This is a genomic window from Mycobacterium sp. SP-6446, from assembly GCF_001954045.1.
Taxonomy (GTDB): domain Bacteria; phylum Actinomycetota; class Actinomycetes; order Mycobacteriales; family Mycobacteriaceae; genus Mycobacterium.
The window spans coordinates 1-95146 of sequence record NZ_MBEM01000131.1; the positions used below are offsets into that span (position 1 = coordinate 1).

92 protein-coding genes, 2 tRNA genes and 2 pseudogenes are annotated in these 95146 nt (G+C 68.2%); 66 read left to right on the forward strand and 30 right to left on the reverse strand.

All coding sequences use genetic code 11. The features are described 5' to 3' along the window. On the reverse strand, positions 1 to 542 hold a 542-nt coding region (locus tag A5736_RS10995; RefSeq protein WP_175611244.1), incomplete at its 3' end, for an alcohol dehydrogenase catalytic domain-containing protein. Between the two features lie 78 nt (positions 543 to 620). Further along, a complete protein-coding gene (locus tag A5736_RS11000) occupies positions 621 to 1727 on the reverse strand; it encodes an iron-siderophore ABC transporter substrate-binding protein (RefSeq protein WP_371328375.1) in 1107 nt (368 codons plus the stop codon). Between the two features lie 137 nt (positions 1728 to 1864). Between A5736_RS11000 and ctaD the strand changes: the two genes are divergently transcribed. The 8 genes and pseudogenes from ctaD (at position 1865) to A5736_RS11040 (ending at position 10233) form a co-directional block, all read left to right on the forward strand. Beyond that, the gene (gene ctaD, locus A5736_RS11005; protein WP_076121886.1) at positions 1865 to 3610 is read left to right on the forward strand and encodes a cytochrome c oxidase subunit I; all 1746 of its coding nucleotides are present in this window, start codon (positions 1865 to 1867) and stop codon (positions 3608 to 3610) included. Positions 3611 to 3646: 36 nt separating this feature from the next. Further along, a complete protein-coding gene (gene serB, locus A5736_RS11010) occupies positions 3647 to 4882 on the forward strand; it encodes a phosphoserine phosphatase SerB (protein WP_076121660.1) in 1236 nt (411 codons plus the stop codon). Positions 4883 to 4943: 61 nt separating this feature from the next. Further along, on the forward strand, positions 4944 to 5786 hold the full coding sequence (locus A5736_RS11015; protein ID WP_076121657.1) for an ABC transporter ATP-binding protein: 843 nt from the start codon (positions 4944 to 4946) through the stop codon (positions 5784 to 5786). Beyond that, positions 5783 to 6616 (forward strand): NUDIX hydrolase, encoded by an 834-nt coding sequence (locus tag A5736_RS11020; RefSeq protein WP_076121654.1) that lies wholly within the window; start codon positions 5783 to 5785, stop codon positions 6614 to 6616. Before A5736_RS11015 ends, A5736_RS11020 begins: the two co-directional genes overlap by 4 nt. Further along, positions 6613 to 7284, forward strand: a pseudogene (locus A5736_RS11025) (enoyl-CoA hydratase); the annotation flags it as partial. The gene A5736_RS11020 and the pseudogene A5736_RS11025, both read left to right, overlap by 4 nt. Positions 7285 to 7306: 22 nt before the next feature. After that, positions 7307 to 8281, forward strand: coding sequence for a class I SAM-dependent methyltransferase (locus A5736_RS11030; RefSeq protein WP_076246168.1), 975 nt, complete (start codon positions 7307 to 7309; stop codon positions 8279 to 8281). Continuing rightward, complete coding sequence (locus A5736_RS11035; RefSeq protein ID WP_217695747.1) at positions 8278 to 9477, forward strand: class I SAM-dependent methyltransferase; 1200 nt, start codon at positions 8278 to 8280, stop codon at positions 9475 to 9477. The genes A5736_RS11030 and A5736_RS11035 overlap by 4 nt, the downstream gene beginning before the upstream one ends. A 75-nt stretch (positions 9478 to 9552) precedes the next feature. Continuing rightward, positions 9553 to 10233 (forward strand): esterase, encoded by a 681-nt coding sequence (locus tag A5736_RS11040; protein WP_076125998.1) that lies wholly within the window; start codon positions 9553 to 9555, stop codon positions 10231 to 10233. Positions 10234 to 10243: 10 nt separating this feature from the next. On the opposite strand, the gene A5736_RS11045 is transcribed toward A5736_RS11040, so the two are convergent. Then, complete coding sequence (locus tag A5736_RS11045) at positions 10244 to 10591, reverse strand: hypothetical protein (protein ID WP_076125995.1); 348 nt, start codon at positions 10589 to 10591, stop codon at positions 10244 to 10246. Then, on the reverse strand, positions 10588 to 11865 hold the full coding sequence (locus tag A5736_RS11050) for a PQQ-binding-like beta-propeller repeat protein (RefSeq protein WP_139333258.1): 1278 nt from the start codon (positions 11863 to 11865) through the stop codon (positions 10588 to 10590). The genes A5736_RS11045 and A5736_RS11050 overlap by 4 nt, the downstream gene beginning before the upstream one ends. Before the next feature lie 140 nt (positions 11866 to 12005). Between A5736_RS11050 and A5736_RS11055 the strand changes: the two genes are divergently transcribed. Then, entirely contained in the window at positions 12006 to 12743 is a 738-nt protein-coding gene (locus A5736_RS11055; RefSeq protein WP_076125989.1) for an acyltransferase, read from the forward strand. A 13-nt stretch (positions 12744 to 12756) separates the two neighbouring features. On the opposite strand, the gene A5736_RS11060 is transcribed toward A5736_RS11055, so the two are convergent. Next, the gene (locus A5736_RS11060; protein ID WP_076125987.1) at positions 12757 to 13299 is read right to left on the reverse strand and encodes a DUF4333 domain-containing protein; all 543 of its coding nucleotides are present in this window, start codon (positions 13297 to 13299) and stop codon (positions 12757 to 12759) included. Between the two features lie 189 nt (positions 13300 to 13488). Between A5736_RS11060 and A5736_RS11065 the strand changes: the two genes are divergently transcribed. Continuing rightward, complete coding sequence (locus A5736_RS11065; RefSeq protein WP_076125984.1) at positions 13489 to 14097, forward strand: hypothetical protein; 609 nt, start codon at positions 13489 to 13491, stop codon at positions 14095 to 14097. On the opposite strand, the gene A5736_RS11070 is transcribed toward A5736_RS11065, so the two are convergent. From A5736_RS11070 to A5736_RS11085, 4 genes are all read right to left on the reverse strand, one after another. After that, positions 14075 to 14590 carry a TspO/MBR family protein gene (locus tag A5736_RS11070; protein WP_076246171.1) on the reverse strand — a complete coding sequence of 172 codons (516 nt, stop codon included), beginning with the start codon at positions 14588 to 14590 and terminating at the stop codon, positions 14075 to 14077. The genes A5736_RS11065 and A5736_RS11070 overlap by 23 nt on opposite strands. Positions 14591 to 14681: 91 nt before the next feature. Then, positions 14682 to 15926 (reverse strand): glycosyltransferase family 4 protein, encoded by a 1245-nt coding sequence (locus A5736_RS11075; RefSeq protein WP_076246173.1) that lies wholly within the window; start codon positions 15924 to 15926, stop codon positions 14682 to 14684. Further along, positions 15923 to 17485, reverse strand: coding sequence for a glycoside hydrolase family 57 protein (locus tag A5736_RS11080; RefSeq protein ID WP_076246251.1), 1563 nt, complete (start codon positions 17483 to 17485; stop codon positions 15923 to 15925). Before A5736_RS11080 ends, A5736_RS11075 begins: the two co-directional genes overlap by 4 nt. A 20-nt stretch (positions 17486 to 17505) precedes the next feature. Continuing rightward, positions 17506 to 18315 carry a bifunctional 2-polyprenyl-6-hydroxyphenol methylase/3-demethylubiquinol 3-O-methyltransferase UbiG gene (locus A5736_RS11085; RefSeq protein WP_076246175.1) on the reverse strand — a complete coding sequence of 270 codons (810 nt, stop codon included), beginning with the start codon at positions 18313 to 18315 and terminating at the stop codon, positions 17506 to 17508. 192 nt (positions 18316 to 18507) lie between these two features. Between A5736_RS11085 and A5736_RS11090 the strand changes: the two genes are divergently transcribed. The 6 genes from A5736_RS11090 to mnmA all read left to right on the forward strand — a co-directional run bounded on the left by A5736_RS11090 (position 18508) and on the right by mnmA (position 24423). After that, positions 18508 to 19308, forward strand: a complete 801-nt coding sequence (locus A5736_RS11090) for an electron transfer flavoprotein subunit beta/FixA family protein (RefSeq protein WP_076125973.1) — start codon at positions 18508 to 18510, stop codon at positions 19306 to 19308. A gap of 40 nt (positions 19309 to 19348) precedes the next feature. Next, positions 19349 to 20305, forward strand: coding sequence for an electron transfer flavoprotein subunit alpha/FixB family protein (locus A5736_RS11095; RefSeq protein WP_076063289.1), 957 nt, complete (start codon positions 19349 to 19351; stop codon positions 20303 to 20305). A 149-nt stretch (positions 20306 to 20454) separates the two neighbouring features. Continuing rightward, positions 20455 to 21300 carry a GNAT family N-acetyltransferase gene (locus tag A5736_RS11100; RefSeq protein ID WP_076246176.1) on the forward strand — a complete coding sequence of 282 codons (846 nt, stop codon included), beginning with the start codon at positions 20455 to 20457 and terminating at the stop codon, positions 21298 to 21300. After that, positions 21297 to 22127, forward strand: coding sequence for a 1-acyl-sn-glycerol-3-phosphate acyltransferase (locus A5736_RS11105; RefSeq protein WP_076246178.1), 831 nt, complete (start codon positions 21297 to 21299; stop codon positions 22125 to 22127). Before A5736_RS11100 ends, A5736_RS11105 begins: the two co-directional genes overlap by 4 nt. A 41-nt stretch (positions 22128 to 22168) precedes the next feature. Continuing rightward, on the forward strand, positions 22169 to 23350 hold the full coding sequence (locus A5736_RS11110) for a cysteine desulfurase family protein (RefSeq protein ID WP_076246180.1): 1182 nt from the start codon (positions 22169 to 22171) through the stop codon (positions 23348 to 23350). After that, the gene (mnmA, locus tag A5736_RS11115; RefSeq protein ID WP_076246182.1) at positions 23347 to 24423 is read left to right on the forward strand and encodes a tRNA 2-thiouridine(34) synthase MnmA; all 1077 of its coding nucleotides are present in this window, start codon (positions 23347 to 23349) and stop codon (positions 24421 to 24423) included. Before A5736_RS11110 ends, mnmA begins: the two co-directional genes overlap by 4 nt. Here mnmA and A5736_RS11120 read toward each other — a convergent pair. Beyond that, entirely contained in the window at positions 24420 to 25055 is a 636-nt protein-coding gene (locus A5736_RS11120) for a sensor domain-containing protein (RefSeq protein WP_139333261.1), read from the reverse strand. The genes mnmA and A5736_RS11120 overlap by 4 nt on opposite strands. A gap of 109 nt (positions 25056 to 25164) precedes the next feature. On the opposite strand from A5736_RS11120, the gene A5736_RS11125 reads away from it, so the two are divergent. The 7 genes from A5736_RS11125 to A5736_RS11155 all read left to right on the forward strand — a co-directional run bounded on the left by A5736_RS11125 (position 25165) and on the right by A5736_RS11155 (position 33397). Next, positions 25165 to 26208, forward strand: a complete 1044-nt coding sequence (locus A5736_RS11125; RefSeq protein ID WP_076246184.1) for a methionine synthase — start codon at positions 25165 to 25167, stop codon at positions 26206 to 26208. A gap of 64 nt (positions 26209 to 26272) precedes the next feature. After that, positions 26273 to 26764 (forward strand): SRPBCC family protein, encoded by a 492-nt coding sequence (locus tag A5736_RS11130; protein WP_076246185.1) that lies wholly within the window; start codon positions 26273 to 26275, stop codon positions 26762 to 26764. After that, complete coding sequence (locus tag A5736_RS11135; RefSeq protein WP_076246187.1) at positions 26761 to 27087, forward strand: helix-turn-helix transcriptional regulator; 327 nt, start codon at positions 26761 to 26763, stop codon at positions 27085 to 27087. The genes A5736_RS11130 and A5736_RS11135 overlap by 4 nt, the downstream gene beginning before the upstream one ends. 59 nt (positions 27088 to 27146) lie before the next feature. Next, positions 27147 to 29258, forward strand: a complete 2112-nt coding sequence (ligA, locus tag A5736_RS11140) for an NAD-dependent DNA ligase LigA (protein ID WP_076246189.1) — start codon at positions 27147 to 27149, stop codon at positions 29256 to 29258. Positions 29259 to 29295: 37 nt separating this feature from the next. Next, positions 29296 to 29904 carry a TetR/AcrR family transcriptional regulator gene (locus A5736_RS11145; protein WP_139333262.1) on the forward strand — a complete coding sequence of 203 codons (609 nt, stop codon included), beginning with the start codon at positions 29296 to 29298 and terminating at the stop codon, positions 29902 to 29904. Positions 29905 to 30037: 133 nt separating this feature from the next. Continuing rightward, positions 30038 to 30484, forward strand: coding sequence for an MmpS family transport accessory protein (locus tag A5736_RS11150; protein WP_198938205.1), 447 nt, complete (start codon positions 30038 to 30040; stop codon positions 30482 to 30484). A 6-nt stretch (positions 30485 to 30490) separates the two neighbouring features. Continuing rightward, the gene (locus A5736_RS11155; RefSeq protein ID WP_076246193.1) at positions 30491 to 33397 is read left to right on the forward strand and encodes an RND family transporter; all 2907 of its coding nucleotides are present in this window, start codon (positions 30491 to 30493) and stop codon (positions 33395 to 33397) included. A gap of 1 nt (position 33398) precedes the next feature. On the opposite strand, the gene A5736_RS11160 is transcribed toward A5736_RS11155, so the two are convergent. Further along, positions 33399 to 34055, reverse strand: a complete 657-nt coding sequence (locus A5736_RS11160) for an amino acid-binding protein (protein WP_076125941.1) — start codon at positions 34053 to 34055, stop codon at positions 33399 to 33401. A 98-nt stretch (positions 34056 to 34153) separates the two neighbouring features. Here A5736_RS11160 and gatC point away from each other — a divergent pair, with 98 nt between their 5' ends. The 5 genes from gatC (at position 34154) to gatB (ending at position 39825) form a co-directional block, all read left to right on the forward strand. Beyond that, complete coding sequence (gene gatC, locus A5736_RS11165; protein ID WP_076063264.1) at positions 34154 to 34453, forward strand: Asp-tRNA(Asn)/Glu-tRNA(Gln) amidotransferase subunit GatC; 300 nt, start codon at positions 34154 to 34156, stop codon at positions 34451 to 34453. Beyond that, positions 34450 to 35934: an Asp-tRNA(Asn)/Glu-tRNA(Gln) amidotransferase subunit GatA gene (gatA, locus tag A5736_RS11170; RefSeq protein ID WP_076246195.1), complete on the forward strand. Its 1485-nt coding sequence runs from the start codon at positions 34450 to 34452 to the stop codon at positions 35932 to 35934. Before gatC ends, gatA begins: the two co-directional genes overlap by 4 nt. Positions 35935 to 35971: 37 nt before the next feature. Next, the gene (locus A5736_RS11175; RefSeq protein WP_076063260.1) at positions 35972 to 37003 is read left to right on the forward strand and encodes an ATP-dependent 6-phosphofructokinase; all 1032 of its coding nucleotides are present in this window, start codon (positions 35972 to 35974) and stop codon (positions 37001 to 37003) included. A gap of 327 nt (positions 37004 to 37330) precedes the next feature. Further along, entirely contained in the window at positions 37331 to 38275 is a 945-nt protein-coding gene (locus tag A5736_RS11180; RefSeq protein WP_254848345.1) for a MinD/ParA family protein, read from the forward strand. Positions 38276 to 38295: 20 nt separating this feature from the next. Beyond that, positions 38296 to 39825, forward strand: a complete 1530-nt coding sequence (gene gatB / locus A5736_RS11185) for an Asp-tRNA(Asn)/Glu-tRNA(Gln) amidotransferase subunit GatB (protein ID WP_076246196.1) — start codon at positions 38296 to 38298, stop codon at positions 39823 to 39825. A gap of 22 nt (positions 39826 to 39847) precedes the next feature. On the opposite strand, the gene A5736_RS11190 is transcribed toward gatB, so the two are convergent. Further along, positions 39848 to 40978: a sorbosone dehydrogenase family protein gene (locus A5736_RS11190; RefSeq protein WP_076126015.1), complete on the reverse strand. Its 1131-nt coding sequence runs from the start codon at positions 40976 to 40978 to the stop codon at positions 39848 to 39850. Positions 40979 to 41217: 239 nt separating this feature from the next. On the opposite strand from A5736_RS11190, the gene A5736_RS11195 reads away from it, so the two are divergent. Further along, positions 41218 to 42051: a DoxX family protein gene (locus tag A5736_RS11195; protein ID WP_076125932.1), complete on the forward strand. Its 834-nt coding sequence runs from the start codon at positions 41218 to 41220 to the stop codon at positions 42049 to 42051. A 6-nt stretch (positions 42052 to 42057) separates the two neighbouring features. Here A5736_RS11195 and A5736_RS11200 read toward each other — a convergent pair whose 3' ends face one another. Then, the gene (locus A5736_RS11200; protein ID WP_076246254.1) at positions 42058 to 42396 is read right to left on the reverse strand and encodes a PH domain-containing protein; all 339 of its coding nucleotides are present in this window, start codon (positions 42394 to 42396) and stop codon (positions 42058 to 42060) included. Between the two features lie 306 nt (positions 42397 to 42702). Here A5736_RS11200 and A5736_RS11205 point away from each other — a divergent pair, with 306 nt between their 5' ends. Genes A5736_RS11205 through ilvC form a run of 3 tightly spaced genes read left to right on the forward strand, consistent with a single transcriptional unit; the run spans position 42703 to position 46102 of the window. Beyond that, positions 42703 to 44553 carry an acetolactate synthase large subunit gene (locus A5736_RS11205; RefSeq protein ID WP_076125929.1) on the forward strand — a complete coding sequence of 617 codons (1851 nt, stop codon included), beginning with the start codon at positions 42703 to 42705 and terminating at the stop codon, positions 44551 to 44553. Continuing rightward, entirely contained in the window at positions 44553 to 45062 is a 510-nt protein-coding gene (gene ilvN, locus A5736_RS11210; RefSeq protein ID WP_076125926.1) for an acetolactate synthase small subunit, read from the forward strand. The genes A5736_RS11205 and ilvN overlap by 1 nt, the downstream gene beginning before the upstream one ends. A 38-nt stretch (positions 45063 to 45100) precedes the next feature. Further along, entirely contained in the window at positions 45101 to 46102 is a 1002-nt protein-coding gene (gene ilvC / locus A5736_RS11215) for a ketol-acid reductoisomerase (RefSeq protein ID WP_139333263.1), read from the forward strand. Between the two features lie 71 nt (positions 46103 to 46173). Here ilvC and wrbA read toward each other — a convergent pair whose 3' ends face one another. After that, entirely contained in the window at positions 46174 to 46776 is a 603-nt protein-coding gene (gene wrbA, locus A5736_RS11220; protein ID WP_076246199.1) for an NAD(P)H:quinone oxidoreductase, read from the reverse strand. Further along, positions 46773 to 48200, reverse strand: coding sequence for an NAD(P)/FAD-dependent oxidoreductase (locus A5736_RS11225; RefSeq protein WP_076246201.1), 1428 nt, complete (start codon positions 48198 to 48200; stop codon positions 46773 to 46775). The genes wrbA and A5736_RS11225 overlap by 4 nt, the downstream gene beginning before the upstream one ends. Positions 48201 to 48241: 41 nt before the next feature. Here A5736_RS11225 and serA point away from each other — a divergent pair, with 41 nt between their 5' ends. Next, entirely contained in the window at positions 48242 to 49828 is a 1587-nt protein-coding gene (gene serA / locus A5736_RS11230; protein ID WP_076125916.1) for a phosphoglycerate dehydrogenase, read from the forward strand. Beyond that, positions 49825 to 50835 (forward strand): 3-isopropylmalate dehydrogenase, encoded by a 1011-nt coding sequence (locus tag A5736_RS11235; RefSeq protein ID WP_076246203.1) that lies wholly within the window; start codon positions 49825 to 49827, stop codon positions 50833 to 50835. Before serA ends, A5736_RS11235 begins: the two co-directional genes overlap by 4 nt. Before the next feature lie 133 nt (positions 50836 to 50968). Here the strand turns inward: A5736_RS11235 and A5736_RS11240 are convergent. Continuing rightward, positions 50969 to 52153, reverse strand: a pseudogene (locus A5736_RS11240) (MFS transporter); the annotation flags it as partial. Here A5736_RS11240 and A5736_RS11245 point away from each other — a divergent pair. The 4 genes from A5736_RS11245 to A5736_RS11260 all read left to right on the forward strand — a co-directional run bounded on the left by A5736_RS11245 (position 52104) and on the right by A5736_RS11260 (position 54693). Beyond that, the gene (locus tag A5736_RS11245) at positions 52104 to 52901 is read left to right on the forward strand and encodes a fumarylacetoacetate hydrolase family protein (protein WP_076246206.1); all 798 of its coding nucleotides are present in this window, start codon (positions 52104 to 52106) and stop codon (positions 52899 to 52901) included. The pseudogene A5736_RS11240 and the gene A5736_RS11245 overlap by 50 nt on opposite strands. Next, positions 52898 to 54370: a glutamate--tRNA ligase gene (gltX, locus tag A5736_RS11250; protein ID WP_076246208.1), complete on the forward strand. Its 1473-nt coding sequence runs from the start codon at positions 52898 to 52900 to the stop codon at positions 54368 to 54370. Before A5736_RS11245 ends, gltX begins: the two co-directional genes overlap by 4 nt. A 106-nt stretch (positions 54371 to 54476) precedes the next feature. Then, positions 54477 to 54548, forward strand: a tRNA-Gln gene (locus A5736_RS11255). A 72-nt stretch (positions 54549 to 54620) separates the two neighbouring features. Continuing rightward, positions 54621 to 54693: transfer RNA gene (locus A5736_RS11260), tRNA-Glu, on the forward strand. A gap of 7 nt (positions 54694 to 54700) precedes the next feature. Here the strand turns inward: A5736_RS11260 and A5736_RS11265 are convergent. Further along, the gene (locus A5736_RS11265; RefSeq protein ID WP_076125904.1) at positions 54701 to 55213 is read right to left on the reverse strand and encodes a pyridoxamine 5'-phosphate oxidase family protein; all 513 of its coding nucleotides are present in this window, start codon (positions 55211 to 55213) and stop codon (positions 54701 to 54703) included. A gap of 87 nt (positions 55214 to 55300) precedes the next feature. Continuing rightward, on the reverse strand, positions 55301 to 56002 hold the full coding sequence (locus A5736_RS11270; protein ID WP_076125901.1) for an IclR family transcriptional regulator: 702 nt from the start codon (positions 56000 to 56002) through the stop codon (positions 55301 to 55303). A 63-nt stretch (positions 56003 to 56065) separates the two neighbouring features. On the opposite strand from A5736_RS11270, the gene leuC reads away from it, so the two are divergent. From leuC to A5736_RS11285, 3 genes are all read left to right on the forward strand, one after another. Next, a complete protein-coding gene (leuC, locus tag A5736_RS11275) occupies positions 56066 to 57478 on the forward strand; it encodes a 3-isopropylmalate dehydratase large subunit (protein ID WP_076246209.1) in 1413 nt (470 codons plus the stop codon). Positions 57479 to 57501: 23 nt separating this feature from the next. After that, positions 57502 to 58098 carry a 3-isopropylmalate dehydratase small subunit gene (gene leuD / locus A5736_RS11280; protein ID WP_076125896.1) on the forward strand — a complete coding sequence of 199 codons (597 nt, stop codon included), beginning with the start codon at positions 57502 to 57504 and terminating at the stop codon, positions 58096 to 58098. Positions 58099 to 58311: 213 nt separating this feature from the next. Next, entirely contained in the window at positions 58312 to 58902 is a 591-nt protein-coding gene (locus tag A5736_RS11285; protein ID WP_076125894.1) for an HU family DNA-binding protein, read from the forward strand. 69 nt (positions 58903 to 58971) lie between these two features. Here the strand turns inward: A5736_RS11285 and A5736_RS11290 are convergent, their stop codons facing one another. The 3 genes from A5736_RS11290 to cofC form a co-directional block, all read right to left on the reverse strand. Then, positions 58972 to 59913, reverse strand: coding sequence for a bifunctional NUDIX hydrolase/histidine phosphatase family protein (locus A5736_RS11290; RefSeq protein WP_076126011.1), 942 nt, complete (start codon positions 59911 to 59913; stop codon positions 58972 to 58974). A gap of 72 nt (positions 59914 to 59985) precedes the next feature. Further along, positions 59986 to 62187 carry an RNA degradosome polyphosphate kinase gene (locus tag A5736_RS11295; protein ID WP_076125891.1) on the reverse strand — a complete coding sequence of 734 codons (2202 nt, stop codon included), beginning with the start codon at positions 62185 to 62187 and terminating at the stop codon, positions 59986 to 59988. A gap of 99 nt (positions 62188 to 62286) precedes the next feature. Next, a complete protein-coding gene (gene cofC, locus A5736_RS11300; protein ID WP_076125888.1) occupies positions 62287 to 62949 on the reverse strand; it encodes a 2-phospho-L-lactate guanylyltransferase in 663 nt (220 codons plus the stop codon). A 127-nt stretch (positions 62950 to 63076) separates the two neighbouring features. On the opposite strand from cofC, the gene A5736_RS11305 reads away from it, so the two are divergent. After that, the gene (locus tag A5736_RS11305) at positions 63077 to 64096 is read left to right on the forward strand and encodes an NAD(P)H-dependent glycerol-3-phosphate dehydrogenase (RefSeq protein ID WP_254848346.1); all 1020 of its coding nucleotides are present in this window, start codon (positions 63077 to 63079) and stop codon (positions 64094 to 64096) included. 62 nt (positions 64097 to 64158) lie between these two features. Then, positions 64159 to 65280, forward strand: a complete 1122-nt coding sequence (locus A5736_RS11310) for a D-alanine--D-alanine ligase family protein (RefSeq protein WP_076125883.1) — start codon at positions 64159 to 64161, stop codon at positions 65278 to 65280. A gap of 8 nt (positions 65281 to 65288) precedes the next feature. Here A5736_RS11310 and A5736_RS11315 read toward each other — a convergent pair whose 3' ends face one another. Beyond that, positions 65289 to 65804 carry a DUF3515 domain-containing protein gene (locus A5736_RS11315; protein WP_076246255.1) on the reverse strand — a complete coding sequence of 172 codons (516 nt, stop codon included), beginning with the start codon at positions 65802 to 65804 and terminating at the stop codon, positions 65289 to 65291. A gap of 154 nt (positions 65805 to 65958) precedes the next feature. Here A5736_RS11315 and A5736_RS11320 point away from each other — a divergent pair, with 154 nt between their 5' ends. Genes A5736_RS11320 through A5736_RS11335 form a run of 4 tightly spaced genes read left to right on the forward strand, consistent with a single transcriptional unit; the run spans position 65959 to position 68845 of the window. Continuing rightward, positions 65959 to 66927 (forward strand): thiamine-phosphate kinase, encoded by a 969-nt coding sequence (locus A5736_RS11320; RefSeq protein WP_076246257.1) that lies wholly within the window; start codon positions 65959 to 65961, stop codon positions 66925 to 66927. Positions 66928 to 66936: 9 nt separating this feature from the next. Continuing rightward, on the forward strand, positions 66937 to 67227 hold the full coding sequence (locus A5736_RS11325; RefSeq protein WP_076063218.1) for a DUF1330 domain-containing protein: 291 nt from the start codon (positions 66937 to 66939) through the stop codon (positions 67225 to 67227). Continuing rightward, positions 67224 to 67907 carry a uracil-DNA glycosylase gene (locus tag A5736_RS11330; protein ID WP_076246212.1) on the forward strand — a complete coding sequence of 228 codons (684 nt, stop codon included), beginning with the start codon at positions 67224 to 67226 and terminating at the stop codon, positions 67905 to 67907. The genes A5736_RS11325 and A5736_RS11330 overlap by 4 nt, the downstream gene beginning before the upstream one ends. A gap of 5 nt (positions 67908 to 67912) precedes the next feature. Continuing rightward, entirely contained in the window at positions 67913 to 68845 is a 933-nt protein-coding gene (locus A5736_RS11335; RefSeq protein ID WP_076246258.1) for an NADP-dependent oxidoreductase, read from the forward strand. Between the two features lie 17 nt (positions 68846 to 68862). Here the strand turns inward: A5736_RS11335 and A5736_RS26315 are convergent, their stop codons facing one another. Genes A5736_RS26315 through A5736_RS11350 form a run of 3 tightly spaced genes read right to left on the reverse strand, consistent with a single transcriptional unit; the run spans position 68863 to position 70558 of the window. After that, entirely contained in the window at positions 68863 to 69369 is a 507-nt protein-coding gene (locus tag A5736_RS26315; RefSeq protein WP_076246214.1) for a carbonic anhydrase, read from the reverse strand. Next, positions 69366 to 69860, reverse strand: coding sequence for a carboxymuconolactone decarboxylase family protein (locus tag A5736_RS25960; RefSeq protein ID WP_158070279.1), 495 nt, complete (start codon positions 69858 to 69860; stop codon positions 69366 to 69368). The genes A5736_RS26315 and A5736_RS25960 overlap by 4 nt, the downstream gene beginning before the upstream one ends. A gap of 14 nt (positions 69861 to 69874) precedes the next feature. Continuing rightward, positions 69875 to 70558, reverse strand: coding sequence for a DJ-1/PfpI family protein (locus A5736_RS11350; RefSeq protein ID WP_076246216.1), 684 nt, complete (start codon positions 70556 to 70558; stop codon positions 69875 to 69877). A 98-nt stretch (positions 70559 to 70656) separates the two neighbouring features. On the opposite strand from A5736_RS11350, the gene A5736_RS11355 reads away from it, so the two are divergent. Then, entirely contained in the window at positions 70657 to 71652 is a 996-nt protein-coding gene (locus tag A5736_RS11355) for a GlxA family transcriptional regulator (protein WP_076246218.1), read from the forward strand. Here A5736_RS11355 and rpmB read toward each other — a convergent pair. Beyond that, a complete protein-coding gene (gene rpmB, locus A5736_RS11360) occupies positions 71649 to 71843 on the reverse strand; it encodes a 50S ribosomal protein L28 (protein ID WP_076125869.1) in 195 nt (64 codons plus the stop codon). The two genes, A5736_RS11355 and rpmB, sit on opposite strands and share 4 nt — an antisense overlap. Before the next feature lie 178 nt (positions 71844 to 72021). Here rpmB and A5736_RS11365 point away from each other — a divergent pair, with 178 nt between their 5' ends. From A5736_RS11365 to nthA, 5 genes are all read left to right on the forward strand, one after another. Then, positions 72022 to 73737: a DAK2 domain-containing protein gene (locus A5736_RS11365; RefSeq protein ID WP_083667336.1), complete on the forward strand. Its 1716-nt coding sequence runs from the start codon at positions 72022 to 72024 to the stop codon at positions 73735 to 73737. Positions 73738 to 73739: 2 nt separating this feature from the next. Next, positions 73740 to 75983, forward strand: a complete 2244-nt coding sequence (gene recG, locus A5736_RS11370; protein WP_076246220.1) for an ATP-dependent DNA helicase RecG — start codon at positions 73740 to 73742, stop codon at positions 75981 to 75983. Next, positions 75980 to 76690, forward strand: coding sequence for an HNH endonuclease family protein (locus tag A5736_RS11375; protein WP_076246221.1), 711 nt, complete (start codon positions 75980 to 75982; stop codon positions 76688 to 76690). Before recG ends, A5736_RS11375 begins: the two co-directional genes overlap by 4 nt. A gap of 164 nt (positions 76691 to 76854) precedes the next feature. Next, positions 76855 to 77535, forward strand: coding sequence for a nitrile hydratase subunit beta (gene nthB, locus A5736_RS11380; RefSeq protein WP_076246223.1), 681 nt, complete (start codon positions 76855 to 76857; stop codon positions 77533 to 77535). Beyond that, positions 77532 to 78158 carry a nitrile hydratase subunit alpha gene (gene nthA / locus A5736_RS11385; protein WP_076246225.1) on the forward strand — a complete coding sequence of 209 codons (627 nt, stop codon included), beginning with the start codon at positions 77532 to 77534 and terminating at the stop codon, positions 78156 to 78158. The genes nthB and nthA overlap by 4 nt, the downstream gene beginning before the upstream one ends. A gap of 58 nt (positions 78159 to 78216) precedes the next feature. On the opposite strand, the gene A5736_RS11390 is transcribed toward nthA, so the two are convergent. Together A5736_RS11390 and A5736_RS11395 are read right to left on the reverse strand one after the other, a co-directional pair. After that, positions 78217 to 79074 (reverse strand): aldo/keto reductase, encoded by an 858-nt coding sequence (locus tag A5736_RS11390; RefSeq protein WP_175611248.1) that lies wholly within the window; start codon positions 79072 to 79074, stop codon positions 78217 to 78219. Positions 79075 to 79080: 6 nt separating this feature from the next. Then, the gene (locus A5736_RS11395; protein ID WP_076125856.1) at positions 79081 to 79914 is read right to left on the reverse strand and encodes an aldo/keto reductase; all 834 of its coding nucleotides are present in this window, start codon (positions 79912 to 79914) and stop codon (positions 79081 to 79083) included. On the opposite strand from A5736_RS11395, the gene A5736_RS11400 reads away from it, so the two are divergent. The 5 genes from A5736_RS11400 to coaD all read left to right on the forward strand — a co-directional run bounded on the left by A5736_RS11400 (position 79913) and on the right by coaD (position 83591). After that, positions 79913 to 81031, forward strand: a complete 1119-nt coding sequence (locus tag A5736_RS11400) for an alpha/beta hydrolase (protein WP_076246227.1) — start codon at positions 79913 to 79915, stop codon at positions 81029 to 81031. The two genes, A5736_RS11395 and A5736_RS11400, sit on opposite strands and share 2 nt — an antisense overlap. Positions 81032 to 81105: 74 nt before the next feature. Further along, positions 81106 to 81870: a DsbA family protein gene (locus A5736_RS11405; protein WP_076246229.1), complete on the forward strand. Its 765-nt coding sequence runs from the start codon at positions 81106 to 81108 to the stop codon at positions 81868 to 81870. Further along, on the forward strand, positions 81870 to 82517 hold the full coding sequence (locus A5736_RS11410) for a vitamin K epoxide reductase family protein (protein WP_076246231.1): 648 nt from the start codon (positions 81870 to 81872) through the stop codon (positions 82515 to 82517). The genes A5736_RS11405 and A5736_RS11410 overlap by 1 nt, the downstream gene beginning before the upstream one ends. A 10-nt stretch (positions 82518 to 82527) precedes the next feature. Next, the gene (gene rsmD, locus A5736_RS11415; protein ID WP_076246232.1) at positions 82528 to 83082 is read left to right on the forward strand and encodes a 16S rRNA (guanine(966)-N(2))-methyltransferase RsmD; all 555 of its coding nucleotides are present in this window, start codon (positions 82528 to 82530) and stop codon (positions 83080 to 83082) included. Positions 83083 to 83105: 23 nt separating this feature from the next. Continuing rightward, positions 83106 to 83591 (forward strand): pantetheine-phosphate adenylyltransferase, encoded by a 486-nt coding sequence (coaD, locus tag A5736_RS11420; protein ID WP_076125844.1) that lies wholly within the window; start codon positions 83106 to 83108, stop codon positions 83589 to 83591. Between the two features lie 587 nt (positions 83592 to 84178). Here coaD and A5736_RS11425 read toward each other — a convergent pair. Continuing rightward, positions 84179 to 85357: a permease gene (locus A5736_RS11425; protein ID WP_076246234.1), complete on the reverse strand. Its 1179-nt coding sequence runs from the start codon at positions 85355 to 85357 to the stop codon at positions 84179 to 84181. A gap of 104 nt (positions 85358 to 85461) precedes the next feature. Between A5736_RS11425 and A5736_RS11430 the strand changes: the two genes are divergently transcribed. The 5 genes from A5736_RS11430 to mutM all read left to right on the forward strand — a co-directional run bounded on the left by A5736_RS11430 (position 85462) and on the right by mutM (position 89963). Beyond that, on the forward strand, positions 85462 to 86625 hold the full coding sequence (locus A5736_RS11430) for an AAA family ATPase (protein WP_076246236.1): 1164 nt from the start codon (positions 85462 to 85464) through the stop codon (positions 86623 to 86625). 267 nt (positions 86626 to 86892) lie between these two features. Further along, positions 86893 to 87630, forward strand: coding sequence for a cell division protein SepIVA (sepIVA, locus tag A5736_RS11435; protein WP_076063359.1), 738 nt, complete (start codon positions 86893 to 86895; stop codon positions 87628 to 87630). 70 nt (positions 87631 to 87700) lie between these two features. Next, complete coding sequence (locus A5736_RS11440; protein WP_175611246.1) at positions 87701 to 88294, forward strand: DUF177 domain-containing protein; 594 nt, start codon at positions 87701 to 87703, stop codon at positions 88292 to 88294. Next, on the forward strand, positions 88291 to 89004 hold the full coding sequence (gene rnc, locus A5736_RS11445; RefSeq protein ID WP_076246238.1) for a ribonuclease III: 714 nt from the start codon (positions 88291 to 88293) through the stop codon (positions 89002 to 89004). The genes A5736_RS11440 and rnc overlap by 4 nt, the downstream gene beginning before the upstream one ends. Positions 89005 to 89114: 110 nt before the next feature. Further along, positions 89115 to 89963, forward strand: coding sequence for a DNA-formamidopyrimidine glycosylase (mutM, locus tag A5736_RS11450; RefSeq protein ID WP_076246239.1), 849 nt, complete (start codon positions 89115 to 89117; stop codon positions 89961 to 89963). A gap of 13 nt (positions 89964 to 89976) precedes the next feature. Here the strand turns inward: mutM and A5736_RS11455 are convergent, their stop codons facing one another. Continuing rightward, positions 89977 to 90762 (reverse strand): PIG-L deacetylase family protein, encoded by a 786-nt coding sequence (locus A5736_RS11455; RefSeq protein ID WP_076246241.1) that lies wholly within the window; start codon positions 90760 to 90762, stop codon positions 89977 to 89979. 34 nt (positions 90763 to 90796) lie between these two features. On the opposite strand from A5736_RS11455, the gene A5736_RS11460 reads away from it, so the two are divergent. The 3 genes from A5736_RS11460 to smc all read left to right on the forward strand — a co-directional run. Next, positions 90797 to 91222, forward strand: coding sequence for an OsmC family protein (locus A5736_RS11460; protein WP_076246242.1), 426 nt, complete (start codon positions 90797 to 90799; stop codon positions 91220 to 91222). Continuing rightward, on the forward strand, positions 91197 to 91490 hold the full coding sequence (locus A5736_RS11465; protein WP_076246244.1) for an acylphosphatase: 294 nt from the start codon (positions 91197 to 91199) through the stop codon (positions 91488 to 91490). Before A5736_RS11460 ends, A5736_RS11465 begins: the two co-directional genes overlap by 26 nt. A gap of 134 nt (positions 91491 to 91624) precedes the next feature. Further along, the coding region (smc, locus tag A5736_RS11470) for a chromosome segregation protein SMC (protein WP_076246245.1) at positions 91625 to 95146 on the forward strand (3522 nt) is incomplete at its 3' end.

Genomic DNA, 95146 nt, shown 5'->3' on the forward strand with positions numbered 1-95146 from the left:
ATGATCGCCAGGCGGGTGTTCGCCCCGGCGTTCCAGTGCCGCAGCGGCGAGAACAGCGTGATGCCCGCGCACAGCAGGGGCGCCGCCTTGTCCAGCGGCAGCGAGTCCGGGATGCGGACGACGAAGTTCTCGTCGACGACGATCGCCTCGCTGTAACCGCCCTGCGTGGACGTTCCGTCCTTGTCGATCGAGTTGTAGGTGAAGGTCGCGCCCGGTTTGCAGTACTGCTCCAGCCCGGCCTTGCAGCTGCTGCACTCGCCACACGAGTTGACCATGCAGCCCACGCCGACGTGGTCGCCCACCTTGTACTTGGTGACCTCCGAACCGACCTCGGACACCACGCCGGCGATCTCGTGGCCGGGGACTACCGGGTAATTCGGTTGGCCCCATTCGGCTTTGACGGTGTGGATGTCGGAGTGGCAGATCCCGGCGAACTTGATGTCGATCGCTACGTCGTGCGGACCGGGGTCGCGGCGGGTGATGGTGGTCTTGGTCAGCGGCGCGGTCGCCGATGTCGCGGCATACGCCGAAACAGTGCTCATGGCAGATCCCTCTTCGATTTCGTTGCGTCCTAGAAAAGCTTAGTTAAGGTAAAGTTTTTAGGCCAATCGGCCGGTTCATTAGTTGATCGGGGCGTTGAGCAAGCGGAGATCGTCGACGATGCCGCGGGCCGCGATCACGCCTTCGCCGGTCTGCCATATCTCATCGTTGACCACGTAAACCCGGTTGTCGTGATAGGCGGACAGCTTGCGCCACGAGTCGCTGTCCAGGACAGTGGCGGCGCGGTCCGCGGCGGCGGGGGTGGCGCACGACACGTAGATCACGTCGGCATCGGCGGCGGACAGATTCGGCACCTTCGCGAGGTCGGCATCGGTGGCGGCGACCTCGATGTAGGGCTTGTCGGTGAACCGCTGCGCGGCCGGCCGGTCCACGCCGACCGCGGTGAGCACGCTGGCCGGAAAGTTGTTCGACCCGTAGATCCGGATGCTCGTGGTGGTCAGCTGCACGACCGATGCTTGGAAGTGGGCCGCGTCGTGGCTGGCGCCGATCTGCGTGGCCCGCTGGGTGAAGCCGCCGATCAGTCCGTCGACCGCGCCGCCACGGGCAGTGGCCGCGCCGACGCCGCGCAGGTTGTCCTGCCAGGCGGCGCCCGGGGCCGCGGTGAACACCGTCGGGGCGATCGCCGCCAGCTGCGGGTACAACTTCGGCGTCAACCCCTGCGAGCCCAGGATCAAATCCGGGTGGGCCGCCGCGATCGCTTTCAGGTCGGGATTGCTGCGCGTTCCGACGCCGGGCAAGCCGTGGACCGCCTTGCCCAGATAGGACGGCTGACTCGGCGAGCCGTCCGGCAGGGCGGCGGCCACGACGCGGGATTGCAGGCCGAGCGCGCACAGGGCGTCGAGCTGATCACCCGATAGCGCCACGATGCGCTGCGCCTCGGCAGGAACGGTAGCGACGTCGGGGGTGACCCCGGCGGCATTGTGGGCCTGCCGCGTCGGCGGCCCCGGGTCGGCCGCGGCCGCGTCCCGCGCGCACGACTCGTCGGGCTGGCGGTCGTTTCCCAGCACCCCGGCCCCGGCGATCTGGGTGGTGGGCGTGACCAGCGATCGGGCCGACGGTTTGGAGCCGGATCCGGACCCGCAACCGCCGCACACCACGACCAGTGCTGCGGCCACCGTCACCGCTGCGGCGGCGCCCGGAATCGATCGCCTCCCGCCGATTTGCACGCGTTCGACGCTAACATCCGGCGACTTCGGAGCCGATTACGACAGTTTGTAGGACCAGGCCCGCCACCGACCTGATCGAAGGCTAAGATTCGAACCATTGGTTCTGGGCCCCGGTCCGAGAATGTTTGGAGGAGCTGTTGACAGCTGAAGCGCCCCCCTTGGGAGAACTCGAGGCCGTCCGCCCGTATCCGGCCAGAACCGGTCCCAAAGGGAACCTCATCTACAAACTGATCACGACCACCGATCACAAGCTGATCGGCATCATGTACTGCGTCGCCTGCTTCATCTTCTTCTTCATCGGCGGGCTGCTGGCGCTGTTGATGCGCACCGAGTTGGCCGCGCCGGGTCTGCAGTTCCTGTCGAACGAGCAGTTCAACCAGCTGTTCACCATGCACGGCACGATCATGCTGCTGTTCTACGCGACGCCGATCGTGTTCGGTTTCGCCAACCTGGTGCTGCCGCTGCAAATCGGCGCGCCCGACGTCGCCTTCCCGCGGCTCAACGCCTTCTCGTTCTGGTTGTTCTTGTTCGGCGCCACCATGGGGATGGCCGGTTTCGTCGTTCCGGGCGGGGCCGCGGACTTCGGCTGGACGGCCTACACCCCGCTGTCCGACGCCATCCACTCACCCGGCGCGGGCGGAGACCTGTGGATCATGGGTCTGATCGTCGCGGGTCTGGGCACCATCCTGGGCGCGGTCAACATGATCACCACGGTCGTCTGCATGCGCGCACCGGGGATGACGATGTTCCGGATGCCGATCTTCACCTGGAACATCCTGGTGACGTCCATCCTGGTGCTGATCGCGTTCCCGTTGCTCACCGCGGCGCTGTTCGGCCTGGCCGCCGACCGGCACCTCGGCGCCCACGTCTACGACGCGGCCAACGGCGGAGTTCTGTTGTGGCAGCACCTGTTCTGGTTCTTCGGCCATCCCGAGGTGTACATCATCGCGCTGCCGTTCTTCGGGATCATCACCGAGGTGATCCCGGTGTTCTCCCGCAAGCCGGTCTTCGGTTACACCACGCTGGTCTACGCGACCCTGTCGATCGCCGCGCTGTCGGTGGCGGTGTGGGCGCACCACATGTTCGCCACGGGAGCCGTTCTGCTGCCGTTCTTTTCGTTCATGACGTATCTGATCGCGGTGCCGACCGGGATCAAGTTCTTCAACTGGACCTTCACAATGTGGAAGGGCCAGTTGACCTTTGAGACGCCAATGCTGTTCTCGGTGGGCTTCCTGGTGACCTTCCTGCTGGGTGGTCTGACCGGCATCCTGCTGGCCAGCCCGCCGCTGGACTTCCACGTGACCGACACCTATTTCGTTGTGGCGCACTTCCACTACGTCCTGTTCGGCACCATCGTGTTCTCCACCTTCGCCGGTATCTACTTCTGGTTCCCGAAGATGACCGGCCGGCTGCTCGACGAGCGGCTGGGCAAGCTGCACTTCTGGTTGACGTTCATCGGCTTTCACACCACGTTCCTGGTGCAGCACTGGCTGGGCGATCAGGGTATGCCGCGCCGCTACGCGGACTACCTGCCCACCGACGGCTTCCAGCCCCTGAACATCGTCTCGACGATCGGGGCGTTCATCCTGGGCGCGTCGATGTTCCCGTTCGTCTGGAACGTCTTCAAGAGCTGGCGCTACGGCGAGGTCGTCACGGTCGACGACCCGTGGGGCTACGGCAACTCGCTGGAGTGGGCGACCAGTTGCCCGCCGCCGCGGCACAACTTCACCGAGCTGCCCCGAATCCGTTCGGAGCGACCGGCATTCGAGCTGCACTACCCGCACATGGTCGAGCGGCTGCGCGCCGAGGCGCACGTGGGCCGAGCCCATGGGCCGGCGAGCGGCGACGTCACCAGAGCCGACGACGTCAGCGTTCGCAGCTGACGGGCGGCGGCGGCCCTAAGCGAGGCTAAGTCAGGGGTGAACACTCCATACAGGGTGTCGGTGCTGATCACCGTCACCGGCGCGGATCATCCGGGTGTGACGTCGGCGCTCTTCGACGCGCTGTCGCGGCACGGAGTCGAGCTGCTCAACGTCGAACAGGTGGTGATCCGGGGGCGGCTGACGCTGGGTGTGCTGGTGTCCTGCTCGGCGGAGGTCGCGGAAAGCCCATCGCTGCGCGCCGACGTCGAGACCGCGATCCACGGGGTCGGGCTCGATGTCAGCATCGAGCGCAGCGACGACGTGCCGATCATCCGGCAACCGTCGACCCACACCATCTTCGTGCTGGGCCGGCCGATTACCGCCGGCGCGTTCGGCGCGGTGGCCCGCGAGGCCGCGGCGCTGGGCGTCAACTTCGATGTCATTCGCGGGGTTTCCGACTATCCGGTGACCGGGCTGGAGCTGCGGGTCTCGGTGCCGCCGGGGGCCGACGGCCTCCTGCGGACCGCCCTGAACCGGGTGTCCTCCGAGGAGCACGTCGACATCGCGGTCGAGGACTACGGCCTGGCCCGGCGCACCAAACGGCTCATCGTGTTCGACGTCGACTCGACGCTGGTGCAGGGCGAGGTCATCGAGATGCTGGCCGCGCGCGCGGGCGCCGAGGGAGCCGTCGCCGCGATCACCGAGGCCGCGATGCGCGGCGAGCTGGACTTCGCGCAGTCGCTGCAGCAGCGGGTGGCGACCCTGGCGGGCCTGCCCGCGACCGTGATCGACGAGGTCGCCGCCCAGCTGGAACTGATGCCCGGGGCCCGCACCACGCTGCGGACGTTGCGGCGCTTGGGTTTTCACTGCGGCGTGGTCTCCGGGGGGTTCCGGCGGATCATCGAACCGCTGGCGCACGAGCTGATGCTGGACTTCGTCGCCGCCAACGACCTCGAGATCGTCGACGGCACGCTGACCGGCCGGGTCGTCGGCCCGATCATCGACCGGCCCGGAAAGGCCAAGGCGCTTCGCGACTTCGCGCAGCAGGCAGGGGTGCCGATGGCGCAGACCGTCGCCGTCGGCGACGGCGCCAACGACATCGACATGCTCTCCGCGGCGGGCCTGGGCGTGGCGTTCAACGCCAAGCCGGCGCTGCGTGAGGTCGCCGACGCGTCGTTGAGCCACCCGTACCTGGACACCGTGCTGTTCCTGCTCGGCGTCACCCGCGGCGAGATCGAGGCCGCCGACGCCGGCGATCTTGGAGTACGACGTGTGGAGATCCCTTCGGATTAGTGGCGGCCACGGGCAAGCACCCGGCGGCCTTGGCGGCGGCGCGGTACGGCACGATGATCGGGTGCCCGAAACCGGCGACACCGCATCCGATCCCGATCTGCTGATCGACTTGCGGGGTGTGTCGTTGCGCCGCGGCGGGCGCACCTTGGTCGGGCCGGTGGACTGGGCGGTCGAACTCGACGAGCGGTGGGTGATCGTCGGCCCCAACGGCGCCGGCAAGACGTCGCTGCTGCGGATCGCCGCGGCGGCCGAGCACCCATCGTCGGGCGTCGCCCACGTGCTCGGCGAGCGGCTGGGCCGCGTCGACGTCACGGAGTTGCGCGCCCGCATCGGCCTGTCATCCTCGGCGCTGGCGCAGCGGGTGCCCGACGACGAAGTGGTGCGCGATCTCGTCGTCTCGGCCGGCTACGCGGTGCTCGGCCGATGGCGGGAGCGCTACGAAGACATCGACTACCGGCGCGCGATCGACATGCTGGAGAGCCTGGGCGCCGAGCATCTCGCGGAGCGCAGCTACGGCACGCTGTCGGAAGGCGAACGCAAACGGGTGCAGATCGCCCGCGCCCTGATGACCGACCCGGAGTTGCTGCTGCTCGACGAGCCCGCCGCCGGCCTGGACCTGGGCGGCCGGGAGGAGTTGGTGGCCAGGCTGGCCGATCTGGCCGCCGACCCCGACGCGCCCGCGCTGGTGCTGGTCACCCATCACGTCGAGGAAGTTCCCCCCGGCTTCAGCCACTGCATGCTGCTGTCGGAGGGTCGGGTGGTCGCGGCGGGGCTGCTGGCCGACGTGCTGACCGCCGAGAACCTGTCGGCGGCGTTCGGCCAGTCGATCGCCCTCGAGATGGTCGACGGGCGCTATTTCGCGCGGCGCGTCCGCAGCCGCGCGGCCCACCGGAGGCTGCTATGACCGCACCGCACGACGAGGCTCCACTGGTTCCGCGGCCGGCCGCGACCGTGATGCTGATCCGCGACGCCGGGCCCGGCCTGAGCGTGTTCCTGATGCGCCGGCACTCGCGGATGGAATTCGCGGCGGGCACGATGGTGTTCCCGGGCGGCGGCGTCGACGACCGCGACCGCAACGCCGACATCGCGTGGGCGGGGCCGCCTCCGCAGTGGTGGGCGCAGCGCTTCGGCATCGAACCCGAACTGGCCGAGGCCCTGGTTTGCGCCGCGGCCCGCGAGACCTTCGAGGAGTCGGGGGTGCTTTTCGCGGGGCCGGCGGGCCAGGCCGGTTCGGCACCGGACAGTCTCGTCGGCGACGCCTCGGTATACGGCGACGCCCGCCGCGCGCTGGCCGCCGGCACGCTGTCCTTCGCGGACTTCCTGCGCCGGGAAAACCTGGAGCTGCGGGCCGACCTGCTTCGGCCGTGGGCCAATTGGGTCACCCCGGAGGCCGAACGGACCCGCCGATACGACACCTATTTCTTTGTGGCCGCGCTGCCGCGGGGTCAGCGTGCCGACGGTGAGAACACCGAATCCGACCGCGCCGGGTGGACCACGCCGCAGGCCGCCATCGACGACTTCGCCGCCGGCCGTTGCTTCTTGCTGCCGCCGACGTGGACGCAGCTGGACTCGCTCGCCGGCCACACGGTGGCCGACGTGCTGGCGGTCGAACGGCAGATCGTGCCCGTGCAGCCGCATCTCGAAATCCAGGGCGACAACTGGATTTTCGAGTTCTTCGACTCCGACCGCTACCACCAGGCGCGCGAGGCCGGGGGAATGGGGTGGCGGCATTGAGCGAGTTCGTCAGCGTGGTGGTCAGTGACGGCTCGCGGGATGCCGGCCTGGCCATGTTGCTGCTGTCGCGGCCACCCACGAACGCGATGACCCGGCAGGTCTACCGCGAGATCGCGGCCGCGGCCGACGAGCTGGGGCGCCGCGACGACGTCGGCGCCGTCATCCTGTTCGGTGGCCACGAAATCTTCTCCGCCGGCGACGACATGCCCGAGCTGCGGACGCTGAGCCCGAGCGAGGCCGACACCGCGGCCCGGGTGCGCCGGGAGGCCGTCGACGCCGTCGCGGCGATCCCCAAGCCGACCGTGGCCGCGATCACCGGATATGCGCTGGGCGCCGGCCTCACCCTGGCCCTGGCCGCCGACTGGCGGGTCAGCGGCGACAACGTCAAGTTCGGGGCGACGGAGATACTGGCGGGCCTGGTCCCCGGCGGCGGCGCAATGGCTCGCCTGGCCCGCGTGGCCGGGGCGAGCCGGGCCAAGGACCTGGTGTTCAGCGGGCGCTTCTTCGACGCCGAGGAGGCCCTGGCGCTGGGCCTGATCGACGAGATGGTGGCTCCCGACGACGTCTACGACGCCGCCGCGGCGTGGGCCCGCCGCTTCCTCGACGGGCCGTCGCGCGCGCTGGCCGCCGCCAAGGCCGGCATCAACGCCGTCTTCGACCCGGCTCCGGGCGCCGGTTAGGCTGCCCTGCATGACGAGGAGTTCGACTGACGCCGTCCCCAACCCGCGTGCCACCGCCGAGCAGGTCGAAGCCGCCCGCCACGACAGCAAGCTCGCGCAGGTGCTCTACCACGACTGGGAAGCCGAGACGTACGACGAGAAATGGTCGATCTCGTATGACCAGCGCTGCATCGATTACGCCCGGGACTGCTTCGACGCCATCGCGCCCGAGCACGTCCTGCGCGAACTGCCCTACGACCGGGCCCTCGAATTGGGTTGCGGGACAGGGTTTTTCCTGCTGAACCTGATCCAGTCCGGCGTTGCCCGCCGCGGTTCTGTCACCGATCTCTCGCCCGGCATGGTCAAGGTCGCCACCCGCAACGGACAATCGCTGGGGCTCGACATCGACGGCCGGGTGGCCGACGCCGAGGGCATCCCGTATGACGACGACACCTTCGATCTGGTGGTCGGGCACGCCGTCCTGCATCACATTCCCGACGTCGAGCTGTCGCTGCGCGAGGTGGTCCGGGTGCTGCGCCCGGGCGGCCGGTTCGTCTTCGCCGGGGAACCGAGCAATGCCGGCGAGGTCTATGCGCGCGCGCTCTCGACACTGACCTGGCGGATCGTCACCAACGCCACCAAGTTGCCCGGACTGACCGGGTGGCGGCGACCGCAGGCCGAGCTGGACGAGTCGTCGCGCGCCGCGGCGCTCGAGGCGCTCGTCGACCTGCACACCTTCGCGCCGGAAGACCTGGAGCGGATGGCCATCGGCGCCGGAGCCGTCGACGTCGCGACCTCCACCGTCGAGTTCACCGCCGCGATGCTGGGCTGGCCCCTGCGGACCTTCGAGTGCGCGGTGCCGCCGGGGCGGCTGGGCTGGGGCTGGGCGAAATTCGCATTCACCAGCTGGAAGACCCTCAGTTGGGTGGACGCCAACGTGATGCGGCATGTGGTGCCGAAGGGCTGGTTCTACAACGTGATGATCACCGGGGTCAAACCGTCCTGAGCGTCGGCGGCCTGCGCTTCGGCACCGCCGACGTCGAATATCTGCGGTCGGAAGCGGGCACGGCGGCGCTTGCCGCCGTCGCCGACCTGCCGCTGACGGACCGCACCCGCATCGCCGACGTCGCCTCCGTGCGTGCCCGCTTCGGGGCCCGGGCGCCGATTCTGGTGGAGACGACGTTGCTGCGCCGCCGCGCCGCGGACAAGCTCGGCCAGCTCGGTGACGTGTCCGCTTGGCTGTTCACCGACGAGGCCCTGCAGCAGGCGACCGCGGCGCCGGTGGCCCTGCACCGGGCGAAGCGGTTCGCAAAGGCCGGGAGCCCATTGGTTCACGACGCGACCTGTTCGATCGGCACCGAGGTGGCCGCACTGGGCGCGGCGGGGACCGACGCGGTGGGCAGCGACATCGACCCGGTGCGCCTGGCGATGGCGCGCCACAACCTGGGCCCCGGCGCTGCCTTGTGCCGGGCCGACGCGCTGCGTCCGGTCACCCGCGACGCCGTCGTGCTCGTCGATCCGGCGCGCAGGGTGGGCGGGCGGCGGCGTTGGCGCCCGGCCGACTATCAACCGGGCCTGGGCCAGTTGCTCGACGCCTACAGCGGCCGCGACCTCATCGTAAAGTGCAGTCCCGGAATAGATTTCGAATACCTGCGGCGTGCCGGCTTCGACGGTGAAATCGAGGTGACGTCGTACGGCGGTTCGGTCCGCGAGGCGTGCCTGTGGTCGGCCGGGCTGGCCGAGCCGCGTGTGCGTCGTCGAGCGAGCGTACTGGATGTCGGCGAGCAGATCACCGACGCTGAGCCCGCCGACTGCCCGACGCGGCCCGCCGGCCGATGGATCGTCGACCCCGACGGCGCGGTCGTGCGGGCCGGCCTGGTGCGCCACTACGGCGCGCGGCACGGGCTGTGGCAACTCGATCCCGAGATCGCCTACCTGTCCGGCGCCGAGTTGCCGCCGGCGGTCCGCGGCTTCGAGGTGCTCGAGCAGCTGGCGTTCGACGAGCGCCGCCTTCGGCAGGCGCTGTCCGCACGGGACTGCGGGGCGCTGGAGATCCTGGTCCGGGGCGTGCGCATCGACCCCGACGGGCTGCGACGGCGCCTGCGGCTGCGCGGCGGGGAATCCCTGTCGGTGATCGTCACCCGGGTCGGCTCCGGACCCGCGAGCCATGCGACGGCCTTCGTCTGCCGCGCCTCTCGATAGTGCCCAGGTAGGCTGGCTGCCATCGATCTTCCAGGCGCCCCGCCTGCGTAATTTTGCGAGGGACAAATTCGAACGATGCGTTACCTGATAGTGAGCACCGTGCTGGCCGCGGTGGCCCTGCTGGGCTGGCCGGCGGCCGCCGCGCCGGCGACGTGCGCCGGGATGGGCGGCACCGTCGACGACACCCAGCTGTGCCACGTGCACACCACGGGGTCCACCTACGCCATCACCATGACGTTCCCCGCCGACTACCCCGACGAACAGGCGCTGACCGACTACATCACCCAAAACCGCGACGGTTTCCTCAACGTCGCCCAGACGTCCGGCGGGCGCGACCAGCCCTACCAAATGGAGACCAGCGCCGACCAACGCACCTCCGGTCAGCCGCCCCGCACCCGCAGCGTGGTGCTCAAGTTCTTCCAGGACCTCGGCGGATCGCATCCGTCCATCTGGTACAAGGCGTTCAACTACAACCTGGCGACCAAGCAGCCCATCACCTTCGACAACCTGTTCGCGCCCGGCACGACGCCGCTGGACAGCATCTTCCCGTTGGTGCAGCGCGACCTGGAAAATCAGAGCGCGTTCGGTGCCGCCATCCTGCCGTCGACGGGGCACGACCCGTCGCACTACCAGAACTTCGCCATCACCGACGACCAGCTGATCTTCTATTTCGCCCCCGGTGAGATGCTCCCGGCGGTCGCCGGTCCCGTCCAGGCCCAGGTGCCGCGCAACGCGATCCCGCCCCTGGCCGTCTAGAGCCGCCTGGTCACTGCACCGGGCCGGCCAGCCACTCCATCGCCGCGGCACCGATGCCCAGCGCCACCTGTGCCACGCAGCCGATGAGCGGGACGAAGAACGCCCGCCGCCGGCGCACCAGGAGATATACGGAGACCACGAAGTCGGCGACCAAGACCGCGGCGCCGCCCCAGATCCCCAAGGTCGTGGCGCGGTCGATCCAGGCCGGGTCGCCGCATTTCACGGAACCGCACGGGTCGGTGACCATGACGAAAAGGCCGAGCAGCACGATGGTCACCCCGAACAGCGCCCCGTGCACGATCAGCAGGACAACGGTCGCGGCGACGTCCGCGGGCCTGCCGCGTCGATCGGCGCTCATGCCGGCCCGAATCCGTAGACCTGGCCGTCGCTGGTGCACGCCACCACCCTGCGATCAACGCCGACCGAAATCCCGACGGGATATCCCGTGGCCGCGGGCAGCGGATAGCTGTTGAGGGTGTGGCCATTGGCCGGATCGAAGGCCAGCAGCGACATGCCGGGCGCGCCCTGCCCGGGCGGCGTGCCGACCACCGTGTAGCCGACGCCGCCACCGGCCAGGCTCGACGACGACAGCGGGCCGACGTCGTCGCGCCGCCAAGCCTGATCGGCGTGATCGCCGGCATCCTTGAAGGCCGCGAGCCGGGTATCGGGTCCGCCACCGGCCACGATCAGTCCCTGCGGGGTCACCGACGGCGGCGTCTGCGCCAGGAAACCAAGCGGCACTGACCATTTCACCTTCCCGTCGGTGGCGTGCAGCGCCCACAGCCGTTGGTCGCGGCCGTTGACGTAGACGGTCGACCCGTCGGCGGAGAGCACCGGGCTGGCGATCACGCCGGCGCCGACCGCGTCGCTGGTCCACTCGCGGGTCAGCAGCGGCGTCTGGCCCGGATGGTATTTCAGCCCAACCAGTTCCGCGGCCACCGCACCCGGCTGCCAGACGCCGATCACCGCCATCTGGCCGGTCGGGGAGAAGGCGGGGGCCGCCGCCACCGGGCAGCCCTGCCGCGCCGGCGCGCAATCGGCCAGCCCGCGCGTCGCATCGGTCGGGTCCACACCGTCGACCAAATCCAGCGCACTGCCCACCACCATGCCGCGGTGGGCGTCGAACGTCAGGACCTGACCCAGGTGCGTGATGACCAACAGTTGACCATCACCCAAAAACCTTGGTGTGGTGGGCATTCCGATCACCGGCTGGCGCCAGCGAGTCCACTGCGTCACCGGAAAGGAGAGGAAGGCGCCGGGCTGCCCGACGTAGAGATTGTCGAAGCCGTCGAACAGCGGACCGGCGAAGCCGCCACCCTGGACCACCCGGACGCACCAGCGTTGCCGGCCGTTGTTGTCGTTCTCCCACTCCATGAGCGAACATCCGCCCGGGGTCTGCGCGTTGAGGGCGAGATAACCGCGTGCGCTCAGCGCGGGTCCGGCGGCCAGGCTGCCCTTGACCGACCGCGTCCACTGCAGCGACAGCTTGGTGGCGCCGCTGGTGGGGGTGTAGCTGCTGTTGGCCGAGTCGGCGTATTGCGCGGGCCAGCCTTGCGATGCCGAGGCTTGCACCCAGGAGTCGGTGTTGCCGCAACCGCCGAGTCCCACGATCAGCGCGGCGGCCGCCCCCACGAATGACCAACGCCGAAGACCGAGTTGTCGGGCAAGCACCTCGATTTCCCAAATCCTTCCGCGGCCGTTGGTTCGTTTCCAGAGCAGCGATCGAGTACAGGTGAGGGTAACCCGTGGCGGCTCGGATAAGCTCTCCGGCCATGACGACCATGTGGGGTGCTCCGCTCCATCGCCGTTGGCGTGGATCGATGTTGCGCGACCCACGCCAGGCCAAGTTCCTCACGCTGGCCTCGCTGAAGTGGGTACTGGCAAACCGCGCCTACACCCCGTGGTACCTGGTGCGCTACTGGAGGCTGCTGAAGTTCAAGCTGGCCAACCCGCACATCATCACCCGCGGCATGGTGTTTCTCGGCAAGGGCGTCGAGATCCACTGCACACCCGAGCTGGCGCAGCTGGAGATCGGCCGCTGGGTGCACATCGGCGACAAGAACACGATCCGCGCGCACGAGGGCTCGCTGCGCTTCGGCGACAAGGTGGTGCTGGGGCGCGACAACGTCATCAACTGCTACCTCGACATCGAGCTCGGGGATTCGGCGCTGATGGCCGACTGGTGCTACATCTGCGATTTCGACCATCGCATGGACGACATCAACCTGCCGATCAAGGATCAGGGCATCGTCAAGTCCCCGGTTCGAATCGGGCCCGACACCTGGGTCGGGGTCAAGGTGACCGTGCTGCGGGGCACCACCATCGGACGCGGCTGCGTGCTGGGATCGCACGCGGTGGTTCGCGGCGTGGTGCCCGACTACTCGATCGCGGTCGGCGCGCCGGCCAAGGTGGTCAAGAACCGGCAGCTGTCCTGGGAGAGCTCGGCCGCGCAGCGCGCGGAACTGGCGGCCGCGCTGGCCGATATCGAACGCAAAAAGGCTGCCCGCTAACCGATTTCGGGTCTTACGAGGGCTGGTCTTCGACCTCGAAGCGATAGTTGACGGTCCCGCCATCGACGCCGGTGACGGTCACGTTCACCCCGTAGTTCTTCCCGCTAGTGGTCAGCTGGCAGCGCAGCGTCGCGCCCTCGACGCCCTTGAGGTTGTCGGGGCACGTGACCGAATCGGGTTTGCTTCCCAGCTGCGGGGTGAGTTTCTCGCTGATCGTCTTGGCGACCTGGTTCTTGTCGACCGTCTCCACCATGTCGAACTTGACGTCGCTGCCGTTGACGCTGGTGACGGTGACGTTGACGTTGTAGGTCTGCCCGCCCGCCTTCATCTCGCAGTTCAGCTGCGCCCCGACCTTCGCGTCCAGGTCACTGGGGCAGTTCACCGACTCGGGCTTGTTGCCCGCGGGGTCCGTCATCTTCGAGGTGATCTGGCCGGCGACATCGCTTTTGCTGACGGTGTGCGACGACGACACCGAACACGAACACGCGGCGACGCCGGCCATCAGGCCCGCTGCTGCTCCGGAAACCAGCAACGTCCGAACGATCGACTGAGCCATAACGCCTCCCGTGGGCTGTGCGACTGTGGGCAACTGTGAATCGGCTGATAATTGCATGCCAGACATCTTCGAGTGGGCGGATTGCGTAAACATCAGCCGAACGGCGATCTCGCACCGGGGCCTTTGCTGGTCCAACCGCGCGGCGGTTGGTTACGGTACCGAGGTAACACAGCGGAGGGGGTGCCGCGAATGACGAGCCGGGTGATCGCGGTTGCGAGCGTCGCGGGGGCCACGGTGTTGGCCGGAATGGTGGTGGCCGCCTGCAGCGGCACGTCCACGATGGCGTCGACACCCTCGACGTCGACGTCCGCGGTGTCGATGTCGATGCCGGCCGCCGGCACCGACTACACCGCCCTGCTGATTCAGGGCAGCGACGTCAGCACGACACCGCCCAACGTCTTCACCCCGGCGGAGCCGCCCGTCCAAAATCCCAACGCGATGCCCGGCGCGGCGGTGGTTTTCAAAAACCAGGATGACAGCACCCGAATCGGCGACACGGTCCTGATCCTGACCGACGCCGGGGCCGCCGCCAACGCGATGAGCGGGTCGGTCGCGTCGCTGGGCAACACGGTGACCGGCGGTAACCCGCAGCCGATTTCGGTGGGCGACGGGGGCACGATCGTCGCCGGCACGTCGCCGGATAGGTCCAAGGAGGTGACGGTGCTGTTGTTCACCGAGGGCAAGGCGTTCGTCACGCTGGAATTCGACGGCGCGCCCGGCGACGACGTGCCCACCGACTACGCCCTTACGGTCGCCCAGCAACAGGACGGCGCGGTCAAGAACAAGCTTTCCGGCTGAGGCCGGATTCAGTAGGGCGGTTGAGCCGCCAGATATGGGTGGACAGAACGGTGGCGAAGGCACACCACAATCCGTAAGGCGAAAGTGCCAGCCCGGCTTGCGGTTTGGCCTGCGTCGCGCGGCGGATGAGGTCCGCGCTGCTGGCCGTCAGGACCGCTGCACCGAGGGCGGATGCGCCGAGCTTGTGATACCTGAAGAAAAGCCAACTCCATCCGGCGTTGAGGAGCAGGTTGACTCCCAACGCCGCGGCATAGCGACGCGCCTTGTCGTGCTGCCCTGCTTGGCGGAACCCGTCGATAGCCACCGCCGACGTGGCGGCGATGTCGGTGTAGAGGGCTGTCCAGACGACTGGAAAGACGACTCCGGGTGGTTGGTATCGCGGTTTGCGCAGCCGTGCGTACCAGGTAGGGACACGGCGTGGGCTGGCGATGCTTCCGGTGCCGGCTGCCGCGCCGACGGCCAGCGTTGTCGCGGCCAGTGTTGAGCTGTTCATACGGTGCTCCGTTCATGCCGGGCCAAGTCCGCTTGCTGCTCAACAGGTTTGGCGGTAGTTGCAGAGCTACCCAACAACGACGCAGATATGCCTACCGGTCCGGCAGGGCGTGCTCGACGATGGGCAGCCGCGGCTGTGGTTGCCGTTCACGGCGTTTGGCGGCCAGGTAAACCTGGGCCGTTTCCTTGGCCACGGTCCCCCAGTCGAAGTCGGAGGTGAGCCGCTCGCGGGCGGCGTCGGCGCGTCGTTGCGCGCCGAGCGGGTCGTCGAGCACGGCGCGCACCGCGGCGGCCAGCCCGGCCACGTCGCGAGGCGGACAGGACACCCCGGTCTTGCCATTGATCACCGCTTCGCCCAGGCCGCCGATGTTCGACGTCACCAACGGGGTGCCGGCCGCGGCGGCCTCCAGAGCGGCGAGCCCGAACGGTTCGTAGTGGCTGGGCAGCACGGCGGCGTCGGCCCGATGCAGCAACGCCAGCAGCTCGTTGTGATCACAATGCCCGACGAACCGAGTTGCCTTGAGCACCCGATGTTTACGCGCCTGCTCGACGAGCCAGTCCTGCTGGGTGCCCTCGCCGGCGACGGTCAGGGTGGTGCCCGGATGCGTGCGCCTGATCCGCGGCAGCGCGGCGATCACGTCGTGCACACCCTTCTCGTACTCCAGCCGCCCGACGTAGAGCAGCTCGGCCGGCCCGGTGCGGGGACGACGGGGCGCGAACGGCCAGCGTGCGGCGTCGATGCCGTTGGGGATCACCGTGGTCTCGGCCAGACCCGGACCGAACAATTCGGTGATCTCGTCGGTCATCGACGCCGAACACGTGATCAGCGAATCGGATTCACGTACCAGCCATGACTCGACCGCGTGCACCTGACGGCTGATCGCGCCGGAAACCCAGCCCGAATGCCGCCCGGCCTCCGTCGCGTGGATCGTGGAAACGATTGGCACGTCGTAGTATTCGGCGAGCGCGATGGCCGGATGGGCGACCAGCCAGTCGTGGGCGTGCACCACGTCGGGACGCCACGGCCGGTCGCTGCCGTATTTCTTCAACCGCAGGCCGGCGCGGATCATCGCGTGACCCATCGCCAGGGTCCAGGCCATCATGTCGGCACCGAAGCTGAATTCGTGCGGATCCTGCGCGGCCGCGATCACCCGGACGCCCTCGCTGAGATCGTCGGACGACGGGTGCGTGCTGGGATCGGTGCCCGACGGACGGCGCGACAGCACGACGACGTCGTGACCGGCCGCGGCCAGCGCGGTGGACAGGTGATGCACGTGCCGGCCGAGCCCGCCGATCACCACCGGCGGGTATTCCCACGACACCATGAGGATCTTCATCGGGGCAGCCTTCGGGCGTCCAGGGCGCCGAACAGGCCGTCGGCGCGGTTCCAGCCGTCGGCCAGGCGCTCCGCGGTCTCGCGCCGGCCCGACGCCAGCGCCCCGGCGATCTCGCGGGTCGCGTGCGCATGCAGGTGCGCACGGTAGCGGGCGTAGTCGGCGGCCGAGTCCTTACTGACCATGAACGGCCAGTCGCTGGAGACGGTCAGCAGGGTCTCGCGCAGGATCTGATCGGCGACGCGATCGCGGGGGAGCGGGCCGTCCAGCGATGCCGTCTGCGACCTCGTTTGTGCCAAGGCCTTGTCCACGGTGCTCAGCGCGGTGTCGACCACTTCGGTGTTGAGCTGGACCAGATCGGCGACCTGCTCGCCGGCCCACACCTGCCAGTCCTTGCCCGAGCCCCACGAACTCGGCGGCAAGGCGACGGCATCGCCGACGAATCCGCCGGCCAGCGCGTCGCTCAGTGTGCCCACCCGAACACCGGCGGCGGGCAGGGCGCGCAGCACCCGCGCCAGCCACGTCGGGCCCTCGTACCACCAGTGTCCGAACAGTTCGGTGTCGAACGCCGCGACCACGTGGGCGGGGCGCCCGATGCGCTCCGACTCGGACAACAGTCGGGTGCGCACCACGTCGACGAAGTCGGCGACGTGGACGTCGACGGCGCGGTCGGCCCGCTCGGGGTCGTAGGGCGCCTTGGCCTCCGAGGCCACGTTGCGGCCGGTGACCCGGGCCGGCTTGAGGCCGGTGAGGTGGTCATAGGTGTGGAAGTCGCGATAGGCCGCATGGCCGGGATAGCCGGACTTCGGCGACCACACCCGGTAGCTGACCTGCAGGTCGCGCCCGAACGCGACGACGTCGGTGTCGCCGACGGGCCGGCCTAGCGCGGTATCGCCGTGCAGCGACGGGCCGTCGACCATGAAGTGGGTGACGCCCGCCGGGGCGTAGTCATGTTCCATGCCGGGGGCGTAGGCGCATTCGGGCGCCCAGATGCCGCCCGGGGTGTGGGCCATCCGCAGCTGCGGGTCGGCCAGGCCTTCGCGCAGCGCGAACTCGCGCAGCCGGGGCGCGAGCAGCGGCTGGAACGGGTGGGCCAGCGGGCCGCCGAGCAGCTCCACGGTGCCCGCGTCGATCAGGCCGCGCAGCAGCGGGCTGCCCCCGTGCCGCCACAGCGTGGCGAAATCCTCAAGCGCGTCATCGGCCTCGGCGCATTCGCGAATCCCGAAGGCCCGCAACGCTTCCGGTGTGCACGATTGGTAGTCGGCCGACTTGGATCCGCTCGCGGATCGCACGCTGGCCGCTTCGGACGCCCGCAGTCGCCAGTTGGCCAGCCAGTGATGCATGCCGTCGAGGCAGTACGGGTCGTCGAGCTGGGCGTTGACCACCGGCGTAACGCCGAGGGTGATGAGCCGGTGCCGGTCCTCGTCGGCCAGGGTGCGCAGCACCCGGAACAGCGGCAGGTACGCCGCGGCCCAGGACTGGTAGAGCCATTCCTCGCCGACCGGCCAGCGCCCGTGGTGGGCCAGCCAGGGCAGGTGGGTGTGCAACACCAAGGTGAACATCCCGGGCACGCGGTCGATGCTCACGGGCGCACCGCGATCGCGATGAGATCGAGGCTGTCATCTATGTCACGCACGCTGGAATCGACGATGTCGAAGTCGTCGGTGCTGACCGCGGCGACGTCCGCGGCCAGCTCGGGCGGCCACGGCGCGTCGGCCACCGCCCGCGCGATCTGCGCGTCGATGATCGAGCCGCCGTGCCGGGCATCCATCTCACGCAGCCGCGGTCCGTGGAACACACCGCTGATCGACACCTCGCCGAAACCGCCGTCGACCAGCAGCTCGGTCAGCTCGCGGGCGTTGAGTTCGCGGGTGTGGAACGGATTGACCGGGGTGTCGCGACCCGGGGAGAACGTGATGCGGTTGGGCGTCGAGATCATCAACAACCCGGACGGGCGCAGCACCCGGGCGCACTCGGCCACGAACTGGGCCTGGTCCCACAGGTGCTCGATCACCTGGAAGTTCACCACGACGTCCACCGACGCGTCGGGCAGCGGCAGCTCGGCCAGGTTTGCCTGCATGACGTCCACCCTGGCGTAGCGGGCGCGGACGTGGGCCACCGCGGTCTCGTCGTAGTCGACCGCGACGACCCGGCGGGCGATGCCCGCGATCAGGTCGGCACCGTAACCTTCGCCACATCCGGCCTCGAGCACGTCGCGCCCGGCGCAGCGCGGCGCAAGCCGTTCGTAGACCACCTCGTGGCGCCGGAACCAATAGTTCTCGATGTCCAGATCGGGGATCGTGCGCTCGCCTGTCAGCGTCAACACCGCGTCAGGCGCCGGCGAGGTGTTGCCGGGGACGCGTTGCGGGACGTCGGGGACGAATGCGCTCATTGCATAGGGAGGCTAACGCGAAGTGTCCGATTCGCGAACCGGGCCGAAGGAACGTGCACTACGACCCGCTATGGTGTGAGTGCAGAACGCACAAACTTACCTCGTAGTAATACCGCTGTGCGTTGCTAAACGTGTACCGAGTTCCCGCAGTCGCGCACTGCGGAACTCCTTCGAGGAGGACGAACCACACTCATGACGAACATCGTGGTCCTGATCAAGCAGGTCCCAGACACGTGGTCGGAGCGCAAGCTCACTGACGGCGATTTCACGCTGGACCGCGAGGCCGCCGACGCGGTGCTGGACGAGATCAACGAGCGTGCCGTGGAAGAGGCGCTGCAGATTCGCGAGAAAGAGGCCGCCGACGGCGTCGACGGGTCGGTGACCGTGCTGACCGCGGGTCCCGAGCGCGCCACCGAGGCGATCCGCAAGGCCCTGTCCATGGGCGCCGACAAGGCCGTCCACCTCAAGGACGACGGCATGCACGGCTCGGACGTGATCCAGACCGGCTGGGCGCTGGCCCGCGCGCTGGGCACCATCGAGGGCACCGAGCTGGTCATCGCCGGTAACGAGGCCACCGACGGCGTCGGCGGGGCGGTGCCGGCGATCATCGCCGAGTACCTCGGCCTGCCGCAGCTCACCCACCTGCGCAAGCTGTCGCTGGAGGGCGGCAAGGTCATCGGCGAGCGCGAGACCGACGACGGCGTGTTCACCCTCGAGGCCACGCTGCCCGCGGTCGTGAGCGTCAACGAGAAGATCAACGAGCCGCGCTTCCCGTCCTTCAAAGGCATCATGGCCGCCAAGAAGAAGGAAGTCACTGTCCTGACGCTGGCCGAGATCGGGGTCGAGGGCGACGAGGTCGGGCTGGCCAATGCCGGCACCACGGTGCTGTCGTCGACGCCGAAGCCGCCGAAGACCGCGGGCGAGAAGGTCGCCGACGAAGGTGAAGGCGGCAACCAGATCGCCCAGTACCTGGTCGGCCAGAAGATCATCTGAACCCCACGCCCGTCATCCAACGAGAAGAGCGATATAACCCATGGCTGAAGTATTGGTGCTCGTCGAGCACGCCGAAGGCGCCCTGAAGAAGGTCACCTCCGAACTGATCACCGCCGCCCGCGCGCTGGGTGAGCCGGCCGCCGTCGTGGTCGGCGCGCCCGGCACGGCCGCGCCGCTGGCCGACGGGCTGAAGGAGGCCGGCGCCGCCAAGATCTACGTCGCCGAGTCCGACGCCGTCGACAACTACCTGATCACCCCGACGGTCGACGTGCTGGCCGCGCTGGCCGAGTCCAACGCGCCGGCCGCCGTGCTGCTGGCCGCCAACGCCGACGGCAAGGAGATCGCCGGACGGCTCGCCGCCCGGATCGGTTCCGGTCTGCTCGTCGACGTGGTCGACGTCAAGGAGGGCGCCAAGGCCACCCATTCCATCTTCGGTGGAGCGTTCACCGTCGAGGCGCAGGCCAACGGCGACACCCCGGTGATCACGGTGCGGGCCGGCGCCATCGACGCCGAGCCGGCCGCGGGTGCCGGCGAGCAGGTCACCGTCGAGGTGCCGGCTCCCGCCGAGAACGCCACCAAGATCACGTCGCGCGAGCCCGCCGTCGCCGGTGACCGCCCGGAGCTGACGGAGGCCACCATCGTGGTCTCCGGTGGCCGTGGGGTCGGCAGCGCCGAGAACTTCAACGTCGTCGAGGCGCTGGCCGACTCGCTGGGTGCGGCGGTCGGGGCGTCACGCGCCGCCGTCGACTCCGGCTACTACCCGGGCCAGTTCCAGGTCGGCCAGACGGGCAAGACGGTGTCTCCGCAGCTCTACATCGCGCTGGGCATCTCCGGTGCGATCCAGCACCGCGCGGGCATGCAGACGTCGAAGACCATCGTCGCGGTCAACAAGGACGAAGAGGCGCCCATCTTCGAGATCGCCGACTACGGCGTGGTGGGTGACCTGTTTAAGGTCGCCCCGCAGCTCACCGACGCGATCAAGGCCCGCAAGGGCTGACGGCACCCCCGAGTTAACCAACGGCCCCGCGGATTACCCGCGGGGCTGTTGTTTTCGCCACTATTTCCGCGACATTTCGTCACCTGACGTGCACCGACACGTCACAGCGGCGACGCCGATCGGTACATCGACTGCGCGACGTTGTTGACATGAGCATTGCTTCTGTCCTGATAGCCGGCGACCAGCCGGAGGCGATCGGTTCGTCCGCACCGCGCTACTCGCTGCTGCTGGCCACCGACACCGATTCGATCGAGGCGGCGCAACGGCTCCGCTACGACGTGTTCACCAGCACACCGGGCTTCGCGCTGCCGACGGCCGACCAGGTCGACGCGGACCGCTTCGACGAATACTGCGATCACCTGCTGGTCCGCGACGACGACACGGGTGAGCTGGTGGGTTGTTACCGGATGTTGGCGCCGGCCGGGGCGATCGCGGCCGGGGGGCTTTACACCGCAACGGAATTCGACGTGCGCGCCTTCGACCCGCTGCGGCCGTCGCTGGTGGAGATGGGGCGCGCCGTGGTGCGCGACGGTCACCGCAACGGCGGCGTGGTGCTGCTGATGTGGGCGGGCATCCTGGCCTACCTGGACCGCTACGGCTACGACTACGTGACGGGCTGCGTGTCGGTGCCCATCGGCGCCGAATCGGACCGTGACGTGCCGGGCAGCCAGCTGCGCGGCGTCCGCGACTTCATCCTGAGCCGGCACGCCGCGCCGGCGCAGTACCGCGTCCAGCCGCACCTGCCGGTGCGCGTCGACGGGCGGGCCCTCGATGAGATTCCCGCGCCGCCGCGGCCGGCGGTTCCGGCGCTGATGCGTGGCTACCTGCGGTTGGGCGCGCAGGTCTGCGGCGAGCCGGCGCACGACCCGGATTTCGGCGTGGGTGACTTCTGCGTGCTGCTGGACAAACGACGGGCCGATACCCGATATCTCAAGCGGCTGCGGTCGGTGTCGGCGGCTTCTCAAATGGCCACTGAGATGGCCGGCGCACGATGACCGCCGCCCACGCCTGGCTGCCCCGCGCGACATGCGACAGCAGCTGCGTGGGTGTGGGCACCGCGTCGTCGCGGTGGCGGGTGGTGCTGCGGGTGACGCTTCGCGTCATGTTGGCCGCGTTGCTGGCGCCCGGGGTGCCGCTGGCGCTGGCGCCGCTGCCGGGCCAGCTGCGGGTACAGCGCTTCTATTGCCGCGCGGTGCTGCGCTGTTTCGGCGCGCGGATTCGGGTGTCGGGCAGCCCGATTCGCAACCTGCGCGGAGTGCTGGTGGTCAGCCCGCACATGTCGTGGCTGGACGTCTTCGCCATCGGTTCGGTGATGCCGGGGGCGTTCGTGGCCCGCGCGGACATGTTCACCGGACCCCTGGCGCGCATGCTCAAGATCATCCCCATCGAGCGGGCCAGTCTGCGGCGGCTGCCCGGGGTGGTCGACACCGTCGCGGATCGGCTGCGTGCCGGTCAGACCGTGGTGGCCTTCCCCGAAGGCACCACCTGGTGCGGCGTCGCCTGTGGGTCCTTCTATCCGGCGATGTTCCAGGCCGCGATCGACGCCGGCCGCCCGGTGCAGCCGATTCGGTTGACCTACCACCACGCCGACGGCGCCGTTTCCACCGCCCCGGCCTTCGTCGGCGACGACACCCTGTGGCGGTCGATGTGCCGGTTGCTCACCGTGCGCCGCACCTGGGCGCATGTTCACGTCGAATCCCTGCAGCTACCGGGCGCTGATCGGCGGGCGCTGGCCCGCCGCTGCCAGTGGGCCGTGGGTGTCGGAGTGTCGCGGCGCCCGGAGCAGCAGTCGGGTCGGGGCCACGTGCTGGTGGCTTCCTAGGTTCGGGGCAGCCCTGGCCTGCAGGTATCGTGGGGCGGGTCATGGTCTATCTCGATCACGCCGCGACGACCCCGATGCACCCCGCCGCCATCGAGGCGATGACGGCTGCGCTGGGCACCGTGGGCAACGCCTCCTCGCTGCACACCAGCGGCCGCGCGGCGCGGCGCCGGATCGAGGAATCGCGCGAGCTGATCGCCGAGAAGCTGGGCGCGCGCCCGTCGGAGGTGATCTTCACCGCGGGCGGCACCGAGAGCGACAACCTGGCCGTCAAGGGGATCTATTGGGCCCGGCGGGGAGCCGAGCCACGCCGCCGGCGCATCGTCACCAGTGAGGTCGAACACCACGCCGTGCTCGACTCGGTGAACTGGCTCGTCGAACACGAGGACGCCGAAGTGACCTGGCTACCCACCGCGCCCGACGGGTCGGTGTCGGCGGCCGCGCTGCGCGAGGTCCTTACCCGCCATGACGACGTCGCGCTGGTGTCGGTGATGTGGGCCAACAATGAAGTCGGCACAGTCATGCCGGCCGCCGAACTCGCGGCCGTCGCAGCCGAATTCGGCGTCCCGATGCACAGCGACGCCATTCAGGCAATCGGGCAGCTGCCCGTCGATTTCACCGCTAGCGGACTATCGGCGATGAGCGTGGCCGCACACAAGTTCGGCGGTCCGCCGGCGGTGGGCGCGTTGCTGCTGCGGCGGGACGTCGCGTGTGTACCGCTGTCGCATGGCGGTGGGCAGGAGCGCGACATCCGTTCCGGCACACCCGATGTGGCCGGTGCCGTCGGAATGGCGGCGGCGGCCCGGATCGCGGTGGACGGGCTCGCCGCCAACGCTGCGCGGCTGCGAACGTTGCGCGATCGACTGGTCGAGGGCGTACTCACCGGCATCGACGACGTCGTCGTCAACGGCGCCGCCGACCCGTTGCGGCTTCCGGGCAACGCGCACTTCACCTTCCGCGGCTGCGAGGGCGATGCGCTGCTGATGCTGTTGGACGCCAACGGGATCGAGTGCTCGACCGGCTCGGCGTGCACCGCCGGTGTCGCGCAGCCGTCACACGTGCTGACCGCGATGGGCGCCGATCCGGCCAGCGCCCGCGGCTCATTGCGTCTTTCGCTGGGGCACACCAGTGTGGACGCCGACATCGACGCCGTGTTGGGCGTGCTGCCCGGCGCCGTCGACCGGGCCCGGCGCGCGGCCCTGGCGGCGGCGGGAGCGGGTCGATGAAAGTCCTCGCTGCGATGAGCGGTGGCGTCGACTCGTCGGTCGCCGCCGCACGCATGGTCGACGCCGGGCACGATGTGGTCGGCGTGCACCTGGCGCTGTCGAGTGCGCCCGGTACGCTGCGCACCGGCTCACGCGGATGCTGCTCGAAAGAAGACGCCTCCGACGCGCGCCGAGTGGCCGACGTGCTCGGAATCCCGTTCTACGTATGGGATTTCGCGGAGCGGTTCAAAGCGGACGTGATCGACGATTTCGTGTCGTCGTATGCCCGGGGGGAGACCCCCAACCCCTGCGTGCGGTGCAATCAGCGCATCAAGTTCTCGGCTCTGTCCGCGAGAGCACTCGCGTTGGGCTTCGACACGGTGGCAACCGGGCACTACGCCCGGCTGTCGCAGGGGCGGCTGCGTCGCGCCGTCGACGAGGACAAGGACCAGTCCTATGTGCTCGCCGTGTTGACGGCCGAGCAGTTGCGCCACGCCGCATTCCCGATCGGCGACACACCCAAACCGCAGATCCGCGCCGAGGCCGCCCGCCGCGGCCTGGCGGTCGCCGACAAGCCGGACAGCCACGACATCTGCTTCATCCCGTCCGGCGACACCCGCGCGTTTCTGGGAGAGCGCATCGGGGTGCGCCGCGGCGCGGTGGTCAACGCAGACGGCGCGGTGCTGGCCATGCACGACGGCGTGCACGGTTTCACCATCGGCCAGCGCAAAGGCCTGGGCATCGGAGGGCCGGGACCCGATGGCCGGCCGCGCTACGTGACGGCGATCGATGCCGACACCGCGACCGTGCACGTGGGTGCGGCCGGCGACCTCGACGTGGTTGCGTTGCGGGGACGGGCGCCGGTCTTCACCGCGGGGGCCGCATTCTCGGGTCCCGTCGAGTGCGCGGTTCAGGTGCGCGCCCACGGCGAAACCGCCAGTGCGGTAGCCGAATTGGTCGGCGACGAGCTCGACGTGCGGTTGCGTACCCCGCTGCGCGGCGTGGCGCCCGGGCAGACGCTGGTGATGTATCGCCCGGACCCCGGCGGCGACGAGGTGCTGGGCAGCGCCACCATCACCGGCACCCGCGGCTAGCCCGGCACGTTGGCGACGATGTTGGTCATCACGATGTCCGACACCGTCTGCGGGAATCCGCAGAACGTGACCTCCAGCAGGGCCACCGACAGCACCCGGTAGTCGCGACCGCAGCCGCCGGGCCGCATGTGCAGCGAGTTGGCGTCGGCCTTCCACTCGCCGACGAACATTTGACCGGCCACCCCGTCCGCGCAGTTTCCGACGGTCTTCACCAGCGCACCGAACGCACCCCGCGCGCCGTCGGGGTCTCGATAGGCCGCGGCGCCCTCGGAGATCAGCGCACCGTCGGGCGGGTCCTGGAAGGTGGTCTTGTGGAATTCCTGGATGTCGGGCCCGAACGTCGCAGTCTCGGCGAACAGGAACCGGCACTCCCGCGGGGTGTTATCGGCCAGCGCGTCGATGTCCACCGGAGACGTGTCGTCCATCGTGGGGATGATCGTCAGGTGCTGGCCGGCCCCGGTAATCGCTTGCATGCGTGGCTGATCCAGCAGGATGGTGTCGACATTGACGCCCTGCACACCCCGGTGGGGGGCGCCGAATCCCGGCACCGCGGTGCCGCCGACCACCCGGGTGCACGCCGCGATCAGCAGCGCCGCGCCGCACAACAGCAGCGGGCGCGCCAATCCCCGGATCTGCGACACCGTTTGCACGTACCTCTCTCGCTCGAACCTACTCGACCGGCCCCGGGGCAGACACCCCCTGGCCGGCGTCCCGCGACGCGAGGTCGAATACGGTTGCCGGGTGAGTGTTTTCGGCACCGCGTTCGCCAGGGCCAGCGGCGTCGGGTCGTGGCCCGGAATCCAGGCGCGCCAGGCCGCCGAGGTCGTCGTCGGCGAGCTGGCGGACGCGCTGGCCCACATCGTCGAGTTGCCGGCCAGGGGAGTCGGCGCCGACATGCTTGGCCGCGCGGGCGCGCTCCTGGTCGACGTGGCCATCGACACCGCGCCGCGCGGCTATCGCATCGCCGCCCGGCCCGGGGCGGTGACACGCCGGGCCGTCAGCCTCCTCGACGAGGACATGGACGCCCTGGAAGAGGCGTGGGAGACCGCGGGCCTGCGCGGCGCCGGGCGCGTGGTCAAGGTGCAGGCGCCCGGGCCGATCACGCTGGCGGCCGAGCTCGAGCTGGCCAACGGCCACCGGGCGATCACCGATTCCGGCGCGGTGCGCGATCTGGCGGCCTCGCTGGCCGAAGGCGTCGGCTCGCATCGCGCGGCGCTGGCGCGGCGGCTCGACACACCGGTCGTGGTCCAGTTCGACGAACCCTCGCTGCCGGCGGCGTTGGGTGGGGAGCTGAGGGGGGTGACCGCGCTGAGCCCGGTCGCCGCGCTCGACGAGGCGGTCGCCGGCGCGCTGCTCGATACGTGCGTCGCGGCGGTGGGCGCTGGAACTGCGGGCGCTGGGGTGCTGGTGCACAGCTGCGCACCCGGGTTGCCGTGGAATGTGTTGCAGCGCAGCACCATTGGCGCCGTGTCGGTGGAAGCTGGCACGTTGCGGGCCGTGGACCTGGACGGCGTCGCGGCATTCGTCGAATCCGGACGCACCGTCGTGCTCGGCGTGGTCCCCGTGCGGCAACCGGACAAGAAGCCGTCGGTGGAAGAGGTCGCCGCCGCGGTCGTCGCGGTGACCGATCGGCTCGGATTCGACCGCGCGGCGCTGCGCGACCGCATCGGTGTCACCCCCGCCTGCGGGCTGGCGACGGCCACGCCGCAGTGGGCCCGCACCGCGATCGAGCTGGCCCGCAAGGCCGCCGACGCGTTCGCCGAAGACCCGGACGCGATCACATAGGCAACCAATTGGTTGCATATCGCGTCACCGTGTGCTTGGCTGAAAGGCAACTAGGAGGTTGCATATGAGTACCGATCGAATCCAGAAGCAAGCACTGTTGCGAGCACCGCTGGACCGGGTGTGGCGGGCCATCACCGACGCCGAGGAGTTCGGGCGCTGGTTCGGCGTCCGCTTCGACGGGCCCTTCGTCGAGGGCAAGCCCGTCGGCGCGACGATCACCCCGACCACCGTCGATGAAGAGGTCGCCAAGCGCCAGCAGCCGCATGCCGGGACCCGCTCCACGTGGCAGATCGTTGCCATCGAACCGCAGCGGCGGTTCGCCTACCGCTGGCATCCGTTTGCCGTCGACCCGAACGTTGACTACGGCCAAGAACCGACCACGCTGGTCGAGTTCGCCCTGTCGGAGACGCCGGACGGTGTGCTGCTCACCATCACCGAATCCGGTTTCGACGCCATCCCCGAGACGCGCCGCTTCGCGTCGTACGACGCCAACTCCGAGGGCTGGGGGATCCAGGCCGACCTGGTTCGCAGATACGCCGAAGGCCTGCGGGTGTGACCGCACAGCTTTCGGTCGGCGCGCCGGTTTTCGATGCGCTCGGGGACCCCAATCGGCTGCGCATCATCGTTCGGCTCTGCGATCTCGGTCCGAGTTCGACATCGCAAGTCATCAGCGTCATTCCGGTTACCCGGCAGGCGGCCAGCAAGCATCTGCAGCTGCTCGAATCGGTCGGTTTGGTCGCCAGCAGCCGGCGGGGTCGCGAGCGCATCTGGACCGTGCAGACCGAGCCGCTGGCCCGGGCCAGTGACTACCTGAACCAGTTGTCACGGCGCTGGGATGCCGCGGCGGACCGGTTGCGGGCTTTCGTCGAAGAGGTGTGAATGGGCCGGTGCGCCAAGGCGTCGCAGACGCTGTCATCGCCCTTCGATAGCCTGCGAAGGTGAGCTCGCCAGAGGATGACCCCGTCCCATCCGAGGTACGGCGCCAGTGGCGTGAGCTGGCCGACGAGGTGCGCGAACACCAGTTCCGCTACTACGTGCGCGACGCGCCGATCATCTCCGACGCGGAATTCGACGACCTGCTGCGGCGGTTGGGCGCGCTGGAGGACGAGCATCCCGAACTGCGCACGCCCGATTCGCCCACCCAGCTCGTCGGCGGCGCGGGCTTCGCCACGGATTTCACGTCCGCCGAACATCTGGAGCGAATGCTGTCCCTGGACAACGTGTTCAGCACCGAAGAGTTCGACCTATGGGCCGCCCGGGTCCGCGCCGAGGTCGGCCAATCCGGCTCTCAAGACGTCCCATTCCTGTGCGAGCTCAAAATCGACGGTGTCGCATTGGCTTTGGTCTACCGCAATGGCCGGCTGGTGCGCGCGGCCACCCGGGGCGACGGGCGCACCGGCGAGGACGTCACGCTCAACGCGCGCACCATCGACGACGTGCCCGAGCGGCTGACGGGCGGCGACGGCTATCCGATACCCGACGTGCTCGAGGTGCGCGGCGAGGTGTTCTTCCGGCTCGACGATTTCGAAGCCCTCAACGCCGCACTGGTCGAGGACGGCAAGACGCCGTTCGCCAACCCGCGCAACAGCGCCGCGGGCTCGCTTCGCCAAAAGGACCCCGCGGTCACGGCCCGGCGCAAGCTCCGGATGATCTGCCACGGGGTCGGGCACACCGAAGGATTCCGGCCGGCCACCCTGCACGACGCGTACCTGGCGCTGGGGGCGTGGGGCCTGCCCGTCTCCGACCACACCACCCGGGTCGAGGACGCGGCCGGTGCGCTCGAGCGCATCGCCTACTGGGGCGAGCACCGTCACGACGTGGATCACGAAATCGACGGTGTCGTAGTCAAAGTCGACGACGTGGCGCTGCAGCGCAGGCTCGGTTCCACGTCGCGCGCCCCGCGGTGGGCGATCGCCTACAAGTATCCGCCCCAGGAGGTGCAGACCGAGCTGCTCGACATCCGGGTCAACGTCGGCCGCACCGGGCGGGTCACGCCGTTCGCGTTCATGACGCCGGTTACCGTCTCCGGATCCACGGTGGGTCTTGCCACGCTGCACAACGCCGCCGAGGTCAAGCGCAAGGGGGTGCTGATCGGCGACACCGTGGTGATCCGCAAGGCCGGCGACGTGATTCCCGAAGTGCTGGGTCCCGTCGTCGACCTGCGCGACGGCTCGGAACGCGAATTCGTCATGCCCACAACGTGTCCCGAGTGCGGCACCACCCTGGCTCCCGCCAAGGAGGGCGACGCCGACATCCGTTGTCCCAACTCGCGCTCCTGCCCGGCGCAGCTGCGGGAGCGGGTGTTTCACGTCGCCGGTCGCGGCGCCTTCGACATCGAGGCGCTGGGATACGAGGCCGCCATCGCGCTGCTGCAGGCCGGAGTGATCTCCGACGAGGGAGACCTGTTCTCGCTCACCGAGGACGACCTGCTGCGCACCGAGTTGTTCACCACCAAGAGCGGCGCGGTGTCGGCCAATGGCAAGCGGCTGCTGGCCAACCTCGACAAGGCCAAGACGCAACCGCTCTGGCGAGTGCTGGTCGCGTTGTCCATCCGGCATGTCGGCCCGACGGCCGCGCGCGCGCTGGCAACCGAATTCGGCGATCTGCAAGCCATCGAAGGGGCATCGACCGAACAGCTGGCCGCCGTCGAGGGCGTGGGACCGACGATCGCCGCCGCCGTCACCGAGTGGTTCACCGTCGACTGGCACCGCGCGATCGTCGACAAGTGGCGCGCCGCCGGAGTGCGGATGGCAGACGAGCGCGACGCCAGCGTGCCGCGCACGCTCGAAGGCCTGACGATCGTGGTTACCGGTTCCCTGCCGGGCTTTTCGCGTGACGACGCCAAGGAGGCCATCGTGTCGCGCGGCGGCAAGGCCGCGGGTTCGGTGTCGAAGAAAACCGACTACGTCGTTGCCGGCGACTCGCCGGGATCCAAATACGACAAGGCCGTCGAACTCGGCGTGCCGATCCTCGACGAGGACGGGTTTCGCCGGCTGCTGGAGGACGGACCGCCCGCGGGGGAGGAGGAAACCGCCGAAGCGGCGGAGTGATAGGTACGGTACTGGACCGTACAGCCATGGCGGGCCTATTGTGTGCGCTATGACCCAGGCTGCCGATCGGTATGGCGAGCCATCACCGTGGTCGCCCCGCGAAGCCGAGTTGCTTGCGGTGACGTTGCGGCTGCTTCAGGAGCACGGCTATGACCGGTTGACGGTGGACGAGGTGGCCAGCGCCGCCCGCGCCAGCAAGGCCACCGTGTATCGACGCTGGCCGTCGAAGGCCGAACTGGTGCTGGCCGCCTTCATCGAGGGCATCCGTCAGGTCGCGGTCGCGCCGGAGACCGGCACGTTGCGGGGCGACTTGCTACGGCTGGGTGAGGTCTGCTGTCAGGAGACACGCCAGCTCGCCAGCACGATCCGCGCGGTGATGGTCGAGGTGTCGCGCAACCCGGCACTCAACGAGGTGATGCAACGTCAATTCATCGATCAGCGCAAGGCCTTGATACGGCACGTGCTGCAACAGGCCGTCGATCGTGGCGAGATCGCCCAGGAGGCCATCAACGACGAACTCTGGGATCTACTGCCCGGCTACCTCATCTTCCGGTCCATCATGCCGGGCCGGCCGCCCACCCGTCGCACCGTGCAGGTTCTCGTCGACGACGTCCTTCTGCCCGGGCTCACCCGATTCGGACGATGAATGTGTACGCTCGCGTCTCTTGTGCAGTACGGTTCAGTACCGTACTGTCAGAGCTATCCATCGACCGCGAAGCGCCGGCAGCCGCCCTAGCATCGAGGTCGACCGTATCGCCCGATGATCGAAAGGCTAACGGGTGAAGGGGATTTCGATTGCTACCGTCGTCAGACGCGGCTGGATGGTCCTGGTCGCCGCGCTGGTGGTCGCCCTCGTGGGATTTGCGATCTACCGCCTGCACGGAATCTTCGGCTCGCACTACAGCACAACGGCCAATAGCGGCCTCGCCAATGAGATCGTCCCGTTCAATCCCAAGCAGGTGGTCCTCGAGGTCTTCGGCTCGCCGGGCGCGGTGGCCACCATCAACTACCTTGACGTCAACGCCCAGCCGCAGGAAGTCAAGAACGCGCCCCTGCCATGGTCGTACACGATCACCACGACCGAGCCCGCGGTTGTGGGCAACGTTGTGGCGCAGGGAAATGGCGACACCCTCGGGTGCCGCATCACCGTCAACGGTGAAGTCAAAGCCGAACGCACCGTCAACAAAGTCGACGCCTACACCTTCTGCCTGGATAAGTCTGGATAAGTCTGGATGAGCAACCATCAACAGTCGCGGCCTCGGGTGCCGCACACCATCCGCCGGCTTGCGCTGCCGATCCTGTTGTTCTGGGTGGCGCTGGCCGCCATCACCAACGTTGCGGTGCCGCAGCTGGAAGACGTTGGTAAAACACACAATGTGGCGCTGAACTCGCCCGACGCGCCATCGCTGAAGGCGATCAAGCGCATCGGCCAAGCGTTCCACGAGTTCGACACCGACAGCTCGGCGATGATCGTGCTCGAAGGCGACAAGCCGCTCGGCGCGGACGCCCACCAGTTCTATGACGCGATGATCCGCAAGCTCGAGCAGGACAAGAAGCACGTCGAGCACGTCCAGGACTTCTGGGGAGACACCCTGACCGCGGCCGGATCCCAGAGCACGGACGGCAAGGCCGCCTACGTCCAGCTGTTTCTCGCGGGCAATCAAGGCTCGGCATTGGCCAATGAGGGCGTGGGCGCCGTCCGCGACATCGTCGAGCACATGCAACCACCGCCGGGTGTCAAAGCCTATGTCACCGGCGCGGCGCCACTGATCTCCGATCAGTTCGACGTCGGCAGCAAGGGCACCGCAAAGGTCACCGCGATAACCATCGGGGTGATCGCGCTGATGTTGTTCTTCGTGTATCGCTCCATCCTCACGACGCTCCTCGTGCTCTTCACGGTGCTCATCGAGATGTCCGCCGCCCGTGGGCTCGTCGCGTTTCTCGGCAACGAAGGAATAATCGGGCTGTCGACGTACGCGACGAATCTGCTGACGTTGCTGGTCATCGCCGCCGGAACGGATTACGCGATATTCTTCGTCGGCCGATATCAAGAAGCGCGCGGGTCCGGCGAGGACAAGGAAACCGCGTACCACACGATGTATCACGGAACGGCCCACATCGTCTTGGGTTCGGGTCTGACCGTCGCCGGCGCTGTGGCTTGCCTCAGCTTTACCCGGCTGCCCTATTTCCAAAGTCTGGGAATCCCTGCCGCGCTGGGCATTCTCGTCGCGCTGGCCGCCTCGCTTACCCTCGGCCCGGCCGTGCTTACCCTGGGCGCGTTGGTGGGCATCTTCGAGCCGAAGCGCGCGATGCGAACCCGGGGATGGCGACGGATCGGCACGGCCATCGTCCGCTGGCCCGCTCCCGTCCTCACCGCGGCGTGCGCGTTGGCCCTGGTGGGTCTGCTTGCGTTGCCCGGATACAAGACGAGTTACGACACCCGTCCCTACATGCCCCAAAGCGCGCCGGCCAATGTCGGTTACACCGCGGCCGAGCGGCATTTTTCGCGCGCCCGGCTGGAGCCCGAATTGTTGATGGTCGAAACGGATCACGACATTCGTAACCCGGCCGACATGCTCATCCTGGACCGGGTGGCCAAGGCGGTGTTCCACGTGCCCGGCGTCGCGCAGGTCCAGACCATCACCCGCCCGCTGGGAACGCCGATCGACCACAGCTCGCTTGCCTTTGTGGTCAGCAATCAGAGCGCGGCCCAGCAGCAAAACCTGACGTATCAGCGAGAGCGGGCCGACGACCTACTCAAGCAGGCCGGCGAATTGTCGAAGACGATCAACATTTTGCGGCAGCAGTACGTGCTGCAGCAGCAGCTGGCCGCCGCCACCCACAGCGAAACCCAAAGCTTTCACGACACGGTCGACACGGTCAGGGACCTGCGCGACAAGATCGCGAATTTCGACGACTTCTTCAGGCCGATCCGCAGCTATTTCTACTGGGAGAAGCACTGTTTCGACATCCCCGCCTGCTGGGCGATCAGGTCAGTTCTGGACGCCCTGGACGGCATCGATCAGCTCACCGAAAAATTCGAAAACCTCACGGCCACTTTGGATAAGCTCGACGAGCTGCAGCCGAAACTGGTGGCACTCATACCGCCGCAGATCGACAGCCAGGAGACCAATCGCGCATTGACGTTGGCGAGCCATGCGACGCAGTCCGGTATCAACGCGCAGACGCAGTCGGCGATCGACAACGCGACGGCGCTGGGGCGCGCGTTCGATGCCGCAAAGAACGATGACAGCTTCTACCTGCCGCCCGAGGTTTTCGACAATCCCGATTTCAAGCGCGGGCTGAAACTGTTCGTCTCGCCCGACGGCAAGGCGGCCCGGATGATCGTCACCCATGACGGCGATCCCGCTACGCCGGAAGGCATCTCACACATCGACCCGATCACCAAGGCCGCGCACGAGGCCCTGAAGGGCACGCCCATGGCCGGTGCCAAGGTCTACGTCGGCGGCACCGCGGCCACGTACAAGGACATCCAGGACGGCGCCAAGTACGACCTGATGATCGTGGCGCTCGCCGCACTGAGCCTGATATTGCTGATCATGATGATCATCACGCGCAGTCTGGTCGCCGCGCTGGTCATCGTTGGTACGGTTGCGCTTTCGCTGGGCGCATCGTTCGGGCTCTCGGTGCTGGTCTGGCAGTACATCTTTGGGGTCCAGCTGTACTGGGTGGTGCTGGCGCTGGCGGTGATCCTGCTGCTGGCCGTGGGATCCGACTACAACCTGCTGTTGATTTCGCGGTTCAAGGAAGAGATCCATGCCGGGTTGAAGACCGGGATCATTCGGGCGATGGCCGGCTCCGGGTCGGTGGTCACCTCCGCCGGCATCGTCTTCGCCGTCACCATGTGTGCGTTCGTGTTCAGCGGTTTCCAGGTCCTCGGTCAGATCGGGACCACGATCGGCCTCGGCCTGTTGTTCGACACGCTGATCGTGCGTTCCTTCATGACACCGTCCGTCGCAACGCTTTTGGGTCGCTGGTTCTGGTGGCCGCAACGGGTGCGCCCGCGCCCGGCTAGCACGATGCTGCGGCCATACGGGCCGCGTTCGGCGGTGCGTCAATTGCTGCTGTGGGAGGACGGCGACCCGGCCGCGCCCAAATCCCCTGCGGTGGCTCGTTAATTCAGCGCAACATGGTGGCCACGATTCCGGCGAGGTAGCCCAGCCGGGCCACCTCCGAGGGCCGGAACTCGGGGCCCGGACGGCCCAGCACCACCGCGGTGTGCGGATCGCCCAACGGCGCGGCGACCATCGTGGTGTCCATCTCGCGCCATGCCTGCGGCACCCACTCGGCGTTGCCGTCGAGCGTCACGGCCCGCTCGATCGGCAGCCACGGCGCCGAATCCGCTTTGGTTTCCGGGGCACCGGGGCTGGCCGCGAGGCGATGCAGCTCGCCATCGGAACCCCGCACCACCGCGCACCAGCTCACCCGTAGCACCTTGGGCGCCCCGTCGACCAGAACCTGCAGCCGGGACGCGTTGTCTGCGGCCGCGGCGACTTGGTCGAGCAGCTCCAGCTCGCGGTGCGCTTCGAGCAGGCCGGTGTGCGGACGCACGCTGTCCACCCGGACCCCGGGCAGCGATTCGGCGGCGGTGATCAAGGTGTCGGGCATCGCCCCGAGCGGCAGCTCGATGACCAGGTCGTCGGTCGCATAGCCCGAGCTGCGCTCCACCACGTCGAGCGACAGAATGTCGGCGCCCACCGAACCCAGCGCGACCGCGAGCGAGCCCAGGCTGCCCGGGCGGTCCAGCAGCTCGATGCGCAACAGATACGACGGCACGCGCCCACTTTGGCACAGCGGGGCGCCGGCGGCATTTCGGCCGGCGGGCGCGACCGGCCCGAAAGCGGCACGTCCGCGCCTAGGTAGGCTTTTCGCTCGTGTCCCAGATCTCCCGCGACGAGGTTGCGCACCTTGCCAGGCTGGCCCGGCTGGCATTGAGCGACGCCGAGCTGGACAGTTTCGCCGGTCAGCTCGACGCCATCCTGACCCACGTCAGCCAGATCCAGGCGGTCGACGTCGCCGGCGTCGAAGCGACCGACAACCCGCTCAAGGACGTCAACGTCACGCGCCCGGACGAGACGGCGCCGTGCCTCACCCAGGAGCAGGCGCTGGCCGAGGCGCCCGAAGCCGTCGACGGCCGCTTCGCCGTCCCGCAGATCCTGGGAGAGGCCCAGTGACCGAGCTCATCCGGTCCGACGCCGCGACGCTGGCCGCCAAGATCGCCGCCAAGGAGGTCTCGTCGGTCGAGCTCACCCAGGCCTGCCTGGACCAGATCGCGGCAACCGACGAGCAGTACGGCGCGTTTTTGCACGTCGCCGCGGACGCGGCGCTGTCGGCCGCGGCGGCCGTCGACAAGGCGCTGGCCGCGGGCGAAGAACCGCCGTCGGCGCTGGCCGGGGTTCCGCTGGCGCTCAAGGACGTGTTCACGACCACCGACATGCCGACGACCTGCGGCTCCAAGATCCTCGAGGGCTGGCGCTCGCCGTACGACGCCACGGTCACCGAGCGGCTGCGGGCCGCCGGCATCCCGATCCTGGGCAAGACCAACATGGACGAGTTCGCGATGGGCTCCTCGACCGAGAACTCCGCCTACGGCCCGACGCGCAACCCGTGGAACATCGAGCGGGTGCCCGGCGGCTCCGGCGGGGGCAGCGCGGCGGCGCTGGCGGCGTTCCAGGCGCCGCTGGCCATCGGATCCGACACCGGCGGCTCGATCCGTCAGCCGGCCGCGCTGACCGCGACCGTCGGTGTCAAACCCACCTACGGCACAGTGTCCCGCTACGGGCTGGTGGCCTGCGCGTCGTCGCTCGACCAGGGCGGCCCGTGCGCGCGCACGGTGCTCGACACCGCGCTGCTGCACCACGTGATCGCCGGGCACGATGTCCGCGATTCGACGTCCGTCGACGCCGAGGTGCCCGACGTGGTGGGCGCCGCGAGAGCCGGTGCCGGCGGTGACCTGAAAGGCGTGCGGATCGGGGTGGTGCGCCAGCTGCACAGCGGCGAGGGCTACCAGCCGGGGGTGCTGTCCTCGTTCGAGGCCGCGGTCGAGCAGCTGCGGACCCTGGGCGCCGAGGTGAGCGAAGTCGACTGTCCCCATTTCGATTACGCGCTGCCCGCCTACTACCTGATCCTGCCGTCGGAGGTGTCGAGCAACCTGGCGCGCTTCGACGCGATGCGGTACGGCCTGCGCGTCGGTGACGACGGCACGCACAGCGCCGAGGAGGTGATGGCGCTGACCCGGGCCGCCGGCTTCGGCCCGGAGGTCAAGCGGCGCATCATGATCGGCACCTACGCGCTCTCGGCGGGCTATTACGACGCCTACTACAACCAGGCGCAGAAGGTCCGCACGTTGATCGCGCGCGACCTCGACGAGGCCTACCGATCCGTCGACGTTCTGGTGTCGCCGGCGACCCCGACCACCGCGTTCGGCCTGGGGGAGAAGGTCGACGATCCGCTGGCGATGTACCTGTTCGACCTGTGCACGCTGCCGCTGAACCTGGCCGGCCATTGCGGCATGTCGGTGCCGTCGGGGCTGTCCCCGGATGACGGCCTGCCGGTCGGCCTGCAGATCATGGCGCCGGCATTGGCCGACAATCGGCTCTACCGAGTGGGCGCGGCCTACGAGGTCGCCCGCGGACCCCTGCCGTCGGCCATCTGAGATCCCGCCCTCATGCCCGGCAGGGCAAGATAAGGGCATGCGGATCGGAATTCTCACCGGGGGCGGCGACTGCCCGGGGCTCAACGCCGTCATCCGGGCGGTGGTGCGCACCTGCGACTCCCGATACGGCTCGTCGGTGGTCGGATTCCAAGACGGTTGGCGCGGGTTGCTGGAGAACCGGCGCATGCAGTTGGCCAACGACGACCGCAACGACCGGCTGCTGGCCAAGGGCGGAACGATGCTGGGCACCGCTCGCGTTCACCCCGACAAACTGCGGGCCGGACTGAACCAGATCAAACAGACGCTGGACGACAACGGCATCGACGTACTCATCCCGATCGGTGGCGAGGGCACCCTGACGGCCGCGCACTGGCTGTCCGAGGAGAACGTGCCCGTCGTCGGGGTGCCGAAAACCATCGACAACGACATCGATTGCACCGACGTGACTTTCGGCCACGACACCGCGCTAACGGTGGCCACCGACGCCATCGACCGGTTACACAGCACCGCCGAATCACACCAGCGCGTGATGCTGGTGGAGGTGATGGGCAGGCATGCCGGATGGATCGCGCTGAACGCCGGGCTGGCCTCCGGCGCGCACATGACGCTCATCCCAGAACAGCCCTTCGATGTCGAGGAGGTGTGCCGACTCGTCAAAAGGCGCTTCCAGCGCGGGGATTCGCACTTCATCTGCGTGGTTGCCGAGGGAGCCAAGCCCATCCCCGGCTCGATTGCGTTGCGCGAAGGCGGAATTGACGAGTTCGGCCATGAGCGCTTCACGGGCGTGGCCGCCCAGCTGGGCGCCGAGGTCGAAAAGCGGATCAACAAGGAGGTGCGCGTGACCGTGCTGGGCCACGTCCAGCGGGGCGGCACCCCGACGGCCTACGACCGCGTGCTGGCGACCCGGTTCGGAGTGAACGCCGCTGACGCCGCACATGCCGGCGAGTATGGCCAGATGGTGTCGCTGCGCGGCCAGGACATCGGCCGGGTGCCGCTCGCGGATGCCGTCCGCCAGCTCAAGCTGGTGCCCGAGAGCCGCTACGACGACGCTGCCGCCTTCTTCGGCTAAGTGGCGAACCGCTCGCCCGGATCCGCTGTCGAGATCGTTCGCTCCCGGTAAGCAGCACATTTTCGTGGTTTAGCCGGATGTCCTCAGCGGCTATACCGGGGTATGAGCAACCGCGGTTCGGTTCGCGGAGTCGTTCAGCCACCCGCCGCACCGGGCGGGCCGGCAGGCCCCCGGCGCCGACCGCCACCTGCGCCTTCGCCGCGCCCCGGTCCCGATCCCGCAGCGGACACCGAGCCGGAGCCCTACCGCCAGGCCCCGTCCCCACGCCGCCGTCCGGCCAGAGCTGCCCAGCCCGCGAGGCCGCCCAGGCCGGCCCCGGCACGGCCGGTGACGCCGCCGTGGTTTCACCCCGAGCTGCTGCGGGGCGGCACGGCACTCGACATCCTCAGCGAGCAGGACCCCGCGGAGTCGGCCGGCTTCAACTGGCGGGATGCGATCCGTCGCGTCACCGGGATCGATCTGGGTCCGGGCAAGGACGCGACCCACGAACAGCAGCTGCGGGACCGCATCCGCACGATCCTGGGCGGTGTCTTTCCCATCGCGGTCCTCAACTTCAAAGGCGGTGTCGGCAAGACCGCGGTGGTCGAGGCGCTCGGCTCGACGTTCGCCAGCGTGCGCGGCGACCGGGTGCTCGCCGTCGATCTCGACGACGGCGACCTGGCGGGGCGGCATGGTCGCAGCAACCCGCTGACCATGGCCGACCTGCTGTTGGACGACACGGCGACCCAATACCGGGACATCCGGGCGCATACCTACATGAACAGCTTCGGGCTCGAAGTCCTCGGGCTACCTGACTATGGGTGCGCCGACTGGCGACTGGAGCGCCGCGACGTCGTCAAAGCGTTCTCGATTCTGCGAAACCACTATTCGGTGCTGCTGATCGATTGCGTCAAGGCGGTCAACTCGGCCGTGATGGACGCCGTGCTGCCGGAGTCGCGGGCGCTCGTGGTGGTCACCAGCACCTCCATCGATGCGGTACGGAAGAGCAGGACGACGCTGGAGTGGTTGTGCAACAACGGATATCAGCGACTGATGAAGTCGACCGCGCTCGCCGTCAACCACGTCGAGAGGGCCAAGCCGGACGCCGTCGCGCTCAAGGAACTCGAGGACCTCTCCGCTCGCGTCGCCATCACCGTGCAGTTGCCATTCGATCGGCACGTGCATGAGGGCAAAGAGATCGGGCTGGACCGGCTGAGCAAGCAAAGCCGGCGCAGTTACCTGGAGCTGGCGGCCGCGCTGGCCGACATGGTCCCCGGCCGGCGCGCCGAGTAGGACGCCCTAGTATCGACCGCATGACTGTTGCCGCGGGGGCGCCCCACGCTTCGGGCGCTGAGCTGCTGGATTACGACGACGTCGTCGCGCGCTTCGATCCGGTGCTCGGTCTCGAGGTGCACGTCGAGCTGTCTACCGTGACCAAGATGTTCTGTGGCTGCGCGACCACGTTCGGCGCCGAGCCCAACACCCAGGTGTGCCCGGTGTGCCTGGGGCTGCCCGGCTCGCTACCGGTGCTCAACCGGACCGCGGTGGAATCGGCGATCCGCATCGGGCTCGCGCTCAACTGCGAGATCGTGCCGTGGTGCCGCTTCGCGCGAAAAAACTACTTCTATCCGGACATGCCGAAGAACTACCAGATTTCGCAGTACGACGAGCCGATCGCCATCAACGGCTACCTCGACGTACCGCTGGAAGACGGCACCTCATGGCGGGTGGACATCGAGCGCGCGCACATGGAGGAGGACACCGGCAAGCTCACCCACATCGGCAGTGAGACGGGCCGCATCCACGGTGCGACGACCTCGCTGATCGACTACAACCGCGCCGGGGTGCCGCTGATCGAGATCGTCACCAAGCCCATCGTCGGGGCCGGGGAACGGGCACCGCAGATCGCCCGGTCCTATGTGACGGCGTTGCGAGATCTGTTGCGCGCGTTGGAGGTTTCCGATGTCCGGATGGACCAGGGCTCGATGCGCTGTGACGCCAACGTATCGCTGAAGCCGACGGGGACCGCCGAGTTCGGCACCCGGACCGAGACCAAGAACGTGAACTCGCTGAAAAGCGTCGAGGTCGCCGTGCGCTACGAGATGCAGCGCCAGGGTGCAGTCCTGGCGTCGGGTGGCCGAATCATCCAGGAAACCAGGCACTTTCACGAGGCGGGGTACACGAGCCCGGGCCGCGCGAAAGAGACGGCCCAGGACTATCGCTATTTCCCCGAGCCCGACCTGGAGCCCGTCGCACCTAGCCGTGAACTTGTCGAGCGGTTGCGCGAGACCATTCCGGAACTGCCATGGTTGGGCCGCAAGCGGATTCAGCAGGAGTGGGGTATCTCCGACGAGGTGATGCGCGATCTGGTCAACGCCGGCGCGGTCGAACTGGTCGCCGCGACGGTCAAGCACGGCGCGTCCAGCAAGGAAGCCACCGCCTGGTGGGGAAACTTCCTAATGCAGAAGGCCAATGAGGCTGATATCGCGTTGGACGAACTGGCCATCACCCCGGCCCAAGTCGCCGCGGTGATCGCTCTGGTCGACGAGGGAAAGCTGTCCAACAAGCTGGCCCGCGAGGTCGTCGAGGGCGTGCTGGCCGGGGAGGGCGAGCCCGACCAGGTGATGGCCGCCCGCGGTCTGGAGCTGGTGCGTGACGACTCGGTGACACAGGCCGCCGTCGACGAGGCCCTTGCCGCCAATCCCGATGTGGCGGAGAAGATTCGCGGCGGCAAGGTCGCCGCGGCCGGGGCGATCGTCGGCGCGGTGATGAAGGCAACCCGCGGACAGGCCGACGCGGCGCGGGTGCGCGAGCTGGTCCTGGCAGCCTGCGGGCAGGGCTAGGGACGGGGCCGAGCGGCTCTGGCTAGGTCTTGTCGTCGTTGTTGCGCGGGAACCCGCCGCCTTGCGGGAACAACGGGAACACCACGTCGTCGAGCTTCTCGGCGTCGCCGGCGGTCTTGTTGACGGTGGCGCCCCAGACGTTTCCATCCGGCGACATCCGTAGGGCGAACGCGTGGGCGTGGGTGTCCTTGCGCACCACGTCGGGTTCACCGGTCACCGCGCCGGTGTTCGGCGCGAGTCGCACCGCCACCGTCAGCTTGGTATTGATCAGGTTGACCAGCACGGTCCCGTCCATGGCCGCGCATCCGGCCACGCCGGGCTTGTCCGGCCAGGTCCACACCGTGGAGACCTCGGAGGTCTTGGTGATGCGCTGCAACCGGTCCGCGGTGGGGGTGCGGTCGGCGACGTACAGCGAGCCGTCGACGGGGTCGATGCACAGGCCGCCGCCCGAACCGACGCCCGACAGCGCCGTCGTCGGCGGCGCCTGACCGATCGTGGTGGGCTGCTCGATGCGCAGGACCTTGCCGGCCAACGATTTGGGATCGGCGGCCGCGGCCGGGTTGCCCGCATCGCCGGTCAGCACCACGAGGGTGGTGGGACTGGTGAAGATCAGCGCTCCGGTGTTCCCGGTGGCGCCCTTGGGAATCCCGGTCAGGATGTCCTTCGGGATGTCCCCGTCGGCGATGCGGATCACCCGGTTGTCACTGGGCGTGCTGATGTAGGCGTACATCAGACGGTCCTGCTGATAGGTCGGCGACAGCACGATGTCCATCAGCCCGCCGTCGCCGGACGGGTCGACGGGGATGACCATCTTGACCTTCGGCTCGGCGCTGACCGAGATGTCCTTGACCGCTCCGGTGGTGCGCTCGGCGACCAACGCGGTTTTGCTGTCGGGCCCCATGATGAGGCCGCTGGTGCTCTCCAGGCAGCCCTGCATCACCCCGGGCGCGGGACACGCCTTGGGGAACGGCGTGGGCGGCAGCGGCGGCGGCGGGGGAGGCGTCGAGCTGGGCTGGGGCTTGAGTTCCGGGTTGGTGGTGAACGGCTGGGACTGGGCGTCGTTGAATCGCGCGCAGCCGCTCGATACGAGCATCACCGCGGACAGCGCAGCGAGCGCGCACCGAACCGACCGCCCTGATCGCCCGAGTCGCATGACCGACAGGCTACGGACAGGGCGGGCAAGGGCGCCACAGACCTGCCGTCGCGGCGTGGACAGCACCGCCGATTCGACCCCGCCGGGTGGCCGGTTTCGGCGGGAGTTCACCGTTTCGAAACGATGCCGAGACCATTTGGGGACAATCCGGGCCGATTTGGCGGGGTAAGTGCCGATTGCCTGGCGAAAGGGCCGCTCAAATCCCTGATTTCCGGCCAAATGCCCTTACCCTGACACCCGTGACCAGTCAACCTAATGACGGACTTTGGCAGCGGCCCGGTGAGGCCGAAGAGCCAATCCCGGCACGCCCCGCCACGGCGCGGGTGGTCGACCCGGAAGACGACCTGACGCCGGTCGGGTATCCGGGTGATTTCGGAACCACCACCGTCATCCCGTACCAGGATCCCGGTCCGGCCGGCTCCGGGTACCACCTGCTCGACCAGCAGGAGCCCTTGCCGTACGTCCAGCCGCAGTCGGGGTCCGGCGCCTCGGCGGAGCCCGCGGAGATCGATGCGGCAGATGACGACGAGCGCCATCCCGAGGTCGGCAGGCGTGGCACCCAGCATCTCGGTTTGCTGGTTCTGCGGGTCGGGCTCGGCGTGGTGCTCGGCGCCCACGCGATGCAGAAGCTGTTCGGGTGGTGGGGCGGTCAGGGAGTGGCCGGGTTCAAGAACTCACTGTCCGACGCCGGCTATCAGCACGCAGACATCCTGGCCTACGTCAGCGCCGGGGGCGAGCTCGTCGCGGCCGCGCTGCTGGTACTAGGGCTGTTCACCCCGCTCGCCGCGGCCGGCGCGCTGGCGTTCCTGATCAACGGCCTGCTGGTCACCATGTCGGCGAAGCCGCATTCGCACAGTTTCCCGTTCTTCCTGCCGGACGGGCACGAATACCAGATCACGCTGATCGTCCTCGCGGTGGCGGTGATCCTGGCCGGACCGGGCCGCTACGGCCTCGACGCCCGCCGGGGCTGGGCACATCGGCCGTTCATCGGATCCTTCGCCGCCCTGCTCGCCGGCGTCGCCGCCGGCATCGGCGTGTGGGCGCTGCTCAACGGGGTCAATCCGCTCGCCTGAGACGGGTTACTGATACGGGTTGGGAACCCGTCCCGAGCTGGCTTCGGTCAGCTGCGGCAGCGTCGCGAAGGTGACCGCCGGCAACCGCAGTTCTGCACCGTTATTGAGGCGCGCCCGCGCCCAGGAACCCCGGTGAAAGCGCAGCCCGTCGATGTCCTCCCAGGGCACCGTCCGGCTGTCGAGCAGGCTCCGCGCCGTGACGCCCCGGCCGTCGGCGACCGTGCGTAGCCGGATAACCATCGCCGAAAGCAGCACGGGGATGACGAGCAGCGGCGCCGAGGGCGGCCAGGCCAGCACCGGAATCAGCAATCCGAGGGTCAAGAATCCGACGGCGATGTGCGCCATCGGCGAAATTTTGATCACCACGGGCGGGCCGGCGGGTGTGGGGGCGGACGAACCGGTAGGCACCCGAGCATCATTCCACCCCGCCGTAGCGGTCGCGGATTTGACGGCTGAGCTGTGCGAAGGCTACCGTCGGGGGCTATGGAACCCGCCGGAAAGCCCGGAATGCTCGTAGTAATTAGTCGGCGCGTTGGTGGCTGACTAACACTTCAGCGTTTGAAGCGATCCTCCCACCAACGCCCTCGTGCAGCAGCTGAGCTGACGGGGGTTTTTTCTTGCCCACAGACAACAAGGACGAAGAGGACGAGAGTGAGCGCACCCACGAGGCCACACGCCGGGTCGCAGGGAGCGGCCAACGGCGCGCCGAAACCCGCCGCGAAAGCCGCCCAGTCGAAGCGCGTCGCGCCGGAGCAACTGACCGGTGCCCAGTCGGTGATCCGGTCGCTGGAGGAGCTCGACGTCGACGTCATATTCGGCATCCCCGGTGGCGCCGTGCTGCCCGTCTATGACCCGCTGTTCGACTCGAAGAAGCTGCGTCACGTGCTGGTCCGCCACGAGCAGGGCGCCGGTCACGCCGCCAGTGGTTACGCACACGCCACCGGCCGGGTCGGGGTCTGCATGGCCACCTCGGGGCCCGGCGCCACCAACCTGGTGACCGCGCTGGCCGATGCGCAGATGGACTCGATCCCCGTGGTCGCCGTCACCGGGCAGGTCGGTCGCGGGCTGATCGGCACCGACGCCTTCCAGGAGGCCGACATCTCGGGCATCACGATGCCGATCACCAAGCACAACTTCCTCGTTCGCTCGGGCGACGACATTCCCCGGGTCCTGGCGGAGGCGTTCCACATCGCGTCCTCGGGACGCCCGGGCGCCGTCCTCGTCGACATCCCCAAGGACGTGCTGCAGGGGCAGTGCACGTTCAGCTGGCCGCCGCGCATGGATCTGCCCGGTTACAAGCCGAACACCAAACCGCACAGCCGGCAGATCCGGGAGGCGGCCAAGCTGATCGGCGCCGCGACCAAACCGGTGCTCTATGTCGGCGGTGGTGTGATCCGCGGTGAGGCGACCGAGCAGCTGCGAGATTTGGCCGAGCTGACCGGTATTCCGGTCGTCACCACGCTGATGGCGCGCGGCGCATTCCCCGACAGCCACGAGCAGAACCTGGGCATGCCCGGCATGCACGGCACCGTCGCCGCGGTGGCCGCGCTGCAACGCAGCGACCTGCTGATCGCACTGGGCACCCGCTTCGACGACCGGGTCACCGGACAGCTCGCCTCGTTCGCGCCCGAGGCCAAGGTGATCCACGCCGACATCGACCCGGCGGAGATCGGCAAGAACCGGCACGCCGATGTGCCCATCGTCGGCGACGTCAAAGCCGTTATCACCGAACTCATCTCGATGCTGCGGCACTACGAGATTCCGGGCAAGATCGACATGGCCGATTGGTGGCGATACCTGCAGGAGGTCCAGTCCACCTACCCGCTGAGCTACGGCCCGCAGAGCGACGGCAGCCTCGGCCCGGAGTATGTGATCGAGAAGCTGGGCCAGATCGCCGGCCCCGACGCCGTCTACGTCGCCGGTGTCGGTCAGCACCAGATGTGGGCCGCGCAGTTCATTCGCTACGAAAAGCCGCGCACCTGGCTCAATTCCGGCGGGCTGGGCACCATGGGCTTCGCGATCCCGGCGGCCATGGGCGCCAAGATCGCGCGTCCTGAGGCGGAGGTCTGGGCGATCGACGGCGACGGATGCTTCCAGATGACCAACCAGGAGTTGGCCACCTGCGCGATCGAAGGCATACCGATCAAGGTGGCGCTGATCAACAACGGCAACCTTGGCATGGTGCGCCAGTGGCAGAGCCTGTTCTACGGGGAGCGCTATTCCCAGACCGACCTGGCCACGCACTCGCACCGCATCCCGGACTTCGTGAAGCTGGCCGAGGCGCTGGGTTGCGTCGGAATGCGTTGCGAGCGTGAAGAAGACGTCGTCGACGTGATCAACGCGGCACGCGCGATCACCGACCGCCCAGTGGTGATCGACTTCATCGTGGGCGCCGACGCGCAGGTGTGGCCGATGGTGGCCGCCGGGACCAGCAACGACGAGATTCAGGCGGCCCGCGGCATCCGCCCGCTGTTCGATGACGAGAGCGAAGGGCACGCATGATGGGATCGCCTAAGACGCATACGTTGTCGGTGCTGGTCGAAGACAAGCCCGGGGCGCTCGCGAGGGTGGCGGCGCTGTTCTCGCGGCGCGGTTTCAACATCGAGTCGTTGGCGGTCGGCGCCACCGAGCAGAAGGACATGTCGCGGATGACCATCGTGGTCTCGTGCGAGGACACTCCGCTCGAGCAGGTCACCAAGCAGCTCAACAAGTTGATCAACGTCATCAAGATCATCGAGCAGGACGAGGAGAACTCGGTGTCGCGGGAGCTGGCCCTGATCAAGGTCCGCGCCGACGCCGGTTCCCGCAGCCAGGTGATCGAGGCCGTAAATCTCTTCCGCGCCAAGGTGGTTGACGTATCGCCGGAGGCGCTGACCATCGAGGCCACCGGGGACCGCGGCAAGCTCGAGGCGCTGCTGGGGGTCCTGGAACCATTCGGCATTCGTGAAATCGTGCAATCCGGCATGGTCTCGATGGCCCGCGGTTCACGCGGCATCGGCACCGCCAAGTAACTCATCGAATAGAAGGAAAATTCACAGTGGCATTAGAGATGTTCTACGACGACGACGCAGACCTGTCGATCATCCAGGGCCGCAAGGTCGGCGTCATCGGATACGGCAGCCAGGGGCACGCGCACTCGCTGAGCCTGCGCGACTCGGGCGTGCAGGTCCGCATCGGGCTGCAGGAGGGTTCGAAGTCCCGGCCCAAGTGTTCCGAGCAGGGCCTGGACGTCGGCACTCCCGCCGAGGTCGCCAAGTGGGCCGACGTCATCATGTTGCTGGCGCCCGACACCGCGCAGGCCGACATCTTCAAAAACGAGATCGAGCCTAACCTGAACGCCGGCGACGCACTGTTTTTCGGCCACGGGCTCAACGTCCACTTCGGTTTGATCAAGCCACCCGCCGACGTCACCATCGCGATGGTCGCCCCCAAGGGTCCCGGGCACCTGGTGCGCCGCCAGTTCGTCGACGGCAAGGGCGTGCCGTGCCTGATCGCCGTCGACCAAGACCCCACCGGCAACGGCCAGGCGCTGGCGCTGTCCTATGCCAAGGCCATCGGCGGCACCCGGGCCGGGGTCATCAAAACCACCTTCAAAGACGAGACCGAAACCGACCTGTTCGGTGAGCAGGCCGTATTGTGCGGTGGCACAGAGGAACTGGTGAAGGCGGGCTTCGACGTGATGGTCGAGGCGGGCTACCCGCCGGAGATGGCCTACTTCGAGGTGCTGCACGAGCTGAAGCTGATCGTCGACCTGATGTACGAGGGTGGCATCGCCCGGATGAACTACTCGGTCTCCGACACCGCGGAATTCGGCGGATACCTGTCGGGTCCGCGCGTCATCGACGCCGACACCAAGGAGCGGATGCGCGCCATCCTGCGTGACATCCAGGACGGCAGCTTCGTCAAGAAGCTGGTCGCCAACGTCGAGGGCGGCAACAAGCAACTCGAGCAGCTGCGCAAGGAAAACGCCGAGCACCCCATCGAGGTGACCGGCAAGAAGCTGCGCGACCTGATGAGCTGGGTCGACCGCCCGATCACCGAGACGGCATAGCGTCTGGCGCCGAACGTGCACTGAGCGCGAGATTTTGGCGATTTTTTCGCCGTGAGGACACGTTCGGCGGCTTAGGACGCCGTGAAGCGGTCGGCCGTACGCACAACGCGGCGGGCCAGATGGTCGAGCGCGTCGTTGGTCGCGTCGTCGAGCTCGTGGATGTTGTCGTGGGTGGAGACCAGGCTCGCCCCATACGGGTTGCCATCGACGAACTTGCACGGATCGGTGTATCCCGGCGGCACGATGATGCCGCCGAAGTGCATCAGCGTGAAATACAGCGCGACCAGCGTGGTTTCCTGGCCGCCGTGCAGGGTGTTGGAGGACGTGAAGGCCGCATACACCTTGTCGGCCAACTTGCCGTCAGCCCACAGCCCACCCAGCGAGTCGAGGAAGGCGCGCAATTGCGCTGCGGGCGAACCGAACCGGGTCGGCGAGCCGAAGATCACCGCGTCGGCCCACACGATGTCGTCGCCGGTAGCCGCGGGAAGATCCTTGGTCGCTTCGTAGTTCGCCGTCCAGGCCGGGTTTTGGGCGAACGACTCCGGGTCGTGCGTTTCGGCGACGTGGCGCAGCCGGACCTCGGCGCCCGCGGCCTCGGCTGCCGCGGCGACCCGCCGCGCCATCGTGGTGCCGTGACCGGTGGCCGAGTAATAGATGATCGCGAGTTTGGTCATGGCCCCAGCCTAGGCATGCCCAGGCCGAATTCGCGGCGCAGCAGGGTACGCGCGGCGTAGTAACCGGCCATGCCGTGCACGCCGCCGCCGGGCGGGGTGGCCGCGGAGCACAGATACGCCTTGGGAATAGGTGTGCGCCAAGGGTTCAGGCGCGGTGTGGGGCCGGCGATCGCGCGCCACGCCGAGTTTCCGCCCATCCCGATGTCGCCGCCGACGTAGTTGGCGTTGTGGTCGGTCATTCGCGCGGCGGGCACCGCGCGGGCCGCCAGCACGAGGTCGCGGAAGCCGGGTGCGAACCGCTCGATCACCGCGGTCACCGCCTGCGTCGCGTCGACGGTGGAGCCCGAGGGTACGTGGGCGTAGGTCCAGAACGGGCGGCGGCCGCCGCCGTCGATGCGGCCGGGGTCGGCGAGGTGGGGCGCGGCCGCCAGCACCATCGGCCACTGCGCGTGGCGTCCGGCCGCGATGTCGGCTTCGGCGCGCGCCATCTGCTCGCGGGTGCCGCCGAGATGCAGGGTCGGCGCGTGGCGCAGCCGCTCGTCGGTCCACGGAATCTCGCCGCTGAGCACGAAGTCGACCTTGGCGACTCCCGGCCCAAAACGATAGCGGCGCAACGCCTTAGCGTAGTGGGACGGTAGCGCGTCGCCGTAAATGCGCAACAGCGCGGTCGGTGCCGTGTCGAACGCGACGACACCGCTTGGCGGCCCGGTGATTTCGTGGCCGGCGGTCAGCTCGCCGCCGTGCGCGCGCAGGTCGGCGATCAGCGCATCGGTGATCGCCTGGCTGCCGCCCACCGGAATCGGCCAGCCGACCGAATGGGCGAGTGTCGCCAACATCAACCCGGCGCCGGCGGCCGTCATCGACGGCATCCGCGAAATCACATGAGCGGCAACGCCGGTGAACAGGGCCCGGGCGTCTTCGCCGACCAGCGACCCCCACGCGACAGTGCCCTGGGCCAGCATGCGCAGCCCAAGGCGCAGCGCGGACGGTAACGAGCGGGGCACCGAGCGCTTGTCGCCGAGCAGCAGTCCGACCACCTCGGGCGAGTCCGACACCAACGGGCCCAGCAGCCGCCGCCAGGACGCGCCGTCGGTCAATTCGGCGCAGGTGCGCTCCAGATCGCGATACGCGATCACGGCGGGCCGGCCGGGCAGCGGATTGGCATAGGCGATCTCGGGCACCTCCAGCCGCACTCCGCGGGCGGCCAGATCGAACTCCGCAAAGAACGGCGACGCCAGCGCCAGCGGGTGAACCGCCGAACAGATGTCGTGTTGGACTCCGGGAAATTCTGGGTCGGTCGCGGTGCGGGCGCCGCCGCCGAAGGTCGGCTGGGCCTCGACGACCTGCACTTTGAGTCCCGCACGGGCGCAGATTACGGCCGCTGTCAGCCCGTTGGGGCCGCTGCCGACGACGGTGACGTCCACCGGTCAATTAGAGCGGAGACGCCGGCCTATAGCCTGGTCGGGTGAACTTGCCTGTTGTGTTAATCGCCGACAAACTCGCCCAATCGACCGTCGCCGCCCTGGGAGACCAGGTCGAGGTGCGCTGGGTAGACGGTCCCGACCGGGAGAAGCTGCTGGCCGCGGTGCCCGAGGCCGACGCGCTGCTGGTGCGCTCGGCCACCACCGTCGACGCCGAGGTGCTCGCCGCGGCCCCCAAGCTCAAGATCGTCGCGCGCGCCGGCGTCGGGCTCGACAACGTCGACGTCGACGCCGCCACCGAGCGCGGCGTGCTGGTCGTCAACGCGCCGACGTCGAACATCCACAGTGCCGCCGAGCACGCGCTGGCGCTGCTGCTGGCCGCGGCTCGCCAGATCGCGGCGGCCGATGCCTCGCTGCGCGAACACACCTGGAAACGCTCGTCGTTCTCGGGCACCGAGATTTTCGGCAAGACCGTCGGCGTGGTCGGGCTGGGCCGGATCGGCCAGTTGGTCGCGCAGCGGGTCGCGGCCTTCGGCACCCACGTCGTCGCCTACGACCCGTATGTGGCGCCGGCACGCGCCGCGCAGCTCGGCATCGAGCTGCTATCCCTCGACGAGCTGCTGACCCGGGCCGACTTCATCTCGGTGCACCTGCCGAAGACGGCGGAGACGGCCGGCCTGATCGACAAGGAGGCGCTGGCTAAGACGAAGCCGGGCGTCATCATCGTCAACGCCGCACGCGGTGGGCTGGTCGACGAGGCGGCGCTGGCCGACGCGGTGAGCAGTGGCCATGTGCGCGCCGCCGGCCTCGACGTGTTCTCCAGCGAACCCTGCACCGACAGCCCGCTGTTCGAGCTGCCGCAGGTGGTGGTCACACCGCACCTGGGCGCCTCCACCGCCGAGGCCCAGGACCGGGCCGGAACCGACGTGGCCGAAAGCGTGCGGCTGGCGCTGGCGGGGGAGTTCGTCCCCGACGCGGTCAACGTGGGCGGCGGAGTGGTCAACGAGGAGGTGGCGCCCTGGCTGGACCTGGTGCGCAAGCTCGGAGTGCTGGCGGCCGCCCTGTCCGACGGCCTGCCGGCGTCGTTGGTCGTGGAGGTGCGCGGCGAGCTGGCTTCCGAAGACGTTGAGGTGCTGCGCCTTTCGGCATTGCGCGGTCTGTTCTCGGCGGTCATCGAGGATCCGGTCACGTTCGTCAACGCGCCGGCGCTGGCCGCCGAACGCGGCGTCACCGCCGAGCTCACCACCGCGTCGGAAAGCCCTAACCACCGCAGCGTGGTCGATGTGCGGGCGCTCGCCCACGATGGCTCGTGCGTCAACGTGGCGGGCACGCTGTCCGGGCCGCAGTTGGTCGAGAAGATCGTCCAGATCAACGGGCGCAACTTCGATCTGCGCGCCCAGGGTACGAACCTGGTGATCAACTACATCGACCAGCCGGGCGCATTGGGCAAGATCGGCACCCTGCTCGGTGCGGCCGGGGTGAATATTCAAGCCGCGCAACTGTCCGAGGACGCCGAGGGTCCGAGCGCGACGATCCTGTTGCGGCTCGACCAAGACGTGCCCGACGCCGTCCGGTCGGAGATCTCGACGGCGGTGGGGGCCAACAAGCTCGAAGTGGTTGACCTGTCGTGAAACTGGCGGTGATCGGCGGCGACGGGATCGGCCCCGAGGTGGTGGCCGAGGCCCTCAAAGTCCTCGACGCGGTCGTGCCGGGCGTGCAGCGGACCGACTACGACCTGGGCGCCCGCCGCTTCCACGCCACCGGTGAGCTACTGCCGGACTCGGTGCTCGCCGAGCTGCGCCAGCATGACGCCATCCTGCTCGGCGCGGTCGGTGATCCGTCGGTGCCCAGTGGCGTGCTGGAGCGAGGCCTGTTGTTGCGCTTGCGTTTTGAGCTGGATCATCACGTCAACCTGCGACCGGCCCGGCTGTATCCGGGGGTGAGCGGTCCGCTGGCCGGAAACCCCGACATCGACTTCGTGGTGGTGCGCGAGGGCACTGAAGGGCCCTACACCGGCACCGGTGGCGCGATCCGGGTGGGCACGCCGCAGGAGGTGGCCACCGAGGTCAGCGTCAACACCGCGTTCGGTGTGCGCCGCGTGGTGGCCGACGCGTTCGAGCGCGCGCAGCGGCGTCGCAAGCATCTAACGCTGGTGCACAAGAACAACGTACTCACCTTCGCCGGGAAGCTTTGGACGCGGATCGTGGCGGAGGTTGGCGAAGACTATCCCGGCGTCGAGGTCGCCTATCAGCACGTCGACGCCGCCACCATCTTCCTGGTCACCGACCCGGGGCGCTTCGACGTGATCGTCACCGACAACCTGTTCGGCGACATCATCACCGACTTGGCCGCGGCGGTGTGCGGCGGAATTGGCTTGGCCGCCAGTGGAAATATCGATGCCACCCGGATCAATCCGTCGATGTTCGAGCCCGTGCACGGCAGCGCGCCCGACATCGCCGGTCAGGGCATCGCGGATCCGACGGCGGCGATCATGTCGGTGGCGCTGCTGCTTGCCCACCTCGGTCAGGACGACGCCGCGGCCCGGGTGGACCGGGCCGTCGCGACCTATCTGTCGAACCGCCCGAACGAACGGCTCGCCACCAGCGAAGTCGGCGAACGGATCGCAGCCGCGCTGTAGTTTCCAAACCCGGTGGCAGCAGCCGGGTCGGCACCAACGGGACCGCCAGCAAGGGAAACAACCCGCACCAGGCCCAGGCGGACGGATATTTCTCCGCCGCGATCAATGCGCCGAATAGCGGCGGCCCCGCGGCGGCCATCAGCCGTTGAGTGGTGTTCTGCACACCCAGCGCCCGCCCGCTCCAGAACGCACCGGCGAATTCGGTGATCGCGGTTGCCTCCAAACCGTTGTCGAGCACCGCGATCACCGAGATGGCGATCATGAGCGGCACGTCGAATCGCGAATTCACCCGGTCGCTCAGCGCCAGCAGGAACAGGGTCAGCGCCGCGGCGGCGGCGATGATGCGGACCGGCCACATCCGCGAGCCGACCCGGTCCGACCACCGCCCGACGCCGACGCGGCCCAGCGCGCCGAGCAGCTGCGCGAGCGTCACCAAAACCCCGGCGGCCCCGATCGACCAGCCGTGGTGGTTCATCAGCCACACCAGCATGAACGTTACGGTCACGGTCTGCGGCATCATCAGCAGGCCCGCCACCGCGTGAATTCGCCAGAGCACCAACGACCCCCGGTACGGGCTGGCCAGTTCGGCCACGGTGGCCGTCTTGCGGGACTTCCCCGGTGGATTCGCGACTCCGATCAGGCTGGCCACGGCGGCTACCGCGCACACCAACGCGGGCAACATCAGCCCCGCGCGAATGCTGTGTTCACCCAGTTCGGGTATCACCAGTGCGCCGAAGGCGATTCCGAGCGGTTGCGCGGTCTGGCGGATCCCCATCGCCAGGCCGCGCTGCTGCGGCGGAAACCAGCCGGACACCAGCCGGCCGCCGGCGGTGTTGCAACTCGCCGCGGCCATGCCGCCGAGGAACAGATACACACCGACCCACACCATCGAATGCACCGACGCCGCAGCGTATGCCGCCGCCGCGGTGAGTGCCGAACCAGCGGTCATCACGATCCGCTCGCCGATGCGATCCAGCACGTAGCCCCAGAGGATAAGCGTGGTGACCATGCCCCAGCTGGGCATCGACGACAGCAGACCGGCTTCGGGCAGTGAAATGCCGCGCAAGGCCTGCAGCGAGGGGATCAGGAATGCGACGCCGTTGATGAAGAGGAAAGAACTTGCCGTTACCCACAGGGAGACGACCACGATCGACCAGCGCGCCCCGGTGCTGAGTTGGCCCGCCTCTTTCGGGTCCGACGGCATCCGCCCATGCTCGCACGATGCCCGGCTGAGGCAGGCGTGATCGGCGATTACTAGGCTCGTGCGAATGCGCCTTGGTCGAATCGCGAGCCCGGACGGCGTCGCCTTCGTCAGCATCGAGGGTCCCCTGGACGATCCCGGCGGGATGACGGCCCGCGAGATCGCCGAGCACCCGTTCGGCACGCCGACGTTCACCGGCCGATTCTGGCCGCTGGCCGACATCCGGCTGCTGGCGCCCATGCTGGCCGGCAAGGTGGTCTGCGTCGGGAAGAACTACGCCGATCACATCGCGGAGATGGGTGGCCAAACGGGCCCGGTGCCGGCGGATCCGGTGATATTCCTCAAGCCCAACACCGCCATCATCGGACCCAACGTGCCGATTCGGTTGCCCGCCAACGCATCACCGGTGCACTTCGAGGGAGAGCTGGCGGCGGTGATCGGCCGCCCGTGCAAGGACGTCCCGGCCGCCCAGGCCGCCGCCAACATCCTCGGCTACACCATCGCCAACGATGTGTCGGCGCGCGACCAACAACAGGCCGACGGGCAGTGGACGCGGGCCAAGGGCCACGACACCTTCTGCCCGGTCGGCCCCTGGATCGTCACCGACGTCGATCCGGCCGATCTCGAGCTGCGCACCGAGGTCAACGGCGACGTCAAGCAACACACCCGAACCTCGTCGATGATCCACGACGTCGGCGCCATCGTGGAATGGATCTCGGCCGTGATGACCCTGCTGCCCGGCGACCTCATCCTCACCGGAACACCGGCGGGTGTCGGCCCCATCGAGGACGGTGACGTCGTCTCCATCAGCATCGAGGGAATCGGCAGCCTCGCCAATCCCGTAGTCCGCAAAGGAAAGTCTTGACTTCCCCCGAAGCAGCCAAAGTACGAGTCCGGTTCTGCCCGTCGCCCACCGGCACGCCGCACGTGGGGATGGTGCGCACCGCGCTGTTCAACTGGGCCTATGCGCGGCACACCGGCGGTACCTTCGTTTTTCGCATCGAGGACACCGACGCCGCGCGCGACACCGAGGAGAGCTACCTGGCGCTGCTCGACGCCCTGCGCTGGCTCGGCCTCGACTGGGACGAGGGGCCCGAGGTCGGCGGCCCCTACGGCCCTTATAGGCAGTCGCAGCGCGGCGACATCTACCAAGAGGTGGTGGCCAAGCTGCTCGCGGCGGGGGAGGCCTACCATGCCTTTTCGACGCCGGAGGAGGTGGAGGCCCGCCACATCGCCGCCGGCCGCAACCCGAAGCTGGGCTACGACAACTTCGACCGACAGCTGACCGATCCCCAGCGGGCCGCGTTTCTCGCCGAGGGACGCCAGCCGGTGGTACGGCTGCGAATGCCCGACGAGGATCTGCACTGGCACGACCTGGTGCGCGGGCCCACCACCTTTGCGGCCGGCACCGTGCCCGACTTCGCGTTGACGCGGGCTAGCGGAGATCCGTTGTACACCTTGGTCAACCCGTGCGACGACGCGCTGATGAAGATCACGCACGTGCTGCGTGGCGAGGACCTGCTGCCGTCGACTCCGCGTCAGATTGCGTTGTATCAGGCGCTGATCCGGATCGGGGTCGCCGAGCGGATCCCGCAATTCGCCCACCTGCCAACGGTATTGGGGGAGGGAACCAAGAAGCTCTCCAAGCGCGACCCGCAGTCGAATCTGTTCGCCCACCGCGACCGGGGTTTCATTCCCGAAGGGTTGCTGAATTATCTTGCGTTGCTGGGCTGGGCGATCGCCGACGATCACGACCTGTTCAGCCTCGACGAAATGGTGGCCGCCTTCGACGTGGTGGACGTCAACTCGAATCCGGCCCGATTCGACCAGAAGAAGGCCGACGCGCTCAACGCCGAGCACATCCGGATGCTCACCGCCGACGACTTCGCCGGCAGGCTGCGCGAGTACTTCAACGCACACGGCCATCGCCTCGACTTGGATGACGCCTCCTTCGCCACCGCCGCCGAGCTGGTGCAGACCCGCATCGTGGTGCTCGCGGACGCATGGGACTTGCTGAAGTTCCTCAACGACGACGAGTACGCGATCGATCCCAAGGCCGCCGCCAAAGAACTCGGTGCGGAAGGTGCCGCGGTGCTCGACGCGGCGCTGGCCGCGCTGGACGGCGTGACGGAGTGGACGACCGAGCGGATCGAGGGCGCCCTCAAGGCCGCGCTGATCGAGGGACTGGCGCTCAAACCGCGCAAAGCATTCGGCCCGATCCGCGTCGCCGCTACCGGGACGACGATCAGCCCGCCGTTATTTGAATCACTGGAGCTGCTCGGCCGCGAGCGCAGCCTGCGCCGGCTGCGGGCCGCCCGCGCTGGCGCGCTCTAAGTTTTTGGTACTCTGCACTGCGGTTTACAAAGGTCGCTGGCAGCCGCGCAGGCACGGGCACTTAAGTCCGCAGAATGCGCTTTGACCTGCGGCTTTAGGCAGCCAATGGGGTATGGTGTAATTGGCAACACAGCTGATTCTGGTTCAGCCATTCTAGGTTCGAGTCCTGGTACCCCAGCAAAATCCGGCCACCACAAGCGATTAGGTGGGCATATGCGGGTGAGCTATGCTGACAGCTCGGATCGGTTCAGGCCCCGTCGTCTAGCGGCCTAGGACGCCGCCCTCTCACGGCGGTAGCGTGGGTTCGAATCCCATCGGGGCTACAAATTCTTACTGGCCGGTCCCCACGACCGCTGGTGCGGTCGATCCGCCCACCGGCATCGGCGGCAAACCGAGCTTGCGGTGATCCCACGAACGCGAACGTGCCGCCACGATGCGCACGCAGACCCGCTTGTTCATCATCTGCTCGACGAAGGGCTTCATGTCGTCGCTGTAGGGGCCGGTGTAACGCTCGAACACGCTGACGCCGACGCGGTGCGAGACGTCGGGATCGTCAACGATCTCGGCGACGCCTTCAAAGGACACCCCGCGCAGCGTGTCGTAGGTGTCGCCGCCCTCGATCAAAAAGCTCACCCGCGGATCCCGTTTGAGGTTGACGGCCTTCTGCGACTTGGCCTTGGTCTCCAGCCAGATTTCGCCGTCGACCACGGCGTACCACATGGCGGTCAAATGCGGCTGGCCGTCGGGGCCGACGGTGGCCAATGTTCCGGTGCGGCTCTTGACGACGAAATCGGCGATCTCGTCCTCCGACATGACGATGCTCGCGCGCTGATTGGTTCCCATGGCGTCAGTCTGTCAGGTCGTTTTTGGGCGTGCGCTGAGGGCGCCCTGAACGCACACTCGCCGCCCTGAACGCACAATCGATTCGAATCACAGACGACGAGTCAGCGCTTCGGCCGCGGACAACAGATCGGCGGCCCAGCGCGCACCGGGCCGGCGCCCGATTCGGTCGATGGGCCCGGACACCGAGATGGCGGCGACGACGATGCCGCGGCCGTCGCGCACCGGCGCCGAGACGCTGGCGACACCGGGCTCACGTTCGGCCACGCTTTGTGCCCAACCGCGCCGGCGCACTTCGGCCAGCGCCCGGTCGGTGAATTTCGCCGCCGGTAGCACCGCCTTCTGGGTGGCGGCGTCGCTATAGGCCAGCAGCACTTTGGCCCCCGAGCCCGCGGTCATCGGCAGGCGGGCGCCGACCGGGACCGTATCGCGAAGGCCCGCAGCCGGTTCCAGCGCCGCGACACAGACCCGCGAGGTGCCCTCGCGGCGGTACAGCTGCACGCTCTCCCCGGTGGTCTCGCGCAATTGCGGGAGCACCGTCGCGCCGGCGGCCAGCAGCGGATCGTTGACGTGGGCCGCGAGTTCGGTAAGCGCGGGACCCAGCCGCCAGCGCCCTTCGTCGTCGCGTGCCAGCAGGCGATGGACTTCGAGTGCGGCGGCCAACCGGTAGGCGGTCGCGCGGGGCAACCCGCTCCGCTCACACAGCTCGGCCAACCCGCAGGGAGATTCCGCGATGGTGTGCAGCAGCCCCACGCTTTTGTCGAGGACGCCGATTCCGCTATCCTGTCTCATAAGGAGATACTAGCGTCTCGCATTATGAGACAGCCAGTTCTGAACGAATCGAGGCGATCGAAGATGGCAGGCACGCCGCGCACACTGGCCGAAAAGGTTTGGGACGACCACGTTGTGGCGTCGGGTGAGGGCTCCGGGCCCGACCTGATCTACATCGACCTTCATCTGGTGCACGAGGTCACCAGTCCGCAGGCGTTCGACGGGCTGCGCCTGGCCGGCCGCCCGGTGCGCCGCCCCGACCTGACGCTGGCGACCGAGGATCACAACGTGCCCACCATCGACATCGACAAGCCGATCGCCGACCCGATCTCGCGCACCCAGGTCGAGACGTTGCGGCGAAACTGTGCCGAATTCGGCGTGCGGCTGCATCCGATGGGGGATATCGAGCAGGGCATCGTCCACGTGGTCGGGCCGCAATTGGGGCTGACTCAGCCGGGAATGACGGTGGTCTGCGGCGATAGCCACACCTCTACTCATGGCGCTTTCGGCGCGCTGGCGATGGGCATCGGAACATCGGAGGTCGAACATGTACTGGCTACGCAGACGTTGCCGCTTCGGCCATTCAAGACAATGGCGGTCAATGTCGACGGGCAATTGCCGGCCGGTGTCACCGCCAAGGACATCATTTTGGCGTTGATCGCAAAGATCGGCACGGGCGGCGGACAGGGTCACGTCATCGAATATCGCGGCAGCGCCATCGAGTCGCTGTCCATGGAAGGCCGGATGACGATCTGCAATATGAGTATCGAAGCGGGTGCCCGGGCGGGCATGGTGGCGCCGGACGAAACCACATACGAGTTTCTGCGCGATCGTCCACACGCGCCGCGCGGCGCGCAATGGGACGCCGCGCTCTCCTATTGGCAGCAGCTGCGCACCGACCCCGGCGCGTCCTTCGACACCGAGGTCTATCTCGACGCGACGTCGTTGAGCCCATTTGTCACGTGGGGAACAAACCCCGGACAGGGCGTCCCGTTGGCCGCGAACGTCCCGGACCCCGACCTGATGGCCGACGAGGGCGAGCGGCAGGCCGCCGAGAAAGCCTTGGCGTACATGGACCTTCGACCCGGGGTGCCGATGCGCGAAATCGCCGTCGACGCCGTGTTCGTCGGCTCGTGCACCAACGGTCGCATCGAAGATCTGCGGGCGGTGGCCGAGGTGTTGCGCGGCCGCAAGGTGGCCTCGGGCGTGCGGATGCTGGTTGTTCCGGGCTCGATGCGGGTGCGCGCCCAGGCCGAAGCCGAGGGACTCGGCGAGATATTCACCGCCGCGGGCGCGGAGTGGCGGCAGGCGGGTTGCTCGATGTGCTTGGGCATGAACCCCGATCAGCTTGCGCCGGGGGAGCGCTGCGCGGCGACGTCGAACCGCAACTTCGAAGGGCGGCAGGGCAAAGGCGGTCGCACGCATTTGGTGTCGCCCGTGGTTGCTGCGGCTACCGCGGTGCGCGGCACGCTGTCCGCGCCGGCCGACTTGAACTGATTCAACTTCGATAGAGGATGAGCATGGAAGCCTTTCACACCCACACCGGTATCGGAGTGCCACTGCGGCGCTCCAATGTGGACACCGACCAGATCATTCCCGCGGTGTATTTGAAGCGCGTCACCCGAACCGGTTTCGAGGACGGCTTGTTCGCGACGTGGCGCTCGGATCCCTCATTCGTCCTAAACCTCAGCCCCTTTGACCGCGGCTCGGTTCTGGTGGCTGGCCCCGATTTCGGCACCGGCTCGTCGCGTGAGCATGCGGTGTGGGCGCTCATGGACTATGGGTTCCGGGTGGTCATCTCGTCTCGATTCGGTGACATTTTCCGGGGCAACGCGGGCAAGGCGGGGCTGCTCGCGGCAGAAGTCGGCCAGGACGGCGTCGAACTTCTTTGGAAGCTCATCGAGCAGAGTCCGGGCTTGGAAATCACTGCCAATCTTCAAGATCGAAATATCACCGCGGGAACGGCGGTGCTGCCGTTCAAGATTGACGATCACACTGCGTGGCGATTGCTCGAGGGTCTTGACGATATAGCCCTTACGCTGCGAAAACTCCGTGACATCGAATCGTTTGAGGCGGCTCGTCCGGAGTGGAAACCGCGCACTCTACCCGGCTCCTGATGCGGGTTGACCCGGGCGAAATTTCGTCTCGCTCGGCTAAGTAAGCGGGTCGAATTCGGGGTGCGCCACCGGTCAAGGGCGGCAACCGGATTGCGAAAATTTCGATCATCGCGTCTTGAAATTGCGCGTGGCGCTTGGCAATTTGCCAGGTGAGGGTTTACCGTGTTCGCTAGTTGGTTCGAAACGAGGACCACTGGCTTCGGAGGATTTTGGATGAACAAAGCAGAGCTCATTGACGTGCTCACGCAGAAATTGGGCTCGGACCGTCGGCAAGCGACCGCTGCTGTCGAGAATGTTGTCGACACCATTGTGCGCGCGGTGCACAAGGGCGACAGCGTAACTATTACCGGCTTCGGTGTGTTCGAGCAGCGCCGCCGCGCAGCGCGCGTGGCCCGCAATCCGCGCACCGGCGAGACGGTGAAAGTGAAGCCGACGTCTGTCCCGGCGTTTCGTCCGGGTGCCCAATTCAAAGCGGTTGTCTCTGGCGCACAGCGCCTCCCGTCGGAAGGACCTGCAGTGAAGCGTGGTGTTGTGGGCGGTGCAGCCAAGAAGGCTGCCAAGAAGGCTCCGGCCAAGAAGGCCGCCGCCAAGAAGTCTCCGGCCAAGAAGGCCGCCAAGAAGGCTCCGGCCAAGAAGGCCGCGACCAAGCGCGCGCCGGCTAAGAAGGCGACCAAGAGGGCACCGGCCAAGAAGGCCGCGACCAAGAGGACGCCGGCTAAGAAGGCGACCAAGAGGGCTCCCGCCAAGAAGGCTGCGAAGAGAGCTCCGGCCAAGAAGGCGACCGCGCGCCGCGGCCGTCGCTAAGCACTAACCCGAATTCCAGACGCAGATACCCTTTGGGGGCAGCGGTGCCCCCAAAGGGTATTCGCGTGTTTAGGCCCGTACGTTGGCGGCCAGCGAGCCGCCGATGTGGTTGGCCGCCACTAGCCGGCCCGCCGCCAGCGACAGCACCCACGTACTGCCCTTGTGGTTGCGGGACTTGTCGGGGCGCACGCCGTCGCGTTCGCACCACCATGCGATCAAGTCCGGAATCACTTTGCCCTGCGTGCAGATCACCGGTGTGCCGTCCTGCGCGGCGATATCCATCACCCGGTGCCGGCCGCGTTTAGGGTTCTTGGCGTACGACTCTTCGGTGAGGGTGGGCTCGTTGCGGATCGTCACACCGAGTTCCTCCGCGAGCGGTTCCACCGTCTGGTGGCAGCGGAGCCGGTCGGCCGCGTAGACGTCGGTGGCGCCGAAGACCATCAGCTGTGGGACCAGCGCCTCAGCCTGCGCGCGTCCCCTTTTGTCCAGCGGCCGCTTGGTGTCGTCCCCGGAGAACCGGGATTTGCGGCCGGCGGTGCCGTGGCGGACCACCAACACGGTCTTCGTATCTGCCGGCTGTTTTGCAAAGCGGCGCAATACTTTTCGATCGTGTACGTAGTCCAGTTTCTTCATCGCGTCACGGAGCGGCAGCCAGATCAGCTCGTCGACCTCGCTGCCCGCGCTGAATTCCCCATCGGACGCGCGCGCCGCCCAGTAGTACACCTTTTTCACGCCCTGCTCGATCGGGTAACTCACGGCGGGAAGGCGCCTGCCGAGGACGCAGTGGTGCCCGGTCTCCTCCAACACTTCGCGCGCCGCGGCCACAGGCGCGGTCTCGCCGGGATCCACTTTGCCCTTGGGCAGCGACCAGTCGTCATAGCGGGGGCGGTGAATGACGGCGATCTCCGGGTTTTCCGAATCGAAGGTCCCGGGTCGCCACAACACCGCGCCGGCGGCGTACACGAGCCGGCTCCCCGAACGCCGGCCGGAGGACGAGTTCTGGTCGGACACCTCACTCCTGCAGGTTAATTCGGCCTGGGTCGCTCCGGCCGTGGGCGTGACCTCGAAACGTAGCACACGGCATCAGGCGCTACGGTGCAGCTCCATCAGCGATACCTGATGGTCGCGCACGCTCTGACCATCCTGAGGCGACGCGGTCCACTGCCCGTCAGACCCGAGCTCCCAGCACCGAGTGGACGGGTCCAGCGCGGACTCGAACAAGTCGTCCAGATATGCGGTGAGCCTTGGGTCTTTGACCTGAACCAGCACCTCGACTCGGCGATCGAGATTGCGGTGCATCATGTCGGCGCTGCCGATCCAGTACTCGTTGATGCGATCGAAATGGATGATCCGCGAGTGCTCCAGGAACCGGCCGAGAATCGAGCGGACCGAAATGTTCTCCGAGAAGCCTTCCGTTTCCGGGCGCAGAGCGCAGATGCCGCGCACCACCACTTCGACCCGTACGCCCGCCCGCGACGCGCGATACAACGCGTCGATCACCTGCTCGTCGACCAGAGCGTTCATCTTGAGCCGGATCCGCCCCCCGCCGTTTTCACGGTGCGCCGCAATCTCACGCTCGACGCGTTCGATGATGCCGGTGCGGATGCCGTCCGGCGCCACCAACAGGTTGCGGTAGGACACTTTTCGGGAGTAGCCGGTCAGCGAATTGAACAGGTCGGTGAGGTCGGCCCCGATATCGGGCGCCGCCGTGAGGAGCCCGACATCCTCATACAGCCGCGCCGTCTTGCTGTTGTAGTTGCCCGTCCCGATGTGGCAGTACCGCCGGATCGTCGAACCCTCGCGACGCACCACCAGGCAAGTCTTGCAGTGTGTCTTGAGGCCGACGAGCCCGTAGACCACGTGCACACCCGCCTGCTCGAGTTCGCGCGCCCAGCGGATGTTGGCCTGTTCGTCGAAGCGTGCCTTGATCTCGACGAGCGCCACCGCCTGCTTGCCGGCCTCGGCGGCGTCGATCAACGCCCGGACGATCGGCGAATCACCCGATGTGCGGTACAGCGTCTGTTTGATCGCCAGCACGTTGGGATCCGCGGCGGCCTGCTCGATGAATCGCTGCACGCTGGTGGAGAACGAGTCGTACGGATGATGCACCAGCACATCGCCTTCGCGCAGCGTCGCGAAGATGCTCTTGGGGGTTTCCCGGTCGGCGAAGGCGGGGTGGGTGGCCGGAACGAATGCCGGGTCTTTGAGCGCCGGGCGGTCCAGTCCGTAGATCTGCCACAGCGACGAAAGATCGAGTAGCCCGGGCACTTCGATGACGTCACTGGGATTCACGTCGAGTTCCCGCAGCAGCAGCTCCAGCATGCCCTCGGTCATGTCGTCGGCGATCTCGAGTCGCACCGGAGAACCGAATCTTCGCCGCGCCAATTCCCGCTCCAGCGCTTGCAGCAGATCTTCGTCGCGATCCTCTTCGACTTCGAAGTCGGCGTTGCGGGTAATGCGGAAGGCGTGATGTTCGACGACGTCCATGCCTGGGAACAGCACCGGAAGGAAGGCCGCGATCAGCTCTTCCATCGGCAGGTACCGGATCATGGCGTGCGCTTCGCCGGAGCCCTCTCGGGCCGGTTCGCGGTTGCCGAGTTCGACGAAGCGATCGACGTTGTCGGGCACCTTGACTCGCGCGAAGTGCTGACCGCCGTCTTCGGGTTGCTTCACCGTGACCGCCAGATTCAGGCTCAGTCCGCTCACGAACGGGAACGGGTGGGCGGGATCGACGGCCAACGGTGTCAGTACGGGGAAGACCTGCTCGTTGAAATAGGTCGACAGTTCGTCGCGCTCGGCCTGCTCCAGGTCGGCCCACGTGACGATGTGTATGCCTTCCTCGGCCAGGGCCGGCCGCACCGAATCGAGGAACACGCGGGCGTGCCGCGTCGCGATTCGCTGCGTCTGCTCTCCGATGCGGGCCAATTGCTCACGCGGGGTCAGACCGTCGGCCGAGCGGACCGACAGCCCCATCTCGTCGCGGCGCTTCAGCCCGGCGACCCGAACCATGTAGAACTCGTCGAGATTGGAAGCGAAGATCGCCAGAAATTTGGCCCGCTCCAGCAGAGGCAGCGAGTTGTCGTCGGCCAGCGCGAGCACGCGCGCGTTGAAGTCCAGCCAGCTCAGTTCCCGGTTGAGGTAGCGGTCCTCCGGCAGCGCATCGCTGATCGCTGCGGGGGTCGCGGCCGGCGGTGCGGCCAGCGCCGAACCATCCGGTTGCCATGCCGTTTCTGCGAGGCGCGCCTCGGCTTCGGTTTCGGTCACCATGCGATCATCCCGCATCACCCGCTGGTGCTGCTACCGCCCGACAGACATCCATCCGTCGTTGGCGCGTCGTTCATCCGCCGGACAGGTTTGCTGTCGCGCCGGATCGGACTTCATCTCTCAGTGCCGCGCGACGGCACGGGCTGTCGCCGCGCCGACCCCGAGGTGGCGTGCGGCCGCCAGGTCGGCGGGTGTGTCGACGTCGCAGCGCAGGCCTGGCCACGCGCCGGTCAACTCGATCGCGCCCGAACGGCGGTGCCGCGCGCAGGAATCCGGCCCGAACTGCGGCTCGAGAAACGAACCGAACGCGCACAGCGCCGCGGTACCGGTCGCCAGCCGGTCGGCGACGAAGCTGCGTCGATGTTGCCGGGCGGCGGCGATCGCCTCGGCCAGTTCTTGCGTCTGCAGCGCCGGCAAATCGCCCTGCAGCACAACGACATTCGAGAACGACCGGGCCACCGCGCGTTCGGCGGCGCCGATCGCGTTGTTCAGCGGGTCTTCATGGCCCTCGGGTGTCGGGTCGGCCAGCACGTTCGCCCCGAGGTCGGCCGCCGCGGCCGCCGCGGCGTCGTCGGGTGTGATGACGGTGATCGAGCCCACCGATGCGACGCCCGCCGCGGCGGTCAGGGTGTCGACCAACATGGCGAGCACCACGCTCTCCCGGGTTTGCGCCGAGAACACCGGGGCCAGCCTGGTCTTGGCGGCGGCCAACCGCTTGACGGCGATGATCAGGGCAACGTCAGCTGCGTTTTCGCCCGCGCCGTCGGCGCGTGTGCCGCTCATGAGGCCATCCTGCCAGCGCCGATTCCCGCGATGCCGCCTCGGGCTAATCTGAAGCGCCGGCAACGCGATCAGAAGGCGGCGCCGCACACGGTCTCGACGACAGACGGGGTGGTAAATGGCCAGCACGATGCCCGGTTCAGAGGGCGCCGTCGCGGTGATGGGCGCCGGTGCGTGGGGCACCGCCCTGGCCAAGGTGCTGGTGGACGCCGGAGGACCGGACGCGCGGGTCACGCTCTGGGCCCGGCGACCCGAGATCGCCGAGCAGATCAACGTCACCCGATACAACCCCGCCTATCTGCCCGGCACGTTGCTGCCGGGTGGCATCCGCGCCACCGCCGATGCCAAAGAGGCGCTGGCCGGCTCGTCGACGGTGCTGCTGGCGGTGCCCGCGCAGACGATGCGGGCCAACCTCGAGCACTGGGCGCCCTGGTTGCCCGACGGCGCGACGCTGGTCAGCCTGGCGAAGGGCATCGAGCTGGGCACCCTGATGCGGATGAGTCAGGTCATCGTTTCGGTGACGGGCGTCGACCCCGCACAGGTCGGAGTGATTTCGGGACCGAACCTGGCCAGCGAGATCGCCGAATGTCAGCCCGCCGCTACGGTTGTCGCGTGCAGTGACTCCGGCCGCGCCGTCGCCGTGCAGCGGATGCTGAACAGCGGGTACTTCCGCCCGTACACCAACAGCGATGTGGTCGGCACCGAGATCGGTGGGGCGTGCAAGAACGTCATCGCGCTGGCTTGCGGGATGGCGGTCGGCGTCGGCCTCGGCGAAAACACCGTGGCGGCGATCATTACCCGCGGCCTGGCGGAGATCATGCGCCTTGGGATGGCGTTGGGCGCCAAGGGCGCGACGCTGGCCGGCCTGGCGGGGGTGGGCGACCTGGTGGCCACGTGCACGTCGCCGCATTCGCGTAACCGGTCCTTCGGCGAGTGCCTGGGCCGCGGCGGAACCATGGAATCGGCGATGCAGGCGAGGGACGGGCACGTCGTCGAGGGGGTGACCTCGTGCGAGGCGGTGCTGGCGCTGGCCTCCAGCTACGACGTCGAGATGCCGTTGACCGAAGCCGTGCACCGGGTCTGTCACAAAGGGCTCTCGGTGGACGAGGCGATGGCCCTGTTGCTGGGCCGCAGCACCAAGCCCGAATGAAACCCCAGCTAGCGGCCCGGCGCCCGACCCGAGGGCGCTCCACCCGGTAGCCTCTCCAGGTTGTGAGTGCCAGCGACCGCGTGCGCGTCGCCGTCGTCTTCGGCGGGCGCAGCAACGAGCACGCCATCTCGTGCGTGTCCGCCGGCAGCATTCTGCGCAACCTCGACCCGCAGCGTTTCGAGGTGGTCGCGATCGGCATCACCCCGGAGGGTTCGTGGGTGCTCACCGACGGTGACCCGGACGCGCTGGCGATCACCGACCGGCAGCTGCCCGGGGTGACGACCGCCTCGGGCACCGAGCTGGCGCTGCCGGCCGATCCGCGGCGCGGCGGCCAGCTGGTGTCGCTCCGGGCCGGTGCCGGTGACAAGGCCGGTGAAGTCCTGGCGTCGGTCGACGTGGTCTTTCCGGTGCTGCACGGCCCGTACGGCGAAGACGGCACGATCCAGGGACTGCTCGAACTGGCCGGTGTGCCCTACGTCGGCGCCGGCGTGCTGTCCAGTTCGGTCGGTATGGACAAGGAATTCACCAAGAAACTGCTTACCGCCGAAGGACTTCCGGTCGGCCCGCACGCGGTACTGCGCCCAGCGCAGGCTGCGCTGCCCCTCGATGAGTGCGAGCGGCTGGGTCTGCCGGTGTTCGTCAAACCCGCGCGGGGCGGCTCGTCGATCGGCGTGACCCGGGTGTCGAGTTGGGACGAGCTGCCGGCCGCGGTGGCGACCGCTCGCCGGCACGATCCGAAGGTGATCGTTGAGGCGGCGATCAGCGGCCGTGAGCTGGAGTGCGGCGTGCTCGAAATGCCCGACGGCACAGTGGAAGCCAGCACTTTGGGGGAGATCCGGGTGGCCGGGGTGCGCGGCCGCGAGGACTCGTTCTACGACTTCGCGACCAAATACCTCGACGACGCAGCCGAATTGGACGTTCCAGCGAAGGTCGACGACGAGATCGCCGATGCGATACGCCAATTGGCGATCCGGGCGTTCAAGGCCATCGACTGCCAGGGCCTGGCCCGCGTCGATTTCTTCCTCACCGACGACGGGCCGGTGATCAACGAGATCAACACGATGCCGGGATTCACCACGATCTCGATGTACCCGAGGATGTGGGCCGCCAGCGGCGTCGACTATCCCACCCTGCTCGCGACCATGGTGGAGACCGCGCTGGCGCGGGGCGTGGGTCTGCGCTAACGGGCTCACTAGTCCGGACGGCCCGGGTCGATCGGCACCGCCGCGATCGTGTGGTCGATGACCTCGGAGAGCTGCTGGATCGGTGTCGGCCCCGACCCCGACGGCAGTGTCAACGCGACGTACACCGGCCGGTCCACGGTGTACCAAGTGGATCTGCCCGAGTCGCCGGCGGATTGCTGCTGGGCGCCCACCTCAAACCACTGCACCCGGTCGACGGCCTGGATCGGGGATCCCACGACGAATTCGGCCGGGCGGTCGAGTCCGCACCGCAGCACCAGCGGCTGGCTATCGGGTCCGGACCGCCAGGCGGCCGCGCCCTGCGGCGCGGGCTGCGCGACGGGCGCGCGCTGATAGTTTCCCAGCCGCCGCGGCAGCGCGTCCGTGAGCGCCTTGCATGCGGCGCTGGCGGCCTGCGGCGCGGGGACGGCCGGGATGGCGACGGGTTGTGGTGGCGCCTCGCGGTTCGCCGCGATGACCAGGATCGCGCCGATCGCCGCGACTGCCAGCGCGACCGCGGCGATCATCGCGGCGCGCGGAGGTCCGCCGAGATCGGTTGCGGTATTGGGGTCGGTCGTCACCGCCCGCGCACCTCCTGTCTCCTACACTGGCGCGGTCGGGCAAAGACCCAACTTACCGCAGGTCGGGGCGACCCCAGAGTGGCCCGAGGAGGTGGCGTGCGTGGACTCTGACTTCGGAGCATCGGGGGAGTTCCCCACGCTGGCACGGCTCGGCGAATTCGCGGTCATCGATCGGTTGGTGCGGGGACGCCGGCAACCCGACGAGGTGCTGCTCGGGCCCGGCGACGACGCGGCGCTGGTGTCGGCGGGCGACGGCCGCACCGTGGTTTCGACCGATGTGTTGGTGCAGGACCGGCACTTTCGGCTGGACTGGTCGACGCCCCACGACGTCGGCCGCAAGGCGGTCGCGCAGAACGCCGCCGACATCGAGGCGATGGGCGCGCGGGCCACGGCGTTCGTCGTCGGCTTCGGCGCCCCGGGTGATACCCGCGCGGCGGACGTGGACGCGCTCGTCGACGGGCTGTGGGACGAGGCGGCGCGGATCGGCGCGGGCATCGCCGGCGGTGATCTGGTCAGCTGCCCCCAGTGGGTGTTGTCGGTGACCGTGCTGGGCGACCTGGACGGACGCGCGCCAGTGCTGCGATCGGGGGCCCACGCCGGTTCGGTGCTCGCCGTCGCCGGCGAGTTGGGTCGCTCGGCTGCGGGATATGCCCTGTGGCACAACGGCATTGGTGGGTTCGACGAGCTTCGGCGTCGTCACCTGGTACCCGAGCCGCCGTACGGCGCGGGAGCCACGGCCGCGAGCGCGGGCGCGGAGGCGATGATCGACGTCTCCGACGGTCTGGTGGCCGACCTGCGCCACGTGGCCACGGCGTCCGGGGTGGGGATCGACCTGTCCACCGCCGCCCTAGCGGTGGACCGCGACGCGCTGGCCGCCGCGGCGGCTGCCGTGGGCGCCGACCCATGGTCGTGGGTGCTCGGGGGCGGCGAGGACCACGCCCTGGCGGCCTGTTTCGCCGGCCCGGCGCCGGCCGGCTGGCGCGTCGTCGGCCGGGTGCTCGACGGGCCGGCGCGGGTGCTCGTCGACGGAGCGGAGTGGAGCGGCTACGCGGGATGGCAGTCGTATTAGTGTGGCGCCGTGACCGTCTACGCGATCGCGCAGCTGAAATTCACCGACCGGGCGGTCTACGACCGCTACCAGGCGAGGTTCATGGAGGTCTTCGCCCGTCACACCGGAACCCTGCTGGCCGCCGACGAGTCGCCGAAGGTTGCCGAGGGGCAGTGGGATCGCGAGAAGGTGGTGTTGATGTCGTTTCCTGACGAGGCGGCGTTCCACGCTTTTGTGCAATCGCCCGAATACGAGGACATCGCGAAGGATCGGCGCGCGGGCGCGGACACGGTGGTGCTGCTGGTGCAGGGACTGCGGTGACCGCGCGCCCGTTGAAGGAACTCGTCGAGCAGGGGTGGGCGGCCGCGCTGGAGCCGGTGGCCGAGCAGGTCGCGCAGATGGGGCAATTCCTGCGCGCCGAGATCGCCGCGGGGCGCAGGTATCTGCCCGCCGGGCCGAACGTGTTGCGCGCCTTCACGTTTCCGTTCGACGACGTCCGGGTGCTGATCGTCGGCCAAGACCCCTACCCGACACCGGGACACGCTGTGGGCCTGAGCTTTTCGGTGGCCCCCGAGGTGCGTCCGCTGCCGCGAAGCCTGGCCAACATCTTCGACGAGTACAGCGCCGACCTGGGCCATCCCCAGCCCTCGTCCGGCGACCTGACGCCGTGGGCGCAGCGCGGCGTGCTGCTTCTCAACAGGGTGCTGACGGTGCGCCCCAACAACCCGGCGTCGCATCGGGGCAAGGGCTGGGAAGCGGTGACCGAGTGCGCGATTCGCGCCCTGGTCGAGCGGTCCCGGCCGCTGGTGGCCATCCTGTGGGGCCGCGACGCGTCGACGCTCAAACCCATTCTGGCCGAAGGGGATTGCGTGGCGATCGAGTCGCCGCACCCGTCGCCGCTGTCGGCGTCGCGCGGGTTCTTCGGCTCGCGGCCGTTCAGCCGCGCTAACGAGCTGCTCGCTGGCATGGGCGCCGAGCCCGTCGATTGGCGGCTGCCGTGAGCGAAATGACGGCGCTGCGGGCGCACCGCAGGGGCGGACCGGAGGTACTCGTGGTCGAGCGGGCGCCGGCGCCGGTCGCCGCCGCCGGCGAAGTCGTCGTGGCGGTACACGCCGCGGCCATCACGTTCGACGAGTTGACATGGGACGAAACGTGGACCCGCGACGGCGTCTGCCGAACTCCGGTGATCCCGTCGCACGAGGTATCCGGCGTCGTCTCCGACATCGGCACGGGCGTCGGGGATTTCGCGCCCGGCGACGGGGTGTACGGGTTGATCGGATTCGACCGCGACGGCGCGGCAGCGGATTTCGTTGCCGTTCCCGCGGCCGAGCTGGCCGCCAAGCCGTCGGCGGTCTCTCATGTCGTCGCCGCCGCCTTGCCGCTGGCCGGGCTCACCGCCCTGCAGGCGTTGGTCGACCAGGCTGCGGTGCAACCCGGGGAGGCCGTGTTGGTGCACGGCGGCGCCGGCGGGGTCGGCGCCTTGACGGTGCAACTGGCCGCGATCCTCGGCGCCGACGTCACCGCGACCGTGCGCAGCGACGCGGGCGAACTGCTGCGCGGCTTCGGCGCACAGCGGGTGATCGACGTTCGAACGCAACGGTTCGAGGAAACCGGTGATACCTACGACGTCGTCATCGACACCGTCGGCGGCGAGACGCTCGACCGATCCTTTTCGGTGGTGCGTCGGGGCGGACGGTTGATCACCCTGTCGGCGCCCCCGCCCGCGGGCAAAGCCGACGAATACGGGATCACGGCGACGTTCTTCATCGTCGAGCCCAATCGAGACCAGCTCGGTGAGCTCGCGGCCCTCGTCGACAGCGGCCGGCTGCGCGTCGAAATCGCGGCGACATTCCCACTCGAGCAGGGTCGGGAAGCGTTCGAAAGCGGTCAGCGCGCCGTTCGGCGGCCCGGCAAGACCGTGATCGTTGTCCGGGGCTGACGGGCAATCGGCGGCATTCACTCCGAGCGTCGCACCGTGCCGGAGTCGAGGTCGTAAACCAGGCCGGTGACCGTCGTTCCCGGCGCACGCACGACCTCGCGCAGGACGTGGACGTCGTAGTTCACCGCGTGCCAAGGATCGGCGACGGTCACCTTCGCCACGTCGTCCTCGTTGATGCCGATGTAGTCGGCGACCAGTGCGGCGTGTTCCGGGGTGTCGAGCCGAGCGAGCCCGCAGTCGGTGTGGTGCATGACGACGATCTCGAACGCCGCGTCGATGCCCTCGACGGCGGCGACGGTGGCGAGGACCAGGAGGCTTCGCAGCACATCGGCGGTGACGCGGCCGCCGGGGTTGCGCAGCACGATCGCGTCGCCGGGCTGCAGACCGAGTACGTGGGACGGGTCGACGCGATGGTCGGCGCACGTGACGACGATGGTCCGCAGTGCCGGGGTGAGCGAGCGGTCGGCGGCGGACAGGGCCTCGGCGCGCCGGGCGTTACGCTCGATCAGGGTATCGACGCTCATGCGGTTCCTTCCGTCATCCGCTGCCGCAGCATCGCGTCGAGTTCGGTGCGCGCGAGGTTGTTGATCAGATTCCCGAGCATGTTTTCCGCGATGACCGCGGCGATGTCGATCATGGTTTGCGCGTCGATCCCCGCCGCGCGCGCGTGGTCGAGGTCCTCGTCGCTCAGCCGGCCGCGGCTGCGGAGCATGCGCGTTGCGAACTCGACCTGGGCGTCGACGCTTTGATTGTCGGCATGGCCCGGACGGGCGAGCGCGCGTGCGGCGAGGGTGTGCGCCGTCCGGCAGTACTCGCATCCGTTCGTCTCGGCGACATGGATCGCGATGCGCTCGCGGGCCAGCGGCAAAACTGCGCCCCGAGCGTTGAATTCGCCCGCCGCGAGGTAGAGATCGGCCGCGTTGGTTCCCCGCGCCATGACCCGGATGGTGTTCGGCAGCCAACCGTATCGACGCCGCGCGGTGTCGAAGGCGGGAAGCGCGGCATCGGCGTGCACGGGTTCGATGCGGGTCATGCCGTCACCCCCGACCAGGGCGGCTCGGCGGTCGCGAGCCGTTCCATCGCGGGACCGCTCTCGAACGCCAGCAGGAGCTGCTTCTCGGAGTCGGGCACGTCGGTGACGGCCGTACGGGCAAACGCCGGCGGTGCGGGGAAGTACTCGATGCCGAGTTGCACCAGGCGCGCCATCTCGTCACCGGCGATCAGCCCCGCGAGGAATAGCCCCGCGTCGATGCTTGCCGACACACCGGCGCCGGTGACGATCCGCCCGTCGCGGTGGAAGCGGTCGGGGACGACGTCGACGCCGTACGACGCCACCCGATCCCGCCAGCCCCAGTTGGTGGTTACGCTGACGCCGTCGAGGATCCCGGCGGCCGCCAAGAGCGCGACCCCGTTGCAGATCCCGACGGTCCACGTGGTCGCCGCGTGCATCCGCGCCAGCCAACCGAGGAGCCCCGGGTCGGCGAGTGCCGCGCAGACGCCCGGTCCGCCCGGCACGTAAAGGATGTCGGTCGAGGCGATGGCATCGATGCCGCGGTAGGCGAGCAGCCCGAGGCGGCGGGTGTCGGCCGCGATCACGCCAGGGGCCGCCGCGACGAATTCGACCTCCATGCCCGGGACGTTGGCAAGCACTTCGTAGCCGCCCACGACGTCCAGCGCCGTGAACCCGTCGAATAACACGACCGTCAGCCGCATGTCTTCCTCCTCGTCATCAACACGTGCCTTTCATGGTGGGGGGCGGAGGAGGACGACACGAGTGGCGAAAATGCCACTAAAGCGGCTATTGTCGCCACATGGCGGATGCGGCCAGCCGGGTGGGCGTTCTCGTCTACCGGGATTGCTTCGCATCCGAGGCGTTCGCCGTGCTCGACGTGCTCACCCTGGCCAACCGTGTCGCGGAGTTCAACGGCCAACCGGTTCCGTTCATCACGACGCTGCATGCCGCTCGCCCGGGCGCCGTATCCGCGAGCGGCGGAATCGAAATGCGGGCTCCGCGAATGCGTTACGGCCTCGACCTCCTCGTGATTCCGGGATTCGACCTCAGCCCGGTTCAGGACATCGACGGCCGGCTCGAGACGTGGGGGGACGAGATCGCGCTCCTTCGACGGGTTGCGGCGCGGGGCATCCCGACCGCGAGCATCTGCGTCGGTGCTTTCCTCCTGGGCGCGGCCGGCATGCTCGACGGACGGCGCGCGACGACCGCGTGGCTGTTCGCCGACGAGCTGGGCAGGCGTCACCCCGAGGCGATCGTGGACCGTGATGCGCTCCTGATCGAAGACGGGCCGATCACGACGACCGGCGCGTTCAGCGCGTCACTTGACCTGGCGCTACATCTCGTCCGCTTGCGCGCGGGCGCCACCGTGGCCCGCACCACATCGAAGATCACCCTGACCACACCGGGCCGCGCGCTGCAGTCGCCCTACATCGACGAGACCCTCGATGGGAGTGTGCGGCAAGGGTTCTCGACCCATGTGCGGCGCGACCTCTTAGCCAACCTGGATCGGGAGTACAACCTGGCCGCGCTCGCGGCCGCACACCATGTGAGCACCCGCACCATGCTTCGGCGATTCCGGGCCGAGACCGGTCAGACGCCGCTGGACTTCGTCCAGGCGGCGCGGGTGTCCCGGGCGAAGCAGCTCCTGGAAGCGACGGACCTCAGCATCGAGCAGATCGCGCGGTCGGTGGGCTACCGGGACACCGGCACGTTCCGCCGATTGTTCTCGGGTGCGGTCGGCTTGAGGCCGTCGGACTACCGGCGCGCGTTCGCCACCCGTGATGCGGCTCGCTAGCCGCGGACGACCTTGCCGGCCTTGATGCAGGACGTGCAGGCGTTGATCCGCTGCTTGTTGCCGCCGGGACGCGTCACGACGTGCACGGTCTGGACGTTGGGGTCCCACCGGCGACTGGTGCGGCGGTGGGAGTGCGACACCGACTTACCGAAGCCGGGGCCTTTCCCGCAGATATCGCACACAGCGGCCATTCTTCAAGCTCCTCAAAATTCGGGGGCCCGGCACTCAGGATGGATCTCGACGAGCCGGGACGGCCCAGGCTGACCCGGGCCAGCCCAGAATACCGACTGCTGCGGGCAACCACCAAAACGGTCAACAGTCCACGCACGGCAACGACCGGCGCCGTCGCCCGCGCTGGCTAGGCTCAATATGCCGGTTTACTCGAGTGAGGCTCCGAGGAGGTGGGTCACCCTGAGCACGTCGTCGCGGGATCGTTTGCTGGACGCGGTGGCCCTACGCGACTGGGCGCACACCGCCGTCAGCGACCTGATCACCCACCTCGACGAGATCAACCGGCTCAACGTGTTCCCGGTCGCCGATTCCGATACCGGCGCCAACATGCTGTTCACCATGCGTTCCGCCCTGGCCGAGGCCAACGCACGCGCCGACGGCGGCTCCGGATGCGTGGCCCGCGTCGCGGGCGCCCTGTCGGCCGGGGCGCTGAACGGGGCCCGCGGCAATTCCGGCGTGATCCTGTCCCAGATCCTGCGCGGTATCGCCGATGTCACCGCCGGCGCGGCTGCCGACCGCGGCGGTGAATTGGCCGATATGGATGCCGCGACCCTGGCCGGCGCGCTGCAACGCGGCGTCGATCTGGTCATCGCCTCGATGGGCGGGCAGGAGGTCCCGGGAACCATCGTCTCGGTCCTGCGGGCCGCGGCCGAGGCCGTCGAGGAATGCGCGGACGACGGGCTGGGCCCGGCGATCACCGCCGCCGGCGACGCGGCGGTCGTCGCGCTGGAGAAAACCACCGAACAGCTCGACGTCCTCGCCGATGCCGGTGCGGTCGATGCCGGGGGAAGGGGCCTGCTGGTCCTGTTGGACGCGCTGCGCAGCACCGTCATCGGGCAGGCGCCCGCCCGCACGGTGTACGAGTTGGCGCCCCGCGCGCCGCAGCCGGAAGCCCCCGCCGAACGCCCCGCGCCGCAGTTCGAGGTGATGTACCGCCTGGACGGGTGCGATCCCGCGGCGGCGGACGCGCTGCGGGACCGGCTCTCGGAATTGGGTGATTCCGTGGCCATCGCGCCCGCGACCGCGCCCGGCACCTACTCGGTGCACGTGCACACCGACGACGCCGGCGCCGCGGTGGAAGCGGGCCTGGCGGGCGGCCGGCCGAGCCGGATCGTGGTCTCGGCCCTGAGCTCCGGCGTCACCGGGCTGCCGGCGGGCAGCTGGACGCGGGAGCGGGCGGTATTGGCCGTGGTCGACGGCGATGGCGCCGCCGAGCTGTTCGCCGGTGAGGGCGCCTGCGTGCTGCAACCAGGTCGCGAGGCGGACGACCCGGCCACGGATATCAGCGCCCACCAGCTGGTGCGCGCGCTCGTCGACACCGGCGCCGCACAGGTCATGGTGCTGCCCAACGGCTATGTGGCCGCCGAGGAGCTGGTCGCCGGCTGCACCACCGCCATCGGGTGGGGCATCGACGTGGTGCCGATACCGACCGGCTCGATGGTGCAGGGGCTGGCCGCGCTGGCCGTGCACGAAACCGATCGCCAGGCCGTCGACGACGGCTACACGATGGCCCGCGCCGCCGGGGCCGCCCGGCACGGGTCGGTGCGCATCGCGACCGAAAGCGCGCTGACCTGGGCCGGTCGCTGCCAGCCCGGTGACGGCCTGGGCATCGCGGGCGACGAGGTGCTGATCGTGGCGGCCGATGCGGCCGGGGCGGCGATCGGCCTGCTCGATCTGCTGCTGGCGTCGGGCGGCGATCTGGTGACGGTGCTGGTCGGGGCCGGCATCGAAACCGAAGCCGCCGCTGTCGGCGACATCCTGCAACAGCATGTGCATGACCACCATCCGGGGACCGAGCTGGTGATCTACCGCACCGGCCATCGCGGCGACGCCCTGCTGATCGGGGTCGAGTAGCCGTGGTGTCACTGGGTGACCGGCTGGACTACATCGTGGGCGCCAAGGCCGCCGGCGACCTCGACGACGTCTTCGGCATCCGGACCGTCGACGACCTGCTGCGGCATTACCCGCGCGCCTACACCGAGGGCGCCGCCGTGCGCGGTGCGGAGGACGAGCGGCCGGAAACCGGCGAGCACATCACGATCGTCGACACGATCACCGCCACCGAGACGTTCCCGATGAAGAAGAACCGCAAGAAGCTGTGTCACCGCATCACCGTCGGCTCCGGACGCACCAGGGTGACCGCCACATTCTTCAACGCGAACTACATCAAGAAGGACCTCACCAAGGACACGAAGGTGATGCTCTCTGGGGAAGTCGGGTTTTTCCGGAACGTCATGCAGCTCACGCATCCGGCGTTTCTGATCCTCGACTCGCCGGACGGACGCAACCGCGGCACGAAGTCGCTGAAAACCATCGCCAACGCCTCGCACGCCGCCAGCGGCGAAGAAGTGGTGGAGGTGTACCAGCGCCGCTTCTTTGCGATCTATCCGGCCAGCGCGAAGCTGCAGAGCTGGGACATCTTCGCCTGCGTCCGCCAGGTGCTCGACGTCCTGGATCCCGTGCCCGATCCGCTGCCCGCCGAACTGCGCGACCGGTTCGGCCTGATCTCCGAGGACCAGGCGCTGCGCGCCATCCATCTGTCCGAAAGCGGCGAAGAGCGGGAGCGCGCACGGCAGCGGTTGACGTTCGACGAGGCCGTCGGCCTGCAGTGGGCGTTGGTCGCCCGCCGCCACGGTGAACTCTCCGAGTCGGGCCCGCCGGCCGCGCCGCGCCCGGACGGTCTGGCGGCGGAGTTGCTGCGGCGGTTGCCTTTCGAGCTGACGGCGGGACAGCGCGAGGTGCTTGCGGTGTTGTCCGACGGGCTGGCTGCGACCCGCCCACTGAACCGGCTGCTGCAGGGTGAGGTGGGCTCGGGCAAGACGATCGTCGCGGTGCTGGCGATGCTGCAGATGGTGGACGCCGGTTACCAGTGTGCGCTGCTGGCGCCGACGGAAGTGCTTGCCGCACAACATCTCCGGTCGATCCGCGACGTCCTGGGGCCGTTGGCGATGGGCGGCCAGCTGGGTGGGGCCGAGAACGCCACCACGGTGGCGCTGCTCACCGGTTCGATGACCGCTGCTCACAAGCAGCAGGTCCGCGACGAGATCGCCAGCGGTCAGGTCGGCATCGTCGTCGGCACCCATGCGCTGCTGCAGGATGCGGTGGACTTTCACAACTTGGGCATGGTGGTGGTCGACGAGCAACACAGGTTCGGGGTGGAGCAGCGAGATCAGTTGCGCGCCAAGGCTCGTGCCGGCATCACGCCACACCTGTTGGTGATGACGGCCACGCCGATCCCGCGCACCGTTGCGCTCACCGTCTACGGGGACCTGGAAACCTCGACGCTGCGCGAACTTCCGCGCGGGCGCCAGCCCATCACCAGCAACGTCATCTTCATCAACGACAAACCCGCCTGGCTCGGCCGTGCCTGGCAGCGCATCATCGAAGAGGTCGCCGCCGGCCGCCAGGCTTATGTGGTGGCACCCCGGATCGACGAATCGGACGAGCCACCGAAAGGGGACTCGCAGCAAGGGGAGCAGAAGGACCAGAACGCCCGACCGCCGGAAACGGCCGAAGGCCTTTACGCCCGATTGCGTTCCGGCGAGCTGGCGAACCTGCGGCTCGGGCTCATGCACGGGCGGCTGTCCGGCGAGGAGAAGGACGCCGCTATGGCCGCCTTTCGCGCCGGCGAGATCGATGTGTTGGTGTGCACCACCGTCATCGAGGTAGGTGTGGACGTCCCCAACGCCACGGTCATGTTGGTGATGGACGCCGATCGGTTCGGAATCAGTCAGTTACATCAGCTGCGGGGTCGTATCGGCCGCGGCGAGCATCCGAGCCTGTGCCTGTTTGCCAGCTGGGCTTCGCCGCGCTCGCCGGCCGGTCACCGGTTGTCCGCCGTTGCCGCAACAATGGACGGGTTCGCCCTGGCCGACCTCGATCTCAAGGAACGCCGCGAAGGAGATGTGTTGGGCCGCAACCAGTCCGGCAAGGCGATCGGGCTGCGGCTGCTGTCGCTGGCCGACCATCTGACTTACATCGAGGCCGCGCGGGACTTCTGCGCGCGCGCCTACGAGGACGGACATTCGCATCCCGGGCTGGAGGTGCTGGCGGCGCGGTTCACCGACACCGAACGCATCGAATACCTGGACAAGTCGTGAATCGCAAAGTGCTGCTGTGGTTGTCGCTCGCGGCGGCGCTCGCGGTGCTGGTCGCCTACCAGACGCTGGGCTCCTTGGCGGCCAAGCGCGCCGAAGTCGCCGCCCGCGCGGACGTCCCGACCGTGCAGCCCGGCGCCGACGTGCTGGCGGGCATACCCGTGCTGCCGCAGCGGATCCACCGCTACGACTACCGCAGGGCGGCGTACGGCGACGCGTGGGACGACGACAATGATGCCCCGTTGGGCCACAACGGGTGCGACACCCGCGACGACATCCTCGACCGCGATCTCGTCGACAAGACATACGTGTCGGTCAAGCGCTGCCCGACTGCGGTGGCCAGCGGGACCCTGCACGACCCGTACACCAACGCCACCGTCGCGTTTCAGCGCGGCGCCAAGGTCGGCGAATCGGTGCAGATCGACCACATCGTCCCGCTCGCCTACGCCTGGGACATGGGGGCCTACGCGTGGCCTGAGCCCGAGCGCCGGCGCTTCGCCAACGATCCGGCCAACCTGCTGGCCGTCGAGGGGCAGGCCAACCAGGACAAGGGCGATTCGCCGCCGGCCCAGTGGATGCCGCCGAACGCCGCCTTCGCGTGCCAGTACGCCATGCAGTTCATCGCCGTGCTGCGCGGTTACCAGTTGCCCGTCGATCAGCCCTCGACCGACGTGCTGCGCCGGGCCGCGGCTACCTGCCCGGCGGGCTGACCCTACACGTTTCCCACGGTTTCCTCCGAGTGTGTCTACGACTGTAGACAAGGGGATGACACGGTGTTACCGTTGATATGTCTACAGATGTAGACATAATCGGCTTTGACGCTAAAAGCACTGAACGGCAGGCGATCACGAGCCGGCGCGAAGGGGATCGGTCCGTGAACGGAGCACACGACCTGGGCGGAATGCAGTCCTTCGGACGCATTCCGCGGCCACAGGACGAGCCGGTATTTCACGCCCCGTGGGAGGGTCGCGTGGAGGCCATGACGATGGCGCTGCTCGTCGCGGGCCACCTCGGCGGTGGCGGCGTGTTGCGCTATGCCATCGAGAGCCTGCCGCCGCTTCGCTACTTGCGGGACGGTTACTTCGGTCGCCACCTTGACGGGCTGGAAGGGGCGCTGGTGGACCGCGGTCTCTTAGGCCCGGCCGAGATCCGCGATCGCATCGAGCGGCTCACCGGCGGTGGAGACCCGCCAGGCGGCAGCGGCGACGTTCACTCGCCCGGCACACCGGGACCGCCGACACGAGGCGGTGAACCGAGTAATCGCCGCGAGGCCGATCATCCGGGCCGGTTCGCAGTGGGCGACGAGGTCATCGCACGCAATATTCATCCCCGCGGTCACACCAGGCTGCCCCGTTATGTGCGCGGTCGTCGCGGCGTCGTCGCCCACGTCCATTCCGCCGCGGTGTTTCCCGACACCGACGCACATGGCATGGGCGAGAACCCGCAACGCGTCTACACGGTGAGCTTCGACAGTCGCGAGCTGTGGGGAGACACCGCAGAGCCCAATTTGAAAATCCAGCTCGGACTGTGGGAAAGCTATTTGGATCCAGCATGAATCATCAAGACAGCCAACAATATTCGGATCAATTGGATCCCGCCCTGCGAACCCGCGCGATCGAATCACTCCTGCTGGAAAAGGGGCTGATCACACCCGCGGCCACCGACGCGGTCGCCGCGATGCTCGAACACGACATCGGTCCGCTCAACGGTGCGCGAGTCGTAGCCCGCGCCTGGAGCGACCTGGAGTACAAGGAGCGCCTCCTGGCGGACGGCAACGCCGCCCTGGAAGAACTTGGCCTCACCGCCCCAACCGAGCTCGTCGTCGTGGAAAACACGGATGGCGTCCACAACGTGATCGTCTGCACGCTGTGCTCGTGTTACCCGTGGACCCTCCTGGGTCTTCCGCCAACCTGGTACAAGTCTCCCGAGTACCGGGCTCGCGTGGTGATCGAGCCTCGCGCGGTGCTCGCCGAGTTCGGAGTGCACCTGGACGAGTCGACCGAAATCCGTGTCTGGGACTCCACCGCGGAGACGCGCTATCTCGTCTTGCCCCGCCGGCCCGCCCACACCAGGGGCTGGAGCATGGACGACTTCGTCGCGATCGTCACCCGCGAGGCGATGACCGGTGTCGCCCTCGTCGCCGACCCGCCCGAACGGCAGACGCGTCGCCGACCGTGAATCTTGCTACGCGACGCGCCGATCAGCCGTCGTCAGATTCACAGTCGGCGACAACAAGCTACGGGCCCTCGTAGGTGTCCGGGTCCGGGCGCAACCGGGTGCCGTCGTTGAGGCCGCTGATCGCATCCATGTGCTCGGCCGCCAACTCGAAGTCGAACACGTCGAGGTTGCCGGCGATGTGCTCGGCGTCGGCCGACCGGAAGACGACCGCGTTGCCCAGTTGCAGGTTCCATCGCAACAGCACCTGCGCGGCTGTCTTGCCGTACTCGCCGGCGACCGAGGCCACCGTTGGGTTGTCGTTCAGCTTGCCCAGCGCCAGCGGCGTGTACGACTGCGTGACGACGTTGTGTTGCGTGTTCACCTTGCGCAGCTCGTCCTGGTTGAACAGCGGGTGCAGCTCGATCTGGTTGACCGCCGGGGTAAAAAAGGCGAGGTCGATGACGGTCGTCAGGTACTCCTCGGTGAAATTGGAGACACCGATCGAGCGCGCATGGCCCTCCCCGCGACACTGGATCATGCCGCCGAAGGAGTTCACGTAGTTGCCCGCCGACGGCACCGGCCAGTGGATCAGATAGAGATCGACGTAGTCCAGGCCGAGGCGCTCCAGGCTGGTGTTGCAGGCCTCCTGGGCCTTCATCAAGCCGTGGTCGGCGCAGGCCAGCTTCGTGGTGACGAACAGCTCCGCGCGCGGAATCCCGGAGGCCGCGATCGCGCGCCCGACCCCGGCCTCGTTCCCGTACACCGAGGCCGTGTCGATGAGCCGGCAGCCGAGTTCCAGTGCCGTCGACACCGCGCGTTCGGCCTCGTCGTCGGATAGATCGGCGACGCCCAGGCCGAGCACCGGCATGGTGTTCTCGTCATTGAGAGCTATCGAGGGTATGGCTGAGGATCCGGCCGAGCCCGACTCGCCAGTCAACGTCATTCACCTACCTGCGAAATTGAAAGTTCGTGGATTCGGACCAAGCCGGGTTCCGTCGTCCAGCGAGGAGATCGTCGACATTTCGTTTTCGCTCAGTTCGAAATCGAACACGTCGAGGTTGCTCGCAATCCGTGCGGGGTTGACCGACTTGGGAATCACGATATTACCCAGCTGAATATGCCAGCGAATCAACACCTGGGCAGCTGTCCGCCCACACTCCGCCGCGACAGCGGTGATCATCGGATGCGTCAGCAGCGATCCCTGGCCCAGGGGCGCCCACGCCTCGGTCGCGATGCCGCGTTGGGCGTGCACCTCGCGCAATTCACTTTGGGTGAATCGTGGGTGCAGCTCGATCTGATTGACCGCCGGAACGATGCCAATGGCATCGATGAGAACCGAGAGGTGCTCGGGTTCGAAATTGCTGACTCCGATGGACCGGATACGGCCCTGGTCGCGCAGGTGCGCGAATGCCTTGAAGGTGTCGACGAACTTGTTCAGCGCCGGCTGCGGCCAATGGATCAGATAGAGATCGAGATAATCCAGCCCGAGCCGGTCCATGCTCGCGTCGAATGCCCGCAGCGTGCTGTCGTAGCCCTGGTCCGGGTTCGCCAATTTGGTTACCACGTACAGTTGGTCGCGCGGCACGTCGGAGGCGGCAACCGCGCGTCCGGTCTCCCGCTCGTTGCGGTAGGCCGCGGCAGTGTCGATATGTCGGTAACCGGCGCGCAGGGCGGCAGCCACCGCCTGTTCGGTGTCTGCCGGCGGGATCTGGAAGACTCCGAGCCCGACGGCGGGGATCGAATTTCCGTCATTCAGCGTCACCAAGGGAGCTGCCATGACACAGAGTCTGCCAGGCGCGTGGGACTTGGACCTCGGAGCGAGACAGGCGCCGATCGGATGGACCAGCCGCCTGCAGGGCCTGGCCACCACGGCCGGTGTCAAGGTCATTCCATGGATCCCGACGGCCGCCCAGCGGATGCTGGTCCGCGGGCGGGCGATCATGATCGACGGCAACACGCTGGATCCGACGCTGCAGCTGATGCTGACGGGCCAGCGGGTTGTCGGCATCGACGGCCTGGTCGTCGACGACGACGCGGCGGCCTCCCGCGCCCAGATGCGCGAGGGCCTGCTCAGATTTTCCGGTCCGCAGATTCATGTCGAGGTGGACGAGATCACGCTGCCCGGGCCGGGCGGTCAGATCGCGGCGCGGCACTATCGCCCGCCCAACGGTGCGGCGGCGCCGTTGCTGGTCTTCTATCACGGCGGTGGCTGGACGATCGGTGACCTGGACACCCATGACGCGCTGTGCCGGTTGACCAGCCGCGATGCCGGCATCCACGTGCTGTCGGTGGACTACCGGCTGGCCCCCGAGCATGTGGCGCCGGCCGCGGTGGAGGACGCCTACGCCGCCTTCACCTGGGCATACGAGCACGCCGGCGAACTCGGTGCGATTCCCGGGCGTGTCGCCGTGGGCGGCGACAGCGCCGGCGGGAACCTCGCCGCCGTCGTGTGCCAGCTGGCGCGCGACGCGGGGGAACCCGCGCCGGTGCTGCAGTGGCTGCTCTACCCGCGGACCGATTTCACCGCGCAGACCCGGTCGATGAGCCTGTTCGCCCGCGGCTTCCTGCTGACCAAACGGGACATGGACTGGTTCGAATCGCAATACCTGCGGCGTTCCACGCTCGACCGGACCGATCCGCGGCTTTCCCCACTACTGGCCGAGTCGCTGTCGGGGCTGGCGCCGGCCTTGATCGCGGTCGCGGGTTTCGACCCGCTACGCGACGAGGGCGAGAGCTACGCGACCGCGCTGCGGGCCGCCGGCACGCCGGTGGACCTGCGGCCCATGGGTTCGCTGACCCACGGCTTCGCCAGCCTGTTCCCGCTTGGTGGCGGCAGTGCCGCGGCCACCAGCGAACTGATCTCGGCCCTGCGCGCTCATCTGAGCCGGGCCTGACCGTCGCCCGCCGGTAATGTAGAGGCGCGCCGCCCGACCCACGCACAAGCCCGCACCGAAGGATCACCGAACCAGTGGCCGACAAACCCAACCGTCCCCCTCGATACGACTTGAAGTCCGGCACCGGCAAATCCGGCAGACTCTTCCAGATCGGCGGCACCGCCTTCGTCGTCATCCTGCTGGTCGCGATCGTCTCCTACATCGTGATGACCCACCACAACAAGAAGGCCGCGGCCAGCGGCGAGGGCGACACGGTGCGGGTGACGTCGAGCAAGCTGGTGACCCAGCCCGGGACGTCCAACCCCAAGGCCGTCGTCACCTTCTACGAGGACTTCCTGTGCCCGGCGTGCGGCAACTTCGAACGCACCTACGGGCCAACGGTCTCCAAGCTCATCGATACCGGCGCGATAGCGGCCGACTACGCCATGGTTGCCATCCTCGACAACTCGAGGAACCAGAACTATTCGTCGCGGGCGGGCGCGGCGGCGCTGTGCGTCGCCGATGAGTCCATGGACGCGTTTCGCCGCTTCCATACGGCGCTGTACACCACCCGAGTCCAACCCGACGAACGCGGCAGCAGCTTTCCCGACAACGCGAAACTGATCGAACTCGCCCGCGAAGCCGGCGTCGTGGGCAAGGTCCCGGACTGCATCAACAGCGGAAAGTACCTCTCCAAGGTCACCGGGGAAGCGGCGGCCGCAAACATCACCGCCACCCCGACGATCAAGATCAACGGCGAGAACTACGAACCGACGACGCCTGATGCACTGGTCGCCAAGATCAAGTCCATCGTGGGCGACGTGCCGGGGCTCGACAACGCCGTCGCCCCCGCGGCGTAGTGACGGTTGCGGTGTCAGCAGAAGCCGCCGCGCCCCCCGACGACCTGACGCCGGAATCGTCGCCCGTAGCGTCCGTACCCGCGCTCAGCGCATGGTGGGTGCTGATCGCCGGAGCGATCGGCTTGTTCGCGTCGCTGACGCTGACGGTGGAGAAGGTCAAAATCCTGCTCAATCCGTCCTACGTGCCGTCGTGCAACTTCAACCCGATTGTCTCGTGCGGCTCGGTCATGGTCACACCGCAGGCATCCCTGCTGGGCTTTCCCAACCCGCTGCTGGGCATCGTGGGCTTCACCGTCGTGGTCGTCACGGGTGTGCTCGCTGTGGCGAAAATCCCTCTGCCCCAATGGTATTGGGTTGGGCTGGGGGTGGGAACCCTGGTCGGTGCGGTATTCGTGCACTGGCTGATCTTCCAGAGCTTGTACCGAATCGGGGCGTTGTGCCCGTACTGCATGGTGGTCTGGGTGGTCACCATCTCGCTGCTGGTGGTGATTTTCTCCGTCGTGCTGCGCCCGGTGCTGGCGAGCACGGACCGCGCAGTGGTGCGGGTGCTGTTCGAGTGGCGATGGTCGATCGCCGCGCTCTGGTTCACCGCCGTGTTTCTGCTGATCTTGGCGCGGTTCTGGGACTATTGGTCCACGCTTTTGTGAGCCTCGGCGAGTGACACGGATCATCGGCGGCATCGTCGGTGGGCGACGTATTGCGGTCCCGCCGAAGGGAACCCGGCCGACCACCGATCGGGTCCGGGAGTCGCTGTTCAACATCGTCACCGCCCGGCGCGAGCTGAGCGGGCTGGCGGTCCTGGACCTCTACGCCGGCTCGGGGGCACTTGGGCTCGAGGCCCTGTCCCGCGGTGCGGCATCCGCGCTTTTCGTGGAGTCCGACCAACGTAGCGCCGCCGTCATCGCCCGCAACATCGAGTCGCTGGGCCTCACTGGGGCGACGCTGCGCCGTGGCCCGGTGGCTGCGGTGTTGGCGGCCGGGAGTCCTGCCCCGGTGGACCTGGTGCTCGCAGACCCGCCCTACGACATCGAGGCCGCCGAAATCGAGGCCGTCCTGGCCGCACTGACCGCGCACGGCTGGGTGCGCGAGGGAACCGTCGCGGTGGTCGAGCGTGCCGCCGCCGGGCCACCGCTGAACTGGCCGGCCGGCTGGTCGTCGTGGCCGTCGCGCGTTTATGGCGACACCCGGTTGGAGCTGGCTGAACGGCTGTGAGACAGCGTGTAGCGTCATCGAGCATGAGCGGCGCGGTATGCCCGGGGTCGTTTGACCCGGTGACGTTGGGCCACATCGACGTTTTCGAGCGCGCCTCCGCCCAGTTCGACGAAGTCGTCGTGGCGATCCTGACCAACCCCGCCAAGAAGGGCATGTTCGACATCGACGCGCGAATCGCGATGATCGAAGAATCCACCACCCACCTGCCGAACCTGCGCGTGGAGGTCGGAGAAGGTCTCGTCGTCGACTTCGTCAGGTCGCGGGGGATGACGGCCATCGTCAAGGGCCTGCGCACCGGCACCGACTTCGAGTACGAGCTGCAGATGGCGCAAATGAACAAGCACATCGCCGGCGTCGACACTTTCTTCGTCGCGACCGCCCCGCGGTATTCGTTCGTGTCGTCGTCGCTGGCCAAAGAGGTCGCGACGCTGGGCGGTGACGTGTCGGAGCTACTACCCGAGCCGGTGAATCGCCGACTGCGCGAACAGTTGTCCGATCGCACGGACTGACGAGTCCGCTCCTGCATACGGGTCGTCGACGTTCTCCGTGAGCATCGGACCGAAAAATGCTGCCGCACAAAATATTTGAAATGTCCAAGGGAGGTATTTGGGCCTAGCGGTGTCGCCAACGAGTTTCAAACGATGCACATTCGCGCGAGCAAATGACAGCAATGTGTAACAAATTCGTTGGCTTTTGGAACACGACGGCAACAATTTCGGTGGACCCTGAATGCCACACGGCGGCCATTAAGGGGTCAGGGTGAAGAGGGCACTAATGGGCGTGTCGGCGGCAACAGCCATTGCGCTCGTACCGCTCTGCATTCCACCAGCACAAGCACACGCCGATCCCTGTGTCAGCATCATCACTGCCACTGGCGACCAGGCCTGCGTCGACGGATTCCAGCGCGATAACCCCAGGCACAGATACCGGCTGGGCGATTGCGAGGGCGCGAGCCCCTATGACGGACAGATGGGCCAAGTTTGCGGGTAACTTCTGAGCCGGCCGCCCGGTGACAGGTAGCCAGCGTGAAGGAAGCCTCCACGGCCATGAAGGACCAAATTCTCCGGAGACGGGATTCCCGCTTCCTGCAAGAACGCTAGTGGTGGCTGTGGCCACTCTGATCCGGCGCTGCCTCGGGCGAACCGCCCATCATGCGCAGCATCGGAAGTCCCCCTGAGGTGACGAACCGCAGCACCAGGACGGCCGTGAGGCCGAGGAAGGCGATGTTGAGCCAGGTGGTGTAGTTCCACGAGATCGACGCTTCCATGACCGTGGCGTTGCGGGAGTGTGGGATGAGATCGGCTGTGCCAAAAATCAATTCGACAAGGTACCCGGCGGCGACCATCGCGACGTAGAAGGTGCCGAGCAGTGCCAGCGCCATTTTGACGCCGTAATACTTCCGATAGATATTCAAGATCGGCAGGATGATCAGGTCGGCGAAGATGAACGCGATGACACCGCCGAAGCTGATGCCGCCGTTCCAAAGCACCGCGGCCAGAGGCACATTGCCGATCGAACAGACGAAGGACACGATCGCCACGACGGGCCCCACGAGCGGCCCCCACAGCGCCGCCCAGCCCGGGTGACTGGCCAAAAAGAAGCTCTGCCAGAAGCTTTCGGGAACCCACGCCGCGAGCGCACCCGCAATCAACAGGCCCAGCACGAGATCGCGCAGGATCGCCAGCCACTCCATGACGAACACATGCGAAACGGAGGTGAAGCCCTGCCCGGACAACAGCCGCCGCCAGAACGAGCCGTCGCCTTTGATGGACATGTCCATGGCGGCGTGGCCTTCCATCGATCCGGCGATTCCCCGCTCGGCCTGCTCGCGGGCCGCGTCGATCAGGCGAGAGCGCACGAAAAGCCGGAACAGTACGGCCAATACGACGATCATCAGCGGGCCGCCGACGAATTCCGCGGCGGTGAACTGCCAGCCCACCAGCAGGGCGAGGATGACGCCCAACTCGACCACGAGATTGGTGGAGCCGATTTCGAACGCCATGGCGGCGGTGAAGTTGGCGCCTTTGCGAAACAGCGATCGAGCCAGGGCGACCGCGGCGTAGGAGCACGACGACGACGCGGCTCCCAGCCCCGCGGCCACCGCCAGCGTTCGGGGCCGATCGTCGCCCATCAGGCTCACGATGGTTGAGCGCCGCACCACGGCTTGGACCACCGCCGACAACGCGAAGCCCAGGATCAGTGCCCAGGTGATCTCCCACGTCATCGACCCCGCCAACGCCAACGCATGCCCGATTGCCGGTAGCACCTTGTCCATCACTGGTCCTCCGCTCCGGTTCGTCCCGCGGCGATACTGCGGCGATAATACCCTACAGGGGTATATCCCGCGTGCTGTCGGCCGGCGAAGTTAGAGTCGGGCACGTGTTGCAAACGGTCGCGATCCGCGGGTACCGCTCGCTGCGGGAAGTAATCCTGCCACTGGGCCGGCTGTCGATCATCACGGGCGAAAACGGCGTCGGAAAGTCGTCGCTGTATCGCGCGCTGCGATTGCTGGCCGATTGCGGTCGCGGCGAGGTGATCGGGTCGCTGGCCCGCGAGGGCGGCCTGGAATCCGTGCTGTGGGCCGGGCCCGAGCAACTCGGCGCCGCGCGCCGGACGGGAAAGGCGCAAGGAACCGCGCGCAACAACCGGCCGGTGTCTCTCGAACTCGGTTTCGCCGCGGACGATTTCGGCTATCTGGTGGATCTCGGGCTGCCGCAGTCGACCGGCCGGGCCCGGTCGGCGTTCGCGCGCGATCCGGAGATCAAGCGAGAGGCGTTGTTCGTCGGCCCGGTACTGCGGGCGGCGACCACCCTGGTGCGCAGGACGCGCACCTTCGCCGAAGTCAGCGCGCAATCGGGCAGTGGCTTCGACGAGCTGTGCCGAACGTTGCCGTCGTATCGCAGCGTGCTGGCGGAATATGCCAACCCGCAAGCGCTTCCCGAACTCGCCGCCGTGCGTGAGCGGCTGCGCGGCTGGCGCTTCTACGACGGTTTCCGGGTTGACGCCGGGGCGCCTGCGCGGCGCCCGCAGGTGGGCACCCGCACCCCGGTGCTCTCCGATGACGGCCATGATCTGGCCGCCGCCATCCAGACGATCATCGAGGCCGAAATCGATGATTTGAGCCGCATCGTCGCCGACACCTTCGACGGCGCGACGGTCTCGGTGGTCGCCAACGACGGGCTGTTCGACCTCCAGCTGGGCCAGCGCGGCATGCTGCGACCGCTGCGGGCGGCCGAGCTGTCCGACGGCACCCTGAGGTTTCTCCTGTGGGCCGCCGCCCTGCTGAGCCCGCAGGCGCCGTCCCTGATGGTGCTCAACGAGCCGGAAACCTCGTTGCACCCGAGCCTGGTGGGTCCGCTGGCGTCGCTGATCCGCGCGGCGGCGTCGCAGACCCAGGTGGTTGTCGTCACCCATTCGCGTTCGCTGCTGGGATTCCTGGAGGACGCGGCGGTCGGCATCGAGCTGTACAAGGACTTCGGCGAGACCCGCATCACCGGCCAGAGCCTGCTGACCACCCCGCGTTGGGACTGGGGCAAACGCTAGGAGCCGACCGCCTGACCCTTCGCCGGCAACAAGATCGATGCTGGCGAAGGCTCATATACTGACGGCAAAATAACCGGACTTTGCCAACTCCGGCACTGCCGCAAATATGGACGGTAACGATCTGGTCAACGCCGGTGTGCTGGGGTTTTCCCGTTTGTTCCCCGAGCAAATGCCCGACACACCGGCCTCGCCACCGCCGTCACAGACGTAACACCAGGCACACTGGTAACAACAGGAGCTTTTGCAAGACGCCAGGAGGGCATGGCCGTGTATCGAGTGTTTGAAGCGCTGGACGAATTGGGCGCCATTGTCGAGGAAGCCCGCGGCGTGCCGATGACGGCCGGATGCGTGGTGCCCCGCGGTGATGTCCTCGAGCTGATCGACGACATCAAAGACGCAATCCCCGGCGAGCTGGACGACGCCCAGGATGTGCTGGACGCGCGCGATTCGATGCTGCACGACGCAAAGACGCATGCCGAATCCATGGTGTCGTCGGCGACCACGGAGTCGGAGTCGATGCTCAACCACGCCCGCGCCGAGGCCGACCGCATCCTTTCGGACGCAAAAGCCCAGGCGGACCGCATGGTGAGCGAGGCGCGCCAGCACAGCGAGCGGATGCTCGGTGAGGCCCGCGAGGAGTCGATCCGCATCGCCACGGCGGCCAAACGCGAGTACGAAGCCAGCGTCGGGCGCGCCCAGGCCGAAGCCGACCGGCTGATCGAAAACGGCAACATCTCCTACGAGAAGGCCGTGCAAGAGGGCATCAAGGAACAGCAGCGCCTGGTGTCGCAGAACGAGGTGGTGCAGGCGGCCAACGCGGAATCCACCCGCCTCATCGACACGGCGCACGCCGAGGCCGATCGCTTGCGCGGCGAGTGCGACATCTACGTCGACAACAAGCTCGCCGAGTTCGAGGAGTTCCTCAACGGCACGCTGCGCTCCGTCGGCCGCGGCCGCCACCAGCTGCGCACGGCGGCCGGCACGCACGACTACGCGACGCGCTAGCCCCCGCGGCAGCCGTTGACCGCTTCGTTGCGCCCTCGCGCCGGGCGGCGCGCGCCGTAGGATTTCCCCTATGGCGCGGCAGCACAGCACCACGGCGCGGCGACACCCGACCTCGCCGATGGCGATCGATATCACCCGGCTCGGGCGACGCCCGGGCGCAATGGTCACCCTGCGCGACACCGTGCCCAGCCCGTCACGCATTGGGCGGGACATGATCGCGATCCAACCCGGCGCGCCGGTGGAACTGGATCTGCGGGTCGAGTCGGTGTCGGAAGGCGTCCTGGTCACCGGGACGGTGGCCGGGCCGACCGTCGGCGAGTGTGTCCGCTGCCTGACCGAGGTCACCGGCCGCGTCGAGGTCGCGCTAACCGAACTCTTCGCGTATCCAGACAGCACGACCGAGGCGACCACCGAGGAAGACGAGGTCGGCCACATCGTCGAGGACATCATCGACCTCGAGCAGCCCATCGTCGACGCCGTCGGACTGGAGCTTCCGTTCGCCCCGCTGTGCAGGCCGGATTGCCCGGGATTGTGCCCCGAATGCGGTGTTTCGCTGGCCGCGGAGCCGGGCCATCACCATGACCGCATCGACCCGCGATGGGCGAAGCTGACGCAGATGTTGGAACCCGAAGCGTCCCAGCCGGATTCGCGGGGTGAGCAGTGAGCTCGCGGCAGGTCCTGCTCGACGCGCTCGGAGTCGAGCTGCCCGAGGAGCTGCTCTCGTTGGCATTGACACACCGCAGCTATGCCTACGAGCACGGCGGGCTGCCGACCAACGAGCGGCTGGAGTTTCTCGGCGACGCGGTCCTGGGCCTGACCGTCACCGACGAGCTCTACCACCGTCATCCCGACCGTTCGGAGGGAGATCTCGCCAAACTGCGCGCCAGCGTGGTCAACACCCAGGCGCTGGCCGACGTGGCACGCAACCTGGCCGAAGGCGGGCTCGGCGTTCATCTGCTGCTGGGCCGCGGCGAGGCCAACACCGGCGGAGCCGACAAGTCGAGCATCCTTGCCGACGGCATGGAGTCGCTGCTGGGCGCGATTTACCTGCAGCACGGCATCGACACGGTGCGCGCGGTGATCCTGCGACTCTTCGGCCCGCTGCTGGACGCCGCACCCACGCTGGGCGCCGGGCTGGACTGGAAGACCAGCCTGCAGGAACTGACCGCGGCGCGCGGCATGGGCGCGCCGTCTTACGTGGTCACATCCACGGGGCCGGACCACGACAAGGAATTCACCGCTGTGGTGGTCGTAATGGAAACCGAATACGGGTCCGGGGTGGGCCGCTCCAAGAAGGAAGCCGAGCAAAAGGCCGCCGCCGCGACCTGGAAAGCACTCGAAGTGCTGGACACCGCGGGGAAATCGTCCGCATAGATCGAGGGTGATGACCCGCAGCGCCCGGCTTCGCCGCGCTTGCGATCATGCCCAATTCGACGGTGATGACCCGCAGCGCTTGGCTTCGCCGCGCTTGCGATCATCACTAGATGCCTGAACTACCCGAAGTCGAGGTGGTGCGCCGCGGCTTGCAGGCCCATGTGGTGGGCAAGACAATCACCGCCGTTCGGGTCCACCATCCCCGCGCGGTACGCCGCCACGAGGCCGGGCCCGCCGACCTGACCGCCCGCCTGCTCGACGTGGGGATCACCGGAACGGATCGTCGGGGCAAGTACTTGTGGCTGACGCTGGAATCCGGTGAGGCGCTGGTGGTTCACCTCGGCATGAGCGGGCAGATGCTGCTGGGGACCGTCCCGCGCGCCGATCATGTTCGCATCTCCGCGCTGCTCGACGACGGGACCGTGCTGAGCTTCGCGGACCAGCGGACGTTCGGCGGCTGGATGCTCGCCGACCTCGTGGAAGTGGACGGCAGTGTGGTGCCGCAGCCCGTCGCGCACCTGGCGCGTGACCCGCTCGATTCCCGGTTCGATGCCGACGCTGTCGTAAAAGTGTTGCGGCACAAGCACTCCGAGATCAAGCGCCAGCTCCTGGATCAGCAGGTGGTGTCGGGGATCGGCAATATCTACGCCGACGAAGCGCTGTGGCGGGCCAAGGTGCACGGTTCGCGAATCGCCGCGACGATGACCCGCAAACAGCTTGGCGCGGTGCTGGATTCGGCCGCGGAGGTGATGCGCGAAGCCCTGGCGCAGGGCGGGACATCGTTCGATTCGTTGTATGTCAACGTCAACGGCGAGTCCGGGTACTTCGACCGCTCCCTGGACGCCTATGGCCGTGAAGGTGAAAGCTGCCGGCGCTGCGGCGCGGTCATGCGCCGGGAGAGGTTCATGAACCGCTCGTCGTTCTACTGCCCGAAATGCCAGCCGCGGCCGCGGCGTTGAGGGTGCATGCCGATCAATCAAAGATGTCGCGGCGCAAAGCTCCTGGCGAACTTGGTGATAGGGCCGGGTCCACGAACCACTCACACGGGAATATCAGACCGAAGAGTTGGGGTGGCACTCGAAGCAGCGCCTCGAACAGGCGCGCGGCCCGGCCAGAGCCTCCGATCTGCGAGCGGTGTGCGGCGAGCGCGTCCCGCTTCTGCCGCGCGAAACGAAAGACGTTGATGCGATGGGTGATGCTCGCCCGCGGAGCGTATGCAGTGCGGACGATGTCCCGCTCGTATGGTGCTGGTAGCCGCAGCAGATGAGCCAGATCGCTGGTCCGGCGCAGTAGTTCGCGCGGCATGGTCGTCTCGAGCACCCGCGGGGTCGCCGCGAGCTCGGCTGCCCGCGCGCCGACGTGATGTACCTGCACATGATCTCGATGGCCGTAGCCGCCGTTGCGCTCGTAGCTGAGCAGCAGGTCCGCTTCTTCCTCGCTAAGTATGTCGGCCAGCCGCTGCGCCGCCTCATCGACATCGGCTCGCCCGAACCTGACCCGGCCGGGTGGATCCGGGTAGAAATCGGGACCGTAGCCGCTATCGGCGTAACCGAGGCACTCGACCCGGTGAACGCCGAGAATGCCCGCGCTCAAACGCAATTCGTTCAGCCGGACGCCATCGTCCTCGTTGTGCACCCGCCCGTCGGTCGCCGTGACGAGAACCACGCGGTGCCCCGCCGCCGCCGCCCGCGCGAGTGTTCCGCCGGTGAGGATTACCTCGTCGTCGGGATGGGCGTGGAACGCGACGACAGTGGCCATGCAACGCAGTATGCCCGCCCGGTAGAAATGACCTATGACGGAACTGTGGGTCGAACGCACCGGATCGCGCCGCTACACCGGACACAGCTCACGGGGTGCGCAGGTACTCGTCGGCTCCGAAGACGTCGAGGGCGTATTCACCCCCGGCGAGCTGCTCAAGATCGCACTCGCCGCATGCAGCGGGATGGCCAGCGACGAGCCGCTGGCCCGCCGGCTCGGAGACGACTACAAAGCGGTGGTCAAGGTGTCCGGACCCGCCGACCGGGAACAGGAGCGTTATCCGCGGCTCGATGAGACCCTCGAGCTCGACCTGTCGGGATTGTCGGACGAGGAGAAGGAACGCCTGCTGGTGGTGGTGAACCGGGCCATCGACCTGGTCTGCACGGTCGGGCGCACGCTGAAATCCGGCACAGAAATCAACTTCGAGGTCGCCAGTGTCGAATCCAACGTCGGATCCTGACGTCCGGCTCACCGCCTGGGTGCACGGGCGGGTCCAGGGCGTCGGTTTCCGCTGGTGGACCCGCTGCCGCGCCCTGGAACTAGGCCTCACCGGGTACGCGGCCAACCAGTCCGACGGCCGCGTGCGCGTGGTCGCCCAGGGTCCGCGCGAGGCGGCCGAGAAACTGCTGCAGCTGCTGGACGGCGGGGGCACTCCCGGGCACGTCGACAAGGTCGTCGCCGATTGGTCGGCGCCAACCGAAGAGTTCGAGGGATTCGTCGAGCGCTGACACCCCTCGGCTCAGTGACTGATGTGGCCCCTGTGGCCAGTGCGTCGACACGTGAACGCCAGGCAAATTTCCTGCCAGCCGACACCCCTCGGTGAGCGGGGTCGGGGCCAATTTGACCGGTAGTCTGGCGAGCCGTGTACCTCAAGAGTCTGACGCTGAAGGGCTTCAAGTCCTTCGCATCGCCGACGACTCTGCGCTTCGAGCCGGGCATCACCGCCGTCGTCGGCCCCAACGGCTCCGGCAAATCCAACGTGGTCGACGCCCTGGCATGGGTCATGGGGGAGCAGGGCGCAAAGACGCTGCGCGGCGGAAAGATGGAAGACGTCATCTTCGCCGGCACCTCGTCGCGCGCGCCGCTGGGCCGCGCCGAAGTCACGGTCACCATCGACAACTCCGACAACGCGTTGCCGATCGAGTACTCCGAGGTGTCGATCACTCGGCGGATGTTCCGTGACGGCGCCAGTGAATACGAAATCAACGGCGCCAGTTGCCGTTTGATGGACGTGCAGGAGCTGCTGAGCGATTCGGGTATCGGGCGAGAGATGCACGTGATCGTCGGGCAGGGCAAGCTCGACGAGATCCTGCAGTCGCGTCCCGAGGATCGCCGGGCGTTCATCGAGGAAGCCGCCGGCGTGCTCAAGCATCGCAAGCGCAAGGAAAAAGCTCTCCGCAAACTCGAAGCGATGTCGGCGAACCTGGCCCGGCTCACCGACCTCACCACCGAGCTGCGCCGCCAGCTCAAACCGCTGGGCCGGCAGGCCGAGGTGGCCCGTCGCGCCCAAACCATCCAGGCCGATCTGCGCGACGCCAAACTACGCCTGGCCGCCGACGACCTGGTCAGCCGGCAGGTGGAGCGCGAGGCGATCTTGGAGGCCGAGGCGGCGATGCGCCGCGAACACGACGAGGCCGCCGCCCGCCTCGCGGTGGCATCCGAGGAGCTGACCGCGCACGAGACCGCGCTCGCCGACCTTTCCGGCCGCGCCGAGTCGGTTCAGCACACCTGGTTCGGGTTGTCCGCTCTGGCCGAACGCGTGGGCGCCACGGTGCGCATCGCCAACGAGCGCGCCCAGCATCTCGACCTGGAGCCGGCGACGACGGGAGACACCGACCCCGACGCGCTGGAAGCCGAGGCCGAGCAGGTTGCGGCCACCGAGCAGCGGCTCTTGGCGGAGCTGGCCGCGGCGGGCACCCGGCTGGATGCCGCCCGCGCGGAATTGGCCGAACGCGAGCGCGCGGCCGCCGAGGCCGACCGCGCCCACCTGGCGGCGGTACGGGCCGAGGCGGACCGGCGGGAGGGCCTGGCGCGGCTGGCCGGTCAGGTGGAGACGATGCGAGCGCGCGTCGAATCGATCGACGACAGCGTCGCGCGCCTGACCGAACGAATCGAACACGCCGCCACCCGCGCGCAGCAGACCAAGGCGGAGTTCGAAACCGTGCAGGGCCGCGTCGGCGAACTAGATCAGGGCGAGGTCGGCCTGGACGAGCACCACGAACGCACGGTGGCCGCGCTGCGGTTGGCCGACGAACGCGTCACCGAGCTGCAGTCCGCCGAGCGGGAGGCCGAACGTCAGGTGGCGTCGCTGCGGGCCCGCATCGACGCGCTCTCGGTGGGCCTCGAGCGCAAGGACGGCGCCGCGTGGCTTACGCAAAACTACAGTGTCGCAGGGCTTTTCGGTCCCGTCGCCAAGTTGGTCAAGGTCCGGTCCGGCTACGAGACGGCGTTGGCCGCCGTGCTCGGGTCCGCGGCGGACGCGCTGGCCGTCGAGGGCTTTGGCGCCGCCCGTTCGGCGGTCTCCGCGCTCAAGGCGGCCGACGGCGGCCGCGCGGCCCTGGTGCTGGGCGATTGGCCCGCCGACAATCCCGCGCCGGCCGGTGAGCTACCCGGCGGCGCCCTGTGGGCGCTCGATCTGGTCGAGGCACCGCAGCGGCTGCGCGGCGCGATGGTCGCCATGCTCTCCGGGGTCGCGGTAGTCGGCGACCTGGGACAGGCGCTGGATCTGGTGGCGGCGCGCCCGCAATTGCGCGCGGTCACCCTCGACGGCGACCTGGTGGGCGCCGGCTGGGTGAGCGGCGGTTCCGACCGCAAGCTGTCCACGCTGGAGCTCACCTCGGAAATCGACAAGGCCGGCAGCGAGCTCGCCGCGGCGGAGGCGCAGGTGGCTCAGCTGAGTGCGGCGCTGTCCGGCGCGCTGGCCGAGCAGAGCGCCCGACAAGACTCCGCCGAGCAGGCGCTGGCCGCCCTCAACGAATCCGACACCGCGATCTCGGCGATGTACGAGCAGCTCGGCCGGCTCGGCCAGGATGCCCGCACCGCCGATCAGGAGTGGAACCGGCTCCTGCACCAGCGCGAGGAGTTGGAGTCGGGGCGGGCGCAGACGGTCGAAGAGGTCACCGAGCTCGAGACCCGGCTGCGCAACGCCCAAGAGACGCAGCATGTCCAGGTGGCCGACCCGGTCAACCGTCAGCAGATCGCGGCGGCCGCCGAAAGCGCGCGCGGCGCCGAGGTGGAGGCGCGGCTGGCCGTCCGCACCGCCGAGGAACGCGCCAACGCGGTGCGCGGGCGGGCGGATTCGTTGCGCCGCGCGGCCGCCGCCGAACGCGAGGCACGGATCCGGGCCCAGCAGGCGCACGCGGCGCGATTGCGCGCGGCCGCGGTGGCCGCCGCGGTGGCCGACGCCGGGCGGCTGCTGGCCGAGAGGCTGGACCGCGTGGTCGAGGCGGCGTCGCGGATCCGCGACGCGCTGGTCGCCGAGCGTCAGGAGCGCTCGGTGGCCATGGCGGCGGTCCGCGACGAGGTGCATCAGCTGGGGGCCCGGGTGGCGACCCTGACCGATTCGCTGCACCGCGACGAGGTGGCCAACGCCCAGGCGGCCCTGCGCATCGAGCAGCTCGAGCAGATGGTGCTGGAGCAGTTCGGCATGGCGCCGGCCGACCTGATCGCCGAGTACGGCCCCGACGTCGCGCTGCCCCCCACGGATCTCGAGATGGCCGAATTCGAGCAGGCCCGCGAGCGTGGTGAGCAGGTCACCATGCCCGCACCGATGCCGTATGACCGGGCCACCCAGGAGCGCCGGGCCAAACGCGCCGAGCGTGAGCTGGCCGAGCTGGGCCGGGTCAACCCGCTGGCGCTGGAGGAGTTCGCCGCGCTGGAGGAACGCTACAACTTCCTGTCCACCCAGCTCGAGGACGTCAAGGCGGCCCGCAAGGATCTGCTGGACGTCGTCGCCGACGTCGATGCCCGCATCCTGCAGGTGTTCACCGACGCCTTCAACGATGTGGAGCGCGAGTTCTCCGACGTGTTCACCGCGCTGTTCCCCGGCGGCGAGGGCCGGCTGCGGCTGACCGATCCCGACGACATGCTCACCACCGGCATCGAGGTCGAGGCGCGTCCGCCGGGCAAGAAGATCACCCGGCTGTCATTGCTGTCCGGCGGCGAAAAGGCCTTGACCGCAGTGGCGATGCTGGTGGCGATCTTCCGGGCCCGCCCGTCGCCGTTCTACATCATGGACGAGGTCGAGGCCGCGCTCGACGACGTGAACCTGCGCCGGCTGATCGGTCTGTTCGAACAGCTGCGCGCCCAGTCGCAGATCATCATCATCACGCACCAGAAGCCGACGATGGAGGTCGCCGACGCGCTGTACGGCGTGACGATGCAG

Bases quoted from the DNA above. Each gene is read 5' to 3' on its own strand.
- A5736_RS11270 (WP_076125901.1), bottom strand. From the start codon at position 56,002: ATGAGACAGGATAGCGGAATCGGCGTCCTCGACAAAAGCGTGGGGCTG.
- A5736_RS11155 (WP_076246193.1), top strand. From the start codon at position 30,491: ATGAGCAACCATCAACAGTCGCGGCCTCGGGTGCCGCACACCATCCGC.
- A5736_RS11070 (WP_076246171.1), bottom strand. From the start codon at position 14,590: ATGAACAGCTCAACACTGGCCGCGACAACGCTGGCCGTCGGCGCGGCA.
- A5736_RS11335 (WP_076246258.1), top strand. From the start codon at position 67,913: ATGACGGCGCTGCGGGCGCACCGCAGGGGCGGACCGGAGGTACTCGTG.
- A5736_RS11455 (WP_076246241.1), bottom strand. From the start codon at position 90,762: ATGGCCACTGTCGTCGCGTTCCACGCCCATCCCGACGACGAGGTAATC.
- A5736_RS11110 (WP_076246180.1), top strand. From the start codon at position 22,169: ATGGTCTATCTCGATCACGCCGCGACGACCCCGATGCACCCCGCCGCC.
- A5736_RS11245 (WP_076246206.1), top strand. From the start codon at position 52,104: ATGCGCCTTGGTCGAATCGCGAGCCCGGACGGCGTCGCCTTCGTCAGC.
- mutM (WP_076246239.1), top strand. From the start codon at position 89,115: ATGCCTGAACTACCCGAAGTCGAGGTGGTGCGCCGCGGCTTGCAGGCC.
- A5736_RS11190 (WP_076126015.1), bottom strand. From the start codon at position 40,978: ATGCGACTCGGGCGATCAGGGCGGTCGGTTCGGTGCGCGCTCGCTGCG.
- A5736_RS11400 (WP_076246227.1), top strand. From the start codon at position 79,913: ATGACACAGAGTCTGCCAGGCGCGTGGGACTTGGACCTCGGAGCGAGA.
- A5736_RS11355 (WP_076246218.1), top strand. From the start codon at position 70,657: ATGGCGGATGCGGCCAGCCGGGTGGGCGTTCTCGTCTACCGGGATTGC.
- A5736_RS11305 (WP_254848346.1), top strand. From the start codon at position 63,077: ATGCCCGGTTCAGAGGGCGCCGTCGCGGTGATGGGCGCCGGTGCGTGG.
- A5736_RS11065 (WP_076125984.1), top strand. From the start codon at position 13,489: ATGACGAGCCGGGTGATCGCGGTTGCGAGCGTCGCGGGGGCCACGGTG.
- A5736_RS11080 (WP_076246251.1), bottom strand. From the start codon at position 17,485: ATGTTCACCTTGGTGTTGCACACCCACCTGCCCTGGCTGGCCCACCAC.
- A5736_RS11460 (WP_076246242.1), top strand. From the start codon at position 90,797: ATGACGGAACTGTGGGTCGAACGCACCGGATCGCGCCGCTACACCGGA.
- cofC (WP_076125888.1), bottom strand. From the start codon at position 62,949: ATGAGCGGCACACGCGCCGACGGCGCGGGCGAAAACGCAGCTGACGTT.
- A5736_RS11090 (WP_076125973.1), top strand. From the start codon at position 18,508: ATGACGAACATCGTGGTCCTGATCAAGCAGGTCCCAGACACGTGGTCG.
- A5736_RS11095 (WP_076063289.1), top strand. From the start codon at position 19,349: ATGGCTGAAGTATTGGTGCTCGTCGAGCACGCCGAAGGCGCCCTGAAG.
- A5736_RS11440 (WP_175611246.1), top strand. From the start codon at position 87,701: ATGGCGCGGCAGCACAGCACCACGGCGCGGCGACACCCGACCTCGCCG.
- A5736_RS11045 (WP_076125995.1), bottom strand. From the start codon at position 10,591: ATGAGCGCCGATCGACGCGGCAGGCCCGCGGACGTCGCCGCGACCGTT.
- A5736_RS11425 (WP_076246234.1), bottom strand. From the start codon at position 85,357: ATGGACAAGGTGCTACCGGCAATCGGGCATGCGTTGGCGTTGGCGGGG.
- A5736_RS11075 (WP_076246173.1), bottom strand. From the start codon at position 15,926: ATGAAGATCCTCATGGTGTCGTGGGAATACCCGCCGGTGGTGATCGGC.
- A5736_RS11100 (WP_076246176.1), top strand. From the start codon at position 20,455: ATGAGCATTGCTTCTGTCCTGATAGCCGGCGACCAGCCGGAGGCGATC.
- A5736_RS11040 (WP_076125998.1), top strand. From the start codon at position 9,553: ATGCGTTACCTGATAGTGAGCACCGTGCTGGCCGCGGTGGCCCTGCTG.
- A5736_RS11105 (WP_076246178.1), top strand. From the start codon at position 21,297: ATGACCGCCGCCCACGCCTGGCTGCCCCGCGCGACATGCGACAGCAGC.
- A5736_RS11350 (WP_076246216.1), bottom strand. From the start codon at position 70,558: ATGCGGCTGACGGTCGTGTTATTCGACGGGTTCACGGCGCTGGACGTC.
- A5736_RS11020 (WP_076121654.1), top strand. From the start codon at position 5,783: ATGACCGCACCGCACGACGAGGCTCCACTGGTTCCGCGGCCGGCCGCG.
- A5736_RS11265 (WP_076125904.1), bottom strand. From the start codon at position 55,213: ATGGGAACCAATCAGCGCGCGAGCATCGTCATGTCGGAGGACGAGATC.
- wrbA (WP_076246199.1), bottom strand. From the start codon at position 46,776: ATGACCAAACTCGCGATCATCTATTACTCGGCCACCGGTCACGGCACC.
- ilvN (WP_076125926.1), top strand. From the start codon at position 44,553: ATGGGATCGCCTAAGACGCATACGTTGTCGGTGCTGGTCGAAGACAAG.
- A5736_RS11130 (WP_076246185.1), top strand. From the start codon at position 26,273: ATGAGTACCGATCGAATCCAGAAGCAAGCACTGTTGCGAGCACCGCTG.
- A5736_RS11395 (WP_076125856.1), bottom strand. From the start codon at position 79,914: ATGGCAGCTCCCTTGGTGACGCTGAATGACGGAAATTCGATCCCCGCC.
- A5736_RS11085 (WP_076246175.1), bottom strand. From the start codon at position 18,315: ATGAGCGCATTCGTCCCCGACGTCCCGCAACGCGTCCCCGGCAACACC.
- A5736_RS11365 (WP_083667336.1), top strand. From the start codon at position 72,022: ATGCCGGTTTACTCGAGTGAGGCTCCGAGGAGGTGGGTCACCCTGAGC.
- gatB (WP_076246196.1), top strand. From the start codon at position 38,296: ATGACTGTTGCCGCGGGGGCGCCCCACGCTTCGGGCGCTGAGCTGCTG.
- A5736_RS11175 (WP_076063260.1), top strand. From the start codon at position 35,972: ATGCGGATCGGAATTCTCACCGGGGGCGGCGACTGCCCGGGGCTCAAC.
- leuD (WP_076125896.1), top strand. From the start codon at position 57,502: ATGGAAGCCTTTCACACCCACACCGGTATCGGAGTGCCACTGCGGCGC.
- A5736_RS11315 (WP_076246255.1), bottom strand. From the start codon at position 65,804: ATGATCGCCGCGGTCGCGCTGGCAGTCGCGGCGATCGGCGCGATCCTG.
- A5736_RS11055 (WP_076125989.1), top strand. From the start codon at position 12,006: ATGACGACCATGTGGGGTGCTCCGCTCCATCGCCGTTGGCGTGGATCG.
- nthA (WP_076246225.1), top strand. From the start codon at position 77,532: ATGAATCATCAAGACAGCCAACAATATTCGGATCAATTGGATCCCGCC.
- A5736_RS11030 (WP_076246168.1), top strand. From the start codon at position 7,307: ATGACGAGGAGTTCGACTGACGCCGTCCCCAACCCGCGTGCCACCGCC.
- leuC (WP_076246209.1), top strand. From the start codon at position 56,066: ATGGCAGGCACGCCGCGCACACTGGCCGAAAAGGTTTGGGACGACCAC.
- ilvC (WP_139333263.1), top strand. From the start codon at position 45,101: ATGTTCTACGACGACGACGCAGACCTGTCGATCATCCAGGGCCGCAAG.
- A5736_RS26315 (WP_076246214.1), bottom strand. From the start codon at position 69,369: ATGAGCGTCGATACCCTGATCGAGCGTAACGCCCGGCGCGCCGAGGCC.
- A5736_RS11200 (WP_076246254.1), bottom strand. From the start codon at position 42,396: ATGGCGCACATCGCCGTCGGATTCTTGACCCTCGGATTGCTGATTCCG.
- A5736_RS11285 (WP_076125894.1), top strand. From the start codon at position 58,312: ATGAACAAAGCAGAGCTCATTGACGTGCTCACGCAGAAATTGGGCTCG.
- coaD (WP_076125844.1), top strand. From the start codon at position 83,106: ATGAGCGGCGCGGTATGCCCGGGGTCGTTTGACCCGGTGACGTTGGGC.
- mnmA (WP_076246182.1), top strand. From the start codon at position 23,347: ATGAAAGTCCTCGCTGCGATGAGCGGTGGCGTCGACTCGTCGGTCGCC.
- rpmB (WP_076125869.1), bottom strand. From the start codon at position 71,843: ATGGCCGCTGTGTGCGATATCTGCGGGAAAGGCCCCGGCTTCGGTAAG.
- A5736_RS11060 (WP_076125987.1), bottom strand. From the start codon at position 13,299: ATGGCTCAGTCGATCGTTCGGACGTTGCTGGTTTCCGGAGCAGCAGCG.